Here is a 108,919-nt window from a genome sequence, read left to right as displayed (position 1 = left end):
CGGTCTGCGGCACGCCTGGGCCGACCAGCCCTGGCGGCACCGCTTCATGGCCGACGACGCGCTGCGCGCGGCCACCCCGGTGCTGCGGGTGGTGCACTCGGCGGCGATCCGGGTGCTGGAGGAGAACGGCGTGGACACGGAGAAGTTCGGCACCCGTTCGTCCTTCCTCAGCGGACAGGTCCAGGACCCGACGCCGAAGAAGGCCGACCTCTACGACGCGTGAGCGGTGCCCTCGGCAGAGGGCACCCCGCGACTACGCCGGCCAGGCCTCCGCCAGCATCTTCCTGGTGTCGGCCAGCAGCTGCGGCAGCACCTTCGTGTGGCCGACGACCGGCATGAAGTTCGTGTCGCCGCCCCAGCGCGGGACGATGTGCTGGTGCAGGTGGGCGGCGATCCCGGCGCCCGCGACCGTGCCCTGGTTCATGCCGATGTTGAAGCCGTGCGCGCCGGACGCGGTGCGCAGGGCCGTCATCGCCTGCTTGGTCAGCTCGGCGAGCTCCGCGGTCTCCGGACCGGTCAGGTCCGTGTAGTCGGCGACATGGCGGTAGGGCACCGTCATCAGATGGCCGCCGTTGTACGGGTAGAGGTTGAGGACGGCGTAGACATGCTCGCCGCGCCGGACGATCAGCCCGTCCTCGTCGGACTTGGCCGGGATCGTGCAGAAGGGGCAGCCGTCGTCGGCCCCCGGGCCGCTCGGCTTGTTCTCGCCCTGGATGTAGGCCATCCGGTGGGGCGTCCACAGGCGCTGGAACGCGTCCTGCGTCCCCACTCCGATCTGCTGCTCCGGCTCACTCGTCATGCTAGGCAGCATATGGCTTCGCCCGTTCGCGGCGTGTCGCCGGGGCGGCGGGAGAAAGGTCACCGGCCAAGCTTGGCCGGTGGACGACGACAGCCGCCGGGCGCTCTGGGAGCAGCGCACCGAGATCCCCCTCTTTCTGGCGTCGCTGGTCTTCCTGGCCGCGTATGCCACCCATGTCCTGGCTCCGGGCCTGCCCGCGTTCTGGCACAGCGTGTGCAAGCTGGTGATGCTCGCCCTCTGGGTGCTGTTCGCCGCGGACTACGGGGTGCGCTGGCGGCTCAGCGGGCAGGGGCTGCGCTTCGTCTCCACGCACATGCTGCACACGATGGTGGTCATTCTGCCGCTGCTGCGCCCGCTGCGGATCGTTCCGCTGTACGACGCGGTACAGCGCAAGGCCGGCCAGCCCCGGCTCTCGCTGCACGCACGCGTGATCTCCTACGCCGGCCTGTCCACCCTGCTGCTCGGCTTCTCCGGTGCTCTCGCGGTCTACCAGGCGGAGCGCGGAGCCCCCGGCACCACCATGCGCACGTTCGGGGACGCCGTGTGGTGGGCGGCGTCGACCCTCACCACGGTCGGCTACGGCGACATCACCCCGGTCACCCCGATGGGCCGGACGATCGCCATCGGGATGATGATCGGCGGCCTCGCCCTGCTCGGCGCGGTGACGGGCTCGTTCTCGTCCTGGCTGATGCAGACCTTCACCCGCGAGGGAGACGAAAGGCCCCCGGGGAAGTGAACCTCCCCGGGGGCCTTCGTACGGAGCCGGTGCCGGATCAGACCTGGGCCCGCTCCTGAACGACCTGCGCGATCTTCGCGATGGCCGCGTCGAACGGGATGCCGTTCTCCTGCGAGCCGTCGCGGTAGCGGAACGACACCGAGCCGTTCGACATGTCCTCGTCGCCCGCGATGACCATGAAGGGCACCTTCTGCTTCTGGGCGTTGCGGATCTTCTTCTGCATGCGGTCCGAGGAGGAGTCCACCTCGACGCGCAGGCCCTGCTTCCGGGCCGCCGCCGCGAACTTCTCCAGGTACTCCACGTGCGTGTCGCCGATCGGGATGCCCAGCGCCTGGACCGGGGCCAGCCACGCCGGGAAGGCACCCGCGTAGTGCTCCAGCAGGACCGCGAAGAACCGCTCGATGGAGCCGAACAGCGCGCGGTGGATCATGACCGGACGCTGCTTGGACCCGTCGGGGCCGGTGTACTCCAGGTTGAACCGCTCGGGCAGGTTGAAGTCGAGCTGGATGGTCGACATCTGCCAGGTCCGGCCGATCGCGTCCTTGGCCTGGACGGAGATCTTCGGGCCGTAGAAGGCGGCGCCGCCCGGGTCCGGGACCAGGGGTAGGCCCTGCTTCTCGGCGACCTGGCGCAGGGTCTCGGTCGCCTCCTCCCAGACCTCGTCGGAGCCGACGAACTTCTCCGGGTCCTTGGTGGACAGCTCCAGGTAGAAGTCGGTCAGACCGTAGTCGCGCAGCAGGCCGAGGACGAAGGTGAGCGTCTTGTCCAGCTCCTCGGACATCTGCTCACGGGTGCAGTAGATGTGCGCGTCGTCCTGGGTGAAGCCGCGGGCGCGGGTCAGGCCGTGCACGACGCCCGACTTCTCGTACCGGTACACGGTCCCGAACTCGAAGAGGCGCAGCGGCAGTTCGCGGTAGGAGCGGCCGCGCGCGTCGAAGATCAGGTTGTGCATCGGGCAGTTCATGGGCTTGAGGTAGTAGTCCACGCCCTCGTCGAGCTGCATGGGCGGGTACATGCCCTCGGCGTACCAGTCCAGGTGCCCGGACGTCTCGAAGAGCTTCCCCTTCGTGGCGTGCGGGGTGTAGACGAACTCGTAGCCCTCCTCCTCGTGGCGGCGCCGCGAGTAGTCCTCCATGACCCGGCGGACGATGCCGCCCTTGGGGTGGAAGACGGCGAGGCCGGAGCCGATCTGCTCCGGGATGGAGAAGAGGTCCAGTTCGGTGCCGAGCTTGCGGTGGTCGCGCTTCTCGGCCTCGGCGAGGAAGTCCAGGTGGGCCTTCAGCTCGTCCTTGGACGGCCAGGCGGTGCCGTAGATGCGCTGGAGCATCGGGTTCTTCTCGCTGCCGCGCCAGTAGGCGGCCGCGTTGCGCATCAGCTTGAACGCCGGGATGAGGCGGGTCGAGGGCAGGTGCGGACCGCGGCAGAGGTCCTTCCAGCACAGCTCGCCGGTCTTGGCGTCCAGGTTGTCGTAGATCGTCAGCTCGCCGGCGCCGACCTCGACGTCCGCGCCGTCGTCGGAGGAGGCCGAGCCCTTGAGGCCGATCAGCTCCAGCTTGTACGGCTCGGCGGCCAGCTCCTCACGGGCGGCCTCGTCGGTGACCACACGGCGGGCGAAGCGCTGCCCCCGCTTCTGGATCTCCTGCATCTTCTTCTCGATGGCCTTGAGATCCTCGGGCGTGAACGGCTTCTCGACGTCGAAGTCGTAGTAGAAGCCGTCCTTGACGGGCGGGCCGATGCCCAGCTTGGCCTCGGGGAACAGCTCCTGCACGGCCTGCGCCATGACGTGCGCGGTGGAGTGGCGCAGGATGTTCAGGCCGTCCTCGGACGAGATCTCGACGCCCTCGACGGTCTCGCCGTCCTCGACCTCGTAGGCGAGGTCCTTCAGCTCGCCCCCGACACGCGCGGCGATGATCGAGCGCTCGCCCGCGAAGAGGTCGGCGGCCGTAGTGCCCGTCGTCACCACGCGTTCTTCCCGCTCGGAATCGCGTTGGATGATCACACGGACGTCTGACACCGGTCTCTCCTGACTGAAGGTGGGTGCGGCGCCATACCAGGAGCGCGCGCACAGGCGATCGTACCGACCCCACGGCGCCGACCGCGAAACGGTCACCCACAGTCCCCTGTCGTCACTCCTCAGTCCTCGTCCCCGTACGCCTCCCCGCAGGCCTCCTCGAAGAAGTCGAGGTTCTCCTGCAGCGACTTCAGCAGCCGGTCCCGCTCGCCCTCGTCCACCTGTACGGGTACGACCCCGGAGGCGCCGGTGAGCCGGCGGAAGCCGCCCCGGCGCTCCAGCCGGCCGTGCACGCGCACCGGGAGTCCGACGAGGTGGGCGTGGCCGGCGATGCGGTAGTCCTCCTCGTCCAGGGTGACGCGGACGTGCGGGACGTCGGCTCCGGCGAGGACGCGCAGCCGTACGGTGCCCTCGCCGCCGGGTCCGGAGCGGCGCATGCGGACCACGGCGCCGGTGATCCGGACCGGTACGGAGGGTTCCTCGCGCAGATAGCGGGCGGCGGCCTCGCGCAGCACGGGCAGGTCGCCGGGTGAGAACTCGACGGGCTCGGCGGAGGGGGCGCAGCCCTCGGGGACGCCGACGCCGGGTGCCCAGGCGACGGCGATCCGGGCGCCCTCGGTGCCCCGCACGAGCGCGGCCAGCGCCTCGGTCAGTTCGCGGCTGACGCCCGCCTCGACCGCGCCGTCGAAGGCGTCCATGCCGCCGGTGGCCCGCTGGTAGTCGACGGCCTCACGGGCGGCGTACAGGGCCTGGTGCAGGCGGACGGCGAGCGCGCGGCCGGTGGGCACGGGCACGAAGGCGGTGAGGTGCCGGCCCTCGGCGGCGGGGCCGACGAGGACGTCCTGCAGCAGTGCGGCGGCGGAGCGGCGGTGGCGGGCGCCGTAGTACCCGGCACGCGCGCGTGTGGCGAGTGCGGCGGCGAGCAGCATCTGCCGGGCGGCGCCGCGCAGTTGCTCGTCGGCCGACCAGGGCGCGGCGCCGACGGGTCCGCTCGGGGTGTCACGCCACCAGCGGATCTCGTCGCTGGGCACGGCGAGGGAGATCAGCACCTCGCGCGCCGCGGGGGTGTGGCTGCGGGCGAGGGCGTCGAGGGCCTCGCCGAGCAGGTCGTCGCTGTCGGGGAAGGCGCGGCTCTCGGGCACCAGCAGGCTGGTCCCGCCGGCGCCCGGTCCCGGCGGGGTCCAGCGGCCGTAGCGCCCGGGGGCTCCGCCACGCCGCTGCCAGCCATGCCGGTGCAGCAGGGCGCCGAGCACGGCGGGGTCGACCTCGGCGGGCTCCGGGGGCCGGTTCCAGGCGAGGTCGTCGGGATGCGGCCGGACCTGGCGCGGCAGTTCCTCGTACGGACGGCTCCTCATGGCCTGCCTCCCGTCCCGACCCGCGTCATGATCTCGCAGAGCGCCCGGTCGTCGAAGATGCGTGTGGTCGGTATCCGCACGGTGGTCCGGTGCCGGCCCGTGATGGGGTGGCCGGCGAGGTTGACCCAGTAGCAGCAGTGCCTGAGGTCGAGCCGGTCGTGGCTGGCCCGCAGCCAGTCGTCCTGCGAGCGCGGGACGAGCATGACGACCAGGATCTTGTGCACCGAGACGGGTGTGCGGGCGAGCTTGCGCAGATGGTCGTTGTCGAGGGTGAAGGAGAAGGTGCGTCCCGGAGGGTTCGGCGCGACCTGGTACGTGGCCTTCAGCTGCACCTTGATGGTGACCTCGTCGTCGACGGTGTGTCCGGGCGCGCTGTGGCTGACGTGCCAGTCGATGCCGTTGTCAGGGAAGGGCTGGGACAGCGAGCAGCCGGCCGCGGCGGCGACCGCGTGCAAGTAGCCGACCTGCAGTGTCTCCATGCAGGCGGTGGTGGCGAGCGTGCCGCGAAGGTGGCCCGTGCGATCGGGCAGCAGCCCGCCCCGCTCGGGCTGCGCTATGGCCATGACCAACAGCCTTCCAAGCCAAGAGTTTCCCCGCTGCGGGCCGCTGAACTGCAAAGACCCGTACTCCTGTTGTCTCCCCCCGGCGTACGGCGCAAACGGCCCGGGTATCACCAAACGGGCAGAAGACGGAACGTCACCTGCCCCGGGTGAACGAGGAGTTGGGTTGGGATGACGTACTGGTACGAGGGGCCGCTGGCCGCCTTCGACACGGAGACGACGGGCGTGGACGTCGAGACCGACCGGATCGTGTCGGCCGCCGTCGTCGTCCAGGACGCGCCGGGCACCCGGCCCCGGGTCACCCGCTGGCTGGTGAACCCGGGTGTCCCGGTGCCCGAGGAGGCCACCGCGGTGCACGGGCTGACGGAGGAGCACCTGCAGCGCAACGGCCGCTGGCCGGCGCCGGTGATGTACGAGATAGCCGAGCATCTGGCGGAGCACGCCGCGATGGGCCGCCCGCTGGTGGTGATGAACGCGCCCTTCGATCTCACCCTGCTGGACCGGGAGTTGCGCCGGCACCGGGCGTCCTCGCTGGACCGCTGGTTCGAGGCGACCCCGCTGCACGTACTGGACCCGCGCGTGCTGGACAAGCACCTGGACCGCTACCGCAAGGGCCGCCGCACCCTGACCGACCTGTGCGCGCACTACGGCGTGACACTGCAGGGCGCGCATGACGCGGGAGCGGACGCCCTGGCCGCGCTGGAGGTCGTACGGGCCCTGGGCCGCCGTTTCGCGACCCGGCTGGAGCGCCTGACCCCCGCCGAGCTGCACACACTCCAGACGGGCTGGCACGCGGCACAGGCCCGCGGGCTGCAGGCATGGTTCGCACGCAGCGGCTCGGAGGAGACCGTCAGCACGGACTGGCCGCTCAGGCCGGAACTGCCGGCGGCGGCATAGGCGGAGCGGGTACCGCCCCCGGTACGGCGGTCACCAGGAGCCGCCTCCGCCACCGCCCGCTCCACCGCCGACGCCTCCGGAGGAGCCTCCCCCGCCGGAGCCGCCACCGGAGCCACCGCCGCTGGAGGACGGCGTCCTGGAGGAGAGCGCGGCGTTGACGACGAGTCCCAGGGCCGGCGCCGGCCCCAGCCGCACGGCGGGCGGGGAGGGCTGCCGGGTGGGCACGGCGGACGTCTCGACGGCGTGCCGCCAGGTGTCGCCCAGGCCGAGGGCGGCCCGCCCTGGCCGTGTAGAGCCGGACCTGTTCGTCGTCGAGGGGCTGCTCGGCGGGAGTCACCGAGGGGCGGCGAGGTAGCGCCGGAACGCCTCCACCCGCCGTCACTGGGCGCTGCCCTCGCGGGTGCAGCGGTGCAGCTCCCAGGCGCGCCGCGCCAGCGCGAGGCCGGCACCGAAGACGACCGCGCCCGCGATGAGCACCGGTCCACCCGCCGCGAGGCGGCTGCCGCCGAGGCCCGCGCCCACTGCTGCCGCGACGAAGCCGAGCACGGCGGCGGCCCTGCCGGCGTACCGTCCGGTGCGGGCCCGGCGCACGGACGCCGGGTCCCACAGACCGGAGCCGGTCTGCCATTGCCGCAGGTGGCGGGCGAGCGCATGCCGGCCAGTCTGGAAGGACGAGTCGTACATGCCCAGGGTGATCCGGTCGCGCCCGGCGAAGATGTACCGCAGGACCTCCCTGGCGACCGGATCGTCGGACCCGGCGCCCCTGCTGCTGCGGCGCAGGGTCGGAGCGTGCCCCTCGCCGCCGAGGACGAGGTGGCCGTCGGCGACGGCGCCGAGCAGCCAGCAGGTAGGGGGCCACGGCGTGGAGCTCGACGCGGGACCGGTCGACCTGCCAGCCGGTGCCGACCGCGTCCCAGGCCGGCCTGCCCTTCTTCACGACGTCCTGGAGGTGTACTGGACGCGGTAGCGGTGCACGCCGGTCACGGCCTTGCCGGGGTCGCCGGTCTTGATGCGGGCGGCGATCTCCCGGTGGCCGTTCGGCTAGGTGCAGTAGTCGCCCGTGGTGAGTTCCCAGGGGACGCGGTGGCCGTCCATGCTGACGGCGATGTGGACCTCATCCTCGTCGAAGGGCAGGTCCGGCAGGTCGCGGTAGATGCCGTGCCGTTCCAGGTGCGGGTAGCCGAAGTCGTAGTCGATGACCTCGGTGATCCGGGCGCTGCCGTCGGCGGCGATCCGTGCGCCGACCCACATCGTGGTGACCCGTTCGGTGTTGAAGGTGATCCTGGCGAGCGCCACGACGCCGCCCAGCACGAGTGCGAGCAGGAGGATCCTGATCACACTGCGGACCCGGAGCCGGCGCACCTGCGCGCCAAGTCTCGGTCCTTCCCCGCCCTGTTCCTCGCCCATGACGCCCCCCAGGGCATCAAAAGAGCCGGTCCGCTGGGCGGACCGGCTCTTTCCCGGTGGGCGATACTGGGTTCGAACCAGTGACCTCTTCGGTGTGAACGAAGCGCTCTCCCACTGAGCTAATCGCCCGGGAACGCAGTGAACAATACAGGTCCCGGCGCGGATCCTTCAAACCGCTTGGAGGCGGCGCAGCAGCCCGCGCCGTCCGGACCGCATCATCAGGCGGTGGTTGGCGCGGAAGACCGGGCGGCCGGGCACGGCGAGCCGGCGCAGCAGCGGCTTGTGCACGTCCACTTCCTGGTCGTAGCGCGCCAGGGTCCCGGAGCCCTCCGCCGTGACCGTCCAGCGCGCCCAGCCCTCGATGTCGCCGGACAGGGTGACCTCCAGCACACCGGCGTCGGGGTCGCGGTGGGCCTGCCGCGCGGTGAAGGTCATGTCGTACGGCAGGAGGGAGCGGACGGTGATCACCCCGGTGTCGGCGTCCAGCCTGGTCACCGAGCGGACCTGCGGCCACCAGCCCGGATAGTCCTCGGGCCGCTCCAGCACCGCGTACACGACGGCGGGCGGGGCGGGCAGGGACCACCGGCTGCGGAAGCGGTAGTGGGTCCAGTCCATGGGAATGAGTCTGCCCGGTGAGGCGGGAGATCTGAGTACGCGTACTCATGGCGCCGCACCGAGCGCCGGGCCAGACTCGGTGGGCGAGCGCCGCCGCCCGTGCGACGGCGCTCCCCCTACACCGGCTAGGGCATCCTCTCGCCGAGCAACGCCAGGTTCTCGATGGCCGCGAGGCCGTAGCGCGGTGTCGTTGCTGGACATCCAGCTCGCCTCGCCGCCCTCGACCAGGGTGACGGGGCCGGTCAGTCTCTCGGTCTCCCACGGCAAGGACTCGGTGTAGCCGTCCGAGCCGTAGAACTTGGTCCAGGCGCGCCTGGCGAAGGTGGCGTCCCCGGTCTGTACGGCGGCGTAGGCGTCGAGGCGCGAGTGGCCCTGGAAGAGCAGCAGGGTGCCGAAGTCGGAGCCGTAACGGGCCTTCTGCTCGGCCTTGGTGGCGTTGAAGTAACGGCAGTAGTCCAGGTAGGCCTCCTTGGACCGACGACGAGTGCCATGGCGTTGGAGCCGACGGGAATTCCGAGCTGCTTTCCGTCGACCTCGCCGACCTTCGTGACGCCGTTCCGGAAGTGATCCAGAGTCAGATCACCTGCCTGCACCTGAGACTTGAGGTCGAGGAGAATTCCCCGCTTGTCGTATTTCCGAAGAAAGGTGACGGCATTCTGGAAAACGTCCGGGGGATTTCCGCCGGCCGCCTGGGTCTGGAACTTCTCCCAGAAGGACGCGTACGTCTGGAAGTCCGTCTTGACCTTGGTCTTCGGGTACTTCTTCTCGAAGAGCGCGATGGTCCGGTTGATCTTCTTGGCCCGCTCCTCGGCACCCCACCAGGAGTAACGGACCGTCACCGCCCCATCCCCGGCACCGCTTCCGCCCCCGCACCCGGTCGTCGTGCCCGCCGGGGCTCAGGGAGCACGGTGCGGAGTGGCCGTGGGTCCGGCCGAGAGCCGTGGAGCGGCCGGATGTCGGGCGGAACGGGTGCGGGGCGGCCGGAACGACAACGACACCGTGCGAGCCCGCCGCAGCTCAGGCAGCACGATGCGAGGCAGCGGCCCCGGGGTCCGGCCGGCCTTCCTCTCCGCGTTCGCCGCACTGGGCGACTCGGAATCGCGGGCCTACTACGACAAGAAGATCGCGCACGGCAAGCACCACACCCAAGCACCCCTCTGCCTCGCCCGATGACGGGCCGACGTCCTCTTCGCCATGCGCCGCGACGGAACCTTCGACGAACCTCAACCCGCTGCGGCCAGGTGAGGAGTTCAGACCGTTGGTCAGTCCTCCGGCCGAAGTCGCTGACGAGCGGCCTCAAGCCGCTGGTCGTAGTCAGGCGCGAACAGCTCAGGAAGCGCTTTGTCCAGCGTTCCGGCGATCCGATGGATCGGGGCCCAGACCGCCGGATCGTCGACGACGCGGCTGAAGTCCGTCATCTGCAGCTTCTGCAGCCAGTGCGACAGCACCAGCGCCTCGTCACTCGTCAGCTTGATCGTGACCTGGCTCTCGCCCACGAACGCCCCCACAACTCGGCCACCGCCCCCGACGACACGAACCTACTGGTCTTCGACCTTGACCAAACACATAGGGGCCCCCGCAGCCCAGCGGACACGATGCGAGGCAGCTGCCCCGAGGTCCGGCCCAAGACCGCCGGTAAGCCAGACGTCCGCGAAACCGGCGCGGAGCGACGGGACGTCGCGCGACACGGTGCGAGCGCCGCAGCTCAGGCAGCGCGGTGCGGGTCGGGCGGCCCGAGCTCAGGTGGGCAGGGTGGTGAGCCAGTCGGTCAGGATCCGGTTCGTCTCCTCCGGGCGCTCCTGCTGGACGAAGTGACCGCAGCCGTCGAGGACGTGTGAGCCGAGCAGGCCGGGCAGGGTCTTCGGGTACGCCTCGACCGCGTCGGCCAGCCAGGCGAGCGAGGCGTCCAGGGCGCCGCCGACGAACAGCGAGGGCTGCGTGATCGGGGCGCCCTCGTGACCGGCCAGGTCCGCCCAGTCCCGGTCCATGTTCCGGTAACGGTTCAGCGGCCCGGTCATCCCGGTCCGCTCGAACTCCCCGGCCAGGAAGTCGAGGTCAGCCTCGCTCAGCCAGGCCGGCGGCGGGCCGGCGGGGAACCGTTCGCGCAGGGTGCCGCCGCGGCCGACGAAGTGCGGGTCGGGGGCGCCCGGCGCGGGCATGGTGCCGGCGGACAGGGCGGCGTAGAAGCCCGCGAGCCAGCCGCGCACGTCCGGCTCGATCTCCGCCTCGGCCCGGCCAGGCTGCTGGAAGTAGGACGCGTAGAACTCCTCGTCCCCGCCCATCCGCGCGAAGACCTCGCTGGGCCGCGGGCCGCCGGGCGGGGTGTACGGCACGCCGAGCAGAGCCACGGCCCGGAACACGTCGGGCCTGGTCAGAGCGGAGGTGGCGGCGATCGTGGCGCCCCAGTCGTGCCCGACGACCACCGCCGACTCCTCCCCCAGGGCCTCCACCACGGCCACGTTGTCCGCGACCAGGTCGAGCATCCGGTACGCGTCCACGGCCACCGGCTTGGACGAACGGCCGTAGCCCCGCACGTCGACAGCCACGGCGCGGTAACCAGCGGCGGCCAGGGCCGGCAACTGGTGCCGCCAGGAGTACCAGGACTCCGGGAACCCGTGCACCAGCAGCACGAGGGGGCCACTGCCCTGCTCCACGAGATGCACACGCCCGGCAGGTGACGGGACCAGGCGGTGGGTGGGGGTGGGAGTGGGGGCGGGGGGCTTCGGCATGGGGGCTCCCGGGGTGTTCTCGGGCGGCATGGGTTCTGGGGGGCGCCGGGCCTCTCGAGGGCGGTGCGGCGTCGGTTCTGTCGGTGCGCTGGTCTGTTCGGATTGCCTGCCGGTCGGGCGGCGTACGGAGAGGGGCGGAGCGAGGCGGGCCGGGCGGTGGCGGGCGGCTCGTGGATGCGGTGCGACGACGACCCGGCGGCCGTGCCGCGTCGATTGCGGTCGGTGCCGACGATGGTGCAGTGGGCGGACCGGAGGCCACGAGGGATGTTGCCGGTTCTGCAAAAAGCCGACGGCCCACCTGCTCTTTCGCAGGTGGGCCGTCGGTCCGGGTGGGCGATACTGGGTTCGAACCAGTGACCTCTTCGGTGTGAACGAAGCGCTCTCCCACTGAGCTAATCGCCCGGGCGCAGGAAGAACATTACCCCATGTCAGGGGGTGCTTCCGACCACGGGCCGGGGCGGCGGACGGCCGGTCGGCGGAGCCGCGTCACTGATTCTTGATCTTCCACGGCATCACGAGGCCGAACTTCCACGCGTAGATCCCGACCAGCACGGCCACGATCACCAGCCCGACCACGGTAAGCGTGATGTTGCGGCGGCGCACCTTGGGATCGAGGGCCCGCTGGGCGGCCTCGGTGACCTTGCGCTTGGTCCAGCGGAGCGCGAGCTGTGCCCAGACGAACTCGGTCGCCCAGATCGCCATGCCGCCGAAGATCACCACCCAGCCGGGGCCCGGCAGCGGCAGCATGATGACGCCGGCGACGACGACCGCTAGGCCGACCACGAAGACGCCGACCTGCCAGCTCAGGTGCAGCAGCCGGCGGGCCTTGACGAATTCCGGCGCCCGGGAGCCGAGCCCGGTACCGGTCTCAGGTCCGGCGCTTTGCCCCGCTTCCTGCCGATCCGCCCTCTCCCTGTCCGCCGTCACGACGACCTCGCCCGGCTCGTCACTCCCCGTATTCATACAGACAAACCCTACCGGAGTGAATCCAGTCACCGGAATGGTCGTAGATCTCGTACGAGTTCTCGGCCGGAAGAGTTACGTAAACACACGCAAAACCCTCAGAGGGGTTTACAACGGCATCGTAGGTGGCATGTCGATTTCGCCGACGTGCGAATCCCCGAGCGCACACTGAGCGAAAGGCCCTGGCGCTTATGAACACCACGGTCAGCTGCGAGCTGCACCTGCGCCTCGTTGTGTCGAGCGAGTCCTCCCTGCCTGTCCCCGCAGGCCTGCGGTACGACACGGCCGACCCCTACGCCGTGCACGCCACCTTCCACACCGGAGCCGAGGAGACCGTCGAGTGGGTGTTCGCCCGCGACCTCCTCGCCGAGGGGCTCCACCGGCCCACCGGAACCGGCGACGTCCGTGTCTGGCCGTCGCGGAGCCATGGTCAGGGCGTCGTGTGCATCGCCCTCAGCTCCCCGGAAGGGGAGGCCCTCCTCGAAGCCCCGGCGCGGGCCCTGGAGTCCTTCCTGAAGCGAACCGACGCCGCCGTGCCACCCGGCACGGAGCACCGGCACTTCGATCTGGATCAGGAGCTCTCGCACATCTTGGCGGAGAGCTAGGCCGCGGCCCCCGAAAGCAGCCCGGCGCCGTCCACTCGGGGAGACGGCTCGGGCCAAGACAACCGCATACGGCACAGCCCGGCGCCGTCACCGTGAGCGATTCACGCGGGACGGCGCCGGCCTGTGCACCCGGAGCCGCCACGGAAAGGATCGGCGCACGGTGCCGCGGGCGGGAACCAGCTCGGCCGCGCAGGCGTTCTACCGGCAATCGAGGTCGGCGGGGGCCGGTGCGGTGGGCTGGGTTGTCGCTACCATCGGCCAGCATCGGCGGGCGTCCGCCCGACCCTCAGGCCAGGGAGCGAAACGTGCTGATCACCCACGACACCCGGTGCGCCCTCGACACCGTGGTGGATCTGGTGAACACCGCGCCGGAGGACGACGCGGCGGCCGACGGACTGCCCGATGTCCCGGCTCTCGTGGAATTCGTACGAAACCACGAGATCAGCGATGTCGGTGTGCTGTCGGAGTTCGATCTCTCGGCTGTGCGCAGGATCCGGGGGCGCTTTGCGGCGATCTTCGCCGCGCCGGACGAGCGTTCGGCCGCCGGGCTGATCAACGAGCTGGTCGCCGCGGCGGGCACCACCCCGCGTCTGACGGACCACGACGGCTACGACTGGCATGTGCACTACTTCGCACCCGGCGCCTCGGTGGCCGACCACCTCGCCGCCGACTGCGGGATGGCGCTCGCCTTCTTCGTGGTGGCCGGGGAGCGGGAACGGCTGCGGCGCTGCGAGGCACCGGACTGCCGGCGCGCCTTCGTCGACCTCTCCCGCAACCGCTCGCGCCGCTACTGCGACAGCCGCACCTGCGGCAACCGACTGCACGTGGCCGCGTACCGGGCCCGCCGCAAGGAGGCGACGGGCTGACGAACGCCGGGCGAGGCGCCGTAGGGGATCTTGTCGTGCGCCGCGTGCGGATGATCCGGGGCTGAGAGCGACGTCGGTCCCGGCGGGTGGCGCCGGGACGGACGTGTACGGCTCACAGCAACAGCAGATCGTGCAGCGCAGCCATGAGGAGCAGACACCCGATCACCGCAAGGAAGATCATCAGCGGTGGCTGGGATAGGGCGAAGAGGCACCCGCGCGGCTCGTCCTTCGGCGGCGCGGCCTCGCTCTGTCTCGTGTCCAGCATCTCGCTGCCGATCATGGCGCAGGAGGGGCCCCGAGCGCGATCAACGTACCCGCTATATGCGGGAGTTGCCGGATATCGCGCCGTCTCGTCCGACTTGCTTCCGGTTGTGAACGGTTCCTGACGTCATATGCCGTGCTTCTTGAGGATGGCCTCGATGTCGCTGAAGTCGTCGCCGGAGCCGGTGGCGCGCGGGGCGGTGGCAGAGCCGGTCGCGGGCCGGTTGCCCGGCCCCAGCGAAGGAGCGGACGCCCCCGGCGTCACGGCCTCGGAGCCTTCGCCGCGGGCCGCCTTGCGCTGGGCGCGGGTGCCGCCGCGCCGGCGTTCGACCGCCCGGGTGCCGGCGAACAGGAGCCAGGCCGCGCCCAGCACCCCGAAGCCCGCCCAGGCGGTGGGGCTGAAGGCGGTGTCCGCGAGCCAGCCGACGACCCCGGTCATCACCAGGCCGACCGGCACCAGCGAGTAGGCCGCGATGCGGGTCGCCGCGAGGAATCGCTTGCGGTAGGCCGTGACCACCGCGATGCCCAGGCCCGCCGCGGACACGGCGGAGCAGACGGTCTCGGCAATCATCCGGTCCTCCTGGCGAGCTCGGTCGGGTGCGGTGCGACGCGCGGCGGGCGCGGCACACCGGAACGGCGCCCGCCTCCGTCCCCTCCATCCTGCACCGCCGCCTCCTCGCGATGCCATGCCCCGGCCGGACATCAGGGACATCTCCGGGTCGTCTCCTACTGGGGTGCCGGTGCGGTGCCGCGCCCCCTGAACACCCTCCGACCGGGAAGGCCGCCGTACCGTCCCGATTGGGTCGCCCGCGTCCGGCCTGGAAGACTGGTCGGCATGAGCGACTCCTCCCCCGTACGCGCCGATGCCCTGATCCTCGACGTCTGGTGCGAACTGCAGTGCCCCGACTGCCGCACCGCGCTGGACGACGTCCGCGCCTTGCGCGCCCGCTACGGCGACCGGCTGGACCTGCGGCTGCGGCACTTCCCGCTGGAGAAGCACAAGCACTCCTTCGCCGCCGCGCAGGCCGCCGAGGAGGCGCTGGAGCAGGGCAAGGGCTGGCCGTACGTGGAGGCCGTGCTGGAGCGGGTCGAGGAGCTGGACCGCGAGGGGGAACCCCTCCTGGTCGAGGTGGCCCGTGAACTCGGCCTGGACGCCGAGGAGTTCGACACCGCGCTGATCGACGGCCGGCACATCCTGATCGTGGACGCCGACCAGGCCGAGGGCAAGGCGATCGGGGTGACCGGCACCCCGACGTACGTCATCGGCGACGAACGCCTCGACGGTGGCAAGAGCCAGGAGGGGCTGCGCGAGCGCATCGAGGAGATCGCCGACCGGCTGCTGGGCGAACAGGGGGCCTGACCCGGCGGGAACCCCTACAGCAGGGGCTTGGAGAGGGCGCGGGTCGTCGTCTCGTAGCCGAGTGACTCGTACAGCCGCTCGGCCGGCGTGTTGCCCGCGAACACATTGAGGCCGAGGACCGGCCGGCCGGCCTCGATCGCCTGGCGCTCGGCCAGCAGCATGAGCGTACGGCCGTGCCCCCGGCCCCGGTGGGCCGCGTCTGTCTCGACGTCGAACACGAACGCCTTGTCGTCCTTCAGGGCCACCCACAGCGTGCCCACCCGGGCCCCTTGATGCTCCAGGACGCTGAAGATCATGCCGTCGGTCGCGAGACCGTGCGGCAGCAGTGTCTCGTGGTCGCGGCGGGACTTGGCGCGGGCCGTGGCCTCGGGGACGCCGCGCTCGATCCACATGCGTGCGTAGTGCTCGCTCTCGTACGCGTGCCACGCCTCGTACTCCACCGCGGTCATGGGCCGCGCGCTGCTGCCCGGCGGCAATCCGGGCGGGGTGGCCCCGAGGCGCTTCTCCATGCCGCGGTTGCGCAGGGTGTAGCCGAGGGCGCCGAACAGGCGCAGGGCTATGGCGGCGGAGGCGGGGACGAGGGTCTCGATCTGCGTGCAGCCCCAGCCTCGCGCCACCTCCTCGGCGGCGAGCGCGGCCACCGTGCCCCGGCCGCGCCGCCGGTCGGGCTCGTCGATCCGCAGGTCGATCACGCGGGCCACCGAGTCGCCCAGCGACGGCGAGGTGCCGAGGTGGAGCTCGCCGACGGGACGGCTGTTCACGCACACCTGGTAACGGCGGGACCGGGTGCCGTCGGGGTGCTGCTGCAGCGGCTCGAGCGGCCGCAGGGTCGTGGTCATCCCTGGTGTTCTACCCGCAGCCGACGACCGAGTCAGCCCGTTTTTCCGCGCCGCCGTCGGCCCGTCCCCCGGCTCAGGGGTCCAGGTCCTGCCCGGACCGCTCGCCGAAGATCCGCATGGCCTTGGCGGTCACCGGGCCCGGGGTGCCGGGCAGCTCGCGGTCGTCGACCCGGTGGACGGCCTGGACGTCGCGCAGGGTCGAGGTGAGGAAGATCTCCTCGGCGCTCCGCAGGACGTCCAGCGGCAGGTCGGTCTCCTTGGCGCCGGTCCACTCGACGGTCAGCGCGCGGGTGATGCCGGGGAGGCAGCCGGAGGCGACCGGCGGGGTGTGGATCTCGCCGCCGAGGACGACGAAGACGTTCGACCCGGTGCCCTCGCAGAGCTGTCCGACCGTGTTGCCGAACAGCGCCTCGGACGCGCCGTGTTCGTGGGCCCGGGCCAGGGCGACGACGTTCTCGGCGTACGAGGTCGTCTTCAGACCGGTGAGCGCGCCGCGCTCGTTGCGGGTCCAGGGGACGGTGATCACGGCGGTGGTGTCCGGGCGGCGGGTGGTCTCGCCGAGGGCGACCACGAGGGTCGGGCCGTGCTCGCCGCGGTCGGAGCCGAGCGGGCCGTGGCCGCCGGTGTAAGTGATCCGGAGCCGGCCGAGCGGCATCGGGTTCGCCTCCAGGACCGCCGCGCAGGCCTCGCGGACCTCGTCGTGGTCGGGGTCGGGCAGGCCGAGGCCCCGGGCCGAGCGGGTCAGCCGGTCCAGGTGCCGGGTGAGGGCGAACGGCCTGCCGTGGACCGCCTTCACCGTCTCGAAGATGCCGTCGCCGACGGTCAGCCCGTGGTCGAGGACGGAGACACGCGCGGATTCCAGGTCCCGCAGCCCGCCGTCCAGCCAGATCCTCATGCCAACACCCCTCCGCTTGCCTCGTACGTCCCCGACGCTACCGCGAGCAGCCGGGATGCCTTCAGTTCGGTCTCCCGCCACTCCCCCTCGGGGTCCGAGCCCCAGGTGATGCCGGCGCCGGTGCCGAAGCGCAGCACGCCCTCGGCGCGGTCGATCCAGAAGGTGCGGATGCCGACGGCCAGCTCGCCGGTGCCCCGGTCGGCGTCGACCCAGCCGATGCCGCCGCAGTACGGCCCGCGCGGGGCCGTCTCCAGGGCCTCGATGATCCGCAGGGCGCTCGACTTGGGCGCGCCGGTGACCGAGCCGGGCGGGAAGGCGGCGGCCAGCAGGTCCGGCCAGCCGGCCCCGTCCCGCAGCTCGCCGCGGACCGTGGAGACCAGGTGGACAAGGCCGGGGTGCTTCTCCACGGCGCACAGATCGGGCACGGTCACGCTGCCGGTGGCGCAGACACGCCCGATGTCGTTGCGGACCAGGTCCACGATCATCACGTTCTCGGCGTAGTCCTTCTCCAGCAGGTCCGCCTCGGTGCGTCCGGTGCCCTTGATGGGCCCCGACTCCACGACACGCCCGACCCGGCGCAGGAACAGCTCGGGCGAGGCGGTGGCGATCTCCACGCCGTGCTCGGGCAGCCGGATCGTCCCGGCGTACGGCGCCGGGTTGCCGCGGGCCAGCAGGGAGGTCAGGGCGTCCACGTCGGCGTCCGGGGCGACCGGCGCGCCGAGCACGCGGCAGAGGTTGGCCTGGTAGACCTCGCCGGCCGCGATGTGCGCGCGTATCCGGCGGACGGCGGCCGTGTACGCGGCCCGGTCCAGGCTGGAGGTCCAGTCCTCCACCGCCGGACCCCGCCAGCCGCCCGGCACCGGGGCGGGCACCGGCGCCTCGCACACGTCCGCGAAGCGTGCGCAGGTCAGCCGCCCCTCGAAGTCCGCGCAGACGGCCCAGAAGCCGGAGGAGTCCAGGGCGGCGGGGTCGCTGGTCACGTCGAGGAGGCCGGTGGCGACGCGGTCGCCGAAACGGGCCAGGGGAGGGAGGCCGGAAGGGTGGTGCAGCACGTGGTCGAGTCTAGGTCGGGTGTCCCGCAGGCGGCCCCGGGATGTCCCGGAGGCGGCTGTGACCACGGGGTGCGCCGGGGGCAGCGCAGCACGCTGCGCAAACGCGTTTTTGTACTGGCCCGGGAATCCGCTAGAGTTCAACACGTCGCCGGGACGCGCAAGCGGATCGAAACGACAAGCGGACGTAGCTCAGTTGGTAGAGCGCAACCTTGCCAAGGTTGAGGTCGCGAGTTCGAGCCTCGTCGTCCGCTCGAAGGAAGAAGGGGTCGTCCCGATCCCCTACACTCCTGGTGGAGTGGCCGAGAGGCGAGGCAACGGCCTGCAAAGCCGTCTACACGGGTTCAAATCCCGTCTCCACCTCCAAGGACGATTAGCTCAGCGGGAGAGCGCTTCCCTGACACGGAAGAGGTCACTGGTTCAATCCCAGTATCGTCCACTGGATCTTCTCGGAGGATCCACGGGTCTTCTCGAAGATCCTCGCCCGCGCGATTAGCTCAGCGGGAGAGCGCTTCCCTGACACGGAAGAGGTCACTGGTTCAATCCCAGTATCGCGCACTGTCCGTGACCCCCGGGTCACGGCCTGCGGACGATTAGCTCAGCGGGAGAGCGCTTCCCTGACACGGAAGAGGTCACTGGTTCAATCCCAGTATCGTCCACACACCAGGAAGCCCCCGGTCTCGCGACCGGGGGCTTCTTCGTGCGCTCAGCTGGAGAACAGCATGTGCGCCCAGCTCTTGTGATGACCGTGGTGTTCATGGTGCCCATGGTGGCCGTGGTGACCGCCGTGCGGGGCGCCCCAGGCGGGCGCGGGCGGCGCCGGGTACGCCTGCGGGGCGGGCGGGACGGGCTTGGACCACTGGGCCTCCAGCTGGGTCAGCGCCTCCAGCTCGCCGTAGTCGAGGAAGATGCCGCGGCACCCGCTGCACTGCTCGATCTGGACGCCGCTGCGGTTGTAGGTGTGCATCGGCGCGTGGCACTTCGGACAATGCATGGTCGGCTCAACTCCTCGCCGGTCGGTCCTGCTTCGTGCTTCCCCAGGACAGACTCCGTCCCGCCCTGGCCGGTTGCAGCCTAGTCCGTGACTTCGGGCGCCAACTGGTGTGAAATCGGGGCCATTCGGGCACAGGCGTCGACGACTGCCCGTTCCACCTCGTCCAGCGGGCGGCCGGCCGCGAGCGCCTTGGCGACGGCGAGGGCGGCCGTCTGCACGGTCAGCGCGCGGGCCGGGACGTCGAGGGCGGGCCAGGGATCGCCGGCGGCGGGTACGGCCGGGCCGCCGGCTCGCTGGTACGTGGCGAGGAAACGGGTCCACTCGTCGGGCGGCAGGAGCCCGCAGGCGTACCAGGCGGCGGGGCGGCCGAGGTCCCAGGCCGGGACGCCGTGGCCCAGGTCGTCGACGTCGATCAGGCGCCAGGGGCCGTCCGGTGCCGGGTGGCGGACGAGCTGGCCGAGGTGCAGGTCGCCGTGGCAGAGGGCGGGCGGGCCGGGCATCGGGGCCTCGGCGCGGGCCCAGTCGGGGAGCCCCGCCCAGGCGGCGAGGACGGGGCCCGCCGCCGGGTGGGGCTCGGCTCGCAGAGCCGTGCGCAGCCGGGCGACGGCACGGGCGGCCTTGACGGGGCCGCGCATCGGTGGCAGGCCGTCGGGCGGGGGCGTGCGGTGCAGGCGGGCGAGCAGGGCGGCGGTGGCCTCCCAGGGCGCCGCGTCCCGGTCGTCGGGGTCCACGGGAGCGCCGTACGGCCAGAAGGTCACCAGGCGATCCCGCACGGGGCTGGGGGCCGGGGTGAGCGGCGCTAGGAGGACGTCCCGCAGGCGGCCGGCCACGGCGAGGCGTCGAGTCAGCTCGGCGGGGTCCGTACCGGGGGCGTGGGCCTTCGCGACGGTGTGTGCGTGCCGTACGACGGTGGCGTCGGGGCGGTCGGCGAGAGGGGCGCTGCCACACGCGCAGCGGGCGTCGCCGGTGCCGTTCGGGTGGGCGACGGCTCTGGCCTTCGCGGTGAGCGCGGGTATGAGGGCGGGGCTGTCTGCGGTCAACGGTGCCTCGGGAGGGTCGGCTGCGCGGCTGAGCGTACTGGCGCCGGCCGGGGACGGGGGACGCTCGCCCGCGTCGGCGGGGCGTCTCCCCCAGACGGCAATGCACCGCGCCCCGCCCAAAAACGGCGCATGCCGGCGCAGCTCCCCAGCTGCGCCGGCATTTGTGCCGTCCGCCGCACCCCCGTCCCCACGGGGTTTCCTGGATGGATGTCCCCGCCCGGACCGCTCTTCCGGGCCTGGGGTCGCCGCTCAGCGCCCCAGCATCGCACCCACGGACGACGCCTGTGTGGCCACCGTCTCCCAGCCGTCGCAGACGAGCAGGAGCAGGGCCGCCAGAGGAAGGGCCATGAGCGTCGCCACCAGGGGGTGGCGGCGGCCCGTCCGGCGCGGTGCGAACGCCGGGCGTCGCGGTGCCGTGTGGGCCATGGTCCCTCTCCTGACCGTGTCGGATGTCCTCGGCAGCGGCGGGTGTCTGACCTCGGGGGACGAGTGCTGCACCCGCCGCTTGACCTCAAATCTAGGCGCGGGGCGGCTGCCGGGCGTCATGCCCTCGTATCGATTGCCGGGCCTCCCCGAGGATGAGCCACAACTCGGGACGTACTCCCCTGGGTGGAGACGCGGGTCAGGGTCTCGGGGTCTTCCCGGAAGGGGTGCCCACTGTGTCCGGTCATTTCCGAAGCATCCGACGGACACAGGGAGTGACTTCGATCACTCCGGGCGGGTGCGGGACCTGCGTCGCCTCCGGTGCGTGGCCCGTCCCGCGCCCGGGTCCACGGCCGTTCCGCGGTGGGTGCCGGACGGCTGGCCGCACCCGCGCCGCCTGCCATGTCGCGACCTCAACACCCGGATGTCCAGGATCGGTTGAGGGTCGCCTCGGCTCAAGGCCCCGATGCGGGCTCACTTCCTGACCGCGTTTCATGTCGTACCGGTGCTCGGCGCAATCCGTCCGGCCCGGAGGGCGCGGCCTCTGCGCGCAGGCGGCCGTGGAAACGTAAGCTGTGCCACGTCACAGGGACCGGGCAGCGGGGATGAACATGGCGATGATGCGCCTGAGGCGCGAGGACCCGCGCGTCGTCGGCTCGTTCAGGCTTCACCGACGGCTCGGCGCGGGCGGGATGGGCGTGGTCTACCTCGGCTCCGACAAGAAGGGGCAGCGGGTCGCCCTGAAGGTGATCCGGCCCGATCTGGCGGAGGACCAGGAGTTCCGGTCGCGGTTCGCCCGTGAGGTCTCGGCGGCCCGGCGGATCAGGGGCGGCTGCACGGCCCGGCTGGTCGCCGCGGACCTGGAGGCCGAGCGGCCGTGGTTCGCCACGCAGTACGTACCCGGGCCCTCCCTGCACGACAAGGTCGCCGACGAGGGCCCGCTGAGCGCGGCCGACACCGCGGCGGTCGGCGCGGCGCTCTCCGAGGGCCTGGTCGCGGTGCACGAGGCCGGTGTCGTCCACCGGGACCTCAAGCCCTCCAACATCCTGCTGTCCCCGAAGGGGCCGCGGATCATCGACTTCGGCATCGCCTGGGCCACCGGCGCCTCCACGCTGACCCACGTCGGTACGGCGGTCGGCTCCCCCGGCTTCCTGGCGCCCGAGCAAGTGCGCGGCGCGGCCGTCACCCCGGCGACGGACGTCTTCTCCCTGGGGGCGACCCTCGCCTACGCCTCCACCGGCGACTCGCCCTTCGGGCACGGCAGTTCCGAGGTGATGCTGTACCGGGTGGTCCACGAGGAACCGCAGCTGCTCGGCGTACCGGACGCGCTCGCCCCGCTGGTGCGGGCGTGTCTGGCGAAGGACCCCGAGGACCGGCCCAGCACGCTGCAACTGTCGCTGCGGCTCAAGGAGATCGCAGCCCGCGAGGCGCAGGGCATGAGCGAGGGACGGCCGCCGGCGCCGCGCGCCGCGGAGGCGGACCGGCCCACCGGGCGGCTCGTCGACACCTACCCCGAGCAGGAGCGCACCCAGCGGCGAGCCGCCCCCGGCACGCCGGTGCCGCGCGGTGGTACCCCCGCCCGGGGCGGCGCGCCGTCGCGCGGCGCAGCGCCCTCGCGGACCGGCGGCGGCCGGCGCGGCAACGGTACGGGCTCCACGGCGCGGCCGGGCTCCGCGCGCTCGACCCCGGCGCCGCGCGGCTCCGGTGCACGCTCGGGCGGCGCGAACCGTCCCGCTGCCCGGGGCGGTTCCGGGCGGCCGGCGCAGCGTACGACGGGCACCAAACTGCGGCCCGCCAATCCCCGGCTGCTGCGCCAGCGGCTGTTCGTCTTCGTCGTGGTCACGTTGCTCGTGGCGCTCGGCATCGCGGTGGCGCAGGGCTGCCAGGGGCCGGCCCGCGGCCTCGGCGACGACGGCGGCCGGCGTCAGCGGCACGCACAGCCGAGCCGTCTGGCGGACGCCGGTCAGCCGGTGTCCGACCGGTACGGGCCGAAGCCGAGCCAGGACATCGAGAGGTACCCGGCCGGCCGGGGCGGTCAGGCCTCCGGGCGGCCGGTGGTCACCGCGTAGAAGGCGACCGCCGCGGCCGCGCCCACGTTGAGCGAGTCGACGCCGTGGGACATCGGGATGCGGACCCATTCGTCGGCGGCGACCAGGGCCTGGGTGGACAGTCCGTCGCCCTCGGCGCCGAGCATCAGGGCCACCCGGTCCATCCGGTGCGGGGCGGCCTCGTCCAGGCTGCGCGCCTTCTCGTCCGGAGTGAGAGCGAGCAGCGTGAAGCCGGCCTCGCGGACCGACTCCAGGCCCTTCGGCCAGGTCTCAAGACGGGCGTACGGCACCGAGAACACCGCGCCCATGGAGACCTTGACGCTACGGCGGTACAGCGGGTCGGCGCAGTCCGGCGACAGCAGGACCGCGTCCATGCCGAGGGCGGCGGCCGAGCGGAAGATGGCGCCGATGTTGGTGTGGTCGTTGACCGACTCCATGACCACGACCCGGCGGGCGGAGCGCAGGAGCTCGCCGGCCGTGGGCAGCGGCTTGCGCTGCATGGAGGCGAGGGCGCCGCGGTGCACGTGGTAGCCGGTGACCTGCTCGGCGAGCTCGGGACTCACGGCGTAGACCGGGGCGGGGAGTTCGTCGATGACGTCGCGCATGACGTCGATCCACTTGGCCGAGAGCAGCATGGAGCGCATCTCGTAGCCCGCTTCCTTGGCCCTGCGGATGACTTTCTCGCCCTCGGCGATGAACAGGCCCTCGGCGGGCTCGCGCTTGCGGCGCAGCTCGACGTCGGTCAGGCCTGTGTAGTCGCGCAGGCGCGGGTCGTCGGGATCCTCGACGGTGATGAGATCGGCCACAGGGTGATACTGCCTTGTCCTGGGTGTGCTGCCAACGGCTGGGAACGGGTACGTTACCCCGGGTTACGCGTGATCAAGCGGTAGATGATCAGGCGGCGGGCTCCGGGCCGACCGTCACGACCTCGCCGATGACGATGACCGCCGGTGGCTTCACTTCCGCGGTCCGTACCGTCTCGGCGACAGTGGCGAGGGTCGCGTCGACGCGGCGCTGCGCGGCCGTCGTACCCTCCTGCACCAGCGCGACCGGCGTGTCGGGGGACTTGCCGTGCGCGACGAGCGTCTCGGCGATCTTCCCGATCTTGTCGACGCCCATCAGGATCACGAGCGTGCCGGTGAGCTTCGCCAGCGACGGCCAGTCGACCAGCGAACGCTCGTCGTCCGGGGCGACATGGCCGCTGACGACCGTGAACTCGTGCGCCACGCCCCGGTGGGTGACCGGGATGCCGGCCGCGCCCGGCACGGAGATCGAGCTCGAGATGCCGGGGACCACGGTGCAGGGGATGCCGGCCTCGGCGAGCGCCTGGACCTCCTCCATGCCGCGGCCGAAGACGAACGGGTCGCCACCCTTGAGCCGTACGACCGACTTGCCCTGCTTGGCGTGCTCGATGAGCGCGTTGTTGATGGCCTCCTGGGCCATGAACCGGCCGTACGGGATCTTCGCCGCGTCGATCACCTCGACGTGCGGCGGGAGTTCGTCGAGCAGGTCCCGCGGGCCGAGCCGGTCGGCGATGACCACGTCCGCCTCGGCGAGCAGCCGGCGGCCGCGGACCGTGATCAGGTCCGGGTCGCCCGGGCCGCCGCCGACCAGGGCGACGCCGGGGGTGCGGGTGCGGTGATGGGGTGCGACGAGCGTGCCGTCCCGCAGGCCTTCGACGACCGCGTCCCTGATGGCGGCGGTGTGGCGGGGGTCGCGGCCGCGTGCGTCCGTGGTGAGTACGGCGACGGTGACGCCCTCGCTGTGACCGGTCGCCGGGGTCCAGGCCGTGGCCTGGTCGGCGTCGTCCGAGCGCACGCACCAGACGCGGTGGCGCTCGGCTTCGGCGGAGGCGGCGGTGTTGGTGTCGGGGTCGCTGGTGGCGATGAGGGCGTACCAGGCCTCGGCGAGGTCGCCGTCCTGGTACGGGCGCCTGATCCAGGTGAGCTCGCCCGCGTCCGCCATGGCCTCGACGGAGGGGGTCGCCTCGGGGGACACGACGACGATGTCCGCGCCGGCCGCGATGAGTGCAGGGAGGCGGCGCTGGACCACCGTGCCGGCGCCGAGGACGACCACGCGGCGGCCGGAGAGGCGGAGGCCTACGGGGTAGGCGGGGTGTTCGGCCATGGCGGTGGCTCCTGCGGTGGCTGGGCGGTGGCGCTGACGTGCGGATTTTATGGGGCGTGGGGTCTTCGCGGGGCAGGTGTCCGGTGGCTGGGCAACGTGGTCGGCCACAACCGCGGCGCGCTGGTAAGGGGTCCGGCACCACAGCCCCGGACCCCTTGCGCAGGCCGCTACTTCTCGGTGACCCCCGCCGAATCGAACGTAGCCACCTCGTGCATCGCCCGTGCCGTGCTCTGCACCAGCGGCAGCGCGAGCAGCGCGCCCGTGCCCTCGCCCAGACGGAGGTCGAGGTCGACCAGGGGGCGCAGGCCGAGCTTGTTCAACGCCGCCACGTGGCCCGGCTCGGCGCTGCGGTGGCCCGCGATGCAGGCCGCGAGGACCTCGGGGGCGATGGCGCGGGCGACCAGGGCCGCGGCGCCGGCGCTGACGCCGTCCAGGATCACCGGCGTACGCAGCGAGGCGCCGCCGAGGAGCAGGCCGACCATGGCCGCGTGCTCGAAGCCGCCGATCGCGGCGAGGACGCCGATCGGGTCGGCCGGGTCCGGCTGGTGGAGGTCCAGGGCGCGGCGGACGACCTCGGTCTTGCGGGCCAGCGTCTCGTCGTTGATGCCCGTGCCGCGACCGGTCACCTCGGCCGGGTCGGCACCCGTGAAGACCGAGATGAGGGCGGCCGACGCCGTGGTGTTCGCGATGCCCATCTCGCCGGTGAGCAGCGCCTTGTTGCCGGCCGCCACCAGGTCGCGGGCCGTCTCGATGCCGACCTCGATGGCCGCCTTGGCCTCCTCGCGGGTCATCGCGGGGCCGGTGGTCATGTCGGACGTACCACCGCGGATCTTGCGGGGCAGCAGGCCGGGGGTTGCGGGCAGGTCGGCGGCGACACCGACGTCCACGACGCACACCTCGGCGCCCACCTGGTTGGCGAAGGCGTTGCAGACCGCTCCCCCGCCCAGGAAGTTGGCCACCATCTGGGCGGTGACCTCCTGCGGCCAGGGGGTGACGCCCTGGGCGTGCACGCCGTGGTCGCCCGCGAAGATGGCGACGGCGGCAGGCTCCGGGATCGGCGGCGGGCACTGCCGGGACAGCCCGGACAGCTGTGCGGAGATGATCTCCAGCATGCCGAGAGCACCGGCCGGCTTGGTCATGCGCTTCTGGCGCTCCCAGGCCTCGCCGAGGGCCTTGGCGTCGAGCGGGCGGATCTGTGCGACGGTCTCGGCAAGCAGGTCGTGGGGTTCCTCTCCGGGCAGGGCGCGGCGGCCGTAGGTCTCCTCGTGCACCACCCAGGACAGGGGGCGTCGCTTGGACCAGCCGGCCTGCATCAGCTCGGGCTCGTCCGGGAATTCGTCGACGTACCCGACGCACAGATAGGCGACGACCTCCAGGTGCTCGGGCAGGCCGAGCGCGCGGACCATCTCCCGCTCGTCGAAGAAGCTGACCCAGCCGACGCCGAGGCCTTCGGCGCGGGCGGCGAGCCAGAGGTTCTCCACCGCGAGCGCCGAGGAGTAGGGCGCCATCTGCGGCTGGGTGTGACGGCCGAGGGTGTGCCGGCCGCCGCGGGTGGGGTCGGCGGTGACGACGATGTTGACCGGGGTGTCGAGGATGGCCTCGATCTTCAGTTCCTTGAACTGCTTGGCCCGGCCCTTCGGCAGCGACTTGGCGTAGGCCTCGCGCTGTCGCATCGCCAGTTCGTGCATCGTCCGCCGGGTCTCGGCGGAGCGGATGACGACGAAGTCCCAGGGTTGCGAGTGGCCCACGGAGGGCGCCGTGTGGGCGGCCTCCAGGACACGCAGCAGCACCTCGTGCGGGATGGGGTCGCTGCGGAAGCCGTTGCGGATGTCCCTGCGCTCGCGCATGACCTTCAGGACGGCCTCGCGCTCGGCGTCGGCGTAGCCGGGCGCGGCGGGGACGGTGGGCTGGGGTGCCTCCGCCACGGCGGCCGTGCTCTCTTCTTCCCTGTCTTCCGGGTCTTCCCGGTCTTCCTGGTCGGCGGCCCTGGTCCGCAGGTCCTCCGCGTGCTGTACGACATCGGGGGCCGCGGTGGATGCGGGCTCGGCCTCGCGGGGCGCCGGCACCGCGGCCACCGGCTCCTGCGCGTCCTCCGCGGGGAGGACCAGGGGCTGCGGCGGGGTCGGCGCCAGGTGCGGGGTCGTCGGCACCTGGCCCTCGACCTGCACGAACTGTCCGAGCGGCTGCTCCGGGTGCGCCTGAAGCGGAACGTTGGAGGGCAGCGGCTCGGCCTGCTCGGCGCTCTCGGGGTGCGCGGCGGCCGGTACGGGGGTGCCGTCGGCGACCGGATCGGCGGCGGCCTGGGCGGGCTGGGTCTGCGGGTCGGCGGGCGCGTCCACCCCGTTCGCGGGGGCTGTCTCGGCGACGGCGGCCTGGCCGACCTGGTGGACCGCGTCCTGGGCGACCGGCTCGGCCTGGGCCTCATCCGGCGGCTGCGGCACGGCGGCGGGCTGCGCCATGCCGGGGACGGCCTCGGTGGCGGCCGCGACGGGTCCGGCCAACTGGGGACCCTGGGCCGGGAAGGGGTGCGGCCCGGGCGTGTCGGCGCCGTCAGCGGCGGCCGTTGCCTGCGTCGGCTCCGGAGCGTGGGCCTGAGCGCCGGGCTCGACCACGGCCACCGGCTCGGGCGCCGGTACGGCTTCGGCGGCGGGCGCGTCCTGGGCGGCGCCGGGCGCGAACTCGGCGGCGGCAGGCCGGCCCTCCGCCGCGCCGGGCTGCGGCTCCGCGGCGACGGGGCTGTTCGGGTCCGGCTGGGCCGGGGCGGCGGCCCCGTCCTGGGCGGGGACGCCCTCCTCGGCGAACTGGGCCGCGCCCGGCGCCTGCTGCGCGGAAACGGAGTCCGCGATCTCGGCGGCGCCCTGCGCGGCGACCGTCTCCGGAGCGTTCGTGACGGCCTGCCCGGAGTCGGCGACGGGCGCGCCCTCGCTCTGCTCCGAGGACTGCACCGGCGCGGACGGCTCGGCGCCGGTGGCTGCTGCCCCAGCGTCCTCCGGCACCTGACCGGGCACAGGCTCGTCCGGCACCGCCTGAACCTGGGCCGCATGAGCGGCATCCGGATCGGCGGGGTGCCCCGGCGCCGTCTCCGGCGCGAGGGCGGCCACAGCCGGATCGGCGGCCGCGTCGGCCCCCACGGCGGCGGCCTGCTCGGCCTCGGGCGCCACCACGGCAGCCTCGACTGCCAGGCCGGCCTGTGCCTCGGCCACGGGCGCACCGGCGCCGGCGTCGAGGCCACCCTCCACGGCGGCCGTGGTGTCCACGGGCTGCGCACCGGTCCCGCCCTGACCGGCCTCGCCGGAGAGCTGCCGGCCGTTCTCGGTGCCCTCGCCGGGGACAGGCGTCTCCACTCCCTCGGAGCCTTCGGGCCCGTGCCCCGGGACCAGCGGCTGAACGCCCGCGGGTACCGCGCCCGCGGAAGCCGCGTACACGCCGTCGTGGCCATGCACCGGCTGCATGCCGTCGTGGCCGTGGACCACCTCTGCGGGGCCCGGCGCGTGTGCGGCCGCCTGGTTGGCGAGCCGGGCGACGGCGGCCTGGGCGGCGCCGGAGGGGTCGGCCTGGGCGGCGGTGTCCGCCGAGGCGGCGGCCGGGTCAACCGTTTCGGCAGCCGGTGTCTGCACACCCACCTGGGCCACCGCGACCGCCTCGGGGACTGCGGGCGCCGCGCCCCAGGGGGCCGCGCTCTGCGGCGCCATGTCGCGCAGCGGCTGGGCGTCGAGGTACTCGGGGCCGGTCGCCGCCGGACCGGGCTGCCGCAGCGGCGCTCCGGCCGGGCCGCGGTCGGCGAGGGAGCGGACCGGGCTGGCGGAGGTGTCGGGGATCGGCGGGCCGAGGTGCAGCGGACGGCGCGGCGGCTGCGGGGCGGCCGGCTGCTCCTGCGGGGCCGCGAGGATCGGTGACGGCGGCACGGACACCGGGGCCGGGTTGGGCAGTCGGACGCCACTGAGGTCGACGGAGCCGCTGTCGCGGCCGGCCGTCTCGTGCGGGCCCGGCTCGTGGACGGCCTCGACGACCGGTTCCGGAGCGGGTGGCGGCACCTCGTTGCCCCATGCGCCCTGGGCGCCCGGCAGCAGCAGCTCGTCGTCCTCGGCGGGTGCCTCGGCGAGGTAGGTGTACGCACCGTGCGCGGGGACGCCCGGCTGCTCCACCATGCCTGCGCTCTCCGGCTGCCCCTCGGCCGGGACCTGGCCGGTGTCGGTCATGCGTACCCCTCGCCCATCGGTTTAGTGCTCCTACGACCAGCTCACCCGGAACGGCGCACCGACCGCCCGTAGTGAAGAACGAGCGTCCGTGCCCAGCGGCACGAACGACCCTCCGGAAAAGGCGACAAAGCCATTCAGTGGCATTGTCCCGGCCGTTCCGCCGTCGCGACAGCATGATCCGCGACAGCCCGCTGTGGACTGCGCCACGTTGCGCGTCCTCCGGTTCCGCAGTACCACACCCACCCCAAAACGGGCGCGCTTTCCGGACATTGACGAACGAACTTCCGGGCCGCCCGGTGTGGCACAACGATCGGCCAGCCTACCGCGCGCAGTACGACAACAGGATCACGGGTTGCGATCCGGAGCGCCCACCCGTCGCCCGACCACCACCCCTCAACGGGGCGCTTCGCGCCGCAGCAATTCTCCGGTGAGCAGGAACGCGACGCTCCGCTCGGTCTCGGACCAGGTGCGGGTGTCGAGTTCGACCGACTGCAGCAGCGCGCACTCGACCCGGTATCCGTGCTCGGTCAGGTCGCGGCCGACGAGTTCGGCCGCGTCGCGGGTCGCGGCGTGCGTGACGATGCGCTGCGGGCGCCGGTCGGCGACCGCGGTGACGACGGCCGCTCCCCCGCCGCCGACCCGGACGACGTCCGGTTCGGGCAGGTTCTCCAGGACGTGCGGGGCGGTGCCCTGGACCACTTGGAGCTGGACGCCGTACCGGCGCCCGGCCGCCTCGGTCCGGGCGCAGGCCCCCGGGTCCCGGTCGACGGCGATGACGGCCGCTCCGGCGCGCGCGGCCTCGGCGGCGAACGCGCCGGAGCCGCAGCCGATGTCCCAGACCAGGTCGCCGACCCGGGGCCCGAGGCGGGCGAGTTGGGCGGCGCGCAGCAGCTCCGTCTCGCCCTCGCCGAGTCCGCCACCGGGTCCGTCGCCGTACGAGGCGTCGGGCTGCACCCAGCCGCGCGGGCCGGCGCCCGGGTCGCGTCCGGCGATCCAGCCGCCGCTGCCACCGGCCGTCACGGGGCCGCCGATGACGATGACGACGTTGGGGTCGCGCCAGGTGTGGTCGGCGGCCTTGTCGGAGGTGACGACGGTGACCTGCTCGCGTTCGGTGCCCAGTTCCTCGCAGATGACGAAGGTCCGGTGGACGCCCTCCAGCAGGAGTCCGAGTTCGGCGGGTCCGGCGCCGGGTGCGGTGAGGACGGCGACCTTGGTGTGGGCGCGGCAGACGTTCACGGCCCGGCGCAGGGTGCGCGGGTGGGCGACGACGACCTGGGCGTCGTCCCAGGGCATGCCGGCGCGGGCGAAGGCGGCGGCCACCGAGGAGACGGCCGGGACGACCTCGACCTCCAGGCCGAACTCCGGGGCGCGCAGGGTGCGGACGACGCCGAAGAAGCCCGGGTCGCCGTCGGCGAACACGACGGCGCTGCCGCGGTGGGCCGCGATCCGGCGGGCGGCGAGCGCGACGCTGCCCAGGCGGACGCGTTCGGCAGTGGGCGGGACCTCGGGCAGTGCCAGGTGGTGGGCCGCGCCCGCCACGAGCGTGGCGGCGCCGAGGGCGGCGCGTGCCGTGCCGGTCAGCGGCGAGCCGTCCCAGCCGATCACCGTGACCCGGTCGGCCATCGTCGTTTCTCTCCAGGTCTGCGCAGGTCGTCAGGGGTGCGGGCCCGTAGCCGGGCTCCCTGAGCGTACCTGGTGAGGCTCAGGGGCTCAGTTCCAGTCGGAGTACGACGCGAAACCGTCCGTGTCGGCCAGCTGCTCGCCGGCCCCGGCCAGGTCCTCCGGCAGCAGGCTCCAGACGATGACGTCGGTGCGGACATCCGTCCATGTGCCGTCCGCTGCTCTGCTGCGTGCTATCCAGGCGCCCCGCAGGACGCCCTCGCTGATGCAGCCGATCTTCTGGGCGACCTGCTGGGAGGCGGTGTTGTCGGCGGCGGTGCGCAGCTCCAGGCGTTCGAACTTCTGGTCGTGGAACAGCCACTGCGCGGTGGCCAGGGCGGCCTCGGAGGCGTAGCCCTCGCCGCGGGCCCATGGCGCGATGACGTAGGCGATCTCCGCCGAGCGCACCCGCCAGTCGGTGTTGCTCAGACGGACGGTGCCGACCAGGCGCTGGGTGAGGAACTCGTCGACGGCGAACACGATGCCGCGGCCGTCGGCGCGTTCGGCGGGCGCCTGGGCGGTGATCCAGTCCTGGGCGTCCGCCTCGGTGTAGGGCTGGGGAACCGAGGTCCAGGTGGTGACCAGTTCGTCGTTCATCATCTCGGCGAAGGCCTCGATGTCCGACTCCTCGAAGGGGCGCAGGACCAACCGCTCCGTGCTGATGGAGACGTTGGGAAAGGTGCCAGTCATGCGCCGCTCCGTAACTTCTGAAAAACCTTCAGGGCCTGCTGAACTGCCCAGCATGCAGCATGAAACCACTGAACCGCACGACGGGGTCCACCCCGGGTGAGGGAGCGGACCCCGTAGCTGTGCGGGTCGGCTCAGAAGGACGGGATGACCGAGCCCTGGTACTTGTCCTCGATGAACTTCTTGACCTCGGGCGAGACGAGGAGCTTGGCGAGCTTCTTGACCCGCGGGTCCTTCTCGTTGCCCTTCTTCACGGCGAGGAAGTTGCCGTAGGGGTTGTTCTTCGCGGACTCCAGGACGATGGCGTCCTTGGCGGGCTTCAGACCGGCGGAGATGGCGTAGTTGCCGTTCACCACGGCCGCGTCGACGTCGTCCAGGGAGCGCGGGGTCTGGGCCGCCTCGACCTCCTTGAACTGGAGGTGTTTGGGGTTCTTGGTGATGTCCTGCGGGGTGGCCTCGTTGCCGGCGCCGGACTTGAGGGTGATGAGCCCGTTGTCGGCGAGCAGCTTCAGGGCGCGGGCCTCGTTGACGGCGTCGTTCGGGACGGCGATGGTCGCACCGCTCTTCAGCGCGTCGGCCTTCTTGACCTTGTGGGAGTACAGGCCGAGCGGCTCCAGGTGAACCGTGACGACGGGCACGATGTGGGTGCCGCGCTTGCTGTTGAAGTCGTCCAGGTACGGCTGGTTCTGGAAGTAGTTGGCGTCCACCGAGCCGTCCTCGGTCGCCGTGTTCGGCGTGATGTAGTCCGTGAACTCCTTGACCTCGAGGTCGAGGCCCGCCTTCTTCGCCAGGTTCTTCTTGACGAAGTTCAGGATCTCGGCGTGCGGGGTCGGGCTCGCGGCGACGACCAGCGGCCCGCTGTAGTCGGAGGAGGCGGAGTCCTTGCCGGAGCCGCAGGCGGTCAGCCCGAAGGTGAGGGCTCCGGCGGCGAGGACGGCGGTGGTGAGCTTGGCGGTGTTACGCACGAAAAGTGCCTTTCCTTAAGGGTGGTGCGACCCCGTGTATGGGTGAACGGGGAGTCTCAAAGGCGCCGCGCTTACGCGGCCTTGCTGACGTCGGCCGCGGCGGGCTCCGTAGCCTTCAGCAGGCGGAGCTTGGGTGCCGGCCCGGAGCGGCCGCCGCGGCTGTGCAGGGAGCGGGCCGCGAGGTCGCCGGCGAACTGGATCAGGGAGATCACGACGGCGAGGATGGCGACGGTGATCCACATCAGCTCGGTCTCGAAGCGCTGGTAGCCGTAGCGGACGGCGAGGTCGCCGAGGCCACCGCCGCCGACCGTGCCGGCCATGGCGGAGTAGCCGATGAGCGCGATGACCGTGGTGGTGGTGCTGGCGATCAGCGAGGGCAGGGCCTCGGGGACGAGGACCTTGCGGACGATCGTCCAGGTGTTGCCGCCCATGGACTGCACGGCCTCGACGAGACCGTTGTCCACTTCGCGGACAGCCGTCTCGACCAGCCGGGCGAAGAAGGGGATGCCGCCGATGGCGAGCGGCACGATCGCGGCGGTCGTACCGATCGTCGTCCCGGTGACCCAGCGGGTGAAGCTCATCAGGGCGACCATCAGGATGATGAACGGCATCGACCGGCCGATGTTCACGATCTGGCCGATCACCTTGTTGGCGAGGACGTTCTGCAGCAGGCCGCCCCGGTCCGTGAGGACGAGGAGGATGCCGAGCGGGAGGCCGGCGGCGACGGCGATCAGGGTCGACCAGAGCACCATCCGGAACGTCTCGCTACACGCCTGCGACAGCAGCGGCTGCATCTCGGACCAGGTCACTTGGCACCTTCCTTCACCAGCAGGGCCTCCTGGCCCACCACGTCGATCTGCAGGCCCTGTTCGCGCAGGAACCCGATCGGCACCACGTTGTCCTCGTAGCGGCCGGGCAGCTCGATGCGCATGCGGCCGATCTGGAGGCCGCCGACGGTGTCGATGGCGGCGCCGAGGATCGAGATGTCGATGTTGTAGGTGCGGGAGAGCTGGGAGATGACCGGCTGGGTGGCGGCCTCGCCGTGGAAGGTGACGTCGATGACGGTCCGGTCGGCACCGGTGCGCTCGCCGCTCACCGGGAACAGCGCCGCGGCCAGCTCGGAGCCGGGGGTGGCCAGCAGCTCGCTGACCGTGCCGGACTCCACGATGCGGCCCTTCTCCATGAGGGCGGCGGAGTCGCAGACCGCCTTCACGACGTCCATCTCGTGGGTGATGAGCAGGACGGTCAGACCCAGCTGCCGGTTCAGATCGCGCAGCAGCTGGAGGATGGACCGGGTGGTCTCGGGGTCGAGCGCGCTGGTGGCCTCGTCGGAGAGCAGCACCTTGGGGTCGCCGGCGAGGGCGCGGGCGATGCCGACGCGCTGCTTCTGGCCGCCGGACAGCTGGGCCGGGTAGGCCCTGGCCTTGTCGGCGAGACCGACCAGGTCGAGCAGCTCCAGCGCCTTGCGGGAGCGTTCCTTGCCGGACGCGCCGAGGATCTCCAGCGGCAGCTCGACGTTGTCCTGCACGGTCCGCGAGGAGAGCAGGTTGAAGTGCTGGAAGACCATGCCGATGCGGCTGCGCGCCCGGCGCAGCTCCTTGCCGGCGCGCGGGCCGCGGCCGGCCAGGGCGGTGAGGTCCTGTCCGGCGACGGTCACGGTGCCGGAGGTGGGGCGTTCCAGCAGGTTGACGCAGCGGATGAGGGAGGACTTGCCGGCGCCGGACTGGCCGATGACGCCGTAGACCTCGCCTTCGCGGACGTGGAGATCGACGCCGTCGAGGGCGGTGACGTCACGGCCGCGGGAGCGGTAGACCTTGGTCAGGCCCGAGGTGGTGATCACAGGATTTCCGTCACTGTCGAGTGCGCGGGCGTGGGTGTGCCCGGGCACGGGTGCATGCGGTTCAGGCATGGGGAGTGGATGTGCGTCTCGTACGGACTGCGCGCACGGACATGCCACGGCTCTCGCTTCGGGGCGCGAGGCTCAGCTGATGCGGGGGCCCTCTAGAAGGCGCACATTCGACACATCAGGCGACACATACAACGAGCACCGGGCGTCATGGTCGCCTCGGTCGCAAGGGTGCGGCAGCTCGTCGTGGTCATGCGATCAGTAAAGCAGACGTATGGTCCTGACCGGTCGCCGCTGTCCGGATAGTGGACAGCGGCGGACAGCCCGGAACGGGCCCTCAGCGGCGGACGGAGATCTCCACACCTCCGTCGGTGACCAGTGCCGACAAGGCCGACAGGTCCGCCACTACGAGGTCGGCGTCGAGGTCCTCCGCGCGGTGGGTTGTGGCCAACGCCACGGTGGTCATTCCGGCGGCGCGGCCCGCCCGGAGCCCGGCCGGGGCGTCCTCGAAGACGACGCAGTGCGCGGGGTCGACGCCGAGCCGCCGGGCGGCGAGCAGGTAGGGCTCGGGGTCGGGCTTGCCGCGGGTGATGTCGTCGGCGGCCATCAGCGTCTTGGGCAGGATGCCGACGGCGTCCAGCCGGGCCTCGGCGAGCCGCCGGGTGGCGGAGGTGACGACGGCCCAGCGGTCGGCGGGCAGGGAGTCGAGGAGGTCCCGCGTGCCCGGCAGCAGCCGCACACCGCCATCGGGTACGTCGTCCACCTCCAGCTGCTCGACCCGTGCGACGGCCTCCGGCACCAGGCGGGCGGGCAGCAGGTCGGCGACTATCTCGGCGGCGGGCCGCCCGTGCAGGGCCACGCGCCCGAACTCCTCGGGGGTGACCCCGTACTCCCCGGCCCACCGGGTCCAGCAGCGCTCGACGGAGTCGAGGGAGGAGACAAGGGTGCCGTCGTTGTCGAAGAGGAGGGCGTGCGCGTGGATCGTCATGCCGTGACCCTACGGTGTGGTCTAGACCCTGTGGCCTACGGGCGGGGTCGGGGGCCGGCGCCCGTTTCGGCCGTAATAGGGTCACCGCATGCTCAATGCCCTGACGCTGGTGACCGGGGTCGCCGCGCTGTTGCTCGCCGCCTGGTGCGGCTGGGCCGCCTACCGGGACCAGCCGACCAAGGACTGGCACTTCATCGGCATGGCCGTGGTGTCGCTGCTGGCCGTGGTCCAGCTGGTGGTCGGGATCGTGCAGCTGGCGCGGGGCGAGAAGCCGGAACAGGGTACGACGATCTTCGTGGCGTATCTGCTGGGCGCGTTCGCGTGCGTTCCGGCGGCGGGGTTCATGTCGCTGGCCGAGCGGACCAAGTGGGGCTCGGTGACGGTGGCCGCGGGCGGTGTGGTGCTGGCTGTGCTGGAGGTGCGGCTCTATGACATCTGGGGAGGCTGAGACCGAGATGACGGCGGTGGAGGAGAAGCCGGCCCGGTTGATCGGCGGGCCGGGCATGCTGCTCGTCTGGTTCTACGGCGTGATGGTGGTCGGGGCGGTGTCGCGGTCGGCGTACCAGATCTCCACGGAGTTCGACCGGGCGCCGCTCGCCTACGCGCTGTCGGCGGTGGCGGGCGTGGTGTACGGGTTCATCACGTACACGCTGATCCGGGGCGGGGAGACCGCTCGGCGGGCGGCGTTGGTGTGCTGCGCCGCCGAGCTCGCGGGCGTACTGATCGTCGGTACGTGGACACTGGTCGACCGCTCGGCCTTCCCGGACGCGACCGTGTGGTCGTACTACGGGGCGGGGTACATCTTCATCCCGGTGCTGCTGCCGGTCTCCGCGATGTACTGGCTGCGCAAGGCGCGGGAGCAGGGGCGCTCGGCTCACGCCGTCTGAACGAAAGCCCCCGCCGGTTTCTCCAGGACGATCATCTCCACCCCGTCCGCGCCCTTGGACCGGCCCACCGTCTCGTAGCCCACGCGGCGGTACAGGCGGAGGTTGCCCTCGCTGCGGTGGCCGGTGAAGAGGCGGAAGCGGATGGCGCCGCGCTCCTCCACGAGCGCCGCCTCGGCCGCGCGCAGCAGTCGCGCGCCGATGCCGTGGCCCTGCAGACGGGGGTGGACGCAGAGCTTGCCGATGTCGGCCGCGCCGTCCTCGCCGACCTTGCCGCGCACCGAGCCGACCACCTCCTCGCCGAGCCGGGCGACGAAGACGCAGTCGGAGGCGACCTCCTGGCGGACGGAGTCCAGGGTTTGGACGAGCGGGTCGATGCGGTAGTTGCCGTACAGCGCCGCCTCGCTCTGGAAGCACAGGTACTGGAGCCTGAAGATCTGCTCCGCGTCCTGCTCGGTCGCCACCGAGATGGTCACGCTCATGCCCATGTGCGCACGCCTCCCGCTCACCTGATCACCTGTCGTCCCTCACTCCTATCCCCGCACTTCGCGGGCTGCAACCTCCGGCGTGAGCAATCGGCGCAGACATCCCAGACATCTGGAGCGTTCCGGGCCGAGACTGCCCTGTGAGATACCCAACTCCCCCGCGATCTCCCGGTATGTCAGGTCCTTCGGAGACAGCAGTGCCTCGATGAGCCGGGGGCAGCGGCCGGGCAGCCGGCGCACCGCGTCGCGCAGCGCGCGGTACCGGGCGGCCGTGAGGGCGTGCTGCTCGGGGTCGGTGCGGGCGTCGTCGGGCGGTTCGGCGCCGTACGGGCGTTCCCGGCGGGTGGTGCGGCGGCTGCGGCGGGCCTCGGCGCGTACGGCCTTGCGCAGCCAGCCGTGCGGGTCCGGCGGCGGCCCCTCGGTCTCCAGCCGCTCCAGCAGGCGGAGCCAGACGGCCTGCTCCAGGTCGCCCGGCTCGCTCCCGGCGGCATATGCCTCGGCCGAGGCCTCGGCGGTGAGCAGCGGGCCCAGGGCGGCTACCAGGTCGTGGGTCATATGCGGAACGACGCGCCGCCCCGGGAGCAGGTTTCCGGGGCGGCGCACAGTCACCCCGAACGGAGTGACGGCAGGGCCGTGGGTTGACGCGGTCAGCCGGCCAGGAAGTCGGCGCGGGCGAGCACGCCGGTGTCGGCGTTGTCCGTGAAGACTCCGTCGATGCCGGTCGCGAAGTACGTCTTGAAGGCGCCGAAGGAGTCGCCGTAGCCGTCGGCCGCGCTGCCCTTGCGGTACTCGGCCGGGAGGAAGGGGTTCTCGTTGCGCATGGTGTAGGGGTGCAGGACCAGGCCCACCTTGTGCGCGTCGGAGACCAGGGTGGTCGGCTTGGTGAGGTTGCCGTTCGCGTCCTTCGGGATGATCAGGTCCAGGGTCGGGCCGATGCCCTGGGCATAGCCGGCGATCTCCCTGAGGCCCTTGGGCGTGATCAGGTCGGCGACCGTACGCGGGTCACCCGCCTCGACGAAGTCGTAGGGGCGGCTGGCCGCCGAGGAGAGCAGCACGACGAGCGGGTTGTCGACCAGCTGGTTCAGCTTCTGGATGCTGCTGGGCTCGAAGGACTGCAGGATGACCGGCGAGTTCCGGCCGTCCTTACCGTACTTGCGCAGCAGCTTCGCGACCCGCTCCTCGAGGCCCAGGCCGAGCTTGCGGAAGTAGGTGGGGTGCTTGGTCTCGGGGTAGATCCAGACCTGCTTGCCGCGCTTACGGGTCTGCTCGTCCTGCCACTTCAGGACCTCTTCGAACGTGGGGATCTCCCAGCGCCCGTTGTAGAGGGTGTTGTGCGGCCGGTTGGCCGGTATGCGCTCGACCGCGCGCAGGGTCTTCAGCTCGGCGAGCGTGAAGTCCTCGGTGAACCAGCCGGTGGTGGCGACCCCGTCCAGCGTCTTGGTGGTCTCGCGGTCGGCGAACTCCGGGTGGGAGGCGACGTCGGTGGTGCCGCCGATCTCCGGCTCGTGCCGGCAGACCAGATGGCCGTCCTTGGTGGGCACCAGGTCACCGGCCTCGACGACGTCGGCGCCCAGGTCCAGGGCCAGGTTGTACGAGCCGAAGGTGTGCTCGGGGCGGTAGCCGCTGGCACCGCGGTGGCCGATGATCGCCGGCACCGGCAGGCTCTTCAGGCCCCGGCCGCCCGCTCCGGACGGCCGGGTCCCGGCGGCCTCGGCCGCGCCCGGCAGCCCGAGGACCGCCCCGCTCGCGCCGAACACCGCCGCGCCGAGGATCGCCCGCCGTCCGGTGCCCTGAGTCTTCTCGTTCGCCTGGTCGCTGCCCATCAGCGCCCTCCTGCCATCCGTCTTGAGTGCGGGCCGATCGTAGGGGCGGACACATGACCGCAGGGAGGCCCTCGACGAAACACGCGGGTGACTCCGTATGTCCTGTGGGAGGCGGGTGGTGACGGGTCGTCGCATCGGTGGCCGGGGCCGGGCGGCCGACCGGGTGACGGCTCCGCGCGATCTCCGTCACACCGTGGCGGAGGTGTTACGGGGCGTCCCTGCGGCGTCACCGCAGGTAAACCCACGTCAACACTTCGTAAGACCTCGGTGAACCGCCCGTACCCGATGTGCGCCGGGCCCGGGGCCGCGAGTAATGTCCTCACCTGCACAGACTCATATCGACCCCTCGACATCGGAGGCCCCGTTGTCCCGCTTCGCGCTCATCAAGGCAGTGCTCGGACCGATCATGCGCCTGATGTTCCGCCCACAGGTGGAGGGCGTGGAGCACATCCCCGGCGACGGGCCGGTCATTCTGGCCGGCAATCACCTCACGTTCATCGACTCGATCGTCCTGCCGCTCGTCACCAAGCGGCAGGTGTTCTTCATCGGCAAGGACGAGTACGTCACCGGCAAGGGCGTCAAGGGCCGGCTGATGGCCTGGTTCTTCACCGGCGTCGGCATGATCCCGGTGGACCGCGACGGCGCGAGCGGCGGCGTGGCCGCGCTGATGACCGGGCGGCGGATCCTGGAGGAGGGCAAGGTCTTCGGGATCTACCCCGAGGGCACCCGGTCGCCCGACGGCCGGCTGTACCGGGGGCGCACCGGTATCGCGCGGCTGACGCTGATGACCGGTGCGCCTGTTGTTCCGTTCGCCATGATCGGCACGGACAAGTTGCAGCCGGGGGGAGCCGGAATTCCGCGGCCGGGCAAGGTGACGGTTCGTTTCGGTGAGGCGATGGAGTTCTCCCGGTACGACGGGATGGACCGGGACCGGTATGTGCTGCGGGCCGTGACCGACTCCGTGATGGCTGAGGTCATGCGGCTGTCGGGGCAGGAATACGTGGACATGTATGCCACGAAGGCGAAGGCCGCCTAGTCGCCGTACCGGGCACGGGATCTCTTGTGGGTGCCGCTCCGTTGTGGTTGCTCGCGCCCACGCGGCGGAGCCGCACATCGACACAGCCACGCGCCCCTTTGGGGCGCTTCGCTCACCCCGCGCTTTCCAGATGCTGCCCCTTCAGCAGGAACCACGCCACCACCGCCGTTCCCAGCAGGACTACCGCTCCCGCGCCCGACGCCAGCTGCAGGCCCTGGAGGAAGGAGTCCCGGGACGCGTTCAGGAGTGCCTCCGCGGTGTGCGGGGGCATTTTTGATGCCGCCTCCACTGCGGCGCCCAGTGATTCGTGGGCCTGGTCCGGGGTGCCGGCCGGGCCGGTGAAGTCGCGGTAGGCGCCCGTGACGATGGAGCCGAGCAGGGCGATGCCCAGGGCCGCGCCCAGTTCGTACGCCGTCTCGGAGACCGCCGAGGCGGCGCCCGCCTCCTCCTTGGGCACGCTGGAGAGGATCACGTCGGCGGTGACGGTGAAGGAGAAGCCCGCGCCGATGCCCACGACCAGGAGCGCGACGCCGAGCACGGGGTAGCCGGTGGACCGGCCGAGAGCGGTGAGCGCGGCCAGAGCCAGGCCGACCGCCGCGAGGCCGCCCGAGACCACGGCGCGGACCGAGAAGCGACGCGCCGCGCGGCCCGCGATGAGGCCGGCCGCCACCGCGCCCACGGCGGCGGGCAGTTCGGCCAGGCCCGCTTCGAACGGGCGCCTGCCCTGGACGAGTTGCAGGTACTGGGAGAGGAAGAACACCAGGCCGGACATGCCCAGCACGGTCAGCAGGTCGGCGAGGACCGCCCCGCTGAAGCCACGGCGCCTGAACAGCCGCATGTCCAGCAGCGGGGCCGGCATGGTGAGCTGACGGTGGACGAAGCCGTAGAGGGCCGTCGCGCCGAGCAGTGCCGTGCCGAGCACCGGCCAGGTGAACCCGTGCGTGGCGGCCTCCTTGACCGCGTACACGACGCCGATCATGCCGACCAGCGACAGGACGACGCTGATCAGGTCCCACGGGCCGGGGTTCGGGTTGCGGGACTCGGGCAACGTGCGGATGCCGACGAGGACCAGGACCGCCATCACCGGCAGGTTGATCAGGAAGACCGAGCCCCACCAGAAGTGCTCGAGGAGGAAACCGCCGGTGATCGGGCCGACGGCCGTGCCGGCGGAGGCGGTCGCGCCCCAGATGCCCACGGCGAGGCTGCGCTCGCGCGGGTCGTGGAAGAGGTTGCGGATCAGGGCGAGGGTGGCGGGCATCAGGGTCGCGCCCGCGACACCGAGCAGCGCCCGCGCCAGGATCATCAACTCCGGTGTGGAGGCGTAGGCGTTGAGGACCGATATCGCGCCGAACGCCGTGGCGCCGCCGAGCAGGATCCGCTTGCGGCCGATGCGGTCGCCGAGGCTGCCCATGGAGACCAGCAGACCGGCGATGACGAAGGAGTAGACGTCGCCGATCCACAGGAGCTGGGTGCCGGAGGGGCCCAGGTCCTCGCTGATGTAGGGGGTCGCCAGGCCGAGGACGGTGGCGTCGACGGCCACCAGCAGCACGGCCAGGACGAGGACGGAGAGCGCGAGCCAGCGGCCGGGGCGCGTCACCGCCTCCGTCGTCGCGGCCGGCTGCAGGGTGCTGGTCATGATTCCTCTCTTCGTAGCGCGCCGCCGAGCAGCAGCTCGGCGACCATCGTCGGGAAGTCCCTGGCGGCCACCCGGCCGTCCAGGGTGGCCCAGGCGCAGGAGGCGATCAGGCCGTACAGCGCCTCGGTGAGCCAGACCGGGGTGAGGTCGATCCGGAACTCGCCCGTCTGCTGGCCGCGCTGGAACACCGCGCCGACGCGGGTGTCCAGGCGCAGCCATCCGTCGTTCTGCCGCTCGCCCTCCCACAACTGGCTCTCGCCGTACAGGAAGGCGAGCAGTCCGGCCGCGGGCTGGATCTCGCGCACCAGCCTGCGTACGGCCTCGCCCGCGGGCCCCTCGTCCAGCCGGGCCCGGTCCACGGCCGCCTCGCACTCCTCGATGCCGAGCGCCTCCAGCGCTCGTACGAGGGCATCGCGGCCGGCGAAGTGGCGGTGCAGCGTGGCCCGGCTGATCCCGGCGGCCTTGGCGACCTCGTCCATGGTCGCGGTGGATTTACGGGTCAGCAGGGCGGCCGCGCTGCGCAGCACCTGGTCACGATCGAGAGCCATGAGACAAGCGTAGCCCAGGTGAGACATGCTTGTCTCATGTTGGGCGTGCGCGACTCATCGCCGCCGGTCGGGACGGGTGTCGGTCAGTGCCAGGGCAGCTGGCCGCGCCGCTCCCAGTAGGCGCGCGGGTCCTCGGCGAGCGTGGCGAGGCGGGTCAGCTGGTCCACGTCGAGGTCGACGGCGGGAGCGTGCAGGTTGGAGACGAGCTGGGTGACCGTCGCGGCGCCGGAGAGCACGACGCCGGCCCACGGCTGGCGCAGGATCCAGGCGAGGGCCACCGCGTCACAGCCGAGGCCGCTCTCCTCGGCGACGGCCCTGAGCATCTCCGGGGCGTGCGGTGCGGCCAGCCGGCCGTTGGCCATGCCCTCCTTGACGATCACGGTGAGCCCGGCGTCGTGCGCCTCGGCGAGCGCGGGGGCCGCCGAGGTCTCGAACACGTTGTACGTCGACTGGACGGTACGGAACAGGGGCTCGCCTTCGGCGGTCAGCTGGAGGGCGGCGCGGATCGCGTCCGCCTGGGCGGGGCCGCTGGTGGAGAAGCCGATGGTCAGGCCCTGGGCGGCGGCCTCGGCGAGCCGGGCGTGGAGGTCCTTGTCGGTGAGGGCCGGGCTGTCCGGGGTCACCGAGTGGATCTGGTAGAGGTCGAGCCGGTCGCCGAGCACGGCGTCGGTCTCGGCGCGCTGCCGCTCGTACGCGGCGAGGCTGTGGTCCTTGACCTCGTGCCGTTCTGCGTCGGTGGACCAGCCGGCGGTGTAGGTGTAGCCCCATTTGCTGCCGATGACCACATCGTCGAGGTCGGGGCGGGCGTTCAACCAGTCGGCGAGGAACTCCTCGGAGCGGCCGTAGGAGCGGGCGACGTCGAAGTAGCGGACGCCTTGGGCGTAGGCGGCGTCGAGGAGTTCGTGGGTGCGGGTGCGCAGCGAATCCGCGCTGCGGTTCTCTCCGAGGTCTTCTTCGCGGCCGAGGTTGATGTAGCCGGGGCGGCCGACGGCGGCGAGGCCGAGTCCGATGTGCGCGGTGGGCGTGGTCACGGTGGCCAGGCGGCTGAACGGCACGGGGGCTCCCTGCACGATCGGCGTAGGGGATCTCACTTCAGGGGAGGATCTCGCACCAATCTACCCAGCCCTGCGCGGTTCAGCCCGCGCCGGGAGCCGTCGTCGGATGTCACGCCCACCGCGTTTTCACTCTGGCGGTCCCGACTCTCTTCTTCGACATCGGCGAAACCCTTGCGGCCCACAGCGAGGTACGCAAGGACATCATCTCCGACCCCGGGTCCGGCTGGCCCGGCTCAGCGAGTCGGCCGCCACCCAGTAGCGAAATGCCTCGGTGCCGGGCCCGGCGCTGTCCGGCTGCGGCGCGGTTTCCGCGATGGCGTCGGGAAGGGCTGGGTGTCCAGATGGGGGACCGGATGCGGGACGGGCATTGTCGCTTGCTGTGGCTGCACTGTCATGGCAGCTCCATGGGAGGGGATCAGATGGGGGGTGGTGAAGTGCACCAAAGGGACGCCCTTTGACCAAAAGCGGCTCCGGATTCAGTACGAGGCCCCCGTCGCCCGGTGTCAATTCGAACAGGAGCAGGCGGACGCGCCTCCGACCGGCACGGCGGCGGATGAGCGGGCCGTCCCTCCTGCCCCGCACGCGGTGCACACGGGCCGCCGAACCCGGCGAGGTCGGCGGCCAGTCGGGGACGGTACCGGCGTCCGGGGCCCACCGTCGGTTCGCCGGGTCGGCGTTGAGCTTCTGTCACCACACGCCCGGCGCAGCCAGAAGGGCCCGGACATGGTGTCCGGGCCCTTCTGGCTGCGCCGGCTAGGCCGTCCTGGCCGTCGCCCACTCGTGTTGTGCCGCCACGTCGGCCTTGACCTCCGACAGCTGGACGGCGACCGCGCTCGGTGCCGTACCGCCCCTGCCGTTGCGGGACGCGAGCGCGCCCGGGACGTTCAGGACCGTCCGGACCTCCGGGGTCAGGTGGGCGGAGATCTTCGCGAACTGTTCGTCGGTCAGCTCGTCGAGTTCCTTGTTCTCGGCCTCGGCCGTCTTCACGCACTCGCCGGCGACCTCGTGGGCGACGCGGAACGGCACGCCCTGCTTGACCAGCCACTCGGCGATGTCGGTGGCGAGCGAGAAGCCGGCCGGGGCCAGTTCCTCCATGCGCTCGCGGTTGACCGTGAGGGTGGCGATCATGCCGGTGAAGGCGGGGAGCAGGACCTCCAGCTGGTCGCAGGAGTCGAAGACCGGCTCCTTGTCCTCCTGGAGGTCGCGGTTGTAGGCGAGGGGCAGGGCCTTCAAGGTCGCCATCAGACCCGTCAGGTTGCCGATCAGGCGGCCGCTCTTGCCGCGCGCCAGCTCCGCGATGTCCGGATTCTTCTTCTGCGGCATGATCGACGAGCCCGTGGAGAACGCGTCGTGCAGGGTCACGAAGGAGAACTCCTTCGTGTTCCAGATGATGATCTCCTCCGCGATCCGGGAGAGGTTCACCCCGATCATCGCGGTGATGAAGGCGAACTCCGCCACGAAGTCACGGGAGGCCGTGCCGTCGATGGAGTTGCCGACGCTGCCGTGCTCGAAGCCGAGGTCCTGGGCGACCGCCTCCGGGTCCAGGCCGAGGCTGCTGCCCGCGAGGGCGCCCGAGCCGTACGGCGACACCGCCGTGCGCTCGTCCCACTGGCGCAGGCGCTCGGCGTCCCGGGACAGGGACTGGACATGCGCCAGGACGTGGTGGGCGAAGAGCACCGGCTGGGCGTGCTGGAGGTGGGTGCGGCCGGGCATCGCGACGTCCGGGTGGGCCTCGGCGAGGCCGATCAGGGCGTCCTGGAGGTCTGCGATCAGGCCGCCGATGGTGCGGGCGTGGTCGCGCAGGTACATCCGGAAGAGGGTGGCGACCTGGTCGTTGCGGGAGCGGCCCGCGCGCAGCTTGCCGCCCAGGTCCGGGCCGAGGCGCTCCAGGAGGCCGCGCTCCAGGGCGGTGTGCACGTCCTCGTCCGCGATGGTGCCGACGAAGGCGCCGGAGGCCACGTCCGCCTCCAGCCGGTCCAGCCCGGCGATCATGCGCTGCAGCTCGTCCTCGGTGAGGAGACCGGCCTTGTGCAGCACGCGCGCGTGGGCACGCGAACCGGCGATGTCGTAGGGCGCGAGCCGCCAGTCGAAGTGGACGGACGCGGACAGCTTCGCCAGGGCCTCGGCGGGACCGTCGGCGAAACGGCCGCCCCAGAGCCGTACGTCACCGCTGTTGCTGCTCACTTGCGCTGCTCCTAGAGAGGTGGGTCGGTTACGCGAGGTGTGCGTCAGGCTATGCCTGCAGATCGCGCCGGGCGGCGATCTTCGAGGACAGGCCGTAGATGTCGATGAAGCCCTTGGCGGCGGACTGGTCGAAGGTGTCGCCCGTGTCGTAGGTCGCCAGGTTGAAGTCGTACAGGGACTCGGCCGAGCGCCGTCCGGTGACGACCGCGCGGCCGCCGTGCAGGGTCATGCGGATGTCGCCGGTCACGTGCTCGTTGGCCTCGTTGACGAAGCCGTCCAGGGCGCGCTTGAGCGGGGAGAACCACTGGCCGTCGTAGACGAGTTCGCCCCAGCGCTGCTCGACCTGCCGCTTGTAGCGGGCGAGTTCGCGCTCGACGGTGACGTTCTCCAGCTCCTGGTGGGCGGTGATCAGGGCGATCGCGCCGGGAGCCTCGTACACCTCGCGGGACTTGATGCCGACGAGGCGGTCCTCGACCATGTCGATCCGGCCGATGCCCTGGGCGCCGGCGCGCGCGTTGAGCTGCTGGATCGCCTGGAGGACGGTGACGGGCCTGCCGTCGACGGCGACGGGGACGCCCGCCTCGAAGCCGATGATCACCTCGTCGGCCTCGCGGGGCTCCGCCGGGTCGGCGGTGTACTCGTAGATGTCCTCGATCGGGGCGTTCCAGATGTCCTCCAGGAAGCCCGTCTCGACCGCGCGCCCGAAGACGTTCTGGTCGATGGAGTACGGCGACTTCTTGGTGGTGGCGATCGGGAGCTGCTTGGCCTCGCAGAAGGCGATGGCCTTGTCCCGGGTCATCGCGTAGTCGCGGACCGGGGCGATGCACTTCAGGTCGGGGGCGAGGGCGACGATGCCGGCCTCGAAGCGGACCTGGTCGTTGCCCTTGCCGGTGCAGCCGTGGGCGACGGTCGTGGCGCCGTGCTTCTTGGCGGCGGCGACCAGGTGCTTGACGATCGCCGGCCGGGAGAGGGCGGAGACCAGCGGGTAGCGGTCCATGTAGAGGGCGTTGGCCTTGATCGCAGGGAGGCAGTACTCCTCGGCGAACTCGTCCTTGGCATCGGCCACTTCGGCCTCGACGGCACCGCAGGCGAGGGCGCGCTTGCGGATGACGTCCAGGTCCTCGCCGCCCTGGCCCACGTCCACCGCGACGGCGATGACCTCGGCGCCCGTCTCCTCGGCGATCCAGCCGATGGCGACGGAGGTGTCCAGACCGCCCGAATAGGCGAGTACGACGCGCTCGGTCATGGGTTTCTCCTCACACTGCACCTGTGTCATGCATGAGTATGCAGAGCAATGCATGATTCGTCAATTGCCGAAGCCTTTGAACGGGGGAAATCGCTTTCCCGTACTCCTCCGCGTACGCAGGCGCCGCGTTGGCAACTCAGGACACTTCCCGACCGAGTGAGGCATTCCTATGTCCAGGGCTCTTCCGAAGTACAACAAGCGACGCGTGGCGCTCATCGGCAGTGCGGCCGCGGTGGCGCTCTCCGGTGCGGTGATCGCCACATCGGCGCTGGCCGGGACGCCGGCGAAGAGCGACGGCGCCGCGAACGCCCGCACCCTCGCCAGCCCTGGCACGATCACCTGCCCGGACGTCGCCTCCAAGCTCCCGGCCGTCCCCGCCTCCGCCAAGGCCGAGGTCGACCGCAACCTCACCCTCCTCCAGACCCAGATCCAGGAAGCCGACAAGCGTCTGCAGACCACCGTCGGCCAAGGCGGACCCAACTTCGTCAACAACGCCATCCTCGGACCCCTCAAGGACAAGCGCGTCTCCACCATCGACCGCATCGCCATCGCCATCGGCCGCACCACCACCAAGCCCACCGGACTGGACTCCCTGGCCGCCTGCACCCTGAACGCGAGCGGGAGCGGGAGCGCGGCCACCGGTGCCTCCGCGCCCAGCACGGCCGCGACCCGGCAGTCCGGCACCGGCGCGAGTACGACCGCCGGCGGCAGCACCGGAGCCGGCACCATCACCTGCCCGGACGTCGCCTCCAAGCTCCCGGCCGTCCCCGCCTCCGCCAAGGCCGAAGTCGACCGCAACCTCACCCTCCTCCAGACCCAGATCCAGGAAGCCGACAAGCGTCTGCAGACCACCGTCGGCCAAGGCGGACCCAACTTCGTCAACAACGCCATCCTCGGACCCCTCAAGGACAAGCGCGTCTCCACCATCGACCGCATCGCCATCGCCATCGGCCGCACCACCACCAAGCCCACCGGACTGGACTCCCTGGCCGCCTGCACGCTCACCAAGTGACGTGACAGGCGGCCGTGGCCGCCCCGACGAGCGCCGGCCGGGGCGGCCACGGCAATTCCTTAGACAGCCAAACGAGTTCCGTCGATAATCGCTGGACATGGGAAAGACCTACGAGCGCATCGACGGCAGGCTCCGTACGTTCATCGAGGAGCAGCCCCTCTTCTTCACCGCGACCGCCCCGCTGTCCGGCGACGGCACGGTCAACCTCTCCCCCAAGGGCCTCAAGGGCTCCTTCGCCGTGCTCGACGAACTGACCGTGGCCTACCTGGACTTCGCGGGGTCCAACGCCGAGACCATCGCGCATCTCAGGGAGAACGGCCGGATCACCCTGATGTGGTGCGCCTTCCAGGGCCCGCCGAACATCGTGCGGGTACACGGCCGGGGCGAGCCGGTCTTCCGGGACGACCCGCGCTTCAAGGAGCTCCTCACCCACTTCCCCGGCATCGACCCCAACCCGCACGGACTGCGCGCGATCATCGTCGTCCACGCGGAACTGGTCCGGGACACCTGCGGGTACGCCGTCCCCTACATGGCGTACGAGAGCGACCGCGACCTGCACGGAAAGCGTTTCGCGCGGGAGGACGACGCCTCGCTCGGCGCGTACTTCGAGAAGAAGGAGCACGTCGCGACGAGCCTGGACGGACTACCCGGGCTGCCGTTGCCGCTTCCGCCGTCTACCGTCTGAGCCATGCGCCCCGGTGTCGTGCTCGCCCTCGTGTCCGCCTCCTCGCTCACCCTGCCCGGCCTCGCACCGGGTCCCGAATCCGTGCCGCTGCCCGCACGGATGGCGGACACCGGCGGCGGCAGCCAGCTGATCACCGCCCAGGCGCCCGGCGCGCACTCGACGTCGGGGACGGTCGTCTGGTGGGACCTGCGGGGCGGGCGGTGGGTGCAGGCGGGCTCGGCACCGGCGCGGTTCGCAGCGAACGGGCTGATGGAGGGGGCCACCCGGAAGCAGGGCACGAACACGACCCCGACCGGGCTCTACGGCCTTCCCTTCGGCTTCGGGATCAAGCCGGCGCCGAGCGGGACGAGCGTCGAGTACCGGGCGGTGAAGGAGAGTTCCTGGTGGTGCCAGGACAATGACTCGGCATCGTACAACCGTTGGGTGGACCCGCTGCCCACCGACTGTCGCGCCTCGGAGTCCGAGCACCTGATCACGTACCGCACCCAGTACGCGTACGGGCTCGTCATCGGCTTCAACTACGGCCGTCCCGTGCGGGAGCGGGGTGCGGGGATCTTTCTGCATGTCAACGGGCGTGCGGCGACCGCTGGTTGCGTGTCGGTGCCGGAAGAGGCCATGCGGCGGATCCTGCGGTGGGCGAACCCTGGGAAGCGACCTCATGTCGCCATCGGGACGGCGAGCGGAGCCACCGCTCTCACCCGGTACTGACCGGGCCGTGCGCGGTTCCTCGCGCCCCTTGGGCCGGCAGGCGCACCCTGAATGTCGTGGAGCCCGGGGCGCTGTCCAGCGCCACACTCCCCCCGTGCGCCTCCACCACCGCCGCCACGATCGACAGGCCCAGGCCCGCTCCGCCGCCGGAGGCATCCGCGCGGCGGCGGTGGTCTGCTCTCGTGAAGCGTTCGAAGACGCCCGGCTGGACCTCCTCGGGGACGCCGGGGCCGTTGTCGTGGACCGAGAGGACCGCCGAGTGCGGGTCGGTTTCCAGCGTCACCGTCACCTTGGTGCCCACGGGCGTGTGCAAACGTGCGTTGGCCAACAGGTTGGCCACCACCTGGTGGAGGCGGTGGGCGTCGCCCGGGATCGTCACCGGGTCCTCGGGGAGGTCCAGGGACCAGCGATGGCCGGGGCCCGCGGCGCGGGCGTCGGTGACCGCGTCCAGGACCAGGTGGGTCAGGTCCACCGGGCGGCTCTCCAGCGGGCGGCCCGCGTCCAGGCGGGCCAGCAGGAGCAGGTCGTCGACCATCTCGCCCATGCGGGCCGACTCGGCCTTGATGCGCTGCAGGGCGCGGGTGACCTCCGGCGGCACCGGGCCGGGGTGGAGGAGCGCCAGCTCGGCATGGCCGCGGACCGAGGCGACCGGGGTGCGCAGCTCGTGGCTGGCGTCGGCCGCGAAGCGGCGCAGCCGCTCCTCGCTGGCGTGCCGTTTGGTCAGGGCGTCCTCGACGTGCCGGAGCATGCGGTTGAACGCCGCCGCGACCCGGCCGACCTCGCTGCGCGGGTCGCTGTCCGGGGCGCGCGGCGGCAGCGCCACCTCACCGCTGGCCAGGGGCAGCTCGCTGACCCGGGTGGCGGTCGCCGCGACCCGGCTCAGCGGGCGCAGCGACCAGCGGACCCACAGCGCCCCGGCGACCCCGGCGGCGATCAGGGCCAGGCCGAGGACGACCACGGCGACCAGTTCGAGGCGGGTGACCGCGGCCTGTACCGGCTCCGTCGGCAGGCCCGTCACCAGGACGTCGCCGTCCTTCCCCGGCCACGCGATCAGGCGGTAGTCGTGCAGGTGCGACAGGCACACGGTGTGGCCCCGGCCGTCCACCGGCAGCCCGGCCAGGGCCGCGCGGTCCGCGGCGGTCAGGGTGATGTCGGGGTTCTGCCGGTCGCTGGCGGGCACCACCGCTGCGTTGGTGACCCGGCCGTTCACCAGGCGGGCGCCGAACGTCTCGGCGGCCTGGCGGCGGGTGTCGCCGTGCTCGTCGCCGTCCCGGTCCGAGGGCTTCGAGGGCTGGTAGGTGCCGTGCTCCAGGCTCTGCGGGAAGGCCGCTCCGGCCTGCTGGATCTGCTGGTCGAGCCGGCGGGTGAGAAAGCCGTTCAGCTCGACGACGGCGGCCACGCCGACCGCGGCGCAGCTGATCGCGAGCAGCACGACCAGACCGGCGGTCAGCCGGGCGCGCAGGGTGCGGGGCCGGGGCAGCCGGGCCAGGGCGCCGCGCAGGCCGAGGCGGCTCACCTGGCCGCCGGTTTCAGGACATAGCCGGCCCCGCGCACGGTGTGGATCATGGGCTCGCGGCCCGCGTCGACCTTCTTGCGCAGGTAGGAGATGTACAGCTCCACGACATGGGCGCGGCCGCCGAAGTCGTAGGACCACACCCGGTCGAGGATCTGCGCCTTGCTCAGCACCCGGCGCGGGTTGCGCATGAGGAAGCGGAGGAGCTCGAACTCGGTGGGTGAGAGCTCGATCAGCTCGCCGCCCCGGGTGACCTCGCGGGCCTCCTCGTCCATCACCAGGTCGCCGACCGTCAGCCGTGGTCCGTCCTCCTGCTGGCGGGCCATGCCGGCACGGCGCAGCAGGCCGCGCAGCCGGGCCACGACCTCCTCCAGGCTGAAGGGCTTGGTGACATAGTCGTCGCCGCCCGCGGTGATGCCCGCGATCCGGTCCTCGACCGCGTCCCGAGCCGTGAGGAAGAGCACACAGACGTCCGGCTTCACCTCGTGCAGCCGGCGCAGCACGGCGAAGCCGTCGGTGTCCGGGAGCATCACGTCCAGGACGACGGCGTCGGGCAGCAGCTCGCGCGCCCCGGCGACGGCGGAGGCGCCGTCACCGGCCGCGCGCACCTCCCAGCCCTCGTAGCGCAGGGCGCCGGTTAGCACCTCCGCGAGGTCGGGGTCGTCGTCGACGACGAGGACGCGCAGCGGGGTGCCGTCGGGTCGGGTGAGGGCCGGGCGGCCGGAACGGGTGGTGTTCATCGCGCCTTCCAGCATCACCCATGTGGAGGAGTGCGAGGCACCGCCACCACTCTGAGTTTTCTCTGAGATCCCTGAGGTCCGCTGAACGCAGTCTGAGAACCGGCTCTGAATCTGCTCTCAAAAGCCCTGTTCAGCGGCTCGCTCAGAGGACCCTCAGAACTTTCCGCCGCACAGTGGCCCGGTACGACGGACGAAGGGACGGCGATCGATGACCACCGTGGATGCACGGCGGGCGGCCCCGCCCGTGCCCCTGACCGCACGGCGCTCCCCCGCGGGGCCCGTGCTGGCCGTGCTGTGGGCCGGGGCGGCGGCCGTGGTCGCGCTCTGGTGGGCGGACACCGGGTCCGTGGTCGGTGCGGCCGGCTGGCTGACCGGCGCGGGCCGGATCGCCGGGCTGCTGTGCGGGTACGCCTGCGCGGTGCTCGTCGGTCTGATGGCGCGGGTGCCGCTGCTGGAGACCCGGATCGGCTCGGACCGGGTGGCGCGCTGGCACGCGATGGCCGGCCGGTACACGGTCTGCCTGCTCGTGGCGCACATCGTGCTGATCCTCGCCGGGTACGCCGCCCAGGACCGGGCCTCGCTCTGGCACGAGGCGGTGACCGTCGTCCTGGACTACCCGGACATGCTCAAGGCCACCGCCGGCACGTTGATCCTCTTCGCGGTCGGCATCACCTCGGCCCGGGCCGTGCGCCGCCGCACCAGCCACGAGTTCTGGTACTACGTCCACCTGCTGACGTACGCGGCCGTCTTCCTGGCCTTCTTCCACCAGCTGACGCTGGGAAACGAGTTCAACGGCAAGCCGGTGGCGACCGCCGTCTGGTACGCGCTGTACCTGGGCGTCGCCGCCCTGGTGCTGTGGTTCCGCATCCTCGCCCCGGTCCGACTCAACCGGCGCCATCAGCTGCGTGTGGACTCGGTTCACCTGGAGGCGCCGGGTGTGTACTCGGTCGTCGTACGCGGTCGGCACCTGGACGAGCTGGGGGCGCGGCCGGGGCAGTTCTTCCGCTGGCGGTTCCTCGGCGAGGGCCTGCGCTGGACCTCGACGCCGTACTCCCTGTCGGCGCCGCCGCGCCCGGATCTGCTGCGCGTCACGGTCAAGGCGCTCGGCGACCACAGCACGGCCGTCGCGACGCTGCGGCCCGGCACCCGGGTGTGGGCGGAGGGCCCGTACGGCTCGCTGACCGCCGACCGGGCCACCAGCCACCGCTCCCTGCTGATCGCGGCCGGCGTCGGCGTCACCCCGCTGCGCGCGCTGTTCGAGACGCTGCCCGGCGAGGTCACCCTGCTGTACCGGGCGCGCCGCGCCGAGGACCTGGCGCTCGGCGCGGAGCTGGAGGCGATCGCCCGGTGGCGCGGCGCCCAGGTGCTGTACGCGCTGAACGGTCCACAGGGCGAGCGCCCGGCCATCACGGCGGAGTCGCTGCGCGCGACCTTCCCGGGCCTCGCCGGCCACGACGTCTACATCTGCGGGCCGCACGGCTTCGCGCAGGACGTGTACGAGGCGCTGCGGGCGGCCGGGGTCCCGGACCGCCGTATCCACCACGAGTCCTTCGAGCTGTGAGAGCTGAGAGGCAGATCACGTGCATGCCCTGAAGAAGAACCGCCCGCTCCGCCGGATCGTGCTGGCCAGTGCCGCGACCGTCTCCGGGATGGTGCTGCTGCTGTCGCTGAAGCCGCACACGAGTCCCGTGCTGGCCACCGCCGACACCAAGTCGCCCACGGTGTCGAGCAGTTCGGCCCCGTCGGGCGGATCGGGCGGATCGTCGGGCGGATCGAGTGGGTCGTCGGGCGGATCGAGTGGGTCGTCGGGCGGATCGAACGGCTCCTCCAGCGGCTCCACCTCGGGGAAGGCCGTCAGCAAGACCGCCACCGGGGACACCGTCCAGACCCGCTGGGGTCCGGTCCAGGTGCGGGTCACGACCAAGAACGGGAAGCTGACGGACGTGACGGCCGTGCAGTACCCGCAGGACAACCCGCGCGACCAGGAGATCAACAGCTACGCCCTGCCCCAGCTGCGGCGTGAGGCGCTGGCCGCGCAGAGCGCGGACATCGACATGGTGTCGGGCGCCACGTACACCAGTACCGGCTACAAGCAGTCCCTGCAGTCCGCCCTGGACTCGGCGGGACTGTGAGGCGGGACCGCTGAACACTCGGCGCATGCGGCACGTATCTGTGGGCCAAGGGTCAAGTCCCCACGGAGGAACCGTGACCACCACGCTCGCAGGCGGACGTGCCGCCCGCCGCCAGACGATGCGCCGCATCCGCCCGCGCCGCTCCCCGGCCGTACCGCTGCTGCTCGCCGTCTGGGCGGGCGCGGCGGGCGTGCTGTGGCTCTGGTGGCACAACACCCCGTCCATCGCCGACGACACCGGCAGGATCCTCAACGCGGGCCGGATCACGGGCCTGTTGGCCGGCTATCTGATGGCGCTGGTGGTGCTGCAGATGGCGCGCGTGCCGGCGCTGGAGCGGCGGGTCGGCTCGGACCGGGTGGCCCGCTGGCACGCGATGAGCGGCCGCTACACGCTCTGCCTGATCGTGGCGCACGTCTTCCTCACCATGTGGGGGTACGCGCTGCAGGCGGGCAAGTCGCTCGGCGACATCGTCCAGCAGACCATCGACTCCATCAACCAGCTGCCCGACCTGGGCAAGGCGGCCATCGGCACCGGCCTGTTCGTGCTGATCGGGCTGACCTCGATCGGCGGGATCCGCCGCCGGTTGCCGTACGACACCTGGTACCACGTGCACCTGATGACGTACGCGGCGGTGTTCCTGACCTTCTGGCACCAGATCACCACCGGAAACGACTTCGCGGTCGAGCCCATGGCGAAGACCTTCTGGTACGGCCTGTACGGCGTGGTCACCGCGCTCGTCCTCTGGTACCGGATCCTCACCCCGATCCGGCTGAACCTCCGGCACCGGATGCGTGTGGAGGCGGTCATCGAGGAGACGCCGGGCGTCGTGTCGGTGCTGATCGGCGGGCGGAGGCTGCACCGGATGGGCGCGGAGGCGGGCCAGTTCTTCCGCTGGCGCTTCCTCGCTCCGGGCATGCGGTTCAGCTCGCACCCGTACTCGCTGTCGGCGGCGCCCCGCCCGGACATGCTGCGGATCACGGTGAAGGCGATCGGCGACCACAGCGAGCGGCTGCGCGAGCTGACGCCCGGCACCCGGGTGTGGGCCGAGGGCCCGTACGGTGCGCTCACCGCGCAGCGCCGCAGCCAGGGCAAGGTGCTGCTGGTCGCGGGCGGCGTCGGCATCACCCCGATGCGGGCGCTGTTCGAGACGCTGCCCGGGGCGGCCGGTGACATCACCCTGCTCTACCGGGCCAACAGCACCCAGGACCTGGCGCTGTGGGACGAGCTGGCGAAGATCGCCGACGAGCGGGGCGCCCGGCTGATGTACGCGGTGAACAGCCCCGACGGGGAGCGGCCGGACATCTCCGCGGAGAACCTCCAGCGGAAGATCCCGGACATCGACCGGCACGACGTGTTCATGTGCGGCCCGGCCGGGTTCGCGCAGTCGGTGTACGAGGCACTGCGCGGCGCGGGGGTCCCCGCCCGCCGCATCCATCACGAGTCCTTCGAGATGTGAGCGGGAGCTACGGACAGATGAGGAAGAGCCACCCCATTCGACGGGTCGTGCTGGCCACCGCCGCGACCGTGTCCGGTGTCGTGCTGCTGCTGTCGCTGAAGCCGGCGTCCGATCCGGCCGCGGCGTCGGCCGCGGGCGCGGCCCCCCAGCAGACGGCGGCGGGGCAGGCGTCTGCGCAGGGCGGTCAGCAGGGCAGCGCCCAGGCTGCCGCCGGCACGGTGACCGGTGACGCGACGCAGACGCAGTACGGAACCGTGCAGGTACGGCTGAGCGTCGCGGGCGGCAAGATCACCAAGGCCGAGGCGGTGCAGGCGCCCAAGGGCGGACTCAGCGACCAGAAGACGGCGCTGGCAGTCCCCAAGCTCAACCAGGAGGCCGTCGCGGCGCAGAGCGCGCAGATCGACGCGGTGTCCGGGGCGACGTACACGAGCAACGGCTACAAGAAGTCGCTGCAGTCGGCGCTGGACAGGATGAAGTCGGCCGCCTCCTCCGGCTCCAAGACCTCCGGCTCCTCCGGTGCCGGGGCCTCCGGCTCCTCCGGTGCGGCGCAGGCCCGCACGGTCACCGGGAAGGTCGCGCAGACGCAGTACGGCCCGGTACAGGTGCGGATCACGGTCAGCGGTGGCAAGATCACCAAGGCCGAGGCCGTCCAGGCGCCCAAGGGCGGACTCAGCGACCAGAAGACCGCGTTGGCGGTCCCCAAGCTCAACCAGGAGGCCGTCACGGCCGGCAACGCGAACATCGACGCCGTCTCCGGCGCCACCTACACCAGCACCGGCTACAAGCAGTCGCTCCAGTCGGCGCTGGACCAGGCCGGTGGCTGACACGGTGGCCGAGTCGGCCGAGGCTCCCGCCGCGGTGCGTCATGCGGAGGAGGTCATGGGGACCGTCTTCTCCTTCGACGTCCGCGGCGGGGAACCCGGTGCGGTACGCGAGGCGCTGGCCGAAGCCGTCGCCGGTCTGCACCGGGCGGACGCGGTGTTCAGCACCTACCGCGAGGACAGCGAGGTCTCACGGCTGGCCCGGGGTGAGCTGACCGTGGCGCAGTGCGCGCCGGAGGTGGCCGAGGTGCTGGACCTCGCGGCCGAGGCGGAACGGGTGAGCGAGGGCTGGTTCAGCACGCGCTACCAGGGCTCGCTGGATCCCACGGGCATTGTCAAGGGCTGGGCCGCCGAGCGGGCCGCGCGGCTGCTCGCGGGGGTGGCCGGGGTGCGCGGGGTGAGCGTCAACGGCGGCGGGGACGTCCAGCTCCTCGGCTCGCCGGAGCCGCAGCGGCCCTGGCGGGTGGGGGTGGCGGATCCGCTTCGGCCGGGTGGTCTGGCGGCGGTGATCTCGGCGGCGGGCGTGGCCGAACTGTCGGTGGCGACCTCGGGCACCGCCGAGCGGGGCGCGCACATCGTGGATCCGCGCACCGGAAGGTCCGCGGTGTCGGACCTGGTGGCCGTGACCGTGGTCGGTCCCCGTCTGACCTGGGTCGACTGCTGGGCCACGGCAGCCTTCGCAATGGGCTCCCGGGCGGGGCTGGCGTGGCTGGAGTCGCTGCCGGACGTGGAGGGGCTGCTGATCACGGCCGGTGACGAGGTGCGGTGCACCGGGGGGCTGGCGGCGCGGCTGGGCTGACCGGATTCCTCCCTCACGGCACGACGACGGGAGCATGCGGCGCCGCCGAGGTCACCGTCACAGCCACCACGGCCACGAGGTCAGGGTAGGCAGCGTCACGCGGTCCGGGACCCGGGCCGCCCGCAGCGCCTCGTACCCGTCCTGCGCGAAGCCGTGTGGCCCTGGAGGGGACCCTGCCGCGGCACCCCTGAGACTCGGGCACCGCCGATGCCCGGCCCCGGTTCACACCAGCGGTTGCACCACGTGCCCCATCGCCAGGTGGGCCGTGGCGAGGACGGTGCCGCCGAGGGTCGTCAGCCGGGCGCCGGAGACGGTCGAGAGGTCGCCGGGCGCGGCCACGCCCCACTCGCCGTGTCCGGCGACCAGGGGGAAGTCGCCGACCCTTACGGTCGTGCCGTCGGAGTGCTCCAGCAGACAGGTGACCTTGCCGGTGTACGAGCCGTGGGAGCCGGCGGAGTCGACGGACACGAAGATCCAGCCGGGGGTCTCGGGGTGGACGTAGACCTCGCCGACCTTGCCGCCGCTCGTGGCCGAGGTCATGTCGCCGATCAGCATGGGCTCGGACTCGGTGGCGGGCGCGGTCGAGGCGACGACCTCCTCGATGGCGGTGCCGATCCCCCAGCCGGCGAAGCCGATGGCGACGGTGAGCGCGGTGGCGACGGCCGCGAGCCGCAGCCGGGCCCGCCGGGCACGCCCGCGCAGGTCCCGGGACGCACGGCCGGCGGCGCCCGTGGAAGCCTCGGGTGCCGGAGCCTGCTCGGCCAGCCTGCGCGCCACCCGGGCCTCGAACCCGGCCGGCGGCTCGCTGTCCGGCAGCAGGCCGATCAGCCGGTCGCCGACCAGGGTGAGCTGGCGGACGTACTCCCGGCAGTCCGCGCACTGGTCCAGATGCGCGACGGCCTCGGCGCGCTCCCGGCCGGGCAGCACGCCCAGCGCCAGCTCGGCGCCGATCTGCCGGAGCTTGTCGCAGTTCGCGTCACTGGACATGGTCGCCTCGCTTCAAGGGCGCGAGCGTGGTGCGCAGCTTCGCCATGGCGGCCCTGATGCGTGTCTTGGCGGTGCCCAGCGGGATGCGCTCCGCGTCGGCGATCTGCTGGGCCGTCATTCCGTAGATGCCGGCCATCACCAGGGCCCTCGCCTGTTCCCGGGGCAGCCGCCCCACGGCGGCCCGCAGCTGGGAGGAGGCCTCGTCGGCCAGCGCCCACTGCTCGGGGGTCTCGGTGACGACACCGATGACGGAGTCGAGGTCCTCGGGTGCCATCGGCTCGGTCCGCCGGGCCCGGACGGCGTCAACCGCGAGGTTGTGCGCGATGGTCGTCAGCCAGGTGGTGACCGAGCCGCGGCGCGAGTCGTAGATCTGGGCGTGACGCCACGCGCGCTCGAACGTCAACTGGGCGACGTCCTCGGCGAGTTGCGCATCCCCGGTGACGGCCATGGCGACCCCGAAGACCCGGTGCTGGAACCTGCGTACGAAGATCACCGCGAGTTCCGGATCAGCGGAGGCCAGCCCGGCCAGCAGGGCTTCGTCCGGGAGGCGGCCCACGGGGAACCGGAAACCCGACACACCCCCGTATACGGCCGACGGCCGCCAGTGGATTGCCCGCCCGCCGCGGAAGATCACACTCTCATTCTCCGCCGACGGGCTGGGCCCCGCATGCGGGCTCAGTGACCGTTCTGGGCCAGCCGCAGCAGGTGGTCCGCCAGGGCCTGGCCGCCGCTCGGGTCCCGGCTGATCAGCAGCAGCGTGTCGTCACCGGCGATGGTGCCGAGGATGTCGTGCAGCTCCGCCTGGTCGATGGCCGAGGCGAGGAACTGGGCGGCCCCGGGCGGGGTACGCAGGACGACCAGGTTGGCGGAGGCCTCCGCGGAGATCAGCAGCTCCTGGGAGAGCCGCCGCATCCGCTCCTCCTTCGCCGACTCGCCCAAGGGCGCGCGGGGGGTACGGAATCCGCCCTCGCTCGGCACCGCGTAGATCAGCTCGCCGTCGGTGTTGCGGATCTTCACCGCGTTCAGCTCGTCGAGGTCCCGGGAGAGCGTCGCCTGGGTGACGCTCAGCCCGTCGTCGGCGAGCAGCTTCGCCAGCTGGCTCTGCGACCGCACCGGCTGCCGGTTGAGGATGTCCACGATCCGGCGGTGCCGCGCGGTCCGGGTCTGCGGCACGGCCGGTCCGGCACCCGCCGCCTGCTCGTGGTCCTGCGCCTGGCTCATCGTCGTCCTATTCTCCGGATCGTCCGTCCCCATCCACTGGGTTCGCTGCGTCGAGGACACCGGGCAGCGCCCGGAGGAAGGCACCCACCTCGGCGTCCGTGATGTTCAGCGGCGGCATCAGCCGTACGACGTCGGGAGCGGGCGCGTTCACCAGGAACCCGGCCTCCTGGGCCGCCTGCTGCACCTGTGGCGCGTGCGGCCCGGTGAGCACGATACCCAGGAGCAGGCCGGCGCCCCGCACATAATCGATCAACGGGTGGCCGAGACCCTCGATTCCCTCGCGCAGCTTCTCGCCCTGCCGCTTGACGTTCTCCAGCAGCCCGTCGTCGGCGATGGTGTCGAGTACGGCCAGTCCGGCGGCACAGGCGACCGGGTTGCCGCCGAAGGTCGTACCGTGCTGGCCGGGCCGGAGCAGTTCGGCGGCCCGGCCGAAGGCCACGGTGGCACCGAGCGGCAGCCCGCCGCCGAGCTGCTTGGCGAGCGTGACGACATCGGGCAGGACGCCCTCGTGGGCCTGGTACTCGAACCAGGTCCCGGTACGGCCGATTCCGGTTTGCACCTCGTCCAGCACCAGCAGGGCGCCGGTGGCGGCGGTGATCGCGCGGGCCGCCTTCAGATAGCCGGCCGGGGGCACGACGACACCGTTCTCGCCCTGGACCGGCTCGATGATGACCAGCGCCGTCTCCTCCGTGACGGCGGCGGCGAGCGCCTGGGCGTCGCCGTAGGGCACGTGGGTGACCTCGCCGGGCAGCGGAAGGAAGGGGTCCTGCTTGGCCGGCTGGCCGGTGAGCGCGAGGGCGCCCATCGTCCGGCCGTGGAAACCGCCGGTGGTGGCGACCATGTGGGTGCGCCCGGTGAGCCGGCCGATCTTGAAGGCGGCCTCGTTGGCCTCGGCGCCGGAGTTGCAGAAGAAGACGCGGCCCTCCCGGCCGAAGAGCTGGAGCAGCCGTTCGGCGAGGGCGACGGTGGGCTCGGCCAGGAAGAAGTTGGAGATGTGCCCGAGCTGTCCGATCTGGCGGCTGACGGCCTCGACGACCGCCGGGTGGGCGTGGCCCAGGGCGTTGGTGGCGATGCCGCCGACGAAGTCGTGGTACTCCCGGCCCTCGGCGTCCCACACCTTGACACCCTCGCCGCGCACGAGGGGCAGGCGGGGGGTGCCGTAGTTGTTCATGAGCGCGCCCTGCCAGCGCTGGGTCAGCTCCTGGTTGCTCATGACTCCCCCTGTTCGTCGGGCACGACCATCGTGCCGATGCCTTCGTCGGTGAAGATCTCCAGCAGGATCGAGTGCTGGACCCGGCCGTCGATGACGCGGGCGGTGTGCACCCCGTTGCGCACGGCGTGCAGACAGCCCTCCATCTTCGGCACCATGCCGGAGCTCAGCTCCGGCAGCAGCTTCTCCAGTTGGGAAGCGGTGAGGCGGCTGATCACCTCGTCGGAGTTCGGCCAGTCCTCGTAGAGGCCCTCGACGTCGGTGAGGACCATGAGGGTCTCGGCGCCCAGTGCCGCAGCGAGTGCCGCAGCCGCCGTATCGGCATTGACGTTGTAGACATGTCCGTCGTCCTGACTGCGGGCGATGGAGGAGACGACCGGGATACGGCCGTCGGCGAGCAGCGCCTCGATGGCGCCCGTGTCGATCGCGGTGATCTCGCCGACCCGCCCGATGTCGACGAGTTCGCCGTCGATCTCGGGCTGGTGCCGGGTGGCGGTGATGGTGTGCGCGTCCTCGCCGGTCAGACCGACGGCGAGCGGCCCGTGCTGGTTGAGCAGACCGACCAGCTCTCGCTGCACCTGTCCCGCCAGCACCATCCGTACGACGTCCATGGCGTCCTCGGTGGTGACGCGCAGGCCCGCCTTGAACTCGCTGACGATGCCGTGCCGGTCGAGCGCGGCGCTGATCTGCGGGCCGCCGCCGTGCACGACGACCGGCTTGAGGCCGGCGTGCCGCAGGAAGACGACGTCCTGGGCGAAGGCCGACTTCAGCTCCTCGTTCACCATGGCGTTGCCGCCGAACTTGATGACGACGACCTTGCCGTGGTGCCGGGTCAGCCAGGGCAGCGCCTCGATGAGGATCTGGGCCTTGGGCAGGGCCGTGTGCTTGCGAGTGCTCATGAGGAGTAGGCGCTGTTCTCGTGGACGTAGTCGGCGGTGAGGTCGTTGGTCCAGATGGTCGCGGTCTCGGTGCCGGCGGCAAGGTCGGCGACGATGTGCACCTCGCGGTAGCGCATGTCGACGTTCTCGCGGTCCTCGCCGACGGAGCCGTTCTTGCACACCCACACGCCGTTGATGGCCACGTTGAGCTGGTCCGGCTCGAAGGCTGCCGAGGTGGTGCCGATCGCGGAGAGCACCCGGCCCCAGTTGGGATCCTCGCCGTGGATCGCGCACTTGAGGAGGTTGTTGCGGGCGATGGAGCGGCCCACCTCGACGGCGTCCTCCTCGCTCGCCGCGTTGATCACCTCGACCTTGATGTCCTTGCTGGCGCCCTCGGCGTCCCGGATGAGCTGCTGCCCGAGGTCGTCGCACACCTGCCGTACGGCGTCGGCGAACCCGGCGTACTCCGGGGTGATGCCGGAGGCGCCGGAGGCGAGCAGCAGCACGGTGTCGTTGGTGGACATGCAGCCGTCGGAGTCGACCCGGTCGAAGGTGACCTTCGTGGCGGCGCGCAGGGCCCGGTCCAGGGTCTCGCTGTCGAGGTCGGCGTCGGTGGTGAGGACGACCAGCATGGTGGCGAGGCCGGGGGCCAGCATGCCGGCGCCCTTGGCCATGCCGCCGACGGTCCAGCCGTCCCCGGTGACGACGGAAGTCTTGTGGACGGTGTCGGTGGTCTTGATGGCGATGGCGGCCTTCTCGCCGCCGTGCTCGGACAGCTGGGCGGCGGCCGTCTCGACACCCGGGAGCAGCTTGTCCATGGGCAGCAGGACGCCGATGAGTCCGGTGGAGCACACGGCGACCTCGATGGCGCCCCGGCCGAGCACCTCGGCCGCCTTCTCGGCGGTCGCGTGGGTGTCCTGGAAGCCCTTGGGGCCGGTGCAGGCGTTGGCGCCGCCCGAGTTGAGGACGACGGCTGAGACCTGGCCGCCCCTGAGGACCTGCTCGGACCACAGCACCGGCGCGGCCTTCACACGGTTGGAGGTGAAGACGCCCGCGGCGGCACGACGCGGCCCGTTGTTGACCACGAGGGCCAGGTCGGGGTTGCCGTTCTCCTTGATCCCGGCGGCGACGCCCGCCGCCGTGAATCCCTTGGCTGCCGTGACACTCACTGCATCTCCCTGTTCGCTTCTCCGCCCGTGCAGCGCGCCGGTGCGGGCCTCGTCGTCGTCTGCGGCGCGGTGGCTGCACGTGCGTCGCTCACGGAGCGACTCCCGTCGTGGAAAGCCCCGTGGTCTCCGGGAGACCCAGGGCGATGTTCATGCTCTGGACGGCACCGCCCGCGGTGCCCTTGGTCAGGTTGTCGATGGCGCTGATCGCGATGATGCGGCCCACGGCCTCGTCGTACGCGACCTGCACCTGAACGGCGTTGGAACCGTAGACGGACGCCGTCGCGGGCCACTGGCCCTCGGGCATCAGATGGACGAAGGGCTCGTCGGCGTAGGCCTTCTCATAGGCGGCGCGGACGGAGTCCGCCGTCACGCCCGCGACAGCGGACGCGCTGCACGTGGCGAGGATCCCGCGCGGCATCGGGGCGAGCGTCGGTGTGAAGGAGACCGAGACCCGCTCCCCCGCCGCCCCGCTGAGGTTCTGGATCATCTCGGGGGTGTGCCGGTGGCCGCCGCCGACGCCGTACGGCGACATGGAGCCCATGACCTCGCTGCCCAGCAGATGCGGCTTGGGCGCCTTGCCCGCGCCGGAGGTGCCGGACGCGGCGACGATCACCGCCTCCGGCTCGGCGAGCTGGGCGGCGTAGGCCGGGAACAGGGCGAGGGTGACGGCGGTGGGGTAGCAACCGGGCACCGCGATGCGCTTGGACCCCTCCAGCGCGGCGCGGGCGCCCGGAAGTTCGGGGAGGCCGTAGGGCCACGTGCCGGCGTGTGCGGAGCCGTAGAACCTCTCCCAGTCGGCCGGGTCCTTCAGCCGGAAGTCGGCGCCCATGTCGACCACGAGGACATCGGGCCCGAGCTGCTCGGCGACGGCGGCGGACTGCCCGTGCGGCAGCGCGAGGAAGACCACGTCGTGCCCGGCGAGCGCCTCGGCCGTGGTCTCGGTGAGCACGCGGTCGGCCAGCGGCAGCAGATGCGGCTGCAGCGTGCCGAGCCGCTGGCCGGCGTTGGAGTTCCCGGTCAGGGCACCGATCTCGACCTCGGGGTGCGCGAGGAGCAGGCGCAGGACCTCACCGCCCGCGTATCCACTCGCTCCGGCCACCGCCGCACGTACCGCCATGTCCATCCTCCTCGTGGTGGCATGACTATACGTTTCCTCGCAGGTTTATGCAATGACCGCACAGCGCGTAGGAGGCGCCGAGCAGTCCGGCGACCCACCAGCGGCGCGCAAGGTGAGCGGCAGCCAGGCCATGGCGGCCGCGGCGGAGGCGAGAAACGCTAGGGCGCCCCGGCCCTGCGGGCGGCGTAGGCGCGGGCGGCCCGGACCCGGTTGCCGCACTTGGTGGTGCACCAGCGGCGGGCGCCGTGCGAGCGCAGGAACCAGCGGGCGCAGCCCTGGGCGGCGCACTCGGTGAGCTGTCCCGCATCGGCGCCGGTGAGCAGGTCGGCAGCGTCCTCGGCGAGCAGCGAGAGCGCGGCGGCGGCCGGGTTTCCGGTGTCGGGGAGGTCGGCGCGGAGGGGGCCGTCGGCGGTCCAGGCGAGCCGGGGGGTGGCGGGCGCCGCGGCGAGCGCGGCGTTGAGGGTGTCGAGGGCATCGGCGGGCGGGAGTGCCGCGGCGACCCGGGCCTCGAAGAGCGCGCGCAGCCCCTCGCGCAGGGTGCGCAGCCGGCCGGACTGCCGGCCGTTGATCACCACCCGGTCGGGCAGCAGCTCGTGCCGGACGAGCCAGAGATGTGCCGCCTCGGTGTCGTCGAGCAGGTCGACCTGGCCGTGACTGACGGTGAAGCGCGTGTTGACCAGCGCCAGCGAGACATACCGGTCCTCGCCCGGGACCGGGAGCTGGTGCAGGTAGACGGGGGCCTCGTGATCCACGGCTCTCATGGTAATCCTTGCGGTTCTCCGTGAGGAGGACTTAGCGTGACTCATGGAGAATCGCAATCGAAACCGTGAGAGGTGAGCCGCCGTGGCCTTCGACGTGGACGTGCTGCGCCAGGACTTCCCGATCCTGAAGCGGACCCTGGACGGCGGCGCCCCGCTCGTCTACCTGGACTCCGGCGCCACCACCCAGAAACCGCTCCAGGTCCTCGATGCCGAGCGGGACTTCTACCTGCACCGCAACGCGGCCGTGCACCGCGGCGCGCACCAGCTGGCGGGCGAGGCGACGGAGGCGTACGAGCAGGCCCGGCAGACGGTGGCCCGGTTCATCGGCGCCGCCGCCGACGAGGTGGTCTTCACCCGCAACACCACCGAGGGCATCAACCTCGTCGCCTACGCGCTGGGCAACGCCGGCCGGCTCGGCCCGGGCGACCGGATCGTGGTGACGGAGATGGAGCACCACGCGAATCTGGTCCCCTGGCAACAGCTCACCGAGCGGACCGGGGCGAGCCTCGACTGGTTCGGGCTCACCGACGACGGCCGGCTCGATCTGTCCCGGGCCGGGGAACTGCTGGACGAGCGCACCAAGGTGCTCGCCCTCAGCCACCAGTCCAATGTGCTCGGCACCCTCAACCCGGTGCGCGAACTCGCCGACCGCGCACACGCGTTCGGCACCCTGGTGGTCGTGGACGGCGCCCAGTCCGTGCCACACCGCCCGGTCGACGTGACGGAGCTGGGCGCGGACTTCCTCGCCTTCTCCGGGCACAAGATGCTCGGCCCGAACGGCGTCGGCGTGCTGTGGGGCCGCGCGGACCTGCTCGCCGGACTGCCGCCGTTCCTGACCGGCGGCTCGATGATCGAGATCGTGGAGATGGACCGCACCACCTTCCTGCCGCCGCCGCAGCGCTTCGAGGCGGGCGTGCCGATGACCTCGCAGGCGGTGGGGCTCGCGGCGGCCGTGGAGTATCTGGAGCGGCTCGGCATGGCGGAGGTGGCGGCGTACGAGGACACGCTCACCGCCCGCGCCCTGGACCTGCTGACCGAGGTGCCCGGCGTCCGGATCGTCGGCCCCACCGAGCTCACGGACCGGGGGTCGGCGGTCTCCTTCACGGTCGACGGCATCCACCCGCACGACGTGGGCCAGGTGCTGGACGAGCGGGGCGTGGCCGTCCGCGTCGGCCATCACTGCGCCCGGCCGATCGTCAAGCGGTACGGCATCCCGGCGACGACCCGGGCGAGCTTCTACGTCTACAACACACCGGCCGAGGTGGACGCCCTGGTGGAGGGTGTCCGGGCAGCTCAGAGGTACTTCGGCGGATGATCGCAGACCGGGCTTGACCTGGAGCGCGCTCCAGGTTCTACCGTTCTTGTCATGACCAGCGGACAGCCCCTCCCGCAGGACCGGGAACCGTCGTTGACCATTGCCCAGGTCGCCGAGCGCACGGGCCTCTCGCAGGACACCCTGCGCTACTACGAGAAGGCCGGCCTGATCCAGCGGGTGGGCCGGACCACCGGCAACCAGCGCCGCTACCGGACGGCGGACCTGGCCTGGCTGGAATTCCTGCTGCGGCTGCGCGGGACCGGCATGCCGATCAGCGACATGCAGCGCTACGCACGGCTGCGGGCGGAGGGGGACGCCACGGTCGCCGACCGGCTGGCGATGCTCCGCGAGCACCGCGCCGACCTGGCCGAGCGGATGCGGGCGCTGCGGCGCAACGCGTCCGCGCTGGACGACAAGATCGCACACTACGAAGGGCTGCTCCACGACGGGCGGCCGGGAACGGACGAGCGGACATGAACCAGAGCACCACCCGTGACGAGCGCTTCGCCCATGGCCTGGAGGTCCTGCGGTCCGTCGACGGTGAGGCGGGGCAGCGGGTCATCGACTCGCTCGCCGACATCAGCCCCGAGCTGGGGCACCAGATCGTCGCCTGGGGCTTCGGCGAGATCTACGACCGGCCCGGACTCCCGCCCCGCGACCGCCAGTTGGTCACCCTGGGCATGCTGACCGCGCTCGGCGGCTGCGAGCCCCAGCTGGAGGTGCACATCAACGCGGCGCTGAACGTGGGGCTCACACCCGAGGAGATCGTCGAGGCGCTGCTGCACTCGGCCGGGTACTGCGGTTTCCCGAAGGCGCTGAACGCGACCTTCGTGGCGAAGAAGGTCTTCACCGAGCGCGGGCTGCTGCCGCTCGCGCAGCGGCCCGCGCCGGACGGCTCTACTTCTGCTTGATCCTGAGGAACGTGATCGAGTTCGCCGGGGAGGTCATGGCGGGCACGGTCGCCCGTAAGCTCGCCTCATGGATGTGCAGCCCCGGTACCGGCCGGTCCCCGATGTGCTGGCCCATCTGGCCGGCCGCTGGCTGGTCGAGCGCCGCGTGCGAGACCTCGCGAGCGGGGCGGAAGGGCACTTCTCAGGGGCGACCGTCTTCACCGCGCTGGAGGCCGGAGGCCTGCTCCACGAGGAGTCCGGCACGTTCACCTGGCAGGGCGTGGCCCGCCCCGCCACCCGCACGCTGCGGTTTCTGCCGGGCTCCACGCCGGGCACGGCGGACGTGCGGTTCGCGGACGGGCGGCCCTTCCACGCGCTGGACCTGACCTCCGGGCGGTATGTCGCCGAGCACCCGTGCGCGGCCGACCTCTACCGGGGCGAGTTCACCGTCCGGGACGCCGACCGCTGGCGCTCGGTGTGGCGGGTCGGCGGCCCTGCGAAGGATCTGGTGCTGACCACGGACTATGTGCGCGAGGGCTGAGCCGACACGGCGTCGAGGCGGAGGTTCCAGCGGCCCGCGCGGCCGGTGACGGTGGTCGTGGACAGCGGGCGCACGTCGATGTTCCAGTAGGTCGAGGGCGGTGCCTTCAGGGCGTAGACCAGGGCGGCGCGGATCACGGCGGGCTCGGCGACGGCGACGATCCGGCCGCCGTCCTCGGCCGGCCGGGTGTCCAGCCAGCCGCCGACCCGGGAGATGAAGCCCAGCAGGGACTCGCCGCCGTGCGGGGTGGCGCGCGGGTCGGCGAGCCAGGCGTCCACGGCGTCCGGCTCGCGGGCCATCGCCTCGCCCAGGGTCAGTCCACGCCAGCGGCCCATGTCGCAGTCGCGCAGCGCCAGCTGGGCCAGCGGGGCGTACCCGAGCGCGTCGCCGGTGGCCCGGCTGCGCGGGGTCGGCGAGCAGTACCGCAGCTCGGCGGCCGCCAGCGGCAGCAGATCACCGGCGGCGCGCCGCACCTCGTCCCAGCCGGCCTGGTCCAGCGGCCGGTCGTCGTCGAAGCGCTCCGCGAGCAGCGGGGTGCCGCGTGCGGCGGCGACGAACGTCACCCTCAGTGGCATGCGGTGATGGTGTGCCTGGAGTGAGCAGAGGTCAAGGGGTGGCCGCTGTGAGTACGGTCTGTGTGCGCCCGATCACTCGGACGCGGCCGCTCGCTCCGGCTCGAAGGGGTGGACCATCCACTTGTCGGGGCGGTCCAGCGGGCGGAAGCCCAGCTTCTCGTACACGCCGTGCGCGTCGTGTGTGCTGAGCAGGATGCGGCGCAGTCCGTACGGCTTCAGGTGGTCGCGGATGTGGCCGACGAAGGCCGTGCCGACGCCCTTGCCGCGCACCGAGGGGTCCACGTACACATCGGCGAGCCAGGCGAACAGCGCCTGGTCGGTGACCACGCGCGCGTACGCCACCTGCGCGCCCGAGGCCCGCTCGTACACCCCGAAGTTCAGTGAGCCCGCCATCGCCCGCTCGTGCTTCTCGCGGGGCCGGCCCATCGCCCAGTAGGCGTCGGTCGACAGCCAGCCGTGGACCCGGTCGACGTCGACGCGGGCGGGGTCGGCGGAGAACTCGTAGCCGTCGGGGAGGCGGGGTGTGCTGTCCATGACGTGATCCTCGCAGGTCAACGCGGCGCCGGTCGAACGGCTTTCGGCACGCCGCGCAGGCCCTGGAACGCCTCGTCACAGGCCGTCCGCAGCCGCCGTACCCCCTCCGTGATCTCCCCGGTGCCGGCGACCGCAGCGAAGCTCAGGCGGAGGTGGGCCGCGGGGGGTTCGGCGCTGAAGTAGGGGCGGCCGGGGGTGAGGGCGACGCCCGCGCGCAGGCCGGCCGCGGTGAGGGCGGACTCGTCGGTCCGGTCGGGCAGCCGGAGCCAGAGGTGGTAGCCGCCGGACGGGACGTGCGGCAGGGCGAGTTCGGGCAGGTGCAGGGCGAGCGCTGCCGTCATGGCGTCGCGGCGGTCCTTCAACTCGGCCGACAGCGCGCGCAGATGGCGGGGCCAGGCCGGGGAGCCGACGAGTTCCAGGGCAGCCTCCTGCAACGGCCGGGGGACGAAGAAGCTGTCCACGACCTGGATGGCGCGCAGGCGTTCCAGCACCGGGCCGCGCGCGGCCAGGGCGCTCACCCGGAAGCTGGGCGAGGTCGCCTTCGTCAGCGAGCCGACGTGCACGACCACGCCGTCCGGGTCGTCGGCGGCCAGGGGGCGGGGCAGCGGGCCCGCGTCGGCGTGCACCAGACGCCGTACGAAGTCGTCCTCGATGACGAAGGCGCCGGCCTCGCGGGCGATACGCAGCACCTCGGCGCGCCGGTCGGGGGCCAGGACGGCGCCGGTGGGGTTCTGGAACAGGGGCTGGCAGACGAACACCCGGGCACCGCTGGCCCGGAAGGCGTCGGCGAGCAGTTCTGGGCGCACCCCGTCGGGGTCGACGGGCACCGGGACGGGGCGGAGTCCGGCGGCGCGGGCGAGGGCCAGCATGCCGGGGTAGGTGGGCGACTCGACCAGGACGGGGGCGCCGGGCGGGGCGAGCGCGCGCAGGGCGGTGGCCAGCGCGGACTGGCCGCCGGCCGCGATCAGCACCTCGGCCGCGGTGACGCCCCCGCCGATCCCGCGCGCGAACCACTCCCGCAGCTCCGGCAGCCCCTCCAGCGGCGGCCTCTCCCAGGCGCCCGGCCGCCGCCCGGCCCGGGCGAGTGCCGCCGCCATGGCCCGCTCGGGCTGGAGGGAGGGATGGAGATAGCCGCCGTTGAACTCCAGCACGCCGGGCGGCGGCGCGGCCAGGGAGACCGTGACCCCGGAGGCGTCCACCGTGCGCGGTACGAGCTCGGCGGCGCCGTCGGCGCTCAGCGCGACCTCCTGCCAGGAGGTGTCCCCGGGCGGGGTCTGCTGGGCGCGCGGCCGGGCCCGGAAGGCGCCGGCGCCGGGCCGGGTGACCACCAGCCCCTCGGCGGCCAGCTGGGCGAGGGCGCGCGAGACGGTCACCGGGCTCACATGGAACCGCTCGACGAGCGCCCGGCTCGACGGGAGCTTTCCACCGGGAGAGTAGCGGTCTAGGTCTCGCCGGAGCTGTTCTGCCAGATCACTCACGCTGCTACGCTGGTGCATGAGAACACAGAGTAGCGCTACTGCTCCGAGCCCGATAGCGGTCACCGTTCCCCGCGAGCGCCGCGGCCTCGGCACCGGTCTCGCCGCCCTCGGCGTCGCCTCCTTCTCCCTGACCTTCCCGGCCACCGCATGGGGGCTGCAGGGCTTCGGCCCCTGGTCGCTGGTGGCCGTGCGCAGTGCGCTCGCCGCGCTCGTCGCGGGCGGCTGCCTCCTCGCGCTGCGGGTACCGCTGCCGGAGCGCCGGCATCTGCCGGGTCTCGCCGTCGTCGCCGCCGGTGTCGTGATCGGCTTCCCCCTGCTGACGACGCTCGCCCTGCAGACCTCCACCACCGCGCACGCCGCCGTCGTGGTGGGGCTGCTGCCGCTGACCACGGCCGTGTTCTCCGCGCTGCGCACCGGCAACCGCCCCTCGCGCCGGTTCTGGACCGCCGCGCTGGCGGGCGCCGCGGCCGTGGTCGCCTTCACCGTCGGGCAGAGCGGCGGCGCGCTCACGGCCGCCGACGGGTATCTGTTCGCGGCCCTGCTGGTGTGCGCGGCCGGCTACACCGAGGGCGGCCGGCTGGCCCGGATCATGCCGGGCTGGCAGGTGATCGGCTGGGCGCTCGTACTGTGCCTGCCGCTGAGCGTGCCGGCCGCCGCGGTGGCGCTGACGTACGAGCCCGTCCGGCTCACCGGGCACGGCATCGCCGGCCTGCTGTGGGTGGCGCTGGGCTCGCAGTTCCTCGGCCTGGTCGTCTGGTACCGGGGCATGGCGGTCATCGGCATCCCCCGGGCCAGCCAGTTGCAGTTGGCTCAGCCGCTGCTCACACTGGTGTGGTCGGCGCTGCTGCTGGGCGAGCACTTCACGGCGGCCGCACCGGTGACCGCCGTCGCCGTGCTCGTGTGCATCGCCGTCACCCAGCGGTCGTGATCGTGAGGAGGGCCTGCGACATGCGCGCATCCAAGGGCGACCGGCTTGTCCAGCACGGCAGGGTGGTCGGTCAGCACGACCAGGTCTCGGAAGTCGTCGAGGTGCTGGGCCAGGAGGGCAACCCGCCCTACCGCGTCCGGTTCCAGGACGGACACGAGGCAATCATGTCCCCCGGACCCGACTGCCAGGTCAAGCACCCGGACGAGCGGAATCAGCGAGGTGGCTTCGCCGATCGCCCGTAGTGGTCGGTGATCACGCGTGACATCGCCCCGATGGGATCGGCCGCCACGTCCGCGGCGGCGAAGAACACATGCCCGCGCACCTGCGGGTAGCCGGCGGCGAGGGTGAGGTGCCGGGACAGCTCGACCGGGTCCTGCCAGGCCGAGGGCTGTCCGGCGGCCCCGGCCCGGTACAGGGCCTCGCCGATGTACAGGTGTGTCTTCGTGCCCTTCGCGACCGCCGCCCACCAGGCGACCAGCTTCGCGTAGTCGGCGGCGGCGAAGCCGATGTGCCAGTACAGCTGCGGGACGATGTAGTCGATCCAGTGGCTGCGCACCCAGGTGCGGGTGTCCGCGTACAGGTCGTCGTACGTCTGCGCGCCCGCCCGGGTGTCCGAACCGCGCGGGTCGGTCGAGGCGTTGCGCCACACCCCGAACGGGCTGATCCCGAACCGGGTGCCGGGCCGCACCTTCCTGATGCCGGCGGCCATCCCCTTCACCAGCCTGTTGACGTTGTCCCGCCGCCAGCCGGCCCGGCTTGAGAAGTCGCCGCCGTAGCGGTCGTAGGCGTCATCGTCGTCGAAGGTCTGCCCCGGGACCGGATACGGATAGAAGTAGTCGTCGAAGTGGACGGCGTCGACCGGGTACCTGGCGACCGCGTCGAGGATCGCCCGCTGGACGAAGGCCCGGACCTCGGGCAGGCCGGGGTTGTAGTAGAGCCTCCCGCCGTAGGGCACCGCCCAGTCGGGGTGCGTGCGCGCCGGGTGCGAGGCGGCGAGCCGGCCGGGGTCGGTGTGGTTCGCGATCCGGTAAGGGTTGAACCAGGCGTGCAGTTCCAGGCCTCGGGCGTGGGCCTCCCGCACCGCGGTGCCCAGCGGGTCCCAGCCGGGGCTCCGGCCCTGGGTTCCGGTCAGGTACTCGGACCAGGGCTCGTACGGCGACGGCCACAGGGCGTCGGCGGTGGGCCGCACCTGGAAGATCACCGTGTTGAGCCGGTCCCGGGCCGCCCTGTCGAGATGGGCGATCAGCTCCTTGCGCTGCGCGTGGGCCGGGAGCCCGGGCCGGGACGGCCAGTCCCGGTTGGACACGGTGGCGAGCCACACGCCCCGCATCTCGGCGGCGGCCCGGGGCCGCCGATCCACCGCCACCGCCGGGCCCGGCGCCATGGCCAGCGCCGACAGCGCCGCCGTGGTGAAGGCCCGCCGCGAGAGTTGCCGCATCCGCGCACCCCATACGCTCCGGATCCGCTCCGTCACGGATCGTTCCGCGCCCCAGGATGCCCCCACCCCGCCGATCGATCATCGATACTTGACGGTAACGTGCTCGATCGGAGCAGGCGCCGAAACCCGGAGTCCTGCCAGCGAGCCGGAGAACCAGCGAAGGGGACGATGTGACGGGCATCCCAGCGGGAGACATTGCGCGCGTCGGAGTCGTGGGCTGCGGCCAGATGGGCGCGGGCATCGCCGAGGTGTGCGCCCGCGCAGGACTGGACGTGAAGGTCGCCGAGACCACCGGCGAGGCCCTGGAGATCGGCCGTACCCGGCTGTTCAGCTCCCTGGCCAAGGCCGCCGAGCGCGGCAAGATCACCGAGGAGGAGCGGGACGCCACGCAGGCGCGGCTCACCTTCACCACCGACCTCGGCGAGTTCGCGGACCGCGACCTGGTGATCGAGGCCGTGGTGGAGAGCGAGCCGGTGAAGACGGAGATCTTCCAGGTCCTCGACCAGGTGGTGACCCGCCCGGACGCGATCCTCGCCTCCAACACCTCCTCGATCCCGCTGGTGAAGCTGGCGGTGGCCACCTCCCGCCCGGACCACGTGGTGGGCATCCACTTCTTCAACCCGGCCCCGGTGCAGCAGCTGGTCGAGCTGATCCCGGCGCTCACCACCTCCGAGGGCACCCTCAGCCGCGCCCAGGCCTTCGCCGAGAAGGTGCTCGGCAAGCACGCCATCCGCGCCCAGGACCGCTCCGGCTTCGTGGTCAACGCGCTGCTCGTGCCCTATCTGCTCTCCGCGATCCGGATGTTCGAGTCGGGCATCGCGAGCCGCGAGGACATCGACAACGGCATGGAGATGGGCTGCGCCCACCCGATGGGCCCGCTGAAGCTGTCGGACCTGATCGGCCTGGACACCATCGTCTCCATCGCGAACAGCATGTACGCCGAGTACAAGGAGCCCCTGTACGCCGCTCCCCCGCTGCTGCAGCGCATGGTCGAGGCGGGCCGGCTGGGCCGGAAGACCGGCTCGGGGTTCTACACCTACGGCTGATCACCGACAACGGCGCTTCACACTCCGTGTGTGCGACGGGCACGCATATGCCCGTCGCACACGCTCCCCACGTGTCCGCCGGGCGAGTTGACTCCTCATGCCCATGCAAGGGATGCAACAACGTCCGACTACGGAAAGGAGTGGACACGTGACCGCCCATCCGGAGCATCCCGTGATCCGGGGAGAACTCGCGGAGTTACGGCGCCGTCTCGACGTGGCCTACGCACACGTCGAGGGCGGGCTGGCGCTGCTGCGGCACCGGACCGACGAGACCGCCAAGGAACTGGACGAGCTGGACACCCGCCTGAACTCGCTGGAACACGCACGCTGGCCGCTGCCCTCGCTCGCCGCGCTCACCTCCCTGGGCGCGCTCCTCGTGACCATCTGGCAGGCGCTGGCCCGCTAGCCCTCGGCGAGCCTGAGGTGGTGCAGCAGGAGTAACGCGGCCGCCATGTTGGCGGCCGGGACCTCCCCACGGGCGATCAGGTCGGGGACGAGTTTGAGGGGGACCCATTCCCGGCGGTCCGACTCGAAGTCGTCCACGGGATGCCCGATGTACTCACCCCGGTCGGACCAGTAGATGTGGTGCCGGGCGTCGGTGAGGCCGTTGGACGGCTCCACGCTCATCAGGTGGTGCAGGGGCCCCGGCCGCCAGCCGGTCTCCTCCTCCAGTTCCCTGGCGGCCGCGCTCGCCATGTCCTCGCCGTCCTCGACGACGCCCGCGGCCAGCTCCCAGCCCCAGCTGTCGGTGATGAAACGGTGCCGCCACAGCAGCAGCACCTCGTTGGCCTCGTTGACCACGGTGGCCACGGCCACCGGCCGCAGCCGGATCAGGAAGTGGTCCAGGTGCCGGCCGTCCGGCAGCTCGACATCTGCGAGATTGACGCTGAACCAGCGGTTTGCATACACGGTGTGTTCGTTCTGCTTCGTCCACTGCACGGTTCTGCCACCTTCCGTCGAGTAAGTGGCAATATCGCAGCAGGGACTGTGCACCTACAGGGGGCCTACAGCGGTACGCGCAGTGCCCCGTCGATGAGTTCGGCGGCTTCGGCGGTGCCGGCCGAGCCACAGCGCACCAGGTGTTCGCGCACCGCGCGCAGTCTGTCGCGCAGCCGCTGGGACTCCATTCCGCGGGCCTGCTCGGCCATCTGCACGGCGGCGGCCACCGCCTTGTCGGCGTTGCCCTGGCGCAGCTCGATGGTGCTGAGCATGGCGAGCCGGTGCACCCGCCCCCGGTCGTGTGCCGGGTTGTCGACGGCCGCCGCCGCGTGCTCCCGGGCGGCGGACAGCTCGCCCAGGCTCAGCAGCGCCTCGGCCACCTGCACATTGACCAGGCCCGGCTGGACATAGCCGGTCTCGTCGGGCTCGTGGCCGCGCCGGATCCGCTCGGCCGCCGCCTCCGCACGCCGGATGCAGGACAGGGCTCCCGCGGAGTCGCCGAGGTGGGCGTACGCCTTGGCCTGCATCGCGTACAGGTCGGAGGCGAGCGCCGGGGTGATGTGCTTGCCGGCGGCCCGCAGCGCGGCCTCGGCGAAGGCGACGGCCTGCCGGTACTCCCGCATGAACAGCGACTGGTTGACCAGCAGCGCTATGACGTACGCGCCAAGTCCCTGGTCGCCGCTGGCCTTTGCCAGCCGCAGCGCCTGGTGGAAGTAGCGCTGGGCGAGACCGTGGGCGTCGGAGTCGTACGCGCAGATGCCCGCGATCGCCACCAACCCGCCGGTGGCGCGGTGCAGTTGGCGTCCGGTGGCGTCGGTGTAGCTGCCGCGCAGCAGCGGCGCCGCCTCGGCGTTGAGGAAGCCGACGATCCGGGTGCGGGTGGCGATGCCGCCGGCCTTGCGGTACATCTGCTCGTAGTGCGTCCGCGCGGCGCGCAGCATCTCGATGTCGGCCGCGGTGACCCGGTGCCGGCCGCCGCGGGAGACATCGACGTCCTCAGGCGGGTTCTCCCACTCCCACACCGGCATCACGGCCGGGGTCCCGGTGACGGCGGGGGCGCCCAGCACATGCGGCCGCTGCTGTTCGTCGGAGCGCCACAGGGCCGTCGCCCGCTCCACGAAGCCGTTCAGCGAGCCGGCGTGCGGGGTGCTGGGCTCGCCGGGCACGCCCAGGCCGATGTCGTCGAGGGTGACGGGGCGGCGCAGGCGGGTGGCGAGCACCTCGCAGATCAGGTCGGGGACCTGGCCGCGCGGCCGCTGGCCCTTCAACCACCGTGCCACGGCGGTGTGTTCGTACCGGAGCGCGAGGCCCCGTCTCCGGCCCGCCTGGTTGACGTGGGCGGCGAGACCGGCGTGCGAGATCCCCGCCTCGTCCAGGATCGCGTCGAGCAGAGTGTTGGGCTGCATGGGATGCCCCCCGAGTGGCCTGGTGCCGTTCAGCGTAGTGCGCTCGCCTTCACACGGGGTGTGAACGGAACACGTGCATCCGCGCTGTACACGCGCTGTCGCTCAGCGTGCTGCACCGATTGACTTAGGTGCCGGCCAAGCCGCCGGCTCCCCCTCGAAAAGCGGTGGCTTGGCCGGGCCGACTACTGGGGTGGCGCACCCCCGGGCAGGAACGCTCGCCCCGCGTTCGATCGTTCCGTAGGACCAGTAGCGCCATGTCGTCCGTGGGTCTGCCGCTCGTGTGGTGCAGGAGCGCCGTGAAAACGGTGCGCAGGACCGTCTGAGGAGAGACGGTATGAGCCCGGACGAGGTCGCTCAGCGTGTCCGGCAGCGAGAAGAACCGGCCCCGGCTGTCCCGCGCGTCCTCCACTCCGTCCGTGAAGAGAACCAGGGACTCACCTGGAACCAGATGACCGCGGGACTCGGCCTCCAGCTCGGCCGGAAGCGGGAACGGACCCAGCGGCGGAAGCGGGTCGACGCGCGTCAACGGCTCGACTCTCGGGCCACTGAGCAGATACGGCCACGGGTGACCGCAGTTGAGGACGCGCAGCCGGCCGTCGCGGTCGATCTCCAGGAGCAGGACGGTGACGAACTCCTCGGCGACCGGGTGGTCGGGGTCCTGGCCGCCGTTCGCGGGGTGTTCGGCGCGGGCGCGTTCGCGCAGGTGCCGGGCGAGGGCCCGGTCCAGCCGGCCGAGGACGCCGCCGAGTTCGGGCTCGTCGTGGGCGGCCTCGCGGAAGCTGCCGAGGACCGCGGCGACCGTGCCGAGGGCGGCCAGTCCGTGCCCGCGTACGTCGCCCATCACCACCCGCACCCCGTGCTCGGTGGCGATCGCCTCGTACAGGTCACCGCCGACGCTCGCGCCCCGGTCCGCGGACAGCTGGGCGGCGGCGATGTTCAGCCCGTCGAGGCGTGGCGGCAGGGGCCGCAGTACGACGCTCTGCGCGGCCCGCGCCACCCGGCGGACCTGCCGCAGCTCCCGCAGCAGCGCGCGGCGGACATGGACGATGAGCCCTGTGCCGACGGCGAAGAAGACGGCGCTGGTGACGATGCGCGCGCCGAGCCCGTTCTGCTGGGCCAGGGGGCAGCCGAACTTGTAGGCCACCGCCACGGCTCCCCAGACCGTGGGCAGTACCGCTCCCCCCGCGGTGGGCGCCCGTGCCTTGATGCGGATCATGCCTCTGGTCCCCCATGTGGGCCCTGAAAGAGCGGACGGACCGACCCCGAAAGGCCGGTCCGATTCTGTCGAGGGCATGGCCCGAGAAGCCAGATCGTCGTCAGTTCCCACCCGAACGAGTGAGCCCGCGTCGGTCAAGCCGCACTTATGCAGCTCGCCGCAGGGGTGAACCCCTCCCGCGGCCCCTCAGCCGACGGCCTTCCGCACGAGTTCGCCGATCCTCGCCTCGTCGGCGGCGGACAGCTCCGTCAGGGCGTAGGAGGCCGGCCACATCGTTCCCTCGTCGAGGTTCGCCCGGTCGCTGAAGCCGAAGGTGGCATAGCGCGACCGGAACTTCTCCGCGCTCTGGAAGAAGCAGACGACCTTGCCGTCCAGGGCGTACGCGGGCATCCCGTACCAGAGCTTCGGGGCGAGCTCCGGCGCGGCGGCCCGGACGACGGCGTGGAGCCGTTCGGCCATGGCCCGGTCCGAGTCCTGCATCTCCGCGATCCTGGCGAGCACGGCGGCCTCGTCCTGCGCGGTCTTGGCGGCGCGCGATCCGCCGCGCGCGGCCGCCTTGACCTCCTTGGCCCGCTCCTTCATCGCCGCTCGCTCCTCGTCCGTGAATCCCTCGGACGTGGCGGCGGTGCTCCGGGCGGTCTTCTGCGTGGCGTTCACAGCGGGTCTCCTTCGGTTGCGGGGGGCGGGGTGCGGTCGGTGGGGGCGGGGCGGTGGGGGTCAGCCCCAGGCGCCGGCGATCTGGCGGGTGGTGGCGTTGAGCCGGTTGAACAGGTTGGTGACACCGATCATCAGGACGAGCGCGGCCAGCTGCTTCTCGTCGTAGTAGGTGGCGGCCGTGTCCCAGACGTCGTCGCTCACCGCGTCGGGACGGTCGGCGAGTCGCGTCGCGGCCTCGGCCAGCGCGAGGGCCGCCCGCTCCTCGTCGGTGAAGTACGGGGCCTCCCGCCAGGCGGCGACCGTGGCCAGCCGCTCGTCGCTCACTCCGGCCTTGCGGGCCGTCCTGGCGCCGGCGTCGACACAGGCGCTGCACCCGTTGATCTGGCTGACCCGCAGATGCACCAGCTCCAGCGTCTGCGCGTCCACTCCGCCGGAGTGCACGGCCTTGAAGAGCTGCTGGACGGGCTGCATCGCGTCGGACAGGACGACGGCGGGGTTCTGCATACGGGACTGCATCTGGGTCCGCTCCTCCACTGGTTGTCTTGAGTTCTTCGGCCCCTGTCGTCGGGGCGTGACTCCATCACAGCCGCAGCGGCCTGCCCGGGCCATGCCGATGGGACACCGTGGGACAGCTGAAACGGCCTTGACCAGCGGCGAGTTGGCTGGGAAGACTTCAGCCCGAACGGGACGGAGAGCCGGGGGGGGACAGTGGACGCGCACGCACGGACGACGACCGACCCGCAGGAGGAACTGGCGGCCCGGCTGCGCCTGCTCCAGGAGCTGTCCGGGCTGGGGGTGCGGGCCCTCGCCCGGGACACCGGCCTCAGCTCCTCGTCGCTCTCCCGCTATCTCAACGGGCAGACCGTACCGCCCTGGCCCGCTGTGATGGGCCTCTGCCGGCTCGTCAAGCGCGACCCCCGCCCCTTGCGTCCGGTGTGGGAACGGGCCTCGAACCCCTTGCCCGCGCCCCCGAAGAGCACCCGCCAAGGCCGCCCGCCGGTCCGCAACGATCTGCCGCGCGACGTGCCCGACTTCACCGGGCGTGCGGAGCAACTCGCCGCCGTGCTGGCCGCCGTCGCGAGCCATCGGGCGGTCTCCGTCGACGGCATGGCGGGCGTCGGCAAGACCTGTCTGGCGGTGCACGCCGCGCACCGGCTCGCCGCCGACTTCCCGGACGCGCAGCTCTACGTGGACCTGCACGGGTTCACCGAGGGCCGGCCGCCGCTGGACCCCGACGCCGCGCTGCGGATGCTGCTCGGCGCCCTCGACGTCCCGTCGGAGAAGGTCCCGCAGGAGGGCCTTGAGCAACTGGCCGCCTGCTGGCGTTCGGAGCTGGCCGGCCGACGGGTCGTCGTGGTCCTCGACAACGCCGCCGACGCCGACCAGGTGCGCCCGCTGCTGCCCGGTGCCGGGCCCTCCGTCGCCCTGATCACGAGCCGCAACCGGCTCCTCGGACTGGACGAGGTGCCCCCGGTCTCGCTCGACGTGCTCAGCCCCGAGGAGAGCGCCCGGTTGCTGGCCCGGGCCAGCGGCGACCCCGCCGGGCCCGACGGCAGACTGGCCCGCGATCCCGGCTCCGCGGCCGAGGTGCTGCGGCTGTGCGGCCATCTGCCACTCGCGCTGCGCCTGGCCGGGGCGCGGCTGCGGCACCGGCCGGGCTGGACCGTGGGCGTCCTCGCCGAACGGATGGCGCAGGGCGCGGGCGGGTTCGACGCCGCGTTCAACGCGGCGTTCGCGATGTCGGTACGCCAGCTGAACCGGTCCCAGGCCCGTCTCTTCCGGCTGCTGGGCGTGCTGCCCGGCGAGTCGTTCGACGAGTACGTGGTGGCGGCCCTCGCGGACGTGCCGCTGCACAGCGCCCGGGCGATGCTGGAGGACCTGCTCGACGCGCACCTGGTCCAGCAGCCGACGGTGGGCCGCTACCGGCTGCACGACCTGGTGCACCAGCACGCGCGACGGGCCGCGGCCGAGCAGGACTCGGCGGCCGACCGGGAGCGGGCCCTGGGCCGGGTGCTCGACTACTACGTGCACGCGGCGGCCGCCGCCGACGCCGCGATGCCGTTCCTGTCACCCGGCCGGGCACCCTCCGCCGGACACCGCCCGGCCGAGCTGCCGCAGTTCAGGGACAAGAACGCGGCCTTCGGCTGGTACGTCACGGAGTACGCGAACCTGATCGCGGCCTTCGAGACGGCGGCCGCCGTCGGGGCCGACGCGCATGTGTGCGAGCTGCCGCGCTTCCTGCGCGCCTACTTCGCCCGGCGCTGCGGCACGACACATCTCAACGTGCTCTTCGAGCGGTCGCTGGCCGCTGCCGAGCGCCTGGACGATCCGGTGCAACTCGCCGAGGCCCACAGCGATCTGGGCTACGCACGCTACAACGCGGGCCGGATGGCCGAGGCCGCCGCCGCGTACGAGGCGGCCGAACGCCGGCTGTCCCGGTCGGGCGACCCGCGCGCGGAGGCGGAACTGACCGTGCGTCGCGGCTACTTGAGCTGGGACGCGGGGCGGGTCGAGGAGCCGCTGGAACTCTTCCGGCTGGCGCGGAAGCTCTACGAGCAGGCCGGCTGCCCGACGGGAGCGGCCCACGCGGCCGCGTCGGAGGCCTGGACGATGCTCCAGCTGGGACACCGTGAGGAGGCGGCCCGGCGGGCCCGGGAGCTGCTGAGCCTGCGGCCCACCGACCCCGCATGGTCGCCCGGCCTGACGGCCCGGATCACGCTCGGCCTGGCCGTCGCCCAGCAGGACCCGGACGAGGCGGTGGAGCAACTGGACCGGGCCCTGACACTGGCCCGCGAGGACGGACACCTGAACAACCAGGCGTGGTGCCTCAACTGCAGGGGCGTGGCGCTGCGCCAGACGGGCCGGTACCAGGAGGCACTGGCCAGCCACCGGGAAGCCTTCGCGCTCCTGGACGAGCTGTTCGAGGAACACTGGAAGATCCATTTCCTCAACGGCTACGCCGAGACCTGCCGCCTCGCGGGCCTCCCGGAAGAGGCGCTACGACTGCACCGCGAGGCCCTCGAACTGGCCCGGAGGCTCGGCAACCAGCACGCGGAGGCGCTGGCGCAGGAGGGCATCCAGCAGCTCGTGCCGGCTGGGTAGCGCCCCGAACGGGCGCGACCGGCCACGGAAGACCCGCGGCCGGCCGACGACAGCAACGCCCTACGGCGACTAGCCCCTGAGGACAGCCCCCGTGCGCTCTCCCGCGAGGGCAACCGCCGCATCCCGAGCCGCCGACGCCTCGTCCACCGTCAGCGTCCGGTCACCGGCCCGGAACCGCAGCGCGTACGCAAGAGACTTCTTGCCCTCGCCCAGCTGCTCCGCGTTCTCGTACACGTCGAACAGTCGGATGGACTCGAGGAGTTCACCCGCACCCTCGCGCAGCGCCGCCTCGACCTCCCCGGAGGGGATGGGCCTGTCGACCACGAGGGCGACATCCTGCGTGGCGACCGGGAACGTGGAGATGCTCGGCGCCTGCGGGGCGCCGTCGCCCACCGCCTCCAGGGCGTCCAGGTTCAGCTCCATCGCACAGGTGCGCTCGGGCAGCCCCAGGGCCTTCAGGACCCGCGGGTGCAGTTCGCCCGCGTGGCCGACGACCCGCTCCGCGCCGTCGGCGAGGACCACCAGCTCGGCACAGCGGCCGGGGTGCCAGGGGCCGTACTGGCCCTTGCGGACGATCAGCTCGGCACCGGCTTCCCGCGCCACGGCGCGTCCGGCCTCCAGCGCGTCGGCCCAGTTCGCCGGGCGGCCCTTGCCCCACCAGCCGGCCTGCTCGCGGGCCCCGGTGAGGACGACGGCCACGTGCCGCGGCTGCTCGGGCAGCGCGGCGTTCAGCGCGGCGATCTCCTCGTCGGTGGGACGCCGGTCGACGGGCAGGTGCGTGGCGACCCGCTGGTCCTCACGGGGGTGGAACACCAGCCCCGTCTCGAACAGCGCCAGGTCGTGCGAGCCCCGGCCGTCGTTGCGCCGCAGGGCACCGAGCAGGCCCGGCAGCAGCGTCGTACGCAGCGCGGGCTCCTCGTCGCTGAGCGGGTTGACCAGCTTGACGACACGGCGGGCCGGGTCGCCGGCCTCCAGGCCGAGCTGGTCGAAGACCTGCTCGCCGACGAAGGGGTAGTTCGGCGCCTCGACATAGCCCGCGCCGGCCAGCGCGCGGCCGACCCGGCGGTGCAGCCGCTGGCGGTGGGTCAGGCCACGGCCGGAGGGGAGCTTGGGCAGCGTGGAGGGCAGGTTCTCGTAGCCCTCCAGGCGGATGACCTCTTCGGCGAGGTCGTTCGGGTCGACCAGGTCGGGCCGCCAGGACGGGACGGTGACGATCAGCTCGTCCTGCCCGTAGACGTCACAGCCGACCTGCTGCAGGCGGCGGACGACGGTCTCACGGCCGTAGTCGACACCCGCGACCTTGTCCGGGTGGTCGGCCGGGATGGTGATGGTGTGCGGCGCGGAGGGCGCGACGATCTCGGTGACGCCGGCCTCGGCGGTACCGCCCGCGAGCAGCACCAGCAGGTCCACGGTGCGCTGCGCGGCGGCCGCGGCGGCCTGCGGGTCGACGCCGCGCTCGAAGCGGCGGGAGGCCTCGGACAGCAGCTTCTGGCGGCGGGACGTACGGGCGATCGCGACGGCGTCGAAGTGGGCGGCCTCGATGACCACGTCGGTCGTGCCGTTCACGCCGTCCTCGGTGACCTCGTGGTCGGCGATCTCGGTGTTGGCGCCGCCCATCACACCGGCGAGGCCGATCGGGCCGCGGTCGTCGGTGATGACCAGGTCCTCGGCGTGCAGCTTGCGCTCGACGCCGTCGAGGGTGACCAGCTTCTCGCCCTCCTGGGCGCGGCGCACGCCGATGGTGCCCTGGACCAGCTTGCGGTCGTAGGCGTGCAGCGGCTGGCCCAGCTCCATCATCACGTAGTTCGTGACGTCGACGGCGAGCGAGATCGGGCGCATGCCGACCTTCTGCAGCCGGCGCTGCAGCCAGATCGGGGAGCGGGCCTCGGGGCGCAGGCCGGTGACGGTGCGGGCGGTGAAGCGGTCGCAGCCGTGGGGGTCGGAGACCTGGACCGGGTAGCCGTAGGCGTTCGGGGCCGGTACGTCGATCAGGGCCGGGTCGCGCAGCGGCAGGCCGTAGGCGATGGCGGCCTCGCGGGCGACACCGCGGATGGACAGGCAGTCGCCGCGGTTGGCGGTGACGGCGATGTCCAGCACCTCGTCGACCAGTTCCAGCAGCTCGACGGCGTCCTTGCCGACCTCGGTCTCCGGCGGCAGCACGATGATGCCGTGGGTGCCGTCGTCGCCCATGTTCAGCTCGTCGCTGGAGCAGATCATGCCGCGCGAGACCCGGCCGTAGGTCTTGCGCTCGGCGATCCGGAAGTCGCCGGGCAGCACGGCGCCGGGCAGGGCCACGACGACCTTGTCGCCGACGGCGAAGTTGCGGGCACCGCAGATGATCTCCTGCGGCTCGCCGGTGCCGTTGGCCTGGGCGACGTCGACGGTGCAGAAGCGGATCGGCTTCTTGAACTCCGTCAGCTCCTCGATCGTCAGCACCTGGCCGACGACGAGCGGGCCGGTGAGGTCGGCGCCGAGCTGTTCGACGGTCTCGACCTCCAGGCCGGCCGAAATGAGCTTGGCCTGGACGTCGCGGCCGGTCTCGGTGGCCGGCAGGTCGACGTACTCCCGCAGCCAGGAAAGCGGGACCCGCATCAGATCTCCATCCCGAACGGCCGGGTGAACCGGACGTCACCCTCGACCATGTCTCGCATGTCTTCGACGTTGTGGCGGAACATCAGCATCCGCTCGATGCCGAACCCGAAGGCGAAGCCGCTGTACTTCTCCGGGTCGACGCCGCAGGCGGTGAGCACCCGCGGGTTGACCATGCCGCAGCCGCCCAGCTCGATCCAGCCCTCGCTGGAGCAGGTGCGGCAGGGCCGGTCCGGGTTGCCGACGGACTCGCCCTTGCAGACGTAGCAGAGCATGTCCATCTCGGCGCTCGGCTCGGTGAAGGGGAAGAAGTTCGGCCGCAGCCGGGTCTTCATGCCCTCGCCGAACAGCGTCTGGACCATGTGGTCCAGGGTGCCCTTGAGGTCGGCCATGGTCAGGCCCTCGTCCACGGCGAGCAGCTCGACCTGGCGGAACACCGGGGTGTGGGTGGCGTCCAGCTCGTCGGTGCGGTAGACGACGCCGGGACAGATCACGTACACCGGCAGCTCACGGTCGAGCAGCGAACGGATCTGCACGGGCGAGGTGTGGGTGCGCAGCACCACACCGGACTCGGTGCCGCCGTCCGGGCCCTGCACGAAGAAGGTGTCCGCCTCGCCGCGGGCCGGGTGGTCCGGGCCGATGTTCAGGGCGTCGAAGTTGAACCACTCCGCCTCGACCTGCGGGCCCTCGGCGACCTCGTAGCCCATGGCCACGAAGATGTCCTCGATGCGCTCCGAGAGCGTGGTGAGCGGGTGGCGGGCGCCGGCCGGGACGCGGTCGTACGGCAGCGTGACGTCGACGTCCTCCTCGACCAGCACGCGGGCGTCCCGCTCGGCCTCCAGCTCTGTCTGGCGGGCCGCGAGGGCCTTGTTCACGGCGCCGCGGGCCATGCCGACGCGCTTGCCGGCCTCGGCCTTGGCGTGCGGGGGCAGGGCGCCGATCTCGCGGTTGGCGAGGGCCAGCGGGGAGGCGGGGCCGGTGTGGGCGACCTTGGCCTCGTGGAGCGCGTCGAGGGAGCCTGCGGCGGCGAAGGCGGCGAGCGCCTCGTCCCGCATGCGCTCGATCTCTTCCGGTTTCAACGCCTCGACCTCGACAGGGTCGTACGACTTATTGGGTGCCGACATCTCTTCCCGTGCTTCCGATTGTCCCCCAGCTGACGCTGGGAGGTGCCCCCTGGCGGATGGTCCCCGTCACCGACTCGCGAGGGCCGCGTGAAGGACACAAAGGTGCCAAAGGCCGAGTCTAACGGGGTGGAGACAGACGAATGGCCCGCGGACCGCTAGGCGAGATACGCCGGCGCGGCCACGGGCAACGTAAATCGGAACTCGGCGCCGCCGCCGGGGGCGCGGCCGACCGTGATGGTGCCGCCGTGGGCCTCGACGATGCCCTTGACGATGTACAGCCCGAGGCCGGTGCCCCCACGCTTGCTGCCCCGCCAGAAGCGGGTGAAGACGCGGTTCATGGACTCCTCCGGGATGCCGGGACCCTCGTCGCTCACCGTGACCGACGTGCCGGTTTCCTCGCCCTCGCGCGGGGATGCGCAGGGCGTCACGTCCATGGTGACGGTTCCCTCGCCGTGTCGCACGGCATTTTCGATGAGGTTGCTGAGCACCTGGTCGATCTTGTCGGGGTCGGCCCACAGATCGGGCAGCGGCTGTTCGATGCGGAGCAGGAAGCGGTCGGCGGGCTGGCCGGCGGTGACATAGGCCTGGATGTGCCGGGAGACGGCGGCCCCGATGTCGACGGGCTGCCGGCGCACCTCCAGCCGCCCGGAGTCGATCCGTGAGATGTCGAGCAGCTCGGCGATGAGCCGGGTGACCCGGTCGGCGTCGGCGTCGACGGTCTCCAGCATCAGCCGCTTCTGGTCGTCGGTGAAGCGTTCCCACTTGGCGAGGAGGGTCGCGGTGAAGCCCTTCACGGAGGTGAGGGGCGAGCGCAGTTCATGGGCGACCGTCGCTATCAGCTCGGCGTGGCTGCGCTCGGTACGGCGACGGGCCTCGGTGTCCCGCAACGAGACGACGACCCGCTGGACGGGTCCCAGGGGCCGCTCCCGCACATACCGGGCGGAGACCAGCACCTCCCGGCCGCCGGGCAGCAGCAGATTGCGCTCCGGCTGCCGCATCCGGATCGCGAGGCCTCCGTAGGGATCGGTGAGCTGCCACCAGCGGCGGCCCTCCAGATCCTCCAGCGGCAGCGCCTGCTCCAGCGGCCGGCCGAGGGCGTCGGCGGCGCGCAGGGCGGTGATCCGTGCGGCGGCGGCGTTGAAGCAGACGACCCGGCCGCGCTCGTCGGCGACGACGAGGCCGTCGGGCAGCTGGTCGGGGTCGAGGGCGTAGCCGTGGTCACCGGGCCGGGGCGCGGGTGTACGTCGCGCGCCCCGCCCCTCCGGCGTGGTGCTCGTGCCGGCCACACTCATCCCCGTACCCCACCTCTCAGACGGCGCAGGGCCCCCGAGTTGGTCACCCTACTAGCTCTGGGTGACGGAGCGGCACCCTCCGGAGGCGCGCTGCGCACGGGCCGACGCGTAGAGACATACGGCGGCGGCCGTGGCGAGGTTCAGGCTCTCGGCCCTTCCGTGGATCGGCACGCGCACCACGGCATCCGCGAGCGCGCGGGTCTCCTCCGGCAGGCCCCAGGCCTCGTTGCCGAACACCCAGGCGGTGGGCCCGCCCATGGTGCCCCTGTCCAGCTCCTCGTCGAGGTCCCGGTCCCCGGCCCCGTCGGCGGCGAGAATGCGCACCCCGGCGTCCTTCAGCCCCGCGACGGCCCGCTCCACCGGCACCCCGACGGCGACGGGCAGGTGGAAATGGGATCCCACCGAGGCGCGTACGGCCTTGGGGTTGTACAGGTCGACGCTGGCGTCGGTGAGCACCACCGCCTCGGCGCCGGCGGCGTCGGCGCACCGCAGCACGGTCCCGGCGTTCCCGGGATCCCGCACATGCGCGAGCACGGCGACCAGCTTCGGCCGGGCGGCGAGGATCTCCTCGAAGGGCGCGTCGAGGAACCGGCACACGCCGACGAGCCCCTGCGGGGTCACGGTGGTGGAGATGTCGGCGATGACGTCCTCGGACGCGAGATGCACCCGGGCGCCCGCATCCCGCGCCGCCCCGATGATGTCGGCGTACCGCTCCGCGGCCTCCACGGTGGCGAACAGCTCGACGAGGGTGGGGGCGCCGCCGACCCGATGCCCAGCCGCCTCCCGAACGGCCTGCGGCCCCTCCGCGAGAAACAGCCGGTCCTTGCCCCGGAAGTTCCGCTTGGCGAGCCGCCGGGCGGCGGAGACACGGGCGGACCGGGGGGAGATCAGCTCGGGAGCGGGCGTCATCCTCTTCTTCACCTTCGGGAAATTCATCTGTTCGTGGCGCCGGCGGGTCTCAGCGCCCCGTCAGGGGCGGGGGGAACTGCGCGAGCGACCACGACGCGCCCGCAGCCGAACGAGCATCTCACGGACGCCAACAACAGGACCCGCAAGCCGTAAAGCCTGCGGGTCCAGTGAGCATCGACTCAAAGCCGGCGCAGCGTCACGCGGCCTTGGGCGCGTTGACGTCCGAAGGCAGCGCCTTCTGCGCAACCTCGACGAGCGCGGCGAAGGCGCCCGCGTCGTTGACGGCCAGCTCGGCCAGGATCTTGCGGTCGACCTCGACGTTCGCGGCCTTCAGACCCTGGATGAAGCGGTTGTAGGTGATGCCGTTGGCGCGGGCAGCGGCGTTGATGCGCTGGATCCACAGCTGACGGAAGTCGCCCTTGCGCTTCTTGCGGTCGTTGTAGTTGTAGACCAGCGAGTGGGTGACCTGCTCCTTGGCCTTGCGGTACAGACGCGAACGCTGACCGCGGTAGCCGGAGGCCTGCTCGAGGATCGCCCGGCGCTTCTTGTGGGCGTTGACTGCCCGCTTGACGCGTGCCACTTGTTAACTCCTTGTAGCGGGGTCGTGGTGGTCCTCACACGACCCGGAAACGATTCGGTCCCGGTCCAGACGCACGGCGCTCAGTCGGCGCCGCTGTGTCACTTGCCGAGAAGCTTCTTGATCTTCGCGGCGTCGCCCGGGGCCATCTCGGCGTTGCCGGTGAGGCGACGCGTGACGCGGGACGACTTGTGCTCGAGCAGGTGGCGCTTGCCGGCGCGCTCGCGGAGCACCTTGCCGGAGCCGGTGATCTTGAAGCGCTTGCTGGCACCGCTGTGCGACTTGTTCTTCGGCATAGCGCCGTTATCTCCTCGTCGGTGGCGCTCCGGTGCCCGGTCGCGAAACCGGGCACGGTGGAGCGTCGCTCTCTTCTGTCGGTTACATCCTCGGGGACCTGGGGTCCCCCGGGGATCACGCCTCGGCGGGCTCCTCGGCGGACGCCTCAGCCTCGGCAGGGTTCTGCGAACGACCGGGGTTGGCCTTCGCCTCCGCCTTGCGGGCTTCCTGCGCCTGTCGGGCCTCGGCCATGGCCTCGGTCTTCTTCTTGTGCGGACCGAGGACCATGATCATGTTGCGGCCGTCCTGCTTCGGGTTCGACTCCACGAAACCGAGGTCCTGGACGTCCTCCGCGAGGCGCTGCAGCAGTCGGTAGCCCAGCTCGGGACGGGACTGCTCGCGACCACGGAACATGATCGTGATCTTGACCTTGTCGCCCTGCTTGAGGAACCGTACGACGTGACCCTTCTTGGTGTCATAGTCGTGCGGGTCGATCTTCGGCCGGAGCTTCATCTCCTTGATGACCGTGTGCGCCTGGTTCTTGCGCGCCTCACGGGCCTTCATGGCCGACTCGTACTTGAACTTCCCGTAGTCCATGAGCTTGCACACGGGCGGACGGGCGTTCGCCGCGACCTCGACCAGGTCCAGGTCGTACTCCTGCGCAAGCTCCAGTGCCTTCGCGAGCGGGACAATGCCCACCTGCTCGCCACTGGGACCGACAAGTCGCACCTCGGGAACGCGAATCCGGTCGTTGATGCGGGGCTCGGCGCTGATGGATCCTCCTCGGTAGCACCACACGGCGGTCTGGCGGACAGCCGCGTATGTCTGTTCGTTAGACCTAACCGCGCCGAAGCACAAAAAATGCCCCGGACGATCACAGGCGGGGCTCCAATGACTACCGGAGCACCGCCGCGGTGACCGCGGGGCGCACTTTCGGGCGACTCCATCGTCCGTACGGAACGATGGTGGCCGCCTGACCGGGTGACCCGCCGTCCCGAGGGACGGTCAGGTGGGAGATCGGAGCCTCCACTTGTGGGCTGGGCACGCACTGCTGTCCAGCCGGTCGTTACACAAGGTTAGCAGCACCGACGGGGAAGGGCTAATCGAAGCACACCCACGGTCTCCGCCAGGGCTCTCCCGGGGCGCTCCGGCGCACCGCTTATCGTGTGGGGCATGAGTGAGACCCCTCCTGAGAACCCCGACTTCGACGCGATGACCCGCGATATCGCCGAGGTCCCCGCCGTCGAGGTGATCGTGACGGTCGCCGTCAACCTGATGAGCGCCGCCGCCGTGAAGCTCGGGCTGAGCGAGGAGGGCGAGAAGTACAAGGACCTGGACGAGGCCCGCAAGCTGATCACCGCGCTCGCCGGCCTGCTGGACGCGAGCACGACCGAGATCAGCTCCTTCCACGCGGCGCCGCTGCGCGACGGTCTGAAGTCGCTGCAGCTGGCATTCCGCGAGGCGTCGATCGTGCCGGACGAGCCGGGCCAGGGGCCGGGCGAGAAGTACACCGGCCCGGTCTACGGCTGACCGAGGGCCGTAGCTCTACTACCCGCGTACGTACAGGGGCTCGCCCGGAGGCGTGGTCCCGGCCGGCAGCAGTGCCAGGTCGAGGCCGCGCACCAGGCGGGCCCTCAGTGTTTCGTCGGCGGCGAGCCGCTCGGCGACCGCGCGGGCGGCCTCGGCGGGCGGGGCGGCCGGGTCGAGGACCAGGGCGAGGGTGCCGTCGGCGTGTCCGGGCCCGAGGTGGGCGCGCAGCACGGCGGGCTCCGCCGCCACGACCGTACGGACGGCCTCGACGACGGCCGGGTCGGCGAGCGGGTCGGTGCTGGTGCGGCCCTCGGCGAGGGCGAGCAGCGCCGGGCCGGTCAGCTCGAAGGGCACGGGCCCCGCGAGGTCCAGCACGACCGTGTCGGCCTTCTCGTGGGCGGCGGCCTGCAGCGCCTGGTGCAGGGGTACGGCGACCGGGCGGGCCGCGGGGTCCCAGCGGGCGAGGGAGTCGGTGGAGGTGAAGGCGGGCAGTGCGGTGCGGTCGCCGGCCCTCAGGGTGGGTACGGCCATGTCGCTGGTCTTCTCGCGACGCAGCCCGTTCTCATCCACCTCGGCCTCGCCCAGCACGGCGACCACCGGGACGAGCAGGCGGGCGCCCTTGAGCGCCTCCAGGACGGGCCCGAGGGCGCTGCGGTCCTCGGCCCAGGCGGCGAGCGCGGCGCTCAGCCGGGGGTCGGCGGAGCCGTCGTCGTCGGAGAAGCCGGGGTCGGGAATGTTCTTGTTCGCCACGGTCACCGACCCTATAGGCACCTCGCCGACCCGCTGCACGGGAGCCTTCACAGGAACCTCAGCGTTCCCTGAGCCCCGTCTCATGTCCGTCCAACGAGGTGCACAGTCGCCGGCCCGAGCATCGCGGCCATGGAGTCCTCCAGAGCCCGCCGGCGCCGTCGTGCGCGCCCGTCCCGGTGCCGTCCCTGCTGTACACCGCTCTCGCCGTGGTCGCCGTGGGCGGGGTGACGGCCGGCGGCACGGCCTATGTGAGGACGCGGGCGCATCCGGGCACGGCGGCCGTATCGTCGGCGGCGACGCCCTCGGCCTCCTCCTCGGCCGGGGCGGGCGAGGAGGCCTCGGTGGAGCCCGTGACGGAGCCGGCGGTGGACCGGAAAGCGCTGCTGGGCAAGGCGCTGACGGCGGTGAGCGTGCCGTCGGGCGCACAGGTGTCGGCGGCGGTGCTGGCGGTGGACTCCGGGGAGAGCGCCGCGTACGGCGACGCGGCCTTCGACACGGCGAGCATCGTGAAGGTCGGCATCCTGGCCACGCTGCTGCTCCAGGCGCAGGACGCGGGCCGGCGGCTGACGGCGGCCGAGCAGGCGTACGCCACGAAGATGATCGAGAACAGCGACAACGCCTCCGCCACGGCGCTGTGGCACGCCATCGGGCGGGCGGACGGCCTGGACGCGGCGAACAAGCGCTTCGGGCTGACCGCGACCTTTGGCGGCGAGGGTGAGCTGTGGGGGCTGACGCAGACCACGGCGGCGGACCAACTCGTCCTGCTCCAGCAGGTGTTCGGCAAGGACTCCAGGCTGAGCGAGGCCTCCCGGACCTATGTGCAGGGGCTGATGAGGTCGGTCGAGGCGGACCAGCGGTGGGGGGTGTCGGCCGCCGCGGAAGGCAACTCCTGGGCGCTGAAGAACGGTTGGCTGGCGCGCAGCACGACGGGGCTGTGGGACGTCAACAGCATCGGGCGGATCACGGTGGACGGCACCGACTATCTGGTGGCAGTGCTGTCGAAGGGCACGCAGACACAGGCGAAGGGCATCGCGCTGGTGGAGGCGGCGGCGAAGGCGGCGGTGTCGGCGTTCGCCGGTGAGTGATCCGGCTACCGGTGCCAAGTGATCGGGGTGCGCCTCAGAGCCGCTGCCTGCGCCCCCGCCACAGCGCCACGCCCGCCACCAGCAGGACCCCGCCGGTACCGCCGGCCAGGGGGCCCGCCCAGTCGGCGGTCGAGGACGTGGCCCTGGGGGCGTCCGGACCTGTGCCGAAGTACTTCTTCCCGTACGACGCCGCGCGCAGGCTCTGCGGCCTGAGCCGCTCGGCCGCCCGCAGTGCCGCCGCCGGGTCGATCATGCCGAAGCCCCGGGAGTCGTCCCGGCCGCCGACCGGCGCGTCCCGGGCCGTGTCCTCCAGGAGCTTCTTGATCTGGGCCGGGGTCAGTTCGGGGTGGGCGGCCTTGACCAGGGCCGCGGCGCCGGAGACGAAGGCGGAGGCGGCCGAGGTGCCCCAGCCCTCGTAGTACTTGTGGTCGGGGTCGGCGATCACCACGTCGACGCCGGGCGCGCTGACCGCGGCGTACCAGCGGCGGGTCGAGAAGGAGGCGCGGGTGCCGTAGCGGTCCACCGCGGTCGCGGCTATGACGCCGGGGTAGGCGGCCGGGTAGGAGACATGGTCGCCCTTGTCCCCGCCGTTGCCCGCGGAGGCGACGACCACCACGCCCTTCTTCAGGGCGTACTGCACGGCCTCGTCCTCGCTGGGCTCGGGGTGCGCGGAGTTCGAGTCGTCGCCGAGGGAGAGGTTGATGACGTCGGCGCCGTGGTCGGCGGCCCAGCGGATGCCCTCGGCGAGGGCGTTGCCGCGGCTGGTACGGGCCTTGGCGCGGGCGGGGTCGCCGTCCTCCAGGATCACCCGCACGGGCAGGATCTTCGCCTCCGGAGCGACGCCCATGACACCGGCGCCGCCGCCGGGGCCGTGGCCGTGCCCGGCGATGATGCCGGCCATGGCGGTGCCGTGCCGGGCCCAGTCGCGGTCGCCCTGCCTGGCCCCGAAGCCGATCATGTCCTTGGCGGGCAGGACGTTGCCGGCGAGGTCCGGATGGTCGGCCTCGACGCCGGTGTCCAGGACGGCGACGGTGACGCCCCGGCCCTTGGTGGTGCGCCAGGCCTCGTCCAGGTGCAGCGCGGACAGGCCCCACTGCTGGGCGCGGATGCCGTCGGCGTGGGCCGTGGTGGCCGGCGCCAGGGCGAGGGCGCCGGCGAGCAGCAGGCTCAGCGCCGCGCCGGCGGGTTCCACACGGTGGCGGCCGCGTATCGACTGCCTCGATCGCCTCATGAAGGTTTCTCCGTGGCCGTGCCGATGCTCTGGCGCAGGCGCCGTTCGATGCGGTCGGCCAGGCCCTGGGCCTCGTTGCCGAGCCCGGCCTGGGCCGGTGCGGTGGTGGCGCCGGCGCTGACGGCGTCGGCGGCGGGCTGGGGCACGTCGACGCTGCGGCCGTCGGCCCAGCCGGAGACGGCGTAGGCGACGACGGGGGCGTCCGTGAGGACGGAGATGGTCCAGGAGGCCCGCTGCCTGTCGCCGAAGCCGGCCGCGGCGGTGCCCTTGGCCGCGTACGGCCGGGGCATCAGGTCGGCACGCCGGTCCAGGCGCTGGGCGCGGAACTGGTGGGCGAGCGCGGACATGCCGGCCGGGTCGGCCTTGGTGAACAGCAGGCCGACTGTGGTGACATGGCTCTGGGTGGCGTCGGTGTACGTGGCGCGCAGCAGGCGCCGGCAGCCGACCGGGGCGAGCACCTTGGCCAGCAGCGGGTCGAAGGCGTGCGCGCAGCCGGTGTCCGGGGCCACGGCGATCCTGGTCCAGGTGCGGTCGGCGCCGCCGGGTCCGGCGCCGATGCCCTGGACGGTGGGCGGGAACAGCTGGTCCACGGCCATGTCGTGCCAGAGCGCCCCGGCGGTGGCGAAGTGGTCGCCGGAGGTGTCGTCGCCGCCGTCGTCGGTGAGCCAACTCCCGGTAACGGCGCCGCCGATGAGCCCGAGACCGAGCACGAGACAGGCGGCAGCGGCGGCGGTACGAGGGCCGATGCGGTGCCATGTCCGCCCACCGAACGGCTCGCTGTCCCCGTCCGCCATGACGGGCCGCGCGGCCGGAGAACTCCAGGACAGCGCCGGGTCCGGCGACGACGTGGGCGGTGGGGGGCCGACGGGATACGCCGGCGCCATGGGACTCCAGGCGCCCGTCCCCGGGCGCCCGGCGGACACCGTGGAGGGGGACGCGGAGGCGGCACGGCGCTCTCCGCCCGACCCGCCGGAGGACCGGCCGGGCGCGGCGGCGGGGCGCGCCGCGTTCGGGGCGCCGGTGACCGGGCGGAGCCGGGCCGTCGTCTCCGAGGGGGTGATCGGGCGGGCGGAAGCCGTCGTCTCCGACGGTGTGACCGGGCGGAGCCTGGCCGTCGTCTCCGTGGGGGTCTCGACGGGGGCTCCCGGCCGCCGGGACTCCCGTCCGGGGCGGTGCGCATCGCGCCCTGTGCTCGGCGGCGCGTCGGGGAACCGGGCCGAGGCCGGCGGCGGAGGCGGGCTCGCCGGTGCGCCGGCCGCGGGCACGACGGGACGCGGCCCCACGGACCGACGCGCTTGCCCGGCACGGGGACCAGGGCCTCCGGGGAACGGCCGGCCCTCTGGCGCCGCGGCCTCACCGGACGGCGAGCCGTCGGCGGCGCGCCGCGAGTCACTGGCGGCGGTCCGCCCGACGGAACGCGAGTCACTGGCGGCAGTCCGCCCGACAACAGGCGCGCCGTTGCCCGCGGACGGCCCGGCGGAGCGGGAGCCGCTTCCCGCAGAGCCCGCGGCGGAAGGCGAGCCCGTGCCCGCGGCCCCTGCGGCCGAGGCCGGGCCCGCACCCGGGTCCCCTGTGCCCGAAGCAGAGGCCCTGCCCGTGAGCCCCGCGGCCGACACCCGGGCATCGCCTCTGGCGGACCCCGCCAAAGACCGGCCATCGCCCATGAAGTCCCCGCCCAAAACCCACTCTTCACCCCCGGCTGACCCCACCGAAGACCGGCCCTCACGCACGTAGCGCCCAGCCGACGGCCGGCCCTCGACCGGGGCGGCCCCCGGAGAAGCGCCCTCCTCGCCTGCCGCGCCCCCGGTGGCCTGGCGAGGGGCGCGCGGGGTGAAGACCGACGGCTCGTCGTCGGGGTCGTCGGGCGGGGTGGACGGGCGGGGCGGGACCGGGGGGCGCGGCGGGACGGGGGCGTGGCGCGCTTCCGTGCTCATGCACCCCCCGTTTCCTCGTGCCCGGGCCCGTCCTCACGTACGCGGGCCGCTGCGCTGCTCGGCCGCGCCCGGCGCCGAAGCTCCGTCCCGGGCACGCATACCCGTACGTCCGGACCGGCATCCCGGTTCAGGTGAAGCGGCCGTGCGCGTTCCGCCGTACGTGCGCGTCACTCTACGGGTTGTACGGGCCGGAATCAGAACCAGTCCGGGGCGCCGGGGCATCTGCCCGGAACGTCCCCCTACCCTGCGGTAATCCTGTCTGGCAGGCTTCCGTCATGACTGCGCGCGCCGCCGACCGGGCCCGTTACGACCGGGCCACCGCCCATCTCGACGCCCCTCTCGCGATCGTGGACCTGGACGCCTTCGACGCCAACGCGGCCGATCTCGTCCGCCGGGCCGCGGGCAAGCCGGTCCGGGTCGCCAGCAAGTCGGTTCGCTGCCGGGCCCTGCTGGAGCGCGTCCTGGCGATGGACGGCTTCCAGGGCATCATGTCGTTCACCCTGGCCGAGTCGCTGTGGCTCGCCCGCTCCGGTTTCGACGACGTGCTGCTGGCCTATCCGTCCGCCGACCGGAGCGGTTTCGCCGAGCTGGCCGCCGATCCCAAGCTCGCCGGTGCGGTGACCGTGATGGTGGACGATCCGGCGCACCTCGACCTCATCGACGCCGCCCGCGACGGCGGACGGGAAGTGGTGCGTGTCTGCCTGGAGTTGGACACCTCGCTGAAGTTGCTCGGCGGCCGGGTCCGGGTCGGGGCGCGGCGTTCTCCGCTGCACTCCCCCACCCAACTCGCCGAGCTGGCCCGGTCGGTGGCCCGGCGGCCGGGCTTCCGGCTGGTCGGGATCATGGCGTACGAGGGGCACATCGCGGGCGTCGGGGACGCGGTGGCCGGGCGGCCGCTGAGGTCCCGGGCGATCCGGCTGATGCAGGCGGCGGCGCGCCGGGAGCTGGCCGAGCGGCGGGCCGCGGTCGTGCGCGCGGTGCGGGCCGTCGTACCGGACCTGGAGTTCGTCAACGGCGGCGGCACGGGCAGTGTGCAGCACACCGCCGCCGAGGACGCGGTGACCGAGATAGCGGCCGGTTCGGGGCTGTATGTGCCCCGGCTCTTCGACAACTACACCTCGTTCACCGGCCGCCCGGCCGCCCTGTTCGCCCAGCCCGTCGTACGGCGCCCGGGGGTCGGGGTGGTCACCGTGCTCGGCGGCGGCTACCCGGCCTCCGGCGCCGCCGGCCCGGACCGGCTGCCGGTGCCGTACCTGCCCGAGGGCCTGAAGTACGACCCCCAGGAGGGCCCCGGCGAGGTGCAGACCCCGCTGCTCGGCTCGCCCGCCGACGATCTGCTCATCGGCGACAGGGTGTGGTTCCGGCACGCCAAGGCCGGCGAGCTGTGCGAACGGTTCGAGGCGCTGCACCTCGTCGAGGGCGACGAGGTGACAGCGACCGTACCCACCTACCGGGGCGAGGGCCGGACCTTCCTGTGACCGGACGGCCTACAGGGGCGTGACGTACGCGCCCGCGATTCCGCCGTCCACCAGGAAGTCGGTGGCGTTGACGAACGAGGAGTCGTCGCTGGCCAGGAAGGCGACGGCGGCGGCGATCTCCTCGGCCTCGGCGAACCGGCCGACCGGGATGTGCACCAGGCGGCGGGCCGCCCGCTCCGGGTCCTTCGCGAACAGCTCCTGCAGCAGCGGGGTGTTGACCGGGCCCGGGCACAGGGCGTTCACCCGGATGCCCTCCCGGGCGAACTGCACGCCCAGTTCGCGGGACATGGCCAGCACGCCGCCCTTGGAGGCCGTGTACGAGATCTGGGAGGTGGCCGCGCCCATCCGTGCCACGAAGGACGCGGTGTTGATGATGGAACCCTTGCCCTGGCGCCGCATGTAGGGGATGGCGGCCTTGCAGCACAGGTACACAGAGGTGAGGTTGACCTCCTGGACCCGCTTCCAGGCCTCCAGGCCGGTCTCCAGGATGGAGTCGTCGTCCGGCGGGGAGATGCCGGCGTTGTTGAAGGCGACGTCGACGCTGCCGTAGGTGTCGTACGCCGTCCTGAACAGCGCCTCGACCTGCTCGGGGTCGGTGACGTCGGTCTTCACGAAGAGTCCGCCGACCTCGTCGGCGACGGCCTTGCCGCGGGCCTCGTCCACGTCCGCGCAGACCACGTGGGCGCCCTCGGAGGCGAGCCGGCGGGCGGTGGCGAGGCCGATGCCGCTGCCGGCTCCGGTCACGACGGCGGTACGGCCGACCAGGCGGCGGCAAACACTGTTGTCGGTCACTGTGCGGGGCCCTCCGTGCTGATGAAGACGTTCTTGGTTTCGGTGAAGGCGGTCAGGGCGTCGGGGCCCAGCTCCCGGCCGAGGCCGGACTGCTTGAAGCCGCCGAACGGGGTCCAGTAGCGGACGCTGGAGTGGGAGTTGACGGACAGGTTGCCCGCGCGGACGGCCTGGGAGACGCGCAGGGCGCGGCCGAGGTCCCGGGTCCACAGGGAGCCTGAGAGGCCGTAGGGGGTGTCGTTGGCGAGGCGGACGGCGTCCTCCTCGTCGGTGAAGGGGAGGAGGACGGCGACCGGGCCGAAGATCTCCTCGCGGGCCGCCCGGCCGTCCGGCCGCTCCCCCGTCAGGACTGTGGGCGGGAACCAGAAGCCGGGGCCGTCGGGGGCGCTGCCGCGCAGCGCGGGGGCGCCCTCGGGGACGTACGACCGTACCCGGTCGAGCTGCTGACGGGAGATCAGCGGGCCCATCTGGGTCTTCTCGTCGGCGGGGTCGCCCACCACGACGGAGGCGAGGGCGTCGGCGAGGAACTCACGGGCCTCGTCGAGGACCGTCTCCTGGACCAGGATGCGGGTGCGGGCGCAGCAGTCCTGGCCGGAGTTGTCCAGGAAGGAGAAGGGGTCGAGGGCGGAGGTGAGGTCTGCGTCGGCGAAGACGATGTTGGGGCTCTTGCCGCCGAGTTCGAGGGTGACCGGCTTGACCAGCTTCGCGCAGCGCTCCATGACCTCGCGGCCGGTGCGGGTGGACCCGGTGAACACGATCTTGGCGACGTCCGGGTGGTCGACGAGGGCACGTCCGGCGGTGTGGCCGTAACCCGGCAGCACCTGGAAGACGTGCTCGGGCAGGCCCGCGTCCAGGGCGAGTTCGGCGAGGCGGAGCGCGGTGAGCGGGGTGGTCTCGGCGGGCTTGAGGACGACCGCGTTGCCGGCCGCGAGCGCCGGGAAGGAGCCCCAGGCGGCGATCGGCATCGGGAAGTTCCAGGGGGCGATCACGCCCACGACACCCAGGGGCTCCTGGAAGGTGACGTTCCAGCCGCCGGGCACCGGGATCTGCCTGCCGAGGAGGCGTTCGGCGCCGCCGGCCGCGTACAGCAGCAGGTCGCGGGCGTTGCCGGCCTCCCAGCGGGCGTTGCCGAGGGTGTGGCCGGCCTCGCGGACCTCCAGCCGGGCGAGTTCCTCGGTGTGGGCGTCGACCACGTCCGCGAAACGGCGCAGCAGCCGGGCCCGGTCGGCGGGGGCGAGGGCGGCCCACCCCGTCTGGGCGCGTGCGGCCCGTACGACGGCGGCGGCGACGTCCTCCTCGCTCGCGGCGGGGACGGCGGCGACGACCTCTTCCGTGGCGGGGTTGAGGACCTTCAGCTCGTGCGGGTCGGACACGTGATGACCTTTCACAGGCGTTGTCACAGGCGTTCGAAGGAGCGGCGCAGCTCCCAGTCGGTGACGGCGGCGTCGAAGGCCTCCAGCTCGACGCGCGCCATGTTGCGGTAGTGCGCCACGACCTCGTCGCCGAAGGCCGCCTTGGCGATGGGGCTGTTCTCCCACAGCTCGGCGGCCTCGCGGAGCGTCGTCGGCACGTGCTCGAAGTCGGCGGTGTAGGCGTTGCCCGGGCACGGCTCGGGCAGTTCCAGCCGCTGCTCGATGCCGTACAGGCCGGCCGCGACGAGGCCGGCGACGGCGAGGTAGGGGTTCACGTCCCCGCCGGGGAGGCGGTTCTCGAAGCGCAGGGAGCGGCCGTGGCCGACCACGCGGAGGGCGCAGGTGCGGTTGTCGTGGCCCCAGGCGACGGCGGTGGGTGCGAAGGAGCCCGGCTGGAACCGCTTGTAGGAGTTGATGTTCGGGGCGTACAGGAGCGAGAAGTCGCGCAGCGCGGCGAGCTGTCCGGCGAGGAAGTGCCGCATGACCTCGGACATTCCGTCGCCGTCGGCCATGGCGTTGGTGCCGTCGGCGTCGGCGAGGGAGAGGTGGATGTGGCAGGAGTTGCCCTCGCGCTCGTTGTACTTGGCCATGAAGGTGATCGAGACGCCCTCCTGGGCGGCGATCTCCTTGGCGCCGGTCTTGTACAGCGCGTGCTGGTCGCAGGTGACGAGGGCCTCGTCGTAGCGGAAGGCGATCTCGTGCTGGCCGGGGTTGCACTCGCCCTTGGCGGACTCGACGGTGAGACCGGCGCCCGCCATGTCGTTGCGTAGCCGGCGCAGCAGGGGCTCGATGCGGCCGGTGCCGAGGATGGAGTAGTCGATGTTGTACTGGTTGGCCGGGGTGAGGCCCCGGTAGCCCGCGTCCCAGGCCTGTTCGTAGGAGTCCTTGAAGACGATGAACTCCAGCTCCGTGCCGACCTGGGCGGTGTACCCGAGTTCGGCGAGCCGCTCCAGCTGGCGGCGCAGGATCTGGCGGGGCGCGGCGACGACCGGGGAGCCGTCGTTCCAGGCGAGGTCGGCGACGAGCAGCGCGGTGCCGGGGTGCCAGGGGATGCGGCGCAGGGTGGCGAGGTCGGGGTGCATGGCGAAGTCGCCGTAGCCGCGGTCCCAGGAGGACATGGCGTAGCCGTCGACGGTGTTCATCTCGGTGTCTACGGCCAGGAGGTAGTTGCAGCCCTCGGTGCCGTGCCGCAGCACCTCGTCCAGGAAGAAGCGGGCGGCGAACCGCTTGCCCTGCAGCCGCCCTTGCATGTCGGGGAAGGCCAGGACGACAGTGTCGATCTCACCGCTCGCGACGAGGGCGTGCAGTTCCTCGACGCCGAGCGGGGGTGTGCGGTCTGCCACGGGAGAGCCTCCTTCGGCGCCTTCGCGCTTTTTCGGCCGGGCCGGGAGCCATAAGGTATTGCTCAGGACCATTGCTTGGGAAGGGGGTACGGCGGATGTCGCGGGAGACGGAATGGCAGGAGGCGCATACGCCGGGAGTCGTCGACCGGCTCGCTCCGGTGCTGCGGCCGGTGCGGGCGGGCAACGGCTTCGAGGAGGCGCTGGAGCAGATCCTCCAGGTCGTGCGGCTCGGGCTGGTGCCGGGCGGGGAACGGCTGCCGGCCGAACGGGAGCTGGCGGAACGGCTCGGGATCAGTCGGGTGACGCTGCGCGAGGTGCTGAAGGTGCTCACGGACCAGGGGCTGGTGGAGGCGCGGCGCGGGCGCTATGGCGGAACGTTCGTCCTGCCGCGCTCGGACGCCGGCGGCGAGGACGAGCTGCGGCGGCGGATCGCCGAGGTCGACATCGAGGACGTGCTGCGGTTCCGTGAGGTGCTGGAGGTGGGTGCGGCCGGGCTGTGCGCGGCGCACGGGCTGACGGACGAGCAGGCGGACCGGCTGCGCGAGGCGCTGGCCCGCACGCACGACGCCCCGCTGGCGGACTATCGCCGGCTGGACACCCTGCTCCACCTGACCCTCGCCGAGCTGTGCGGGTCCCCCTCCCTGACCGCGCAGTACGCGGCGGTCCGGGCCACGGTGAACGACCTGCTCGACTGCATCCCGCTGCTGGTGCGCAACCTGGAGCACTCGCAGCGCCAGCACACCGCGCTGGTCGAGGCGGTGCTGGACGGGGACGCGGACGGCGCGCGGGAGATGATGCGGGAGCACTGCGCGGGCACGGCGGCGCTGCTGCGGGGCTTCCTGGCGTAAGGCGGTTCTGGAAAGGTATGGACGTAAACCTTTGACTTCCGGGGAGGGCGGCATGACGGTACGACCGCTGATCGGCATCAGCACCTATCTGGAGTCCGGCGCGCGCTGGGGCGTGTGGGAGCTGGACGCGGCTCTGCTGCCGGCCGGCTATCCACGGCTGGTGCAGCGGGCCGGCGGGCTGGCCGCGATGCTGCCGCCGGACGCACCCGAGCGCGCGGCGGAGACGGTGGCCCGGCTGGACGGACTGGTGATCGCGGGCGGCCCGGACGTGGACCCGGACCGGTACGGCGCCGAGCGCGAGCCCCGTACCGGTCCGCCCGCCCCGGCCCGCGACGCCTGGGAACTCGCCCTGATCGAGGCCGCGCTGGACGCCGGAACGCCGGTGCTGGGCATCTGCCGGGGCATGCAGCTGCTGAACGTGGCGCTCGGCGGCACGCTGGTCCAGCACCTGGAGGGACACGCGGAGGTGGTCGGCGTGTTCGGCGGCCACCCGGTGAAGCCGGTACCGGGGACCCTGTACGCCGGGATCGTCCCGGAGGAGACGACGGTGCCCACCTACCACCACCAGGCCGTGGACCGGCTCGGCGCGGGACTGGTGCCGTCGGCCTACGCGGCGGACGGCACGGTGGAGGCGATCGAACTGCCGGCGGACCGGGGCTGGGTCCTGGGCGTGCAGTGGCACCCCGAGATGGGTGAGGACCTGCGGGTGATGTCGGCGCTGGTGACAGCCGCTTCCTGAGTCACAGTCCGGCGGTGCCGGGTTCGTTCAGGGCGAGCACCCCCGGTCCCGGCCGAGCCGCGCCCGTCACCCCCGCGTCAGCGACAGCAACTCCCGGGCCGGGCCGGTGGGCCGGTGTCCGGTCGGCCAGACCGCTCGCAGCTCGCGGTGCAGGGACACGCCCTCCACCGGGATGCTGACCAGGCGGCGCATCGCCAGCTCCTCCCCCACGGCCAGCTCGCTGAGCACCGAGGGCCCCGCGCCGCTGACCGCCGATGCCTTGACCGCCGTGGTGGAGGACAGCTCGATCAGCGGGCGGGCAAGGCCGCCGAGCGCCGCGTCCAGGACCTGCCGGGTTCCGGAGCCGCGCTCGCGGAGGATCAGCGGGGTGCCCGCCAGCTCCTCCGCCGTCACCGGGCGCCGGCGGCGGGCCCAGGGATGGCCGGGCGCGGCGACGACGATCAGCCGGTCACGAGCGATGACGGCGGAGTCCAGACCCGTGGGGACGGACAGGCCCTCCACGAACCCGAGGTCCGCCTCCCCGGCCAGCAGGAGTTCCGCCACCTTCGCCGAGTTGCCCGCGAGCAGCGACACGGCCGTGTCGGGCCGCCCGGCGTGCAGCGCGAGGAGCCAGCCCGGGAGCAGGTACTCGGCGATGGTCATGCTCGCCGCGACCCGGAGGCGCGAGTCCCGCCGGTCCCGCAACGCGCGCGCACCCGCGTCGAAGGCCGCGGCCGCCTCCACGACCCGGCGGGCCCAGTCCGTCACCAGGGCGCCCGCGTCCGTGAGCCGGGAGCCGCGGGGCGAACGGTCGACCAGGGCCACGCCCAGTTGCCGCTCCATGGAGCGGATCCGGCTGCTGGCCGCGGGCTGGGTGATGCCGACCTCACGCGCCGCCGCCCCGAGACTGCCCAGCCGCGCCACCGCCAGCAGCAGCTCCAGCGCGGCCAGGTCAGGCACCCGGTGTGCCAGTGATGCCGTGTGCTCCTGCCGCCCCTCCACGTCACTCATAAGACCAGCTTATGCCCTGATAGAAGGGAACTCCCTGGTCAGGCCGAGACGGCAGCGGCACGGTGAAACCATGGTCACCGCAGCCCAGCCCTTGTCCACCGCCGCTGTCCCACGTGCCGCCGGGGTCCGGCACCTGGGCCCCAACTGGTACGCCGCCGTCATGGGCACCGCCATCCTCGGCTCGGCCGGTGTCGCGCTGCCCGCACCCGCGGCAGCTCTGCGCGACGTCTTCGCCGGGGCCTGGGCGCTGTCCCTGATCATGCTGGTGGCCCTGCTGGCGACCCGGGCCGTGCACTGGACCCGCCATCGCGACCAGGCCCGCGCCCATCTCCTGGACCCGGCCATGGCCCCGTTCTACGGCTGTCTGTCGATGGCCCTGCTGGCGGTCGGCGGCGGTGCCGTGACGGCGGGGCAGGAGGTGGTCGGCACCGGCACGGCCGTCGCCCTGGACTCCGTACTGTTCAGCGCGGGTACGGCCGTCGGGCTCGCGGCCGCCGTCGCCCTGCCGTACCTGATGGCCGTACGGCACCGCGTCCAGCCCGCGCAGGCCACCCCCGCCTGGCTGCTGCCCCTGGTCGCACCCATGGTGTCGGCCGCGCTCGGCCCGCTGCTGGTGCCGCATCTGCCGGCGGGCCAGCCCCGGGAGACCCTGCTGCTGGCCTGCCTCGCCCTGTTCGGGCTGAGCCTGCTCGCGACGCTGCTGATGCTGTCCCTGGTCTTCGCCCGGCTGGTCACCGGCCCGCTGCCGCTCGCGCTCACCCCGACCCTGTTCCTGGTCCTCGGCCCGCTCGGGCAGTCCACCACCGCGGTCGGCAAGATCGCGGACGCGGCACCCGGGGTCGTACCGCCCCTGTACGAGCGCGGCCTCGCCGTCTTCGCCGTCCTCTACGGCGTGCCGGTCATGGGGTTCGCGCTGCTGTGGCTGGCGCTGGCGACCGCGCACGTGGTGCGGGCCCGCCGGCAGGGCATGGGGTTCGCGATGAGCTGGTGGGCCTTCACCTTCCCGGTGGGCACGTGCGTCACCGGCGCGATGGCGCTCGCCCGGCACACCGGTCTCGCGGCCTACGACGCGCTGGCCGTCGCCCTGTACGCCCTGCTCGCCGCAGCCTGGCTGGCTGCCGCCGCCGGCACCGTACGCGGCCTGCTCAGCGGCGAGCTGCTCGCAGCGCCTCGGCCAGCACCCGTGGCGCCTCGGCCAGAGACGGTCCGTACCAGGTCAGGTGCCGCCCGCTGACCAGGGCGCAGGGCAGGCCGGGAAAGGCCTCCGGGCCGTCCTCGGCGGTGAAGCGGTAGGGCTCGTCGGGCAGCACCACCAGCTCGGGGGCCGCGGCGCACACCTCGTCCAGCGGAACGCGGGGGTAACGGTCGCGGTGACCGGCGTACAGGTGGTCCACACCGAGCCGGGCCAGGACATCACCGGCGAACGTGTCCCGGCCGAGGACCATCCAGGGCCGGCGCCAGATCGGTACGACCGCGGTCCTGCGCTCGACCGGCTCCGGCAACGCGTCCCAGGCCGCCTCCGCCTCCTCCAGCCAGCGGGGCCGTCCCTCGGCACCGCACGCGGTGAGCACCCGGTCCAGCTCGGCGAAGGCCTGCGGAACGTTGCGCACCTCGGTGACCAGCACCTCGAGGCCTGCGCCGCGCAGAGCGTCGAGGTCCGGGGCGCGGTTCTCCTCCTCGTTGGCGATCACGAGGTCGGGGGCGAGGGCGAGGATACGGTCGAGCCTGGGGTTCTTCGTCCCGCCGATCCGGGTGACCTCAAGGTCGGCCGGGTGGGTGCACCAGTCCGTGGCCCCGGCCAGCACGCCGGGCAGCGTCCCGGCCACCGCCTCGGTGAGGGACGGGACCAGTGAGACGACCCGCACTACCGGGACCGGTCCTGAACGGCCTCGATGTGCTCGGCGACCGCCACCACGATCACCCGGGTGTCCGGCACCGTCGCCCGCCAGCGATGGCGTACCCCACCGGTCAGATAGAGCGTGTCGCCTCGCCCGAGGCGATACGCGCGTCCCTCGGCCTCTATCTCCACCGCGCCGTCGGCGACGTACATCAGCTCGTCGTTGCGGTGCTGGAACTCGCGGCCGGCGTCGTGGTCGCCGGTGAACTCGGAGGCGTGCAGCTGATGGTGGCCGCGCACCAGGGAGCGGGTCCGGGGGTGGAAGTCGCCCTCGGCGACCGGGTCGGCGCGGACGACGTCCACGCTGGCAGCCGGGTCGGCGGCGGCGAGGAGTTCGACGGCCGTGGTGCGCAGGGCGTCGGCGAGCTTCTCCAGCGAGCCGCGGCTGGGGCGGGCCCGGTCGTTCTCGACCTGGCTGAGGAAGGGCACCGACAGACCGCTGCGCTCGGCCACGACGGCGAGGGTCAGTTCCAGGGCACGGCGGCGCCGCCGCACGGCCGCGCCCACCCGCACGGGCTGCTCTTTGTGGTCGCCCATCGCTCCGGCTCCCTCCCTCGCTCGTCGTGCCGCTGTCCGGGTGCCCGGGTCGGGACACACCTCTTCTGATGACTTCTCTGCACCCTACGCATGTTCGGCAAACCGTTTCACGCTGCTGTCACATACCCGAGATGCCGCCGAGCCGCCACCCTCACGGTTCGCGCCAGCGTGACGGGGCCCCGGGCCGGTCCTGGGCGGCATCCGGAGCGGGTGCGAATACGCCGACCAGCAGGGGCGGGGGCGCGGGGCGGGGCCAAGGGTCGTCACGGAACGTGGTTGGCCGGATCCTTGCCGTACCCGGTACAGCGCGCCCGAAGTACCGAAGACACCGCGAGGAGCCCTTCCGGAGAGCTCGCCGACCGGGGACTGTCGGTGCCGTACGGCATGATGCGAGCGTGACCGGACGACTCATGCTGCTCGACACCGCATCGCTGTACTTCCGCGCCTATTTCGGCGTCCCGGACTCCGTGAAGGCGCCGGACGGCACGCCCGTGAACGCCGTGCGCGGACTGCTGGACTTCATCGACCGACTGGTCAGGGACCACCGTCCGCAGCACCTGGTGGCCTGTATGGACGCCGACTGGCGGCCGCAGTGGCGGGTGGACCTCATCCCCACCTACAAGGCGCACCGCGTCGCCGAGGAGCACGAGGACGCGCCGGACGTCGAGGTGGTGCCGGACACCCTCTCGCCGCAGGTGCCGGTCATCGAGGAGGTGCTGGACGCGCTCGGCATCGCCCGGGTCGGTGTCGCGGGGTACGAGGCGGACGACGTGATCGGCACGTTCACCGCGCGCGCCGACGGCCCGGTGGACATCGTCACCGGCGACCGCGATCTGTACCAGCTGGTGGACGACGCGCGCGGGATCCGGGTGCTGTATCCGCTGAAGGGCGTCGGCACCCTGCAGCTGACCGACGAGGCGGTGCTGCGCGAGAAGTATGGCGTCGACGGGCGGGGGTACGCGGACCTGGCGCTACTGCGCGGCGACCCGAGCGACGGCCTGCCCGGCGTGGCCGGCATCGGCGAGAAGACGGCCGCCAAGCTGCTGGCAGAGTTCGGTGACCTGGCCGGGATCATGGCGGCGGTCGACGAACCGGGGGCGAAGCTGACGCCGTCGCAGCGCAAGCGGCTCACCGAGGCCGGCCCGTATGTCGCGGTCGCGCCGAAGGTGGTGCGGGTGGCGGACGACGTACCGCTGCCGGACGTCGACACGGCTGTGCCGCGGGCGCCGCGGGACCCGGCGGCCCTGGAGCAGCTGGCCGAGCGGTGGGGGCTCGGCGGCTCCCTGCAGCGGCTGCTGGCCACACTCGCCGTGGGGCCGGCCGAGGCGTGACCGGAATATTCCGGCAAAGGCTCACCGCCGGTGTCCGGGACAGAGGTGTGACCGCAGGGCGAGATGCTAACTTAGGTAAACCTAACCATCTTGCAGGAGGCCGTGATGGCAGAGCGTCCGGTACGAAAGCCGCGCAAGCCCCGCACCGCCCACGTGGTCCGCACCGAGCGGCTGACCCCGCACATGCAGCGTGTGGTGCTCGGCGGCGAGGGTCTTGCCGACTTCGGGGCGGACACCTGCACCGACCACTATGTGAAGCTGCTCTTCGGCCCCGAGGGCGTGACCTACCCGGAACCCTTCGACCTGGAGCGGATCCGCGCGGAGTTCCCGCGGGAGCAGTGGCCGGTGACCCGGACCTACACCGTGCGCGCCTTCAATCCCGAACTCCGCGAGCTGACCCTGGACTTCGTCGTCCACGGCGACGAGGGCCTGGCCGGCCCGTGGGCATGCCGGGTGCGGCCGGGTGAGGCCGTGCGCTTCCTGGGCCCCGGCGGTGCCTACGCCCCCGATCCCGCGGCCGACTGGCATCTGTTCGCCGGTGACGAGAGCGCGCTGCCCGCGATCGCACGGTCCCTGGAGGCGCTGCCCGCCGACGCCCGCGCGCATGCCTTCGTGGAGGTGTCCGGCCCCGAGGAGGAGCAGAAGATCGACTCCGATGTGGCGGTCGTCTGGCTGCACCGCGGGGACCGGCCGGTCGGCGAGGCGCTGGTGGAGGCCGTACGCGCCCTTGAGTTCCCCGAGGGCCGGGTGCACGCGTTCGTGCACGGCGAGGCGGGCTTCGTGAAGGAGCTGCGCCGGCTGCTGCGGGTCGAGCTGGACATCCCGCGCGAGGACCTGTCGATCTCCGGCTACTGGCGCCTGGGCCACAACGAGGACGGCTGGCAGGCCTCCAAGCGGGAGTGGAACGCCCGTATCGAGGCCGAGCAGGAGAGCGGCGCGGCGGCGGCCTGAGCGCGGCCCCCGCTCAGGTCTCGTTGATCCTGCCGAACGGGATGTGCACGCTCGGCGTCGTTCGGGACGTGCTCTGCAGGTGCGTCACCTGGTCGTCGAAGAAGATGTGCGGTCTGAGTACGGTCATGACCGCGCTCTTGTCGATGCCGCCGAGGAAGAAGGCGCCGTTGACGGTGACGCCCCACTGCTTCAGGCTCCGCACGGCCCGCTCGTGGGCCGGTGCGGCGCGCGCGGTCACGATGGAGACGTGGATCCGGCTCGGGTGGTCCGGGTCGGTCCTGCGCCGCTCCTCCTCCCGGCGCTGTATCCGGTTCACACCGGCGAGGAAGTCCCGCAGCGGTCCCGGGTCGTGCGGGGTCGCCGCGTTGCGGGTCTCGTGCGCGCGGAACTCCTCCAGGCCGCCGGACTGGTACACCTGCTCGGCGGCATCGCTGGCGAGCACCCCGTCGAAGTCGAACGCGATCCGCAGCTCCGGGTCGTCCGGGTCGTCCGCGTACGACGATCCGAGCACATGCCCGGCCGGCAGGCCGGCCGCGACCGCCTCGCGTACGTCGTCGCCGTTCGCGGACAGGAACAGGGACATGTTCAGCGCGGTCATGAACGCGTACGGCGACCTGCCCTGCATGAACACGGCCCGGCTGACCGGCAGTTCATGGGCCTCGATCGAGCGCATGACCCTGAGGCCGGTGTCGGGGTCGTTGCGGGAGAGGATGATGACCTCGACGAGCGGGTCTCCCGGCTCGCCGAGGTCGTTCAGCGACAGCAGCCTGCGGATGAACGCGAACGCGACCCCGGGGCGGAGCGTGTTGTCCACGTTCTCCTCCTGGTGGGCCCGGTAGGCCTCCTCGCCCTGCTCGCGGAAGACGGCGTCCGACTCGCGCAGGTCGAACAGGGCGCTGGAGGCGACACCGACGACGAGCCGGTTCGCGAGGTCGTAGGACGGCATGTCCTCCATCTTCACACCGGGCACGGCATGCGCGTTCACACCGACCATCTTCACACCGGGCACGGCATGCGCGTTCACACCGACCGCTGGCAGGAGCGGAAGGTGCGGATGGACAGCCACACCGCCGCGATCGCCGGCGCGAGCAGCGCGCCCCCGCGACCGAGGGCCTCGCCCCACTCGGGATGCTCGGCCGGCGCCGAACGGGCGCCGGGCTCAGTCGCCCCGCACGCGCGCGTGCAGATGCATGTCGTGCCAGCCGTCGGCATGGAGCAGGGCGCTGCGCTTGGTGCCCTCGGCGGCGAAACCGGCCTTGACGGCCACGCGGCAGGATGCCTCGTTGGCGGTGGCGTGCGAGAGTTCGAGGCGGTGCAGACCGATCTCCTCGAACGCCCAGCGGGACAGCGTGGCGGTGGACCGGACCGCGACACCGCGGCCACGTGCGCGTGCCACCGTCCAGTACGCGACCTCGGCGCAGCCGTCGCCGAGCGCGATCTCGCGCAGCGCGACCCGGCCGAGCAGTTCGCCGGTGCCCGCGTCCACGACGGCCCACTGGGCCTGGCGCTCTTCCTTCCAGCAGCTCTGCCACTGCGCGATCCAGCCGGCGACCTCCTCCTCGGAGTCGGCGGACCTGATGTGCCACTGGTGCATCAGCGGGTCCTGGAAGGCGGCGTACACGTCGGGCGCGTCCCTCGCCTGCCAGGGGCGCAGCAGCAGCCCGTCGCCGGTGGGAAGGCTGGGCTGGGGGACACGGGCGAGGGTGCCGGCCGGCACGACCGGGCTGTTGAGATACGGCATGATCGACATCCTGCCCCCCGCACGGCCGCCGGCCCACCGGTTTGCGCCTCGTACCCTTGACCCCGATGAGACGCCGTACGCCACTCCCGCCCGCCCCGCTCCCCCAGCGCGACGGGGTCGACCCCGTACGGGTCCGGCTGCCGTACGGCGGGACGTGGGCCACCGTGCGGGAGCATCTGGTGGAGCGGCTGACGGGGGCCGGGCCCGGGATGATCGAGTCGATGTTCGACTCCGGGCTGGTCGTCGGTGCCGATGGGCGCGCGGTGGCGCCGGACGCGCCGTACGAGCCGGGGATGTTCGTGTGGTTCCACCGCGAACTGTCCGCCGAGGTGCCGGTGCCGTTCCCCGTGCACGTCCTCCATCGCGACGAGCACATCGTCGTCGCCGACAAGCCGCACTTCCTCGCCACGACCCCGCGCGGCAGCCATGTGGCCGAGACCGCGCTGGCCCGGCTGCGGTGCGAGCTGGACATCCCGACGCTGACCGCCGCGCACCGCCTGGACCGGCTGACGGCGGGGCTGGTGCTGTTCACCGTGCGGCCCGAGGAGCGCGGGGCGTATCAGACGCTGTTCCGGGACCGGCGGGTGCGCAAGGAGTACGAGGCGGTCGCGCCGTACGACCCCGCGCTGGCCCTGCCCCGGACCGTGCGCAGCCGGATCGTGAAGGAGCGCGGGGTGCTGGCGGCCCGGGAGGTAGAGGGGGAGCCGAACGCCGAGACCCATATCGAGGCGGCCGGGCACCGCGGCGGGCTGGCCCGGTACCGGCTCGTCCCGGCGACCGGGCAGACCCATCAGCTGCGGGTGCATCTCAACGCGCTCGGTGTGCCCATCCTCGGCGACCCGCTCTATCCGGAGGTGACCGCCCCGGTGCCGGCCGGCGACTTCCGGCGCCCGCTGCAACTGCTCGCGCGGAGGCTGGAGTTCACCGATCCGGTCACCGGCGCGGAGCACACGTTCGTCAGCGGACGCGTGCTCCAGGCCTGGGAGTCGTACGACGGCTGGGCGGCCCGGGGCTGAGCACTCCGGGGGAAGAGCCGCGACGGGCCGCCCTTGGGGCGCGGTTACTCCCCGCGCCACCAGTCCAGCAGCCGCCGCCAGACGCCCCGTCGGCGCGCCGCCGGCTGCGGAGCCGTGGGGTAGGGCTCGGGCACGACGGGAGGGGGGGTGGTGGGGCGGGGCTCCATGGCGGGCTGGTCGAGGTGCGCGGTGCCGGGCTGCCCGGTGCGCTGCGGCGGGACCGGCACGGGCCTCGGCAGCGCGTTGACGTCCTGCTGCGGCTTCGGCTCGAAGCGCACGGGCAGCGACACCAGATGCCGGGAGGCGATGGACGAACGCCAGGTCAACTCCTCCTCGGCACAGTCGAGCTGGATGTCGGACAGGCGGATCAGCAGGGCGTCGACGCCGACGTCGGCGATGGCCCGGCCGATGTCCTGGCCGGGGCACTCGTGCGGACCGCCGCCGAAGGCGAGATGGGAGCGGTTGCCCTGCATGCTCGCGGACAGGTCGGGGCGGATGCGCGGGTCGAGGTTGCCCGGCGCGGGTGCGAAGAGCAGGCCGTCGCCCTTGCGGATGCGCTGCCCGCCCAGCTCGGTGTCCTGCTTGGCGTAGTAGCCGAGGACGGTGCTGAACGGCGGCTCGTCCCACAGGGACTGCTCGATCGCCTCCGGCACGGTCATCTGCCCGCCGCTGAGCTGGGCGCGGAAACCCGGCTCGGTGAGGACCATGCGCAGCGCGTTGGAGAGGAGGTTCACGGTGGCCTCGTAGGCCGCGAAGAGGACGAGCCGCAGATGTTCGCGGACCTCGTCGTCGGTGAGCCCGGCCGGGTGGGTGACGAGGTGACTGGTGAAGTCCTCCTGGGGCCGGGCGCGGCGCCGGGTGGTGAGCCGGCTCAGCGCGTCCATGACGTAGGCATGGCTCTGGATGGCGGTCTCGGTGCCCTTCAGGGCGTCCCGGGCGGCCTGCACCATCCGGTCGTTGTACTCCTCGGGCATGCCGAGGATCTCGCACATCACGGCCATCGGCAGATGCTCGGTGAACTGCGAGACCAGGTCGGCCCGGCCGCGTTCGCAGAAGCTGTTGACCAGGCCCTGGGTGTGGCGGCCGATGTGGCGGCGCAGCGTGCGGTGGTCGATGGTCTCCATGGCCGCGGTGACCGCGGCGCGCAGCCGCTGGTGCTCGTCGCCCTCGGCGTGCGAGCAGATCGGCTGCCAGGCGATGTGCGGCATCAGCGGGTGGTCGGGCTTGACCATGCCCTCGGTCAGCGGGCCCCAGATACGGCTGTCACGCGTGTACACGGAGGGGCTGCGCACCAGCTGCTGGTTCTCGGCGTGCCCGAGCACCACCCACATCGGTACGTCGTCGTGCAGCAGCACGGGTGCCACGGGGCCGTGCTGTTCCCGCAGCCGCTCGTAGAGGTCGCCCAGATCCTCCGCGTCGGGGCCGTAGAGCCGGTGCAGCCCGCCGGGGCCCAGGC

The 108,919-nt window shown here is 72.4% G+C and carries 109 protein-coding genes, 7 tRNA genes and 5 pseudogenes (2 of these 121 running past the window's edge); 42 read left to right on the top strand and 79 right to left on the bottom strand.

Annotated elements, in window-relative coordinates:
• Positions 1–223: the final stretch of a hypothetical protein gene (locus ACZ5NH_RS12415; protein ID WP_451555276.1), read on the top strand. It extends 1,424 nt beyond the left edge of the window; 223 of the gene's 1,647 nt are visible here — the last part of the coding sequence; its start codon lies beyond the left edge, outside the window; the stop codon is at positions 221–223.
• Between the two features lie 30 nt (positions 224–253).
• Here the strand turns inward: ACZ5NH_RS12415 and ACZ5NH_RS12410 are convergent, their stop codons facing one another.
• Positions 254–811 carry an HIT family protein gene (locus ACZ5NH_RS12410; RefSeq protein ID WP_228618846.1) on the bottom strand — a complete coding sequence of 186 codons (558 nt, stop codon included), beginning with the start codon at positions 809–811 and terminating at the stop codon, positions 254–256.
• 67 nt (positions 812–878) lie between these two features.
• On the opposite strand from ACZ5NH_RS12410, the gene ACZ5NH_RS12405 reads away from it, so the two are divergent.
• Positions 879–1,535 carry a potassium channel family protein gene (locus ACZ5NH_RS12405; protein WP_468774689.1) on the top strand — a complete coding sequence of 219 codons (657 nt, stop codon included), beginning with the start codon at positions 879–881 and terminating at the stop codon, positions 1,533–1,535.
• A gap of 37 nt (positions 1,536–1,572) precedes the next feature.
• On the opposite strand, the gene thrS is transcribed toward ACZ5NH_RS12405, so the two are convergent.
• The 3 genes from thrS to ACZ5NH_RS12390 form a co-directional block, all read right to left on the bottom strand.
• On the bottom strand, positions 1,573–3,549 hold the full coding sequence (gene thrS / locus ACZ5NH_RS12400; RefSeq protein WP_388626210.1) for a threonine--tRNA ligase: 1,977 nt from the start codon (positions 3,547–3,549) through the stop codon (positions 1,573–1,575).
• A gap of 119 nt (positions 3,550–3,668) precedes the next feature.
• Complete coding sequence (locus ACZ5NH_RS12395) at positions 3,669–4,901, bottom strand: hypothetical protein (protein ID WP_468774687.1); 1,233 nt, start codon at positions 4,899–4,901, stop codon at positions 3,669–3,671.
• Positions 4,898–5,464: a DUF4365 domain-containing protein gene (locus ACZ5NH_RS12390; RefSeq protein WP_468774685.1), complete on the bottom strand. Its 567-nt coding sequence runs from the start codon at positions 5,462–5,464 to the stop codon at positions 4,898–4,900. The genes ACZ5NH_RS12395 and ACZ5NH_RS12390 overlap by 4 nt, the downstream gene beginning before the upstream one ends.
• A 168-nt stretch (positions 5,465–5,632) precedes the next feature.
• Here ACZ5NH_RS12390 and ACZ5NH_RS12385 point away from each other — a divergent pair, with 168 nt between their 5' ends.
• Positions 5,633–6,358 carry a 3'-5' exonuclease gene (locus ACZ5NH_RS12385; RefSeq protein WP_388626214.1) on the top strand — a complete coding sequence of 242 codons (726 nt, stop codon included), beginning with the start codon at positions 5,633–5,635 and terminating at the stop codon, positions 6,356–6,358.
• Between the two features lie 30 nt (positions 6,359–6,388).
• On the opposite strand, the gene ACZ5NH_RS12380 is transcribed toward ACZ5NH_RS12385, so the two are convergent.
• The 7 genes and pseudogenes from ACZ5NH_RS12380 to ACZ5NH_RS12350 form a co-directional block, all read right to left on the bottom strand.
• Complete coding sequence (locus ACZ5NH_RS12380; RefSeq protein WP_468774683.1) at positions 6,389–6,583, bottom strand: hypothetical protein; 195 nt, start codon at positions 6,581–6,583, stop codon at positions 6,389–6,391.
• Between the two features lie 153 nt (positions 6,584–6,736).
• A complete protein-coding gene (locus ACZ5NH_RS12375; RefSeq protein WP_468774681.1) occupies positions 6,737–7,042 on the bottom strand; it encodes a hypothetical protein in 306 nt (101 codons plus the stop codon).
• Between the two features lie 357 nt (positions 7,043–7,399).
• A complete protein-coding gene (locus ACZ5NH_RS12370) occupies positions 7,400–7,765 on the bottom strand; it encodes a DUF2207 domain-containing protein (RefSeq protein ID WP_468774679.1) in 366 nt (121 codons plus the stop codon).
• 57 nt (positions 7,766–7,822) lie between these two features.
• Positions 7,823–7,894: transfer RNA gene (locus ACZ5NH_RS12365), tRNA-Val, on the bottom strand.
• 39 nt (positions 7,895–7,933) lie between these two features.
• Entirely contained in the window at positions 7,934–8,380 is a 447-nt protein-coding gene (locus ACZ5NH_RS12360; protein WP_388626605.1) for an SRPBCC family protein, read from the bottom strand.
• A gap of 125 nt (positions 8,381–8,505) precedes the next feature.
• Positions 8,506–8,848: pseudogene (locus ACZ5NH_RS12355) on the bottom strand (exo-rhamnogalacturonan lyase family protein); the annotation flags it as partial.
• Positions 8,833–9,264 (bottom strand): annotated as a pseudogene (locus ACZ5NH_RS12350) (ABC transporter substrate-binding protein); the annotation flags it as partial. The pseudogenes ACZ5NH_RS12355 and ACZ5NH_RS12350, both read right to left, overlap by 16 nt.
• Positions 9,265–9,433: 169 nt before the next feature.
• On the opposite strand from ACZ5NH_RS12350, the pseudogene ACZ5NH_RS12345 reads away from it, so the two are divergent.
• Positions 9,434–9,625: pseudogene (locus ACZ5NH_RS12345) on the top strand (IS110 family transposase); the annotation flags it as partial.
• 17 nt (positions 9,626–9,642) lie between these two features.
• Here ACZ5NH_RS12345 and ACZ5NH_RS12340 read toward each other — a convergent pair.
• The 4 genes from ACZ5NH_RS12340 to ACZ5NH_RS12325 form a co-directional block, all read right to left on the bottom strand.
• The gene (locus tag ACZ5NH_RS12340; protein ID WP_468774677.1) at positions 9,643–9,876 is read right to left on the bottom strand and encodes a hypothetical protein; all 234 of its coding nucleotides are present in this window, start codon (positions 9,874–9,876) and stop codon (positions 9,643–9,645) included.
• Between the two features lie 243 nt (positions 9,877–10,119).
• The gene (locus tag ACZ5NH_RS12335) at positions 10,120–11,109 is read right to left on the bottom strand and encodes an alpha/beta hydrolase (protein WP_468774675.1); all 990 of its coding nucleotides are present in this window, start codon (positions 11,107–11,109) and stop codon (positions 10,120–10,122) included.
• 330 nt (positions 11,110–11,439) lie between these two features.
• Positions 11,440–11,511: transfer RNA gene (locus ACZ5NH_RS12330), tRNA-Val, on the bottom strand.
• 84 nt (positions 11,512–11,595) lie between these two features.
• A complete protein-coding gene (locus ACZ5NH_RS12325) occupies positions 11,596–12,072 on the bottom strand; it encodes a TIGR02611 family protein (RefSeq protein ID WP_468774673.1) in 477 nt (158 codons plus the stop codon).
• 191 nt (positions 12,073–12,263) lie between these two features.
• On the opposite strand from ACZ5NH_RS12325, the gene ACZ5NH_RS12320 reads away from it, so the two are divergent.
• Together ACZ5NH_RS12320 and ACZ5NH_RS12315 are read left to right on the top strand one after the other, a co-directional pair.
• Positions 12,264–12,677: an SsgA family sporulation/cell division regulator gene (locus tag ACZ5NH_RS12320; protein ID WP_004002642.1), complete on the top strand. Its 414-nt coding sequence runs from the start codon at positions 12,264–12,266 to the stop codon at positions 12,675–12,677.
• Positions 12,678–12,982: 305 nt separating this feature from the next.
• Positions 12,983–13,543 carry a CGNR zinc finger domain-containing protein gene (locus tag ACZ5NH_RS12315; RefSeq protein ID WP_468774671.1) on the top strand — a complete coding sequence of 187 codons (561 nt, stop codon included), beginning with the start codon at positions 12,983–12,985 and terminating at the stop codon, positions 13,541–13,543.
• Positions 13,544–13,655: 112 nt separating this feature from the next.
• Here the strand turns inward: ACZ5NH_RS12315 and ACZ5NH_RS12310 are convergent, their stop codons facing one another.
• Together ACZ5NH_RS12310 and ACZ5NH_RS12305 are read right to left on the bottom strand one after the other, a co-directional pair.
• Entirely contained in the window at positions 13,656–13,808 is a 153-nt protein-coding gene (locus ACZ5NH_RS12310) for a hypothetical protein (protein WP_165289388.1), read from the bottom strand.
• A gap of 123 nt (positions 13,809–13,931) precedes the next feature.
• Entirely contained in the window at positions 13,932–14,375 is a 444-nt protein-coding gene (locus ACZ5NH_RS12305; protein WP_468774669.1) for a hypothetical protein, read from the bottom strand.
• A 264-nt stretch (positions 14,376–14,639) separates the two neighbouring features.
• Between ACZ5NH_RS12305 and ACZ5NH_RS12300 the strand changes: the two genes are divergently transcribed.
• Entirely contained in the window at positions 14,640–15,164 is a 525-nt protein-coding gene (locus tag ACZ5NH_RS12300; protein ID WP_388626227.1) for a DsbA family protein, read from the top strand.
• 14 nt (positions 15,165–15,178) lie between these two features.
• Here the strand turns inward: ACZ5NH_RS12300 and ACZ5NH_RS12295 are convergent, their stop codons facing one another.
• The 3 genes from ACZ5NH_RS12295 to ACZ5NH_RS12285 all read right to left on the bottom strand — a co-directional run bounded on the left by ACZ5NH_RS12295 (position 15,179) and on the right by ACZ5NH_RS12285 (position 17,950).
• Positions 15,179–16,003, bottom strand: coding sequence for a GNAT family N-acetyltransferase (locus ACZ5NH_RS12295; protein WP_468774666.1), 825 nt, complete (start codon positions 16,001–16,003; stop codon positions 15,179–15,181).
• Positions 16,004–16,076: 73 nt separating this feature from the next.
• A complete protein-coding gene (locus ACZ5NH_RS12290; protein WP_468774664.1) occupies positions 16,077–16,898 on the bottom strand; it encodes an aminotransferase class IV in 822 nt (273 codons plus the stop codon).
• Positions 16,895–17,950 carry a chorismate-binding protein gene (locus ACZ5NH_RS12285; protein ID WP_468774662.1) on the bottom strand — a complete coding sequence of 352 codons (1,056 nt, stop codon included), beginning with the start codon at positions 17,948–17,950 and terminating at the stop codon, positions 16,895–16,897. Before ACZ5NH_RS12285 ends, ACZ5NH_RS12290 begins: the two co-directional genes overlap by 4 nt.
• A 178-nt stretch (positions 17,951–18,128) precedes the next feature.
• Between ACZ5NH_RS12285 and ACZ5NH_RS12280 the strand changes: the two genes are divergently transcribed.
• From ACZ5NH_RS12280 to ACZ5NH_RS12260, 5 genes are all read left to right on the top strand, one after another.
• Positions 18,129–18,201: transfer RNA gene (locus ACZ5NH_RS12280), tRNA-Gly, on the top strand.
• 38 nt (positions 18,202–18,239) lie between these two features.
• Positions 18,240–18,313, top strand: a tRNA-Cys gene (locus ACZ5NH_RS12275).
• 1 nt (position 18,314) lies between these two features.
• Positions 18,315–18,386: transfer RNA gene (locus tag ACZ5NH_RS12270), tRNA-Val, on the top strand.
• A 47-nt stretch (positions 18,387–18,433) separates the two neighbouring features.
• Positions 18,434–18,505: transfer RNA gene (locus ACZ5NH_RS12265), tRNA-Val, on the top strand.
• Positions 18,506–18,534: 29 nt separating this feature from the next.
• Positions 18,535–18,606: transfer RNA gene (locus ACZ5NH_RS12260), tRNA-Val, on the top strand.
• Between the two features lie 47 nt (positions 18,607–18,653).
• On the opposite strand, the gene ACZ5NH_RS12255 is transcribed toward ACZ5NH_RS12260, so the two are convergent.
• The 3 genes from ACZ5NH_RS12255 to ACZ5NH_RS12245 form a co-directional block, all read right to left on the bottom strand.
• Positions 18,654–18,941, bottom strand: a complete 288-nt coding sequence (locus tag ACZ5NH_RS12255) for a TFIIB-type zinc ribbon-containing protein (RefSeq protein WP_388626234.1) — start codon at positions 18,939–18,941, stop codon at positions 18,654–18,656.
• 80 nt (positions 18,942–19,021) lie between these two features.
• Complete coding sequence (locus ACZ5NH_RS12250) at positions 19,022–19,981, bottom strand: phosphotransferase family protein (RefSeq protein WP_468774660.1); 960 nt, start codon at positions 19,979–19,981, stop codon at positions 19,022–19,024.
• 249 nt (positions 19,982–20,230) lie between these two features.
• A complete protein-coding gene (locus tag ACZ5NH_RS12245; RefSeq protein WP_228618820.1) occupies positions 20,231–20,407 on the bottom strand; it encodes a hypothetical protein in 177 nt (58 codons plus the stop codon).
• Positions 20,408–21,009: 602 nt separating this feature from the next.
• On the opposite strand from ACZ5NH_RS12245, the gene ACZ5NH_RS12240 reads away from it, so the two are divergent.
• The gene (locus tag ACZ5NH_RS12240) at positions 21,010–22,473 is read left to right on the top strand and encodes a serine/threonine-protein kinase (RefSeq protein WP_468774658.1); all 1,464 of its coding nucleotides are present in this window, start codon (positions 21,010–21,012) and stop codon (positions 22,471–22,473) included.
• Here the strand turns inward: ACZ5NH_RS12240 and ACZ5NH_RS12235 are convergent.
• The 9 genes from ACZ5NH_RS12235 to ACZ5NH_RS12195 form a co-directional block, all read right to left on the bottom strand.
• Positions 22,440–23,258 carry a TrmH family RNA methyltransferase gene (locus ACZ5NH_RS12235; RefSeq protein ID WP_388626237.1) on the bottom strand — a complete coding sequence of 273 codons (819 nt, stop codon included), beginning with the start codon at positions 23,256–23,258 and terminating at the stop codon, positions 22,440–22,442. The two genes, ACZ5NH_RS12240 and ACZ5NH_RS12235, sit on opposite strands and share 34 nt — an antisense overlap.
• Before the next feature lie 88 nt (positions 23,259–23,346).
• Entirely contained in the window at positions 23,347–24,579 is a 1,233-nt protein-coding gene (gene cobA / locus ACZ5NH_RS12230; protein ID WP_468774655.1) for a uroporphyrinogen-III C-methyltransferase, read from the bottom strand.
• Between the two features lie 167 nt (positions 24,580–24,746).
• Positions 24,747–28,778 (bottom strand): nicotinate-nucleotide--dimethylbenzimidazole phosphoribosyltransferase, encoded by a 4,032-nt coding sequence (gene cobT, locus ACZ5NH_RS12225; RefSeq protein ID WP_468774653.1) that lies wholly within the window; start codon positions 28,776–28,778, stop codon positions 24,747–24,749.
• Between the two features lie 393 nt (positions 28,779–29,171).
• Positions 29,172–30,401: a precorrin-6y C5,15-methyltransferase (decarboxylating) subunit CbiE gene (gene cbiE / locus ACZ5NH_RS12220; protein WP_451551961.1), complete on the bottom strand. Its 1,230-nt coding sequence runs from the start codon at positions 30,399–30,401 to the stop codon at positions 29,172–29,174.
• Between the two features lie 87 nt (positions 30,402–30,488).
• A complete protein-coding gene (locus ACZ5NH_RS12215) occupies positions 30,489–31,127 on the bottom strand; it encodes a GNAT family N-acetyltransferase (RefSeq protein ID WP_468774650.1) in 639 nt (212 codons plus the stop codon).
• Positions 31,128–31,258: 131 nt separating this feature from the next.
• Positions 31,259–32,089, bottom strand: coding sequence for a MetQ/NlpA family ABC transporter substrate-binding protein (locus ACZ5NH_RS12210; protein ID WP_468774648.1), 831 nt, complete (start codon positions 32,087–32,089; stop codon positions 31,259–31,261).
• A gap of 71 nt (positions 32,090–32,160) precedes the next feature.
• Complete coding sequence (locus ACZ5NH_RS12205; RefSeq protein ID WP_468774646.1) at positions 32,161–32,898, bottom strand: methionine ABC transporter permease; 738 nt, start codon at positions 32,896–32,898, stop codon at positions 32,161–32,163.
• On the bottom strand, positions 32,895–33,929 hold the full coding sequence (locus ACZ5NH_RS12200) for a methionine ABC transporter ATP-binding protein (RefSeq protein ID WP_468774899.1): 1,035 nt from the start codon (positions 33,927–33,929) through the stop codon (positions 32,895–32,897). Before ACZ5NH_RS12200 ends, ACZ5NH_RS12205 begins: the two co-directional genes overlap by 4 nt.
• A gap of 343 nt (positions 33,930–34,272) precedes the next feature.
• Positions 34,273–34,923 (bottom strand): HAD family hydrolase, encoded by a 651-nt coding sequence (locus tag ACZ5NH_RS12195; RefSeq protein WP_468774644.1) that lies wholly within the window; start codon positions 34,921–34,923, stop codon positions 34,273–34,275.
• Positions 34,924–35,011: 88 nt separating this feature from the next.
• Between ACZ5NH_RS12195 and ACZ5NH_RS12190 the strand changes: the two genes are divergently transcribed.
• Positions 35,012–35,371 carry a hypothetical protein gene (locus ACZ5NH_RS12190; RefSeq protein ID WP_351021782.1) on the top strand — a complete coding sequence of 120 codons (360 nt, stop codon included), beginning with the start codon at positions 35,012–35,014 and terminating at the stop codon, positions 35,369–35,371.
• Positions 35,372–35,378: 7 nt separating this feature from the next.
• Positions 35,379–35,810, top strand: coding sequence for a hypothetical protein (locus ACZ5NH_RS12185; protein WP_388626610.1), 432 nt, complete (start codon positions 35,379–35,381; stop codon positions 35,808–35,810).
• On the opposite strand, the gene ACZ5NH_RS12180 is transcribed toward ACZ5NH_RS12185, so the two are convergent.
• The 3 genes from ACZ5NH_RS12180 to ACZ5NH_RS12170 form a co-directional block, all read right to left on the bottom strand.
• The gene (locus tag ACZ5NH_RS12180; protein WP_468774897.1) at positions 35,798–36,295 is read right to left on the bottom strand and encodes a GNAT family N-acetyltransferase; all 498 of its coding nucleotides are present in this window, start codon (positions 36,293–36,295) and stop codon (positions 35,798–35,800) included. The two genes, ACZ5NH_RS12185 and ACZ5NH_RS12180, sit on opposite strands and share 13 nt — an antisense overlap.
• Before the next feature lie 45 nt (positions 36,296–36,340).
• Positions 36,341–36,847: a sigma-70 family RNA polymerase sigma factor gene (locus tag ACZ5NH_RS12175; RefSeq protein WP_451551966.1), complete on the bottom strand. Its 507-nt coding sequence runs from the start codon at positions 36,845–36,847 to the stop codon at positions 36,341–36,343.
• A 92-nt stretch (positions 36,848–36,939) separates the two neighbouring features.
• On the bottom strand, positions 36,940–38,115 hold the full coding sequence (locus ACZ5NH_RS12170; RefSeq protein WP_468774641.1) for a glycerophosphodiester phosphodiesterase: 1,176 nt from the start codon (positions 38,113–38,115) through the stop codon (positions 36,940–36,942).
• A 364-nt stretch (positions 38,116–38,479) separates the two neighbouring features.
• Between ACZ5NH_RS12170 and ACZ5NH_RS12165 the strand changes: the two genes are divergently transcribed.
• Positions 38,480–39,151, top strand: a complete 672-nt coding sequence (locus ACZ5NH_RS12165) for a lysophospholipid acyltransferase family protein (protein ID WP_388626254.1) — start codon at positions 38,480–38,482, stop codon at positions 39,149–39,151.
• A 112-nt stretch (positions 39,152–39,263) separates the two neighbouring features.
• On the opposite strand, the gene ACZ5NH_RS12160 is transcribed toward ACZ5NH_RS12165, so the two are convergent.
• The 5 genes from ACZ5NH_RS12160 to ACZ5NH_RS12140 all read right to left on the bottom strand — a co-directional run bounded on the left by ACZ5NH_RS12160 (position 39,264) and on the right by ACZ5NH_RS12140 (position 45,820).
• Positions 39,264–40,787: an MFS transporter gene (locus ACZ5NH_RS12160; RefSeq protein WP_468774639.1), complete on the bottom strand. Its 1,524-nt coding sequence runs from the start codon at positions 40,785–40,787 to the stop codon at positions 39,264–39,266.
• A complete protein-coding gene (locus ACZ5NH_RS12155) occupies positions 40,784–41,335 on the bottom strand; it encodes a TetR/AcrR family transcriptional regulator (RefSeq protein WP_450983121.1) in 552 nt (183 codons plus the stop codon). Before ACZ5NH_RS12155 ends, ACZ5NH_RS12160 begins: the two co-directional genes overlap by 4 nt.
• Positions 41,336–41,418: 83 nt before the next feature.
• Positions 41,419–42,390 (bottom strand): aldo/keto reductase, encoded by a 972-nt coding sequence (locus ACZ5NH_RS12150; RefSeq protein WP_468774637.1) that lies wholly within the window; start codon positions 42,388–42,390, stop codon positions 41,419–41,421.
• A 753-nt stretch (positions 42,391–43,143) separates the two neighbouring features.
• A complete protein-coding gene (gene argH, locus ACZ5NH_RS12145) occupies positions 43,144–44,574 on the bottom strand; it encodes an argininosuccinate lyase (protein WP_468774635.1) in 1,431 nt (476 codons plus the stop codon).
• A gap of 49 nt (positions 44,575–44,623) precedes the next feature.
• Entirely contained in the window at positions 44,624–45,820 is a 1,197-nt protein-coding gene (locus ACZ5NH_RS12140) for an argininosuccinate synthase (RefSeq protein WP_468774633.1), read from the bottom strand.
• A gap of 169 nt (positions 45,821–45,989) precedes the next feature.
• Here ACZ5NH_RS12140 and ACZ5NH_RS12135 point away from each other — a divergent pair, with 169 nt between their 5' ends.
• The 3 genes from ACZ5NH_RS12135 (at position 45,990) to ACZ5NH_RS12125 (ending at position 48,225) form a co-directional block, all read left to right on the top strand.
• Entirely contained in the window at positions 45,990–46,832 is an 843-nt protein-coding gene (locus ACZ5NH_RS12135; RefSeq protein ID WP_468774631.1) for a hypothetical protein, read from the top strand.
• 97 nt (positions 46,833–46,929) lie between these two features.
• Positions 46,930–47,517, top strand: a complete 588-nt coding sequence (locus ACZ5NH_RS12130) for a pyridoxamine 5'-phosphate oxidase family protein (protein ID WP_388626266.1) — start codon at positions 46,930–46,932, stop codon at positions 47,515–47,517.
• Between the two features lie 3 nt (positions 47,518–47,520).
• On the top strand, positions 47,521–48,225 hold the full coding sequence (locus tag ACZ5NH_RS12125) for a L,D-transpeptidase family protein (RefSeq protein ID WP_468774629.1): 705 nt from the start codon (positions 47,521–47,523) through the stop codon (positions 48,223–48,225).
• Here ACZ5NH_RS12125 and ACZ5NH_RS12120 read toward each other — a convergent pair.
• A complete protein-coding gene (locus tag ACZ5NH_RS12120) occupies positions 48,212–49,741 on the bottom strand; it encodes a sensor histidine kinase (protein ID WP_468774627.1) in 1,530 nt (509 codons plus the stop codon). The genes ACZ5NH_RS12125 and ACZ5NH_RS12120 overlap by 14 nt on opposite strands.
• The gene (locus tag ACZ5NH_RS12115) at positions 49,738–50,478 is read right to left on the bottom strand and encodes a response regulator transcription factor (RefSeq protein ID WP_468774625.1); all 741 of its coding nucleotides are present in this window, start codon (positions 50,476–50,478) and stop codon (positions 49,738–49,740) included. The genes ACZ5NH_RS12120 and ACZ5NH_RS12115 overlap by 4 nt, the downstream gene beginning before the upstream one ends.
• A gap of 208 nt (positions 50,479–50,686) precedes the next feature.
• Between ACZ5NH_RS12115 and ACZ5NH_RS12110 the strand changes: the two genes are divergently transcribed.
• From ACZ5NH_RS12110 to ACZ5NH_RS12090, 5 genes are all read left to right on the top strand, one after another.
• Complete coding sequence (locus ACZ5NH_RS12110) at positions 50,687–52,039, top strand: ferredoxin reductase family protein (protein WP_468774623.1); 1,353 nt, start codon at positions 50,687–50,689, stop codon at positions 52,037–52,039.
• A gap of 19 nt (positions 52,040–52,058) precedes the next feature.
• Positions 52,059–52,610: an FMN-binding protein gene (locus ACZ5NH_RS12105; protein ID WP_468774621.1), complete on the top strand. Its 552-nt coding sequence runs from the start codon at positions 52,059–52,061 to the stop codon at positions 52,608–52,610.
• A 73-nt stretch (positions 52,611–52,683) separates the two neighbouring features.
• Entirely contained in the window at positions 52,684–54,066 is a 1,383-nt protein-coding gene (locus ACZ5NH_RS12100; RefSeq protein WP_468774619.1) for a ferredoxin reductase family protein, read from the top strand.
• A gap of 17 nt (positions 54,067–54,083) precedes the next feature.
• The gene (locus ACZ5NH_RS12095; RefSeq protein WP_468774617.1) at positions 54,084–54,890 is read left to right on the top strand and encodes an FMN-binding protein; all 807 of its coding nucleotides are present in this window, start codon (positions 54,084–54,086) and stop codon (positions 54,888–54,890) included.
• Positions 54,883–55,686: an FAD:protein FMN transferase gene (locus tag ACZ5NH_RS12090; RefSeq protein ID WP_388626282.1), complete on the top strand. Its 804-nt coding sequence runs from the start codon at positions 54,883–54,885 to the stop codon at positions 55,684–55,686. Before ACZ5NH_RS12095 ends, ACZ5NH_RS12090 begins: the two co-directional genes overlap by 8 nt.
• A 222-nt stretch (positions 55,687–55,908) precedes the next feature.
• On the opposite strand, the gene ACZ5NH_RS12085 is transcribed toward ACZ5NH_RS12090, so the two are convergent.
• The 8 genes from ACZ5NH_RS12085 to ACZ5NH_RS12050 all read right to left on the bottom strand — a co-directional run bounded on the left by ACZ5NH_RS12085 (position 55,909) and on the right by ACZ5NH_RS12050 (position 63,029).
• A complete protein-coding gene (locus ACZ5NH_RS12085) occupies positions 55,909–56,673 on the bottom strand; it encodes a hypothetical protein (protein WP_468774614.1) in 765 nt (254 codons plus the stop codon).
• Positions 56,663–57,250, bottom strand: a complete 588-nt coding sequence (locus tag ACZ5NH_RS12080; protein WP_388626614.1) for an RNA polymerase sigma factor — start codon at positions 57,248–57,250, stop codon at positions 56,663–56,665. Before ACZ5NH_RS12080 ends, ACZ5NH_RS12085 begins: the two co-directional genes overlap by 11 nt.
• A 98-nt stretch (positions 57,251–57,348) precedes the next feature.
• A complete protein-coding gene (locus ACZ5NH_RS12075; protein ID WP_055704023.1) occupies positions 57,349–57,894 on the bottom strand; it encodes an arginine repressor in 546 nt (181 codons plus the stop codon).
• Positions 57,895–57,901: 7 nt separating this feature from the next.
• Entirely contained in the window at positions 57,902–59,107 is a 1,206-nt protein-coding gene (locus tag ACZ5NH_RS12070; RefSeq protein ID WP_468774612.1) for an acetylornithine transaminase, read from the bottom strand.
• Positions 59,104–60,003: an acetylglutamate kinase gene (argB, locus tag ACZ5NH_RS12065; protein WP_388626286.1), complete on the bottom strand. Its 900-nt coding sequence runs from the start codon at positions 60,001–60,003 to the stop codon at positions 59,104–59,106. The genes ACZ5NH_RS12070 and argB overlap by 4 nt, the downstream gene beginning before the upstream one ends.
• Positions 60,000–61,151 (bottom strand): bifunctional glutamate N-acetyltransferase/amino-acid acetyltransferase ArgJ, encoded by a 1,152-nt coding sequence (gene argJ, locus ACZ5NH_RS12060; RefSeq protein ID WP_388626288.1) that lies wholly within the window; start codon positions 61,149–61,151, stop codon positions 60,000–60,002. The genes argB and argJ overlap by 4 nt, the downstream gene beginning before the upstream one ends.
• An 88-nt stretch (positions 61,152–61,239) precedes the next feature.
• Positions 61,240–62,268 (bottom strand): N-acetyl-gamma-glutamyl-phosphate reductase, encoded by a 1,029-nt coding sequence (argC, locus tag ACZ5NH_RS12055; RefSeq protein ID WP_468774610.1) that lies wholly within the window; start codon positions 62,266–62,268, stop codon positions 61,240–61,242.
• Positions 62,269–62,426: 158 nt separating this feature from the next.
• Positions 62,427–63,029: an ABATE domain-containing protein gene (locus ACZ5NH_RS12050; protein ID WP_468774607.1), complete on the bottom strand. Its 603-nt coding sequence runs from the start codon at positions 63,027–63,029 to the stop codon at positions 62,427–62,429.
• A gap of 82 nt (positions 63,030–63,111) precedes the next feature.
• On the opposite strand from ACZ5NH_RS12050, the gene ACZ5NH_RS12045 reads away from it, so the two are divergent.
• The 4 genes from ACZ5NH_RS12045 to ACZ5NH_RS12030 all read left to right on the top strand — a co-directional run bounded on the left by ACZ5NH_RS12045 (position 63,112) and on the right by ACZ5NH_RS12030 (position 65,775).
• Positions 63,112–64,344, top strand: coding sequence for a cysteine desulfurase (locus tag ACZ5NH_RS12045; protein WP_468774605.1), 1,233 nt, complete (start codon positions 63,112–63,114; stop codon positions 64,342–64,344).
• Positions 64,345–64,395: 51 nt separating this feature from the next.
• The gene (locus ACZ5NH_RS12040) at positions 64,396–64,821 is read left to right on the top strand and encodes a MerR family transcriptional regulator (protein WP_468774603.1); all 426 of its coding nucleotides are present in this window, start codon (positions 64,396–64,398) and stop codon (positions 64,819–64,821) included.
• On the top strand, positions 64,818–65,255 hold the full coding sequence (locus ACZ5NH_RS12035) for a carboxymuconolactone decarboxylase family protein (RefSeq protein ID WP_468774601.1): 438 nt from the start codon (positions 64,818–64,820) through the stop codon (positions 65,253–65,255). The genes ACZ5NH_RS12040 and ACZ5NH_RS12035 overlap by 4 nt, the downstream gene beginning before the upstream one ends.
• Before the next feature lie 67 nt (positions 65,256–65,322).
• Positions 65,323–65,775, top strand: a complete 453-nt coding sequence (locus ACZ5NH_RS12030; RefSeq protein WP_388626298.1) for a DUF6314 family protein — start codon at positions 65,323–65,325, stop codon at positions 65,773–65,775.
• Here ACZ5NH_RS12030 and ACZ5NH_RS12025 read toward each other — a convergent pair.
• From ACZ5NH_RS12025 to ACZ5NH_RS12015, 3 genes are all read right to left on the bottom strand, one after another.
• A complete protein-coding gene (locus tag ACZ5NH_RS12025; RefSeq protein ID WP_468774598.1) occupies positions 65,757–66,350 on the bottom strand; it encodes a histidine phosphatase family protein in 594 nt (197 codons plus the stop codon). The genes ACZ5NH_RS12030 and ACZ5NH_RS12025 overlap by 19 nt on opposite strands.
• A 72-nt stretch (positions 66,351–66,422) precedes the next feature.
• Entirely contained in the window at positions 66,423–66,884 is a 462-nt protein-coding gene (locus ACZ5NH_RS12020) for a GNAT family N-acetyltransferase (RefSeq protein ID WP_468774596.1), read from the bottom strand.
• A gap of 17 nt (positions 66,885–66,901) precedes the next feature.
• Entirely contained in the window at positions 66,902–68,380 is a 1,479-nt protein-coding gene (locus ACZ5NH_RS12015; RefSeq protein WP_468774594.1) for an aminotransferase-like domain-containing protein, read from the bottom strand.
• Between ACZ5NH_RS12015 and ACZ5NH_RS12010 the strand changes: the two genes are divergently transcribed.
• Together ACZ5NH_RS12010 and ACZ5NH_RS12005 are read left to right on the top strand one after the other, a co-directional pair.
• Complete coding sequence (locus ACZ5NH_RS12010) at positions 68,379–69,290, top strand: DMT family transporter (RefSeq protein WP_468774592.1); 912 nt, start codon at positions 68,379–68,381, stop codon at positions 69,288–69,290. The genes ACZ5NH_RS12015 and ACZ5NH_RS12010 overlap by 2 nt on opposite strands.
• A 20-nt stretch (positions 69,291–69,310) precedes the next feature.
• On the top strand, positions 69,311–69,532 hold the full coding sequence (locus ACZ5NH_RS12005; protein WP_388626310.1) for a DUF1918 domain-containing protein: 222 nt from the start codon (positions 69,311–69,313) through the stop codon (positions 69,530–69,532).
• Here the strand turns inward: ACZ5NH_RS12005 and ACZ5NH_RS12000 are convergent.
• Positions 69,502–70,728, bottom strand: coding sequence for a glycoside hydrolase family 10-like protein (locus ACZ5NH_RS12000; RefSeq protein WP_468774590.1), 1,227 nt, complete (start codon positions 70,726–70,728; stop codon positions 69,502–69,504). The two genes, ACZ5NH_RS12005 and ACZ5NH_RS12000, sit on opposite strands and share 31 nt — an antisense overlap.
• 170 nt (positions 70,729–70,898) lie before the next feature.
• On the opposite strand from ACZ5NH_RS12000, the gene ACZ5NH_RS11995 reads away from it, so the two are divergent.
• The gene (locus ACZ5NH_RS11995) at positions 70,899–71,774 is read left to right on the top strand and encodes a 3-hydroxybutyryl-CoA dehydrogenase (RefSeq protein ID WP_468774588.1); all 876 of its coding nucleotides are present in this window, start codon (positions 70,899–70,901) and stop codon (positions 71,772–71,774) included.
• 148 nt (positions 71,775–71,922) lie between these two features.
• Positions 71,923–72,180, top strand: coding sequence for a hypothetical protein (locus ACZ5NH_RS11990; protein WP_388626314.1), 258 nt, complete (start codon positions 71,923–71,925; stop codon positions 72,178–72,180).
• On the opposite strand, the gene ACZ5NH_RS11985 is transcribed toward ACZ5NH_RS11990, so the two are convergent.
• The 5 genes from ACZ5NH_RS11985 to ACZ5NH_RS11965 form a co-directional block, all read right to left on the bottom strand.
• Positions 72,177–72,713, bottom strand: coding sequence for an NUDIX hydrolase (locus ACZ5NH_RS11985; protein WP_468774585.1), 537 nt, complete (start codon positions 72,711–72,713; stop codon positions 72,177–72,179). The two genes, ACZ5NH_RS11990 and ACZ5NH_RS11985, sit on opposite strands and share 4 nt — an antisense overlap.
• Positions 72,714–72,778: 65 nt before the next feature.
• Positions 72,779–74,119 carry a transcriptional regulator gene (locus ACZ5NH_RS11980; RefSeq protein WP_468774583.1) on the bottom strand — a complete coding sequence of 447 codons (1,341 nt, stop codon included), beginning with the start codon at positions 74,117–74,119 and terminating at the stop codon, positions 72,779–72,781.
• 124 nt (positions 74,120–74,243) lie between these two features.
• Complete coding sequence (locus ACZ5NH_RS11975; protein WP_468774581.1) at positions 74,244–75,335, bottom strand: PP2C family protein-serine/threonine phosphatase; 1,092 nt, start codon at positions 75,333–75,335, stop codon at positions 74,244–74,246.
• A gap of 186 nt (positions 75,336–75,521) precedes the next feature.
• Positions 75,522–75,917, bottom strand: a complete 396-nt coding sequence (locus ACZ5NH_RS11970; RefSeq protein WP_388626615.1) for an iron chaperone — start codon at positions 75,915–75,917, stop codon at positions 75,522–75,524.
• A gap of 135 nt (positions 75,918–76,052) precedes the next feature.
• A complete protein-coding gene (locus tag ACZ5NH_RS11965; RefSeq protein WP_388626319.1) occupies positions 76,053–76,508 on the bottom strand; it encodes a carboxymuconolactone decarboxylase family protein in 456 nt (151 codons plus the stop codon).
• Between the two features lie 192 nt (positions 76,509–76,700).
• Here ACZ5NH_RS11965 and ACZ5NH_RS11960 point away from each other — a divergent pair, with 192 nt between their 5' ends.
• Positions 76,701–79,094 carry an ATP-binding protein gene (locus tag ACZ5NH_RS11960; protein ID WP_468774579.1) on the top strand — a complete coding sequence of 798 codons (2,394 nt, stop codon included), beginning with the start codon at positions 76,701–76,703 and terminating at the stop codon, positions 79,092–79,094.
• A 69-nt stretch (positions 79,095–79,163) separates the two neighbouring features.
• Here the strand turns inward: ACZ5NH_RS11960 and pheT are convergent, their stop codons facing one another.
• The 7 genes from pheT to infC all read right to left on the bottom strand — a co-directional run bounded on the left by pheT (position 79,164) and on the right by infC (position 86,659).
• Positions 79,164–81,686, bottom strand: coding sequence for a phenylalanine--tRNA ligase subunit beta (gene pheT / locus ACZ5NH_RS11955; protein ID WP_468774577.1), 2,523 nt, complete (start codon positions 81,684–81,686; stop codon positions 79,164–79,166).
• The gene (pheS, locus tag ACZ5NH_RS11950; RefSeq protein WP_388626322.1) at positions 81,686–82,807 is read right to left on the bottom strand and encodes a phenylalanine--tRNA ligase subunit alpha; all 1,122 of its coding nucleotides are present in this window, start codon (positions 82,805–82,807) and stop codon (positions 81,686–81,688) included. Before pheS ends, pheT begins: the two co-directional genes overlap by 1 nt.
• 155 nt (positions 82,808–82,962) lie before the next feature.
• The gene (locus ACZ5NH_RS11945) at positions 82,963–84,099 is read right to left on the bottom strand and encodes a sensor histidine kinase (RefSeq protein ID WP_468774574.1); all 1,137 of its coding nucleotides are present in this window, start codon (positions 84,097–84,099) and stop codon (positions 82,963–82,965) included.
• Positions 84,100–84,150: 51 nt separating this feature from the next.
• The gene (locus ACZ5NH_RS11940; RefSeq protein WP_468774572.1) at positions 84,151–85,008 is read right to left on the bottom strand and encodes a TrmH family RNA methyltransferase; all 858 of its coding nucleotides are present in this window, start codon (positions 85,006–85,008) and stop codon (positions 84,151–84,153) included.
• A gap of 196 nt (positions 85,009–85,204) precedes the next feature.
• A complete protein-coding gene (gene rplT / locus ACZ5NH_RS11935) occupies positions 85,205–85,588 on the bottom strand; it encodes a 50S ribosomal protein L20 (RefSeq protein WP_004002577.1) in 384 nt (127 codons plus the stop codon).
• Positions 85,589–85,686: 98 nt separating this feature from the next.
• Positions 85,687–85,881: a 50S ribosomal protein L35 gene (rpmI, locus tag ACZ5NH_RS11930; protein WP_003977225.1), complete on the bottom strand. Its 195-nt coding sequence runs from the start codon at positions 85,879–85,881 to the stop codon at positions 85,687–85,689.
• A gap of 115 nt (positions 85,882–85,996) precedes the next feature.
• Positions 85,997–86,659, bottom strand: coding sequence for a translation initiation factor IF-3 (infC, locus tag ACZ5NH_RS11925; RefSeq protein WP_078630469.1), 663 nt, complete (start codon positions 86,657–86,659; stop codon positions 85,997–85,999).
• A gap of 375 nt (positions 86,660–87,034) precedes the next feature.
• Between infC and ACZ5NH_RS11920 the strand changes: the two genes are divergently transcribed.
• The gene (locus ACZ5NH_RS11920; protein WP_228618719.1) at positions 87,035–87,391 is read left to right on the top strand and encodes a DUF1844 domain-containing protein; all 357 of its coding nucleotides are present in this window, start codon (positions 87,035–87,037) and stop codon (positions 87,389–87,391) included.
• A gap of 18 nt (positions 87,392–87,409) precedes the next feature.
• Here the strand turns inward: ACZ5NH_RS11920 and ACZ5NH_RS11915 are convergent, their stop codons facing one another.
• The gene (locus ACZ5NH_RS11915) at positions 87,410–88,141 is read right to left on the bottom strand and encodes an SseB family protein (protein ID WP_468774569.1); all 732 of its coding nucleotides are present in this window, start codon (positions 88,139–88,141) and stop codon (positions 87,410–87,412) included.
• A 129-nt stretch (positions 88,142–88,270) separates the two neighbouring features.
• Between ACZ5NH_RS11915 and ACZ5NH_RS11910 the strand changes: the two are divergent.
• Positions 88,271–89,226: pseudogene (locus ACZ5NH_RS11910) on the top strand (serine hydrolase).
• A 34-nt stretch (positions 89,227–89,260) separates the two neighbouring features.
• Here the strand turns inward: ACZ5NH_RS11910 and mycP are convergent.
• Together mycP and ACZ5NH_RS11900 are read right to left on the bottom strand one after the other, a co-directional pair.
• Positions 89,261–90,457: a type VII secretion-associated serine protease mycosin gene (gene mycP / locus ACZ5NH_RS11905; protein WP_468774567.1), complete on the bottom strand. Its 1,197-nt coding sequence runs from the start codon at positions 90,455–90,457 to the stop codon at positions 89,261–89,263.
• Positions 90,454–91,341 (bottom strand): hypothetical protein, encoded by an 888-nt coding sequence (locus ACZ5NH_RS11900; RefSeq protein WP_468774566.1) that lies wholly within the window; start codon positions 91,339–91,341, stop codon positions 90,454–90,456. Before ACZ5NH_RS11900 ends, mycP begins: the two co-directional genes overlap by 4 nt.
• Before the next feature lie 1,325 nt (positions 91,342–92,666).
• Here ACZ5NH_RS11900 and ACZ5NH_RS11895 point away from each other — a divergent pair.
• Positions 92,667–93,869, top strand: coding sequence for an amino acid deaminase/aldolase (locus tag ACZ5NH_RS11895; RefSeq protein ID WP_468774564.1), 1,203 nt, complete (start codon positions 92,667–92,669; stop codon positions 93,867–93,869).
• A 9-nt stretch (positions 93,870–93,878) separates the two neighbouring features.
• Here ACZ5NH_RS11895 and ACZ5NH_RS11890 read toward each other — a convergent pair whose 3' ends face one another.
• From ACZ5NH_RS11890 to ACZ5NH_RS11880, 3 genes are read right to left on the bottom strand one after another with little or no spacing between them, the layout of a single operon-like run.
• Entirely contained in the window at positions 93,879–94,661 is a 783-nt protein-coding gene (locus ACZ5NH_RS11890; protein ID WP_388626330.1) for a 3-oxoacyl-ACP reductase, read from the bottom strand.
• Positions 94,658–96,031 (bottom strand): aldehyde dehydrogenase family protein, encoded by a 1,374-nt coding sequence (locus ACZ5NH_RS11885; RefSeq protein ID WP_468774562.1) that lies wholly within the window; start codon positions 96,029–96,031, stop codon positions 94,658–94,660. The genes ACZ5NH_RS11890 and ACZ5NH_RS11885 overlap by 4 nt, the downstream gene beginning before the upstream one ends.
• 23 nt (positions 96,032–96,054) lie before the next feature.
• On the bottom strand, positions 96,055–97,413 hold the full coding sequence (locus tag ACZ5NH_RS11880; RefSeq protein ID WP_468774560.1) for a glutamine synthetase family protein: 1,359 nt from the start codon (positions 97,411–97,413) through the stop codon (positions 96,055–96,057).
• A 95-nt stretch (positions 97,414–97,508) separates the two neighbouring features.
• Between ACZ5NH_RS11880 and ACZ5NH_RS11875 the strand changes: the two genes are divergently transcribed.
• Together ACZ5NH_RS11875 and ACZ5NH_RS11870 are read left to right on the top strand one after the other, a co-directional pair.
• Positions 97,509–98,261 carry a FadR/GntR family transcriptional regulator gene (locus tag ACZ5NH_RS11875; protein ID WP_451551895.1) on the top strand — a complete coding sequence of 251 codons (753 nt, stop codon included), beginning with the start codon at positions 97,509–97,511 and terminating at the stop codon, positions 98,259–98,261.
• 52 nt (positions 98,262–98,313) lie between these two features.
• Positions 98,314–99,000 (top strand): gamma-glutamyl-gamma-aminobutyrate hydrolase family protein, encoded by a 687-nt coding sequence (locus ACZ5NH_RS11870; protein WP_468774557.1) that lies wholly within the window; start codon positions 98,314–98,316, stop codon positions 98,998–99,000.
• Between the two features lie 66 nt (positions 99,001–99,066).
• Here ACZ5NH_RS11870 and ACZ5NH_RS11865 read toward each other — a convergent pair whose 3' ends face one another.
• Positions 99,067–99,990 (bottom strand): LysR family transcriptional regulator, encoded by a 924-nt coding sequence (locus ACZ5NH_RS11865; protein WP_388626338.1) that lies wholly within the window; start codon positions 99,988–99,990, stop codon positions 99,067–99,069.
• A 70-nt stretch (positions 99,991–100,060) separates the two neighbouring features.
• On the opposite strand from ACZ5NH_RS11865, the gene ACZ5NH_RS11860 reads away from it, so the two are divergent.
• Positions 100,061–101,224: a TDT family transporter gene (locus ACZ5NH_RS11860; protein ID WP_468774554.1), complete on the top strand. Its 1,164-nt coding sequence runs from the start codon at positions 100,061–100,063 to the stop codon at positions 101,222–101,224.
• Here ACZ5NH_RS11860 and ACZ5NH_RS11855 read toward each other — a convergent pair.
• Entirely contained in the window at positions 101,136–101,855 is a 720-nt protein-coding gene (locus ACZ5NH_RS11855) for a helical backbone metal receptor (protein ID WP_468774552.1), read from the bottom strand. The genes ACZ5NH_RS11860 and ACZ5NH_RS11855 overlap by 89 nt on opposite strands.
• Positions 101,855–102,424: a helix-turn-helix domain-containing protein gene (locus tag ACZ5NH_RS11850; RefSeq protein ID WP_388626344.1), complete on the bottom strand. Its 570-nt coding sequence runs from the start codon at positions 102,422–102,424 to the stop codon at positions 101,855–101,857. The genes ACZ5NH_RS11855 and ACZ5NH_RS11850 overlap by 1 nt, the downstream gene beginning before the upstream one ends.
• A 395-nt stretch (positions 102,425–102,819) precedes the next feature.
• On the opposite strand from ACZ5NH_RS11850, the gene ACZ5NH_RS11845 reads away from it, so the two are divergent.
• Together ACZ5NH_RS11845 and ACZ5NH_RS11840 are read left to right on the top strand one after the other, a co-directional pair.
• A complete protein-coding gene (locus ACZ5NH_RS11845) occupies positions 102,820–103,755 on the top strand; it encodes a 5'-3' exonuclease (RefSeq protein WP_468774550.1) in 936 nt (311 codons plus the stop codon).
• A 105-nt stretch (positions 103,756–103,860) separates the two neighbouring features.
• Complete coding sequence (locus tag ACZ5NH_RS11840; RefSeq protein ID WP_468774548.1) at positions 103,861–104,706, top strand: siderophore-interacting protein; 846 nt, start codon at positions 103,861–103,863, stop codon at positions 104,704–104,706.
• Between the two features lie 13 nt (positions 104,707–104,719).
• Here the strand turns inward: ACZ5NH_RS11840 and ACZ5NH_RS11835 are convergent, their stop codons facing one another.
• The 3 genes and pseudogenes from ACZ5NH_RS11835 to ACZ5NH_RS11825 form a co-directional block, all read right to left on the bottom strand.
• Positions 104,720–105,652, bottom strand: coding sequence for a 5'-nucleotidase (locus tag ACZ5NH_RS11835; protein WP_451551915.1), 933 nt, complete (start codon positions 105,650–105,652; stop codon positions 104,720–104,722).
• A gap of 74 nt (positions 105,653–105,726) precedes the next feature.
• Positions 105,727–105,855, bottom strand: a pseudogene (locus tag ACZ5NH_RS11830) (ABC transporter permease); the annotation flags it as partial.
• A 10-nt stretch (positions 105,856–105,865) separates the two neighbouring features.
• Entirely contained in the window at positions 105,866–106,447 is a 582-nt protein-coding gene (locus tag ACZ5NH_RS11825; RefSeq protein WP_468774546.1) for a GNAT family N-acetyltransferase, read from the bottom strand.
• 65 nt (positions 106,448–106,512) lie between these two features.
• Here ACZ5NH_RS11825 and ACZ5NH_RS11820 point away from each other — a divergent pair, with 65 nt between their 5' ends.
• Entirely contained in the window at positions 106,513–107,463 is a 951-nt protein-coding gene (locus tag ACZ5NH_RS11820; RefSeq protein WP_468774544.1) for an RluA family pseudouridine synthase, read from the top strand.
• A 44-nt stretch (positions 107,464–107,507) separates the two neighbouring features.
• Here ACZ5NH_RS11820 and ACZ5NH_RS11815 read toward each other — a convergent pair whose 3' ends face one another.
• Positions 107,508–108,919 carry the 3' portion of a cytochrome P450 gene (locus ACZ5NH_RS11815; RefSeq protein WP_468774542.1) on the bottom strand. Its footprint extends 73 nt past the window's final position, so only the last 1,412 of its 1,485 coding nucleotides appear in the window; the start codon falls outside the window, past its right edge; it ends in the stop codon at positions 107,508–107,510.

Source organism: Streptomyces sp. NPDC031426 (assembly GCF_055581585.1).
The sequence above is the reverse complement of the archived record's forward strand: the minus strand, read 5'-3'. Positions and strand labels throughout refer to the sequence as shown.

Bases quoted from the DNA above. Each gene is read 5' to 3' on its own strand.
- ACZ5NH_RS12410 (WP_228618846.1), bottom strand. From the start codon at position 811: ATGCTGCCTAGCATGACGAGTGAGCCGGAGCAGCAGATCGGAGTGGGG.
- ACZ5NH_RS12395 (WP_468774687.1), bottom strand. From the start codon at position 4,901: ATGAGGAGCCGTCCGTACGAGGAACTGCCGCGCCAGGTCCGGCCGCAT.
- ACZ5NH_RS12390 (WP_468774685.1), bottom strand. From the start codon at position 5,464: ATGGCCATAGCGCAGCCCGAGCGGGGCGGGCTGCTGCCCGATCGCACG.
- ACZ5NH_RS12385 (WP_388626214.1), top strand. From the start codon at position 5,633: ATGACGTACTGGTACGAGGGGCCGCTGGCCGCCTTCGACACGGAGACG.
- ACZ5NH_RS12375 (WP_468774681.1), bottom strand. From the start codon at position 7,042: ATGTACGACTCGTCCTTCCAGACTGGCCGGCATGCGCTCGCCCGCCAC.
- ACZ5NH_RS12370 (WP_468774679.1), bottom strand. From the start codon at position 7,765: ATGGGCGAGGAACAGGGCGGGGAAGGACCGAGACTTGGCGCGCAGGTG.
- ACZ5NH_RS12360 (WP_388626605.1), bottom strand. From the start codon at position 8,380: ATGGACTGGACCCACTACCGCTTCCGCAGCCGGTGGTCCCTGCCCGCC.
- ACZ5NH_RS12335 (WP_468774675.1), bottom strand. From the start codon at position 11,109: ATGCCGAAGCCCCCCGCCCCCACTCCCACCCCCACCCACCGCCTGGTC.
- ACZ5NH_RS12325 (WP_468774673.1), bottom strand. From the start codon at position 12,072: ATGAATACGGGGAGTGACGAGCCGGGCGAGGTCGTCGTGACGGCGGAC.
- ACZ5NH_RS12320 (WP_004002642.1), top strand. From the start codon at position 12,264: ATGAACACCACGGTCAGCTGCGAGCTGCACCTGCGCCTCGTTGTGTCG.
- ACZ5NH_RS12310 (WP_165289388.1), bottom strand. From the start codon at position 13,808: ATGCTGGACACGAGACAGAGCGAGGCCGCGCCGCCGAAGGACGAGCCG.
- ACZ5NH_RS12305 (WP_468774669.1), bottom strand. From the start codon at position 14,375: ATGATTGCCGAGACCGTCTGCTCCGCCGTGTCCGCGGCGGGCCTGGGC.
- ACZ5NH_RS12300 (WP_388626227.1), top strand. From the start codon at position 14,640: ATGAGCGACTCCTCCCCCGTACGCGCCGATGCCCTGATCCTCGACGTC.
- ACZ5NH_RS12295 (WP_468774666.1), bottom strand. From the start codon at position 16,003: ATGACCACGACCCTGCGGCCGCTCGAGCCGCTGCAGCAGCACCCCGAC.
- ACZ5NH_RS12290 (WP_468774664.1), bottom strand. From the start codon at position 16,898: ATGAGGATCTGGCTGGACGGCGGGCTGCGGGACCTGGAATCCGCGCGT.
- ACZ5NH_RS12255 (WP_388626234.1), bottom strand. From the start codon at position 18,941: ATGCATTGTCCGAAGTGCCACGCGCCGATGCACACCTACAACCGCAGC.
- ACZ5NH_RS12245 (WP_228618820.1), bottom strand. From the start codon at position 20,407: ATGGCCCACACGGCACCGCGACGCCCGGCGTTCGCACCGCGCCGGACG.
- ACZ5NH_RS12240 (WP_468774658.1), top strand. From the start codon at position 21,010: ATGAACATGGCGATGATGCGCCTGAGGCGCGAGGACCCGCGCGTCGTC.
- cobA (WP_468774655.1), bottom strand. From the start codon at position 24,579: ATGGCCGAACACCCCGCCTACCCCGTAGGCCTCCGCCTCTCCGGCCGC.
- cobT (WP_468774653.1), bottom strand. From the start codon at position 28,778: ATGACCGACACCGGCCAGGTCCCGGCCGAGGGGCAGCCGGAGAGCGCA.
- cbiE (WP_451551961.1), bottom strand. From the start codon at position 30,401: ATGGCCGACCGGGTCACGGTGATCGGCTGGGACGGCTCGCCGCTGACC.
- ACZ5NH_RS12215 (WP_468774650.1), bottom strand. From the start codon at position 31,127: ATGACTGGCACCTTTCCCAACGTCTCCATCAGCACGGAGCGGTTGGTC.
- ACZ5NH_RS12195 (WP_468774644.1), bottom strand. From the start codon at position 34,923: ATGACGATCCACGCGCACGCCCTCCTCTTCGACAACGACGGCACCCTT.
- ACZ5NH_RS12190 (WP_351021782.1), top strand. From the start codon at position 35,012: ATGCTCAATGCCCTGACGCTGGTGACCGGGGTCGCCGCGCTGTTGCTC.
- ACZ5NH_RS12185 (WP_388626610.1), top strand. From the start codon at position 35,379: ATGACGGCGGTGGAGGAGAAGCCGGCCCGGTTGATCGGCGGGCCGGGC.
- ACZ5NH_RS12180 (WP_468774897.1), bottom strand. From the start codon at position 36,295: ATGGGCATGAGCGTGACCATCTCGGTGGCGACCGAGCAGGACGCGGAG.
- ACZ5NH_RS12175 (WP_451551966.1), bottom strand. From the start codon at position 36,847: ATGACCCACGACCTGGTAGCCGCCCTGGGCCCGCTGCTCACCGCCGAG.
- ACZ5NH_RS12170 (WP_468774641.1), bottom strand. From the start codon at position 38,115: ATGGGCAGCGACCAGGCGAACGAGAAGACTCAGGGCACCGGACGGCGG.
- ACZ5NH_RS12160 (WP_468774639.1), bottom strand. From the start codon at position 40,787: ATGACCAGCACCCTGCAGCCGGCCGCGACGACGGAGGCGGTGACGCGC.
- ACZ5NH_RS12155 (WP_450983121.1), bottom strand. From the start codon at position 41,335: ATGGCTCTCGATCGTGACCAGGTGCTGCGCAGCGCGGCCGCCCTGCTG.
- ACZ5NH_RS12140 (WP_468774633.1), bottom strand. From the start codon at position 45,820: ATGACCGAGCGCGTCGTACTCGCCTATTCGGGCGGTCTGGACACCTCC.
- ACZ5NH_RS12135 (WP_468774631.1), top strand. From the start codon at position 45,990: ATGTCCAGGGCTCTTCCGAAGTACAACAAGCGACGCGTGGCGCTCATC.
- ACZ5NH_RS12130 (WP_388626266.1), top strand. From the start codon at position 46,930: ATGGGAAAGACCTACGAGCGCATCGACGGCAGGCTCCGTACGTTCATC.
- ACZ5NH_RS12125 (WP_468774629.1), top strand. From the start codon at position 47,521: ATGCGCCCCGGTGTCGTGCTCGCCCTCGTGTCCGCCTCCTCGCTCACC.
- ACZ5NH_RS12115 (WP_468774625.1), bottom strand. From the start codon at position 50,478: ATGAACACCACCCGTTCCGGCCGCCCGGCCCTCACCCGACCCGACGGC.
- ACZ5NH_RS12110 (WP_468774623.1), top strand. From the start codon at position 50,687: ATGACCACCGTGGATGCACGGCGGGCGGCCCCGCCCGTGCCCCTGACC.
- ACZ5NH_RS12095 (WP_468774617.1), top strand. From the start codon at position 54,084: ATGAGGAAGAGCCACCCCATTCGACGGGTCGTGCTGGCCACCGCCGCG.
- ACZ5NH_RS12085 (WP_468774614.1), bottom strand. From the start codon at position 56,673: ATGTCCAGTGACGCGAACTGCGACAAGCTCCGGCAGATCGGCGCCGAG.
- ACZ5NH_RS12075 (WP_055704023.1), bottom strand. From the start codon at position 57,894: ATGAGCCAGGCGCAGGACCACGAGCAGGCGGCGGGTGCCGGACCGGCC.
- ACZ5NH_RS12070 (WP_468774612.1), bottom strand. From the start codon at position 59,107: ATGAGCAACCAGGAGCTGACCCAGCGCTGGCAGGGCGCGCTCATGAAC.
- argB (WP_388626286.1), bottom strand. From the start codon at position 60,003: ATGAGCACTCGCAAGCACACGGCCCTGCCCAAGGCCCAGATCCTCATC.
- argC (WP_468774610.1), bottom strand. From the start codon at position 62,268: ATGGCGGTACGTGCGGCGGTGGCCGGAGCGAGTGGATACGCGGGCGGT.
- ACZ5NH_RS12050 (WP_468774607.1), bottom strand. From the start codon at position 63,029: ATGAGAGCCGTGGATCACGAGGCCCCCGTCTACCTGCACCAGCTCCCG.
- ACZ5NH_RS12040 (WP_468774603.1), top strand. From the start codon at position 64,396: ATGACCAGCGGACAGCCCCTCCCGCAGGACCGGGAACCGTCGTTGACC.
- ACZ5NH_RS12035 (WP_468774601.1), top strand. From the start codon at position 64,818: ATGAACCAGAGCACCACCCGTGACGAGCGCTTCGCCCATGGCCTGGAG.
- ACZ5NH_RS12030 (WP_388626298.1), top strand. From the start codon at position 65,323: ATGGATGTGCAGCCCCGGTACCGGCCGGTCCCCGATGTGCTGGCCCAT.
- ACZ5NH_RS12025 (WP_468774598.1), bottom strand. From the start codon at position 66,350: ATGCCACTGAGGGTGACGTTCGTCGCCGCCGCACGCGGCACCCCGCTG.
- ACZ5NH_RS12020 (WP_468774596.1), bottom strand. From the start codon at position 66,884: ATGGACAGCACACCCCGCCTCCCCGACGGCTACGAGTTCTCCGCCGAC.
- ACZ5NH_RS12010 (WP_468774592.1), top strand. From the start codon at position 68,379: ATGAGAACACAGAGTAGCGCTACTGCTCCGAGCCCGATAGCGGTCACC.
- ACZ5NH_RS12015 (WP_468774594.1), bottom strand. From the start codon at position 68,380: ATGCACCAGCGTAGCAGCGTGAGTGATCTGGCAGAACAGCTCCGGCGA.
- ACZ5NH_RS12005 (WP_388626310.1), top strand. From the start codon at position 69,311: ATGCGCGCATCCAAGGGCGACCGGCTTGTCCAGCACGGCAGGGTGGTC.
- ACZ5NH_RS12000 (WP_468774590.1), bottom strand. From the start codon at position 70,728: ATGCGGCAACTCTCGCGGCGGGCCTTCACCACGGCGGCGCTGTCGGCG.
- ACZ5NH_RS11980 (WP_468774583.1), bottom strand. From the start codon at position 74,119: ATGCAGCCCAACACTCTGCTCGACGCGATCCTGGACGAGGCGGGGATC.
- ACZ5NH_RS11975 (WP_468774581.1), bottom strand. From the start codon at position 75,335: ATGATCCGCATCAAGGCACGGGCGCCCACCGCGGGGGGAGCGGTACTG.
- ACZ5NH_RS11970 (WP_388626615.1), bottom strand. From the start codon at position 75,917: ATGAAGGAGCGGGCCAAGGAGGTCAAGGCGGCCGCGCGCGGCGGATCG.
- ACZ5NH_RS11965 (WP_388626319.1), bottom strand. From the start codon at position 76,508: ATGCAGTCCCGTATGCAGAACCCCGCCGTCGTCCTGTCCGACGCGATG.
- pheT (WP_468774577.1), bottom strand. From the start codon at position 81,686: ATGCGGGTCCCGCTTTCCTGGCTGCGGGAGTACGTCGACCTGCCGGCC.
- pheS (WP_388626322.1), bottom strand. From the start codon at position 82,807: ATGTCGGCACCCAATAAGTCGTACGACCCTGTCGAGGTCGAGGCGTTG.
- ACZ5NH_RS11945 (WP_468774574.1), bottom strand. From the start codon at position 84,099: ATGAGTGTGGCCGGCACGAGCACCACGCCGGAGGGGCGGGGCGCGCGA.
- ACZ5NH_RS11940 (WP_468774572.1), bottom strand. From the start codon at position 85,008: ATGACGCCCGCTCCCGAGCTGATCTCCCCCCGGTCCGCCCGTGTCTCC.
- rpmI (WP_003977225.1), bottom strand. From the start codon at position 85,881: ATGCCGAAGAACAAGTCGCACAGCGGTGCCAGCAAGCGCTTCAAGATC.
- ACZ5NH_RS11920 (WP_228618719.1), top strand. From the start codon at position 87,035: ATGAGTGAGACCCCTCCTGAGAACCCCGACTTCGACGCGATGACCCGC.
- mycP (WP_468774567.1), bottom strand. From the start codon at position 90,457: ATGAGGCGATCGAGGCAGTCGATACGCGGCCGCCACCGTGTGGAACCC.
- ACZ5NH_RS11900 (WP_468774566.1), bottom strand. From the start codon at position 91,341: ATGGCGCCGGCGTATCCCGTCGGCCCCCCACCGCCCACGTCGTCGCCG.
- ACZ5NH_RS11895 (WP_468774564.1), top strand. From the start codon at position 92,667: ATGACTGCGCGCGCCGCCGACCGGGCCCGTTACGACCGGGCCACCGCC.
- ACZ5NH_RS11875 (WP_451551895.1), top strand. From the start codon at position 97,509: ATGTCGCGGGAGACGGAATGGCAGGAGGCGCATACGCCGGGAGTCGTC.
- ACZ5NH_RS11870 (WP_468774557.1), top strand. From the start codon at position 98,314: ATGACGGTACGACCGCTGATCGGCATCAGCACCTATCTGGAGTCCGGC.
- ACZ5NH_RS11865 (WP_388626338.1), bottom strand. From the start codon at position 99,990: ATGAGTGACGTGGAGGGGCGGCAGGAGCACACGGCATCACTGGCACAC.
- ACZ5NH_RS11860 (WP_468774554.1), top strand. From the start codon at position 100,061: ATGGTCACCGCAGCCCAGCCCTTGTCCACCGCCGCTGTCCCACGTGCC.
- ACZ5NH_RS11850 (WP_388626344.1), bottom strand. From the start codon at position 102,424: ATGGGCGACCACAAAGAGCAGCCCGTGCGGGTGGGCGCGGCCGTGCGG.
- ACZ5NH_RS11840 (WP_468774548.1), top strand. From the start codon at position 103,861: ATGGCAGAGCGTCCGGTACGAAAGCCGCGCAAGCCCCGCACCGCCCAC.
- ACZ5NH_RS11835 (WP_451551915.1), bottom strand. From the start codon at position 105,652: ATGCCGTCCTACGACCTCGCGAACCGGCTCGTCGTCGGTGTCGCCTCC.
- ACZ5NH_RS11825 (WP_468774546.1), bottom strand. From the start codon at position 106,447: ATGCCGTATCTCAACAGCCCGGTCGTGCCGGCCGGCACCCTCGCCCGT.
- ACZ5NH_RS11820 (WP_468774544.1), top strand. From the start codon at position 106,513: ATGAGACGCCGTACGCCACTCCCGCCCGCCCCGCTCCCCCAGCGCGAC.